The organism is Pseudomonas sp. B16120, assembly GCF_044218845.1.
GTDB lineage: Bacteria > Pseudomonadota > Gammaproteobacteria > Pseudomonadales > Pseudomonadaceae > Aquipseudomonas > Aquipseudomonas paracarnis.
In genome coordinates, this window is sequence record NZ_CP162588.1 from 222,003 (window position 1) to 337,345 (window position 115,343).

80 protein-coding genes, 1 tRNA gene, 3 rRNA genes and 1 pseudogene (2 of these 85 cut by a window edge) are annotated in these 115,343 nt (G+C 59.8%); 67 read left to right on the forward strand and 18 right to left on the reverse strand.

The genetic code is table 11. The annotated features are described in order from the left end of the window. The 4 genes from AB4P90_RS01520 to AB4P90_RS01535 form a co-directional block, all read left to right on the forward strand. Window positions 1-1,226 (forward strand): 23S ribosomal RNA (locus AB4P90_RS01520) (it extends 1,666 nt beyond the left edge of the window). 156 nt (window positions 1,227-1,382) lie between these two features. Next, window positions 1,383-1,498: ribosomal RNA gene (gene rrf, locus AB4P90_RS01525) — 5S ribosomal RNA — on the forward strand. A gap of 109 nt (window positions 1,499-1,607) precedes the next feature. Beyond that, window positions 1,608-1,723: ribosomal RNA gene (gene rrf / locus AB4P90_RS01530) — 5S ribosomal RNA — on the forward strand. A 273-nt stretch (window positions 1,724-1,996) separates the two neighbouring features. Next, window positions 1,997-3,877 (forward strand): methyl-accepting chemotaxis protein, encoded by a 1,881-nt coding sequence (locus tag AB4P90_RS01535; RefSeq protein WP_014716359.1) that lies wholly within the window; start codon window positions 1,997-1,999, stop codon window positions 3,875-3,877. Window positions 3,878-3,940: 63 nt separating this feature from the next. Here the strand turns inward: AB4P90_RS01535 and AB4P90_RS01540 are convergent, their stop codons facing one another. The 4 genes from AB4P90_RS01540 to AB4P90_RS01555 form a co-directional block, all read right to left on the reverse strand. After that, window positions 3,941-7,318 (reverse strand): amino acid adenylation domain-containing protein, encoded by a 3,378-nt coding sequence (locus AB4P90_RS01540; protein WP_395605588.1) that lies wholly within the window; start codon window positions 7,316-7,318, stop codon window positions 3,941-3,943. Further along, complete coding sequence (locus AB4P90_RS01545) at window positions 7,315-8,262, reverse strand: diiron oxygenase (protein WP_395605589.1); 948 nt, start codon at window positions 8,260-8,262, stop codon at window positions 7,315-7,317. The genes AB4P90_RS01540 and AB4P90_RS01545 overlap by 4 nt, the downstream gene beginning before the upstream one ends. Beyond that, the gene (locus AB4P90_RS01550; RefSeq protein WP_060766969.1) at window positions 8,259-9,017 is read right to left on the reverse strand and encodes a DUF3050 domain-containing protein; all 759 of its coding nucleotides are present in this window, start codon (window positions 9,015-9,017) and stop codon (window positions 8,259-8,261) included. The genes AB4P90_RS01545 and AB4P90_RS01550 overlap by 4 nt, the downstream gene beginning before the upstream one ends. A gap of 377 nt (window positions 9,018-9,394) precedes the next feature. Then, entirely contained in the window at window positions 9,395-10,105 is a 711-nt protein-coding gene (locus AB4P90_RS01555) for a GntR family transcriptional regulator (RefSeq protein ID WP_014716363.1), read from the reverse strand. A gap of 319 nt (window positions 10,106-10,424) precedes the next feature. Here AB4P90_RS01555 and lapG point away from each other — a divergent pair, with 319 nt between their 5' ends. Together lapG and lapD are read left to right on the forward strand one after the other, a co-directional pair. Beyond that, on the forward strand, window positions 10,425-11,048 hold the full coding sequence (lapG, locus tag AB4P90_RS01560; RefSeq protein ID WP_019819857.1) for a cysteine protease LapG: 624 nt from the start codon (window positions 10,425-10,427) through the stop codon (window positions 11,046-11,048). Window positions 11,049-11,062: 14 nt separating this feature from the next. Further along, the gene (gene lapD, locus AB4P90_RS01565; RefSeq protein ID WP_395605590.1) at window positions 11,063-13,009 is read left to right on the forward strand and encodes a cyclic di-GMP receptor LapD; all 1,947 of its coding nucleotides are present in this window, start codon (window positions 11,063-11,065) and stop codon (window positions 13,007-13,009) included. Window positions 13,010-13,133: 124 nt separating this feature from the next. On the opposite strand, the gene AB4P90_RS01570 is transcribed toward lapD, so the two are convergent. Both AB4P90_RS01570 and AB4P90_RS01575 read right to left on the reverse strand, forming a co-directional pair. After that, entirely contained in the window at window positions 13,134-13,472 is a 339-nt protein-coding gene (locus AB4P90_RS01570; protein ID WP_014716366.1) for a hypothetical protein, read from the reverse strand. A gap of 150 nt (window positions 13,473-13,622) precedes the next feature. Continuing rightward, window positions 13,623-29,420 (reverse strand): LapA family giant adhesin, encoded by a 15,798-nt coding sequence (locus tag AB4P90_RS01575; protein ID WP_395605591.1) that lies wholly within the window; start codon window positions 29,418-29,420, stop codon window positions 13,623-13,625. A 337-nt stretch (window positions 29,421-29,757) separates the two neighbouring features. Here AB4P90_RS01575 and AB4P90_RS01580 point away from each other — a divergent pair, with 337 nt between their 5' ends. The 11 genes from AB4P90_RS01580 (at window position 29,758) to AB4P90_RS01630 (ending at window position 45,088) form a co-directional block, all read left to right on the forward strand. Next, window positions 29,758-31,113: a TolC family outer membrane protein gene (locus AB4P90_RS01580; RefSeq protein WP_014716368.1), complete on the forward strand. Its 1,356-nt coding sequence runs from the start codon at window positions 29,758-29,760 to the stop codon at window positions 31,111-31,113. A gap of 40 nt (window positions 31,114-31,153) precedes the next feature. Next, the gene (locus tag AB4P90_RS01585; protein ID WP_019819525.1) at window positions 31,154-33,310 is read left to right on the forward strand and encodes a type I secretion system permease/ATPase; all 2,157 of its coding nucleotides are present in this window, start codon (window positions 31,154-31,156) and stop codon (window positions 33,308-33,310) included. Then, window positions 33,300-34,664 (forward strand): HlyD family type I secretion periplasmic adaptor subunit, encoded by a 1,365-nt coding sequence (locus AB4P90_RS01590; protein ID WP_395605592.1) that lies wholly within the window; start codon window positions 33,300-33,302, stop codon window positions 34,662-34,664. The genes AB4P90_RS01585 and AB4P90_RS01590 overlap by 11 nt, the downstream gene beginning before the upstream one ends. A gap of 215 nt (window positions 34,665-34,879) precedes the next feature. Then, complete coding sequence (locus tag AB4P90_RS01595) at window positions 34,880-35,752, forward strand: TauD/TfdA family dioxygenase (protein ID WP_014716370.1); 873 nt, start codon at window positions 34,880-34,882, stop codon at window positions 35,750-35,752. Window positions 35,753-35,812: 60 nt separating this feature from the next. Beyond that, window positions 35,813-36,733, forward strand: coding sequence for a LysR family transcriptional regulator (locus AB4P90_RS01600; RefSeq protein WP_003187445.1), 921 nt, complete (start codon window positions 35,813-35,815; stop codon window positions 36,731-36,733). 226 nt (window positions 36,734-36,959) lie between these two features. After that, a complete protein-coding gene (locus AB4P90_RS01605) occupies window positions 36,960-38,495 on the forward strand; it encodes an MFS transporter (RefSeq protein WP_395605593.1) in 1,536 nt (511 codons plus the stop codon). Between the two features lie 15 nt (window positions 38,496-38,510). Further along, on the forward strand, window positions 38,511-39,569 hold the full coding sequence (locus tag AB4P90_RS01610; protein WP_014716373.1) for an HlyD family secretion protein: 1,059 nt from the start codon (window positions 38,511-38,513) through the stop codon (window positions 39,567-39,569). Further along, window positions 39,566-41,011, forward strand: a complete 1,446-nt coding sequence (locus AB4P90_RS01615; RefSeq protein ID WP_014716374.1) for an efflux transporter outer membrane subunit — start codon at window positions 39,566-39,568, stop codon at window positions 41,009-41,011. Before AB4P90_RS01610 ends, AB4P90_RS01615 begins: the two co-directional genes overlap by 4 nt. Window positions 41,012-41,085: 74 nt before the next feature. Continuing rightward, entirely contained in the window at window positions 41,086-41,595 is a 510-nt protein-coding gene (locus AB4P90_RS01620; protein WP_019819531.1) for a sigma-70 family RNA polymerase sigma factor, read from the forward strand. After that, a complete protein-coding gene (locus tag AB4P90_RS01625) occupies window positions 41,592-42,542 on the forward strand; it encodes a FecR domain-containing protein (RefSeq protein ID WP_395605594.1) in 951 nt (316 codons plus the stop codon). Before AB4P90_RS01620 ends, AB4P90_RS01625 begins: the two co-directional genes overlap by 4 nt. A 92-nt stretch (window positions 42,543-42,634) precedes the next feature. Next, window positions 42,635-45,088, forward strand: a complete 2,454-nt coding sequence (locus AB4P90_RS01630; protein ID WP_038448397.1) for a TonB-dependent siderophore receptor — start codon at window positions 42,635-42,637, stop codon at window positions 45,086-45,088. Window positions 45,089-45,150: 62 nt separating this feature from the next. Here the strand turns inward: AB4P90_RS01630 and AB4P90_RS01635 are convergent, their stop codons facing one another. The 4 genes from AB4P90_RS01635 to AB4P90_RS01650 form a co-directional block, all read right to left on the reverse strand. Continuing rightward, window positions 45,151-46,371 carry a type II toxin-antitoxin system HipA family toxin gene (locus AB4P90_RS01635; protein WP_081339094.1) on the reverse strand — a complete coding sequence of 407 codons (1,221 nt, stop codon included), beginning with the start codon at window positions 46,369-46,371 and terminating at the stop codon, window positions 45,151-45,153. Beyond that, the gene (locus AB4P90_RS01640; RefSeq protein ID WP_014716379.1) at window positions 46,349-46,708 is read right to left on the reverse strand and encodes a helix-turn-helix transcriptional regulator; all 360 of its coding nucleotides are present in this window, start codon (window positions 46,706-46,708) and stop codon (window positions 46,349-46,351) included. The genes AB4P90_RS01635 and AB4P90_RS01640 overlap by 23 nt, the downstream gene beginning before the upstream one ends. A gap of 105 nt (window positions 46,709-46,813) precedes the next feature. After that, the gene (locus tag AB4P90_RS01645) at window positions 46,814-47,518 is read right to left on the reverse strand and encodes a DUF3142 domain-containing protein (protein WP_014716380.1); all 705 of its coding nucleotides are present in this window, start codon (window positions 47,516-47,518) and stop codon (window positions 46,814-46,816) included. Next, window positions 47,515-49,677 carry a hypothetical protein gene (locus AB4P90_RS01650; RefSeq protein ID WP_038448401.1) on the reverse strand — a complete coding sequence of 721 codons (2,163 nt, stop codon included), beginning with the start codon at window positions 49,675-49,677 and terminating at the stop codon, window positions 47,515-47,517. The genes AB4P90_RS01645 and AB4P90_RS01650 overlap by 4 nt, the downstream gene beginning before the upstream one ends. 181 nt (window positions 49,678-49,858) lie before the next feature. Here AB4P90_RS01650 and AB4P90_RS01655 point away from each other — a divergent pair, with 181 nt between their 5' ends. The 22 genes and pseudogenes from AB4P90_RS01655 (at window position 49,859) to AB4P90_RS01760 (ending at window position 82,696) form a co-directional block, all read left to right on the forward strand. After that, complete coding sequence (locus AB4P90_RS01655) at window positions 49,859-51,439, forward strand: glycosyltransferase family 39 protein (RefSeq protein WP_395605595.1); 1,581 nt, start codon at window positions 49,859-49,861, stop codon at window positions 51,437-51,439. 32 nt (window positions 51,440-51,471) lie between these two features. After that, window positions 51,472-51,717, forward strand: a complete 246-nt coding sequence (locus AB4P90_RS01660; RefSeq protein WP_014716383.1) for a DUF2789 domain-containing protein — start codon at window positions 51,472-51,474, stop codon at window positions 51,715-51,717. A gap of 157 nt (window positions 51,718-51,874) precedes the next feature. Next, window positions 51,875-52,810: pseudogene (locus tag AB4P90_RS01665) on the forward strand (Fic family protein); the annotation flags it as partial. Between the two features lie 438 nt (window positions 52,811-53,248). After that, the gene (locus AB4P90_RS01670; RefSeq protein WP_003187465.1) at window positions 53,249-53,668 is read left to right on the forward strand and encodes a MarR family winged helix-turn-helix transcriptional regulator; all 420 of its coding nucleotides are present in this window, start codon (window positions 53,249-53,251) and stop codon (window positions 53,666-53,668) included. Continuing rightward, entirely contained in the window at window positions 53,665-55,743 is a 2,079-nt protein-coding gene (locus AB4P90_RS01675) for an FUSC family protein (RefSeq protein WP_014716385.1), read from the forward strand. Before AB4P90_RS01670 ends, AB4P90_RS01675 begins: the two co-directional genes overlap by 4 nt. Continuing rightward, a complete protein-coding gene (locus tag AB4P90_RS01680; protein WP_003187469.1) occupies window positions 55,740-55,949 on the forward strand; it encodes a DUF1656 domain-containing protein in 210 nt (69 codons plus the stop codon). Before AB4P90_RS01675 ends, AB4P90_RS01680 begins: the two co-directional genes overlap by 4 nt. Then, entirely contained in the window at window positions 55,946-56,836 is an 891-nt protein-coding gene (locus tag AB4P90_RS01685; protein WP_395605596.1) for an efflux RND transporter periplasmic adaptor subunit, read from the forward strand. Before AB4P90_RS01680 ends, AB4P90_RS01685 begins: the two co-directional genes overlap by 4 nt. Continuing rightward, entirely contained in the window at window positions 56,833-58,275 is a 1,443-nt protein-coding gene (locus AB4P90_RS01690) for an efflux transporter outer membrane subunit (RefSeq protein WP_014716387.1), read from the forward strand. The genes AB4P90_RS01685 and AB4P90_RS01690 overlap by 4 nt, the downstream gene beginning before the upstream one ends. A gap of 81 nt (window positions 58,276-58,356) precedes the next feature. Further along, window positions 58,357-58,989, forward strand: coding sequence for a hypothetical protein (locus AB4P90_RS01695; protein ID WP_019819550.1), 633 nt, complete (start codon window positions 58,357-58,359; stop codon window positions 58,987-58,989). A gap of 147 nt (window positions 58,990-59,136) precedes the next feature. Further along, the gene (locus tag AB4P90_RS01700; protein WP_020302878.1) at window positions 59,137-60,633 is read left to right on the forward strand and encodes a YdgA family protein; all 1,497 of its coding nucleotides are present in this window, start codon (window positions 59,137-59,139) and stop codon (window positions 60,631-60,633) included. A 337-nt stretch (window positions 60,634-60,970) separates the two neighbouring features. Continuing rightward, window positions 60,971-63,451: a poly-beta-1,6 N-acetyl-D-glucosamine export porin PgaA gene (gene pgaA / locus AB4P90_RS01705; protein WP_019819552.1), complete on the forward strand. Its 2,481-nt coding sequence runs from the start codon at window positions 60,971-60,973 to the stop codon at window positions 63,449-63,451. Window positions 63,452-63,463: 12 nt separating this feature from the next. Further along, entirely contained in the window at window positions 63,464-65,461 is a 1,998-nt protein-coding gene (pgaB, locus tag AB4P90_RS01710) for a poly-beta-1,6-N-acetyl-D-glucosamine N-deacetylase PgaB (RefSeq protein ID WP_014716390.1), read from the forward strand. A gap of 2 nt (window positions 65,462-65,463) precedes the next feature. Next, entirely contained in the window at window positions 65,464-66,804 is a 1,341-nt protein-coding gene (gene pgaC / locus AB4P90_RS01715; protein WP_020302876.1) for a poly-beta-1,6-N-acetyl-D-glucosamine synthase, read from the forward strand. Between the two features lie 2 nt (window positions 66,805-66,806). After that, a complete protein-coding gene (gene pgaD / locus AB4P90_RS01720; protein ID WP_003187480.1) occupies window positions 66,807-67,283 on the forward strand; it encodes a poly-beta-1,6-N-acetyl-D-glucosamine biosynthesis protein PgaD in 477 nt (158 codons plus the stop codon). A gap of 491 nt (window positions 67,284-67,774) precedes the next feature. Further along, window positions 67,775-69,496, forward strand: coding sequence for a ShlB/FhaC/HecB family hemolysin secretion/activation protein (locus tag AB4P90_RS01725; protein WP_395605597.1), 1,722 nt, complete (start codon window positions 67,775-67,777; stop codon window positions 69,494-69,496). A 30-nt stretch (window positions 69,497-69,526) separates the two neighbouring features. Then, on the forward strand, window positions 69,527-78,568 hold the full coding sequence (locus AB4P90_RS01730; RefSeq protein WP_395605598.1) for a filamentous hemagglutinin N-terminal domain-containing protein: 9,042 nt from the start codon (window positions 69,527-69,529) through the stop codon (window positions 78,566-78,568). After that, complete coding sequence (locus tag AB4P90_RS01735) at window positions 78,568-79,191, forward strand: hypothetical protein (protein WP_014716394.1); 624 nt, start codon at window positions 78,568-78,570, stop codon at window positions 79,189-79,191. The genes AB4P90_RS01730 and AB4P90_RS01735 overlap by 1 nt, the downstream gene beginning before the upstream one ends. Before the next feature lie 97 nt (window positions 79,192-79,288). Continuing rightward, window positions 79,289-79,666 carry a hypothetical protein gene (locus tag AB4P90_RS01740; RefSeq protein ID WP_014716395.1) on the forward strand — a complete coding sequence of 126 codons (378 nt, stop codon included), beginning with the start codon at window positions 79,289-79,291 and terminating at the stop codon, window positions 79,664-79,666. A gap of 221 nt (window positions 79,667-79,887) precedes the next feature. After that, entirely contained in the window at window positions 79,888-80,379 is a 492-nt protein-coding gene (locus AB4P90_RS01745; RefSeq protein WP_019819564.1) for a pentapeptide repeat-containing protein, read from the forward strand. Between the two features lie 297 nt (window positions 80,380-80,676). Beyond that, window positions 80,677-81,273 (forward strand): hypothetical protein, encoded by a 597-nt coding sequence (locus AB4P90_RS01750; protein ID WP_019819566.1) that lies wholly within the window; start codon window positions 80,677-80,679, stop codon window positions 81,271-81,273. Window positions 81,274-81,440: 167 nt separating this feature from the next. Further along, the gene (locus tag AB4P90_RS01755) at window positions 81,441-82,136 is read left to right on the forward strand and encodes a hypothetical protein (protein ID WP_019819568.1); all 696 of its coding nucleotides are present in this window, start codon (window positions 81,441-81,443) and stop codon (window positions 82,134-82,136) included. 116 nt (window positions 82,137-82,252) lie between these two features. Beyond that, a complete protein-coding gene (locus AB4P90_RS01760; protein WP_073845486.1) occupies window positions 82,253-82,696 on the forward strand; it encodes a hypothetical protein in 444 nt (147 codons plus the stop codon). A 78-nt stretch (window positions 82,697-82,774) separates the two neighbouring features. Here AB4P90_RS01760 and AB4P90_RS01765 read toward each other — a convergent pair whose 3' ends face one another. Further along, window positions 82,775-83,032, reverse strand: coding sequence for a hypothetical protein (locus tag AB4P90_RS01765; protein WP_032873797.1), 258 nt, complete (start codon window positions 83,030-83,032; stop codon window positions 82,775-82,777). Window positions 83,033-83,285: 253 nt separating this feature from the next. Here AB4P90_RS01765 and AB4P90_RS01770 point away from each other — a divergent pair, with 253 nt between their 5' ends. From AB4P90_RS01770 to AB4P90_RS01800, 7 genes are all read left to right on the forward strand, one after another. Beyond that, on the forward strand, window positions 83,286-83,978 hold the full coding sequence (locus AB4P90_RS01770) for a hypothetical protein (RefSeq protein WP_019819571.1): 693 nt from the start codon (window positions 83,286-83,288) through the stop codon (window positions 83,976-83,978). 632 nt (window positions 83,979-84,610) lie between these two features. Continuing rightward, complete coding sequence (locus tag AB4P90_RS01775) at window positions 84,611-85,291, forward strand: CsgG/HfaB family protein (RefSeq protein ID WP_005783620.1); 681 nt, start codon at window positions 84,611-84,613, stop codon at window positions 85,289-85,291. A gap of 29 nt (window positions 85,292-85,320) precedes the next feature. After that, window positions 85,321-85,683 (forward strand): DUF4810 domain-containing protein, encoded by a 363-nt coding sequence (locus AB4P90_RS01780; protein ID WP_005783622.1) that lies wholly within the window; start codon window positions 85,321-85,323, stop codon window positions 85,681-85,683. Then, window positions 85,680-86,330 (forward strand): DUF799 domain-containing protein, encoded by a 651-nt coding sequence (locus AB4P90_RS01785; RefSeq protein ID WP_005783625.1) that lies wholly within the window; start codon window positions 85,680-85,682, stop codon window positions 86,328-86,330. Before AB4P90_RS01780 ends, AB4P90_RS01785 begins: the two co-directional genes overlap by 4 nt. A gap of 201 nt (window positions 86,331-86,531) precedes the next feature. Beyond that, window positions 86,532-88,172, forward strand: a complete 1,641-nt coding sequence (locus AB4P90_RS01790) for a VWA domain-containing protein (protein ID WP_289328767.1) — start codon at window positions 86,532-86,534, stop codon at window positions 88,170-88,172. Between the two features lie 147 nt (window positions 88,173-88,319). Beyond that, complete coding sequence (locus AB4P90_RS01795) at window positions 88,320-88,892, forward strand: RNA polymerase sigma factor (protein ID WP_032901739.1); 573 nt, start codon at window positions 88,320-88,322, stop codon at window positions 88,890-88,892. Beyond that, on the forward strand, window positions 88,889-89,476 hold the full coding sequence (locus AB4P90_RS01800; protein ID WP_289328766.1) for a hypothetical protein: 588 nt from the start codon (window positions 88,889-88,891) through the stop codon (window positions 89,474-89,476). The genes AB4P90_RS01795 and AB4P90_RS01800 overlap by 4 nt, the downstream gene beginning before the upstream one ends. Before the next feature lie 48 nt (window positions 89,477-89,524). Here the strand turns inward: AB4P90_RS01800 and AB4P90_RS01805 are convergent, their stop codons facing one another. Further along, entirely contained in the window at window positions 89,525-90,556 is a 1,032-nt protein-coding gene (locus AB4P90_RS01805; protein ID WP_289328765.1) for an SDR family oxidoreductase, read from the reverse strand. 116 nt (window positions 90,557-90,672) lie between these two features. Between AB4P90_RS01805 and AB4P90_RS01810 the strand changes: the two genes are divergently transcribed. Further along, window positions 90,673-91,572, forward strand: a complete 900-nt coding sequence (locus AB4P90_RS01810) for a LysR family transcriptional regulator (protein ID WP_282399208.1) — start codon at window positions 90,673-90,675, stop codon at window positions 91,570-91,572. A 252-nt stretch (window positions 91,573-91,824) separates the two neighbouring features. Here the strand turns inward: AB4P90_RS01810 and AB4P90_RS01815 are convergent, their stop codons facing one another. Together AB4P90_RS01815 and AB4P90_RS01820 are read right to left on the reverse strand one after the other, a co-directional pair. Beyond that, on the reverse strand, window positions 91,825-93,045 hold the full coding sequence (locus AB4P90_RS01815; RefSeq protein WP_137271177.1) for an alginate lyase family protein: 1,221 nt from the start codon (window positions 93,043-93,045) through the stop codon (window positions 91,825-91,827). Window positions 93,046-93,158: 113 nt separating this feature from the next. Continuing rightward, on the reverse strand, window positions 93,159-93,971 hold the full coding sequence (locus AB4P90_RS01820; protein ID WP_106111745.1) for a MipA/OmpV family protein: 813 nt from the start codon (window positions 93,969-93,971) through the stop codon (window positions 93,159-93,161). Window positions 93,972-94,189: 218 nt separating this feature from the next. On the opposite strand from AB4P90_RS01820, the gene AB4P90_RS01825 reads away from it, so the two are divergent. Then, the gene (locus AB4P90_RS01825; RefSeq protein WP_073843992.1) at window positions 94,190-94,879 is read left to right on the forward strand and encodes a response regulator; all 690 of its coding nucleotides are present in this window, start codon (window positions 94,190-94,192) and stop codon (window positions 94,877-94,879) included. A 5-nt stretch (window positions 94,880-94,884) separates the two neighbouring features. Further along, window positions 94,885-96,060 (forward strand): cell wall metabolism sensor histidine kinase WalK, encoded by a 1,176-nt coding sequence (locus AB4P90_RS01830; protein ID WP_073843994.1) that lies wholly within the window; start codon window positions 94,885-94,887, stop codon window positions 96,058-96,060. A gap of 209 nt (window positions 96,061-96,269) precedes the next feature. On the opposite strand, the gene AB4P90_RS01835 is transcribed toward AB4P90_RS01830, so the two are convergent. Further along, window positions 96,270-96,346: transfer RNA gene (locus AB4P90_RS01835), tRNA-Arg, on the reverse strand. A 195-nt stretch (window positions 96,347-96,541) separates the two neighbouring features. Here AB4P90_RS01835 and AB4P90_RS01840 point away from each other — a divergent pair. From AB4P90_RS01840 to AB4P90_RS01890, 11 genes are all read left to right on the forward strand, one after another. Further along, window positions 96,542-97,258 carry a Crp/Fnr family transcriptional regulator gene (locus AB4P90_RS01840; protein ID WP_032901748.1) on the forward strand — a complete coding sequence of 239 codons (717 nt, stop codon included), beginning with the start codon at window positions 96,542-96,544 and terminating at the stop codon, window positions 97,256-97,258. 87 nt (window positions 97,259-97,345) lie between these two features. Beyond that, entirely contained in the window at window positions 97,346-97,888 is a 543-nt protein-coding gene (locus AB4P90_RS01845; protein ID WP_020302203.1) for an RNA polymerase sigma factor, read from the forward strand. Between the two features lie 103 nt (window positions 97,889-97,991). Continuing rightward, window positions 97,992-98,219 (forward strand): RebB family R body protein, encoded by a 228-nt coding sequence (locus AB4P90_RS01850; RefSeq protein WP_003187543.1) that lies wholly within the window; start codon window positions 97,992-97,994, stop codon window positions 98,217-98,219. Between the two features lie 18 nt (window positions 98,220-98,237). Next, entirely contained in the window at window positions 98,238-98,810 is a 573-nt protein-coding gene (locus AB4P90_RS01855; RefSeq protein ID WP_019819925.1) for a hypothetical protein, read from the forward strand. A gap of 82 nt (window positions 98,811-98,892) precedes the next feature. Beyond that, window positions 98,893-99,519: a hypothetical protein gene (locus tag AB4P90_RS01860; RefSeq protein ID WP_014716414.1), complete on the forward strand. Its 627-nt coding sequence runs from the start codon at window positions 98,893-98,895 to the stop codon at window positions 99,517-99,519. Between the two features lie 40 nt (window positions 99,520-99,559). After that, entirely contained in the window at window positions 99,560-99,871 is a 312-nt protein-coding gene (locus AB4P90_RS01865; protein ID WP_014716415.1) for a hypothetical protein, read from the forward strand. Window positions 99,872-99,950: 79 nt separating this feature from the next. Continuing rightward, entirely contained in the window at window positions 99,951-100,265 is a 315-nt protein-coding gene (locus AB4P90_RS01870; RefSeq protein ID WP_003187550.1) for a RebB family R body protein, read from the forward strand. Window positions 100,266-100,315: 50 nt separating this feature from the next. After that, the gene (locus AB4P90_RS01875) at window positions 100,316-100,630 is read left to right on the forward strand and encodes a RebB family R body protein (RefSeq protein ID WP_003187551.1); all 315 of its coding nucleotides are present in this window, start codon (window positions 100,316-100,318) and stop codon (window positions 100,628-100,630) included. Window positions 100,631-100,926: 296 nt separating this feature from the next. Continuing rightward, window positions 100,927-102,369, forward strand: coding sequence for an NADP-dependent succinate-semialdehyde dehydrogenase (gene gabD / locus AB4P90_RS01880; protein WP_003187552.1), 1,443 nt, complete (start codon window positions 100,927-100,929; stop codon window positions 102,367-102,369). A 177-nt stretch (window positions 102,370-102,546) separates the two neighbouring features. Beyond that, window positions 102,547-103,824: a 4-aminobutyrate--2-oxoglutarate transaminase gene (gene gabT / locus AB4P90_RS01885; protein WP_014716416.1), complete on the forward strand. Its 1,278-nt coding sequence runs from the start codon at window positions 102,547-102,549 to the stop codon at window positions 103,822-103,824. Window positions 103,825-103,941: 117 nt separating this feature from the next. Further along, window positions 103,942-105,144, forward strand: coding sequence for an HDOD domain-containing protein (locus AB4P90_RS01890; RefSeq protein WP_395605599.1), 1,203 nt, complete (start codon window positions 103,942-103,944; stop codon window positions 105,142-105,144). A 99-nt stretch (window positions 105,145-105,243) separates the two neighbouring features. Here AB4P90_RS01890 and AB4P90_RS01895 read toward each other — a convergent pair whose 3' ends face one another. Together AB4P90_RS01895 and desA are read right to left on the reverse strand one after the other, a co-directional pair. Continuing rightward, window positions 105,244-106,245 (reverse strand): sensor domain-containing diguanylate cyclase, encoded by a 1,002-nt coding sequence (locus tag AB4P90_RS01895; RefSeq protein WP_032894198.1) that lies wholly within the window; start codon window positions 106,243-106,245, stop codon window positions 105,244-105,246. 187 nt (window positions 106,246-106,432) lie between these two features. Beyond that, window positions 106,433-107,617 carry a delta-9 fatty acid desaturase DesA gene (gene desA, locus AB4P90_RS01900; RefSeq protein ID WP_003187559.1) on the reverse strand — a complete coding sequence of 395 codons (1,185 nt, stop codon included), beginning with the start codon at window positions 107,615-107,617 and terminating at the stop codon, window positions 106,433-106,435. A 166-nt stretch (window positions 107,618-107,783) separates the two neighbouring features. Here desA and dibA point away from each other — a divergent pair, with 166 nt between their 5' ends. The 6 genes from dibA to AB4P90_RS01930 all read left to right on the forward strand — a co-directional run bounded on the left by dibA (window position 107,784) and on the right by AB4P90_RS01930 (window position 114,142). Continuing rightward, the gene (gene dibA, locus AB4P90_RS01905) at window positions 107,784-109,700 is read left to right on the forward strand and encodes a phosphodiesterase DibA (protein WP_395605600.1); all 1,917 of its coding nucleotides are present in this window, start codon (window positions 107,784-107,786) and stop codon (window positions 109,698-109,700) included. 296 nt (window positions 109,701-109,996) lie between these two features. After that, window positions 109,997-110,179 (forward strand): sulfur starvation response protein OscA, encoded by a 183-nt coding sequence (gene oscA / locus AB4P90_RS01910; RefSeq protein ID WP_003170956.1) that lies wholly within the window; start codon window positions 109,997-109,999, stop codon window positions 110,177-110,179. 64 nt (window positions 110,180-110,243) lie between these two features. Then, entirely contained in the window at window positions 110,244-111,254 is a 1,011-nt protein-coding gene (locus AB4P90_RS01915) for a sulfate ABC transporter substrate-binding protein (RefSeq protein WP_014716420.1), read from the forward strand. Window positions 111,255-111,453: 199 nt separating this feature from the next. After that, window positions 111,454-112,272: a sulfate ABC transporter permease subunit CysT gene (gene cysT, locus AB4P90_RS01920; protein ID WP_003187564.1), complete on the forward strand. Its 819-nt coding sequence runs from the start codon at window positions 111,454-111,456 to the stop codon at window positions 112,270-112,272. 13 nt (window positions 112,273-112,285) lie between these two features. Next, a complete protein-coding gene (gene cysW, locus AB4P90_RS01925; protein WP_014716421.1) occupies window positions 112,286-113,158 on the forward strand; it encodes a sulfate ABC transporter permease subunit CysW in 873 nt (290 codons plus the stop codon). A gap of 3 nt (window positions 113,159-113,161) precedes the next feature. After that, a complete protein-coding gene (locus tag AB4P90_RS01930; protein WP_014716422.1) occupies window positions 113,162-114,142 on the forward strand; it encodes a sulfate/molybdate ABC transporter ATP-binding protein in 981 nt (326 codons plus the stop codon). A 127-nt stretch (window positions 114,143-114,269) separates the two neighbouring features. Here AB4P90_RS01930 and AB4P90_RS01935 read toward each other — a convergent pair whose 3' ends face one another. After that, a complete protein-coding gene (locus AB4P90_RS01935) occupies window positions 114,270-114,794 on the reverse strand; it encodes a DUF962 domain-containing protein (protein WP_020302209.1) in 525 nt (174 codons plus the stop codon). 83 nt (window positions 114,795-114,877) lie between these two features. Between AB4P90_RS01935 and AB4P90_RS01940 the strand changes: the two genes are divergently transcribed. Beyond that, a protein-coding gene (locus AB4P90_RS01940) for a Crp/Fnr family transcriptional regulator (RefSeq protein WP_395605601.1) crosses the window boundary here: on the forward strand, window positions 114,878-115,343 show its 5' portion. The gene runs 221 nt beyond the window's last position; the window shows 466 of its 687 coding nt (coding positions 1-466); its start codon is at window positions 114,878-114,880; its stop codon lies off the right edge, out of view.

The window sequence follows — 115,343 nt, forward strand, 5'->3', positions numbered from 1 at the left end:
AAAATGGCACCGTAACTTCGGGAGAAGGTGCGCCGGTGAGGGTGAAGGACTTGCTCCGTAAGCTCATGCCGGTCGAAGATACCAGGCCGCTGCGACTGTTTATTAAAAACACAGCACTCTGCAAACACGAAAGTGGACGTATAGGGTGTGACGCCTGCCCGGTGCCGGAAGGTTAATTGATGGGGTTAGCTAACGCGAAGCTCTTGATCGAAGCCCCGGTAAACGGCGGCCGTAACTATAACGGTCCTAAGGTAGCGAAATTCCTTGTCGGGTAAGTTCCGACCTGCACGAATGGCGTAACGATGGCGGCGCTGTCTCCACCCGAGACTCAGTGAAATTGAAATCGCTGTGAAGATGCAGTGTATCCGCGGCTAGACGGAAAGACCCCGTGAACCTTTACTATAGCTTTGCACTGGACTTTGAATTTGCTTGTGTAGGATAGGTGGGAGGCTTTGAAGCGTGGACGCCAGTCTGCGTGGAGCCATCCTTGAAATACCACCCTGGCAACTTTGAGGTTCTAACTCAGGTCCGTTATCCGGATCGAGGACAGTGTATGGTGGGTAGTTTGACTGGGGCGGTCTCCTCCTAAAGAGTAACGGAGGAGTACGAAGGTGCGCTCAGACCGGTCGGAAATCGGTCGTAGAGTATAAAGGCAAAAGCGCGCTTGACTGCGAGACAGACACGTCGAGCAGGTACGAAAGTAGGTCTTAGTGATCCGGTGGTTCTGTATGGAAGGGCCATCGCTCAACGGATAAAAGGTACTCCGGGGATAACAGGCTGATACCGCCCAAGAGTTCATATCGACGGCGGTGTTTGGCACCTCGATGTCGGCTCATCACATCCTGGGGCTGAAGCCGGTCCCAAGGGTATGGCTGTTCGCCATTTAAAGTGGTACGCGAGCTGGGTTTAGAACGTCGTGAGACAGTTCGGTCCCTATCTGCCGTGGACGTTTGAGATTTGAGAGGGGCTGCTCCTAGTACGAGAGGACCGGAGTGGACGAACCTCTGGTGTTCCGGTTGTCACGCCAGTGGCATTGCCGGGTAGCTATGTTCGGAATAGATAACCGCTGAAAGCATCTAAGCGGGAAACTAGCCTCAAGATGAGATCTCACTGGAACCTTGAGTTCCCTGAAGGGCCGTCGAAGACTACGACGTTGATAGGTTGGGTGTGTAAGCGCTGTGAGGCGTTGAGCTAACCAATACTAATTGCCCGTGAGGCTTGACCATATAACACCCAAGCAATTTGCGAACTCGAGAGAGACCAGATTGCGGTGTGTGAAGACGCAATGAACCGAAAGTTCGACGCTCACAAAACACCGAAAACTATCACATACCCAATTTGCTGAAGCGAGGCCAACTGGCCACGACTCAGTACCCGAATTTCTTGACGACCATAGAGCATTGGAACCACCTGATCCCATCCCGAACTCAGCAGTGAAACGATGCATCGCCGATGGTAGTGTGGGGTTTCCCCATGTGAGAGTAGGTCATCGTCAAGATTAAATTCCGAAACCCCTGTTTGCTAACGCAAACAGGGGTTTTGTTTATGTAGAAGCTCATGAATTTCACCGGCACGTTGCCAACACAACGGTCTGGTACACAGAATTTCTTGACGACCATAGAGCATTGGAACCACCTGATCCCATCCCGAACTCAGCAGTGAAACGATGCATCGCCGATGGTAGTGTGGGGTTTCCCCATGTGAGAGTAGGTCATCGTCAAGATTGAATTCCAAAACCCCTGTCTGCTAACGCAGACAGGGGTTTTGTCGTTTAGGGTAGCCATCACAGCGAATCTGCCTTATCCATACCGCCTGTCGGTTTCCTACGCTAAAAGAAGATGCTTCTCACAAATTTCTAAGATTTGTCGAAGTTTGGCCGAAAGCCTGACGAGCCATGCGTGCACCGAAATAGAGCGACCGCAGAGTCCGCCTATCCCGTTACATGGAATGTTCCACTCGGCACGCTCACCCCCCTTTGGCAAAAGAAGTCGATGAAATGAATCTCAAGTTCAGTCATAAAATTCTGTTGGCCGCGTCAGGCGTCGTGGTTTTAGCCTTCGCGCTATTTACGCTCTACAACGACTACCTGCAGCGCAGTACCATCAGGCAAAACCTGACATCGTCCATCCAGCAATCCGGCGAGCTGACCGCCAGCAGTGTGCAGAACTGGCTCAGTGGTCGCATCCTGGTCCTCGAGAATCTGGCGCAGAACGTTGCCCACCAAGGCAGTGCGGCCGACCTTCCTGGTTTGGTCGATCAGCCAGCATTCACCACCAATTTCCAGTTCACCTATGTAGGTCAAACCAACGGGGTATTCACCCAGCGCCCTGACGCGAAGATGCCTGACGACTATGACCCTCGTCAGCGCCCTTGGTACAAGCAAGCAGTAGTCGCGGACAAAACCATGCTTACTCCGCCTTATATGGCGGCTGTGGGCGGTCAGATCGTGACAATTGCCATGCCGGTGAAAAAGAACGGCGAGTTATTGGGTGTTGTCGGTGGTGACCTGAGCCTGCAGACACTGGTGAAGATCATCAACTCAGTAGACTTCGGTGGTATCGGCCATGCGTTCCTGGTCAGCGGTGATGGCCAGGTCATCGTCAGTCCAGACCAGGACCAGGTGATGAAGAACCTCAAGGACATCTACCCTGGCACCCATGTGCGCATTGAGAAGCTCAATCAGGACGTTGTCCTCAACGGTCAGGATCGCATCCTTTCCTTCACGCCTATCAGCGGCTTGCCTGGCGCTGACTGGTACATCGGCCTTTCGATCGACAAAGAAAAAGCCTATGCCCCGCTGGGCAAGTTCCGTACTTCGGCCTTGATTGCGATGTTGATTGCCGTTGTCGCCATTGCGGTACTCCTGAGCCTGTTGATTCAAGTCCTGTTGCGCCCGCTGACCACCATGGGCGTGGCCATGCAGGACATTGCCCAAGGCGAAGGTGATTTGACCCGACGTCTGGACGTGACCAGCAAAGACGAGTTCGGCGAGGTCGGCAGCGCATTCAATCAGTTCGTCGAGCGAATCCACGCGTCGATTTCCGAAGTGTCTTCGGCAACGCGCCAGGTGCACGATTTGTCCCAGCGTGTGATGGCTTCATCTAATGCGTCGATCATCGGTTCTGACGAACAGAGCGCGCGTACCAACAGCGTGGCCGCAGCCATCAACGAACTAGGGGCTGCCACCCAGGAAATCGCGCGCAACGCCGCGGATGCGTCCCAGCACGCCAGTGGTGCCAGCGAACAAGCTGACGATGGTCGTAAAGTGGTGGAGCAAACCATCCAGGCGATGTCTGAGTTGTCGCAGAAGATCAGCCTGTCCTGCACTCAGATCGAGACCCTTAATGCCAGTACCGACAACATCGGGCACATCCTGGATGTGATCAAAGGTATTTCCCAACAAACCAACTTGCTCGCCCTCAACGCGGCGATCGAAGCGGCCCGTGCTGGTGAAGCCGGGCGTGGTTTTGCCGTGGTGGCGGATGAAGTGCGTAATTTGGCGCACCGTACCCAGGAGTCGGCAGAGGAAATTCACAAGATGATCACTTCGCTGCAAGTGGGCTCGCGTGAAGCTGTGACCACCATGAACGCCAGCCAGGCTTCCAGCGAAGAAAGTGTCGAAGTCGCCAACCAGGCAGGTGAGCGTCTGGTCAGCGTGACGCAACGTATCGTTGAGATCGACGGCATGAACCAATCCGTCGCGGCCGCCACCGAAGAGCAGACCGCAGTGGTTGAAACCCTCAACGTCGATATCAACCAGATCAACTTGCTAAACCAGCAGGGTGTGGCCAACCTCAACGAGACGCTCAAGGACTGCGATGCGCTGTCCCAGCAGGCCAGCCGACTGAAGCAATTGGTCGATAGCTTCAAGATCTGATCCTGACCGCATCGGAGCGAGGCCTCTCGCTCCGATCGCTTGGCCTCACGTCCAGGGTGCTATTCAGAGGAAGTTGATAGCGCTCAGGTAGTCGCAGCCTTTGCGTAACAGCGCCTGGCTCTTGGGTGGATAGCACATCCCCATTTTTTCCAAGCCCCACCGGGCATTGTCGTAACGGATCATCGATGTATCACCGATGTCTTCGCCCAGTCCGTCCAGGTAAAAGCCCAGCACCCCGAACAGTGCGTTATCGCGACTTACGTTGCGCAACGCCCGTTGCCAGTGTTCAACGCTGACTCGGTCAAAAACGTGCCCAGCCTCGCTGAAGGCGTCGAGGTACTGGTCCCAACTCAAGGGCAGCGGGTTGTGCAGGTTGAACACATGTCGCCCAGGGTCAAAGTGAGCGCTGTGGAAGGCGATGAAACGCGCCAGGAAGTCCACCGGCATCAGGTCGAAATTGGCGTCCAGTCGGGGGACCATCCCTAATTGCAGAGACCCCTTGAGCATCAACATCAAGCGGTTTTTCTGTGGCTGGCAAACGCCGTTCTGGCTGTTGAAGCTGATATTTCCCGGCCGATGAATATTGACCCAGGCCCCTTGCTCAACTGCCCGTCCTAATAGCCGCTCGGCTACCCACTTGGAGAGGTTGTAGCCATTTTTCACATAGAGCGGCAGTGCGCGTCGGGCAGGCGCTTCAAGCACGTACCCGTCGACGTCTACGCTGCTGCAGGCTGAGAGCGTCGAGATGAAATTGAGGACCTTCTTGCAATGGGTCTCGCAAAGACGCAGGCATTCCAGCACCGGCTCGACGTTGTCCTTTGCGAGTGAGGCGTAATCCATCACATGATTGACCTGCGCGGCGTTATGCACCAACACGCCGTAATGACGGGCGAGGTGCTCGTACACGTCGTCGGCCAAGCCCAGGCGAGGTTTACGAATATCGGCGGCGTATACCTGTACTCGGCTCAGGTCCAGATGTTCCAAGCGGTATTCACGCAATGCCTGGGCGAACCTTGCCGCTGCCGAATGGCCGGGCGACTCGCGCACCAGGCACGCCACGTCCTGCGCCCCGCCAGCCAGCAGTGCCTGGACGATATGCACCCCGACAAAGCTGTTTGCGCCAGTAACGATGGCTTTGCGCGAATCTCCCGCAAGGGTGTCGGGCAGAACCCCGACCTTCAGTGCGCGCGTCGCATCTTGCTCCATCTGGTTGGACGGTTTATCCGGCAGCGTGCCGCCATCCATGAGTGCGGCCAATGTGCGAATGGTCGGCGTCTCAAAAAAGGGGCTCAGGCAGAAGCTGCGGCCAAACTGCTCGCGCAGGCGTAGCAACAGAGTCGACAACAGGATGGAGTGGCCACCGAGGTTGAAAAAACTCTCATCAATCGAGAGTTCGCCTGCGGGTAATCCCAGCAGCTCACCCCACACGTCAGCCAGTTGTGCCTGCAAAGGGTCTTGTATGCGACAGCGATCCCTCCCGTTGGGTATGGGTATTGGCATGGCCAACAAGGCCTTGCGATCGATCTTGCCGTTATTCGAACGGGGCATGCATGCCAGTTCGCTCCAAGCGCTGGGCTGCATATGCACGGGCAACCACTGCCGAGCATGTTCCTTCAGGCTTGCCAGCGTAGCGCCAGATTCCGGCTGGGCGGCAAAGCCGATGACTCTGTGTGCCGTATCGATCACCACTGCCACTTGGCGAAACAAGCGACTATCGCGCAAGCACTGTTCAATATCCTGAGGCTGAACTCGAAACCCGCGGATCTTGACTTGCTCATCCCTGCGGCCGCCCAGCTCGATGCCCTCTTGCGTCCATTTTGCCAAGTCGCCGCTGCGATAAGCCTGTAGCACTTGGCCATTTGGCAGTGTCAGCGCCACGAACGGATTGTCGGGCCGCGATGGTGTATTTGAATAACCCAGGCTTACTCCGGGACCGACAATGTACAAGTCGCCCATTACCTGTTCATCCACGGGCTGCAGGTTCTCGTCGAGAATCAGCACCTGGCTGTTAGCGATGGGGAGGCCGATATTGCGATGGCTGTCACCTCGTTGGAATACCCGATGGGTCGCCAACACAGTGGCCTCGGTCGGCCCATAGAGGTTATGCAGCTGGCATTGACCGGCCAGTTGTTCGATCACGCAGGGCTCGCAGAAATCACCTCCGGTCAGTAAATGAGTCATGCCCAATGGCTGATCCAGCGGCAGGATGCTGAGCAGTGCCGGTGGCACAAACCCATGAGTGACGCATTGCTTGCGAATCAGCTCTACCAGTTGCTGAGGGTCGTGACGTTGGTCTGGGCTGGGGACAATCAACGCGGCGCCAACGATCAATGCAGGGAAAATATCGATCAGTGAAGAATCGAAGCCCAGTGGCGAAAACTGCAGGACGCGACTGTGTTGATCCAACGCCACGCAACTGACGAGCCAGGCCGTGAAATGCGCCAGGTTGTATTGGCTCAGCAGTACCCCCTTGGGCTGGCCCGTCGTACCCGAGGTGAACAGTGCCACGCACGGCTCGTCGGCACGGGGATGACGGTGCATCAGCGGTTGCGTCATGTCGGCGCTGTGCGCGGCAACCTGGCTCACATCAAGTGAAACGAAACGCTCTCGCAATGGGTGCTGGCCATTCTCCAGCAGCACACAGGCCTTGAGGCTGGTCAGCATGCAGTGCTGGCGTTGCTCCGGGTGGTCAGGCACCAGCGGCAAATACACGGCGCCACAGCCAAGCACCGCGAGAATGCTGGCGTACAACTCGGCGGATTTCTCCAGGCATACGCCGACCACTTGTGGAGCCTCGGCATCCTCCAGCAAGGGAAGCAGGCGTTGTTGAATAGCCATGGCTTGTTGCTGGAGCTGCCGATAAGTCAGCGCATGACCGGCGATGTTCAGCACTGTTCGATGTGCGAAGGTATTGAGGCTGGCCTGCAGCCGTTCGATCATGGGCGTTCGGGCCGCTTGCAACAAGGCAGGGTCCGCCGTGTGGTTGAATCGGTGCATGAAAGCCAAGGCATCCAACTCCTGCAGGCCCTGTTCAGGCCAGGCGTTAGCAGCGGCCGTTGCCGAGAAGTAGGCGGGGTCTCTTGAAAAACCGCAGACCAACAAAGCAGCCCACTCCACCACTGCATTCGTTGCCTGCTGACGCAACCGCTGCCCATTGCCGCTGGGTTCCTGGGCAACGTCGTGCACCGTCAGCAGGCGCCGCTCCCGGTCATAGCAGCGCAACTGCAATGAGGGCAGCCCGTGTTCGCAGAGCGGGCCGATACCCACGCGCAAGCTTAACCATGGCGCACTGGCGGGCGAGGGCGGCAGCGGCTGACTCCCGTCTTCAATAACCAGATCCACAGACCCCGCTCCTGCCACATGCCCATACTGCTCCAGCTCCTGCTTGAGCGCCGCCAGAGCGTTAGTGGTACCACGCCACTCGATCTGCAAGCGCCTCATGCCAACCTCATCGATACGGGCAGATAGTCGCGCAGGGCTCGTGCCACGCTGGGGGTTTGCAGTACGCCGCTGTGGTGCAGAAAGCCCATGATATTGGACACCAGCGGATGTTGGTGGGTGATGGGAAAATCCAGCGCCCGGATTTCGTCGCGCAGTGCCACGCGAGTGTGGGCACTGATCGTCAAGTGTTCGATCAGTTGCAGATCGAAGTCTTTTTGTAGCTCGTTGGTCAGGTAGTGCGTCAGGAATACGGGCAGGGCTTGAGCAATGTGGTCGCGATCTTGCGGGCTTGCCGACTGCCAGTAGAGGCGCACCAACTGTGTCCAGAACCGCGCATGCCGCCCTTCATCAAACAGATGATCGGCCATCAGGCCGCGGACAGAGGATTTGACGCTGGCGTCTTTGGAAAACGCTGCGACGTCATGGGTGACGGTGTTCTCGGCGATGGCGACGCCGATCAGCTCAACGGCATCGTGCAAATATGTCGGTACCTGCGCCTGGGCTGCCGGAAGCGCGCGGCTCAGTTCAATTTGCCCGGGTAGATCGAGCGGTTGAATCCCGGTCATTGCCACGGCTTGCTGAAGGAAATCCAGGGCTACCAGCGCGTGGTAATCCTCGTCGACAACGACCGTCATCGCGTCGTAACGGCAGGCGAGCGGGAAGGGCAGGGAGAAGCGATTTTTAGCAATGCTGCGCGCGGTTTTGTCGACGATCTCGTTTTCGAAAATCACCACGTCATTGATGAATTTGTAGAAGCTTTGCACCAGCACGAAGTCGCGCCATTGCGGGCAGTGCTTGAGAAAGGTTGCACTCAGCACCAGAGGCTGGCGGCACAGGGGGAAGATGAGTTTGTCGTCGTCTTCCAACATCCGCCGGGGGCGTGTGCGGATGGTTGCGCGACGTTCCCAGTCATCGGCAAAGGATTGGTAGCTGACGGCGTTCACGGACGTACCTCTTGCATCGAGGCCAGCACGTCGTCCCAGAGGGTAATACGACTTTCCACGGCGCCCAGGGCGGCGCTATCGGCTTGTTGCTGACGACTGGGGTCGGCGTCGATCAGGTGCGTTAGCAACTGTTGCGCCGCAGGGCCGTGGTCATCGCCGTCCAATTCGATATGGCGGTTGAGGTAGTAACATAACGTAGGGGCCTGCCGACCTATGAAAGCATGGCTATGCAAAAGCCCCTTGAACATTGACGGAATCACACTCTCGCGGCCATGCAGGAACGCCGCCGCCACACAGTGGGTCGGGGCGCTCAAGGCGATTTGTAAGGTGCTGTCGACGAAGCGGGCCACGCCCAGGGGAGCATCGCTCATTTGCAAGGCTGCGCTTACCTCCACTCCCTGGCTTTGCAGGTCGATGAAGCGAGTGATTGCGACGGTGCTGGCGCCCACTTCCGTCATCGCGTCAAGGTACAGCTCGAAGTGGCTGCAATAGCCCCGTGTCGGGTGTTCGTCAGACTCTTCAGCCAGCACGATTTCATTGATCAGGCGGGCAGCGCGGGGGGCAGCGCAGGGGAGCCAGGGTAACTGCGTGCACGTGAGGTCCTGTTGCAGGCGTTTGGTCAGGCTCATGAAGTCCCAGACCGCAAATACATGGTGTTCCATAAAGTGTTGTAACTTTCCCACGGTGGTTATTTCTATAAATAACGGGTGGTCGAACAATTTTTGTTTTTTTTGCTCAAGTAAATAGTGATGCATGGTTGACGCCTATAGTTGTTGCGAGTGCTTTAAAAGCAGTGTTGGACTGTTATAGTTGTGGGTGCAAGAGTAACTTGATCGCGTTCACGCGCACGGCGCTACCATTTAAATAGGCGGCCGCAGCGGTATGGGAAGGCGTGGCTTGCTGAGCGAAGATAATAAGCTGATTGAATGTTTGAACCGGTATGCAAATGTATTAAAGGACTTTGCCGATGTTTATATGTGCGGTAAATTGCCCGGCTATAGGTGAGATTTTTCCGTGCACTAAGTCGGCGTTAATCGTTCTTTAGTTGTTTTTTAAATATTTCTGATGGAGCAACAACCCTGATAGGGAAGCTGCTCCATCACCTGAGGATTAAGGGCAAAAGCAAAAAAACTTACTGCACGGCTTTTTTGTCGGCGCTCTCAAGGCTGCTGAGGTAGGTGGCGATCACCTCCATGCCTCGCATCAAATGGTTACGTAACGTCAGGATGCTCTCCTCGACCTTCTTCTGCGCCACCAGGCTCAGCAGTTCGCGGTGATCTTCCTGGGAGGTCTCGCCCAGCCCCATCGCCTCAAGGTTGAAGCGCAGGAAGCGTTCCTCCTCATTCAACCCGTGCTCGACCAGGGTGAGCAGTCGCTGGTTGGGCGCCTTGCCATATAGCACCATGTGAAACAGGCGATTGAGGCGACCAATCTCGGTGTAGTCTTTTTCGCTTTCCAGCGAATTGATACAAGCCTCGGCTTGAGCAAGGTCCGCGTCGGTGAGCAGCGGAATCGACAGGCGCAAGGCTTCGGACTCCAGCAACATGCGCAAGGCATAGGTCTCTGCCGAATTGTCCTCGATCAAGGGGGCAACGACGGCACCCTTGTGAGTCACCACATGCAGCAAGGATTGCGCCTCCAGCTGGCGCAAAGCTTCACGCACGGGCATGCGGCTGACGCCGAACAGGCTGGCCAGTTCTTGCTGGCGCATGGCGGTGCCACAGGGCAATCGCCCATCGAGGATGGCATTACGCAAGGTTTCTTCAATAACGGAGCGCGCAAGATGGGCGGGAATAGGCCCGCTGATTTTGATGCTGCTTAATGGGTTCGGCTTCTGCGTCACGGTTGCGCTATCCTCCTTTCTTGAATAATAGGTTGGCTAATTGGATCCAAAGAACACTAAAGATGGGCCAGGCGCTTGTCAAACAGCCAGAGTTTCCGTTTGTAAGGGCTTACACAGCATACTTTGTGTCTCTCACAGGAGGCGGTTATAAAATCACCGCCTACTGTGATGATTGCACTGTGCCATTGTTTTTTGTAGGGCCAGGCTTCACCATTCCTTGAAATTCCGTCTCTTTCATGGACTGAACACTTTGGCGGTAAGTTTTATTCCCTATCGACTGCTTTGCTGGCTTTTATCAGCAATTTTACTGGCTGGCCTGATGCTCGGCGGGCTGCGTGCCGATTGGGATTTCTCGCAGATCAGCCGCAAGGCCACCGCCGTCTACGGCCCGTTGGGGCAAGGCCAGCAGCGTATCGACGCCTGGCAGCGGCTATTGGCGAGCGAAAAACAGGTCAGCGAGCAGGACCAGCTCAAGGTCGTCAATTTGTTCTTCAACAAGCAAATGACCTACGTGGAAGACATCGATCTCTGGCACGTTGTCGATTATTGGGAGACACCCGTCGAAGCACTCTGGAAAGGCGCCGGTGACTGCGAAGACTACGCCATCGCAAAGTATTTCAGTTTGCGTCACCTGGGGGTGTCCAGCGACAAATTGCGCATTACCTACGTCAAGGCCTTGCGGCAGAATCGGGCGCACATGGTCCTGACCTATTATTCGACCCCAGACGCTGTCCCACTGGTGCTCGACAGCCTGATGGATGAGATCCTGCCGGCCACCCGTCGCACCGATCTAGTCCCGGTGTACTCATTCAACGCCGAGGGGCTGTACTTGCCCGGTGCCAAGGGCAACAAGAAAGTCGGTGATACCAAACGCTTGTCGCGCTGGCAGGATGTGTTGAGAAAAATGCGTGCGGAAGGCTTCCCAGCCGAGCCTGCCAACTAGGAGTAACTGATCGGATGTCTCTGTTCAAACAGCTATTGATTGCAATCTGTCTGTTCCTGGTGGTCGCCTTCAGCGGCAGCTTCATGGTCAGCCTGGAAAGCTCGCGCACCCAATACGTCAACCAACTGCGCTCCCACGCCCAGGATGCCGCAACGGCGTTGGCGCTGTCGCTGACCCCGAATATCGATGACCCGGCCATGGTGGAGCTGCTGGTCAGCTCGATCTTCGACAGCGGTTACTACGCCAGCATCCGCGTCGTGGACCTGGCCACCGACAAAACCATCGTCGAGCGCAGCGGTATTCCTGACAACAACGGCGTGCCCAACTGGTTCGTCAACCTGATCGGCCTGGAGCCGGCCGGTGGTGATGCGCTGGTCAGCCGTGGCTGGGAACAGGCCGCACGGGTAGAAGTGGTCAGCCATCCGATGTTCGCCCTGGCCAAGCTCTGGCAAAGCGCCCTGGGTAGCCTGGGCTGGTTGCTGCTGTGCGGCGCGGTCAGCGTGGTGCTCGGTGGGCTGTTGCTGCGCCGGCAATTGAAGCCGTTGGACTATATGGTCAAACAGTCCCACGCCATTGCCCGCCGCGAGTTCCTCAGCCTGCCTGACTTGCCCCGCACGCCAGAGCTGCGGCGCGTGGTACAGGCCATGAACCAGATGGTGGAAAAGCTCAAGGCGCTGTTCCAGGAACAGGCCGAGCGTAGCGAAAAACTGCGCACCGAATCCTATCAGGACAACCTCACCGGCCTCGCCAACCGCCGTTATTTCGAGATGCAGCTCAACGCCCGCGTCAGTAACCCGGAAGAGACCAACTCCGGCTACCTGCTGTTGCTGCGGGTCAAGGACCTGGCCGGCCTCAACCAGCGCCTGGGTGGCCAGCGCACCGACCAGTTGCTGCAAGCGGTTGGCGAACAACTGCTGCGCCAGTGCGCGCCGTATCCGGAAACCCATAACCTCGTTACCCGTATCCGCGGTGGCGAGTTCGCGGTGCTGGCGCCGGGGTTGATGCGTGAAGAAGCGGTGCAACTGGCGCAAAACCTGGAAAGCACCTTGCTCAGTCTGCAAGCGACGGGCGCCAGTGACGTTACGCCGGTCGCCTATATCGGCCTGGCGCCGTTCAGCCATGGCGACGCGCCCCAAGCCTTGTTGACCCTGGCCGATCAGGCCCTGGCCCAGGCCCAAGCGCAGGGCGACACCAGCTGGGTGTGCCTGGACCGCAGCGCCGCCGCCAGCGTGGGAGACGATCACCATGCCTGGCACACCTTGTTGGACCAGGCCCTGACCCAGCAGCGCTTCCAGCTGTATTTCCAGCCGGTGGTGGCCAGCCAGGACCCGCAGTTGGTCCTGCATTACAAAGTGCTGTCGCGCTTGCAGGGCGAGGACGGCCACCCCATACCGGCCGGGCGCTTCCTGCCGTGGCTTGAGCGCTTCGGTTGGTCGGCCCGCCTGGACCGCCTGATGCTGGAGCAGGTGCTCAAGCAGATGAGCAGCCACACCGAGAACCTGGCGCTGAACCTCTCGGCCGCGACCCTGCAGGACCCCCAGGCTCTGAACCGCATCTATGACCTGCTACGTCAGCACAGCAACCTGGGCCCGCGCCTTACCCTGGAGATCGGTGAAGAGCAACTGCCTGAGCAGCCCGTGCTGGAACAGATGACCCAGCGCCTGCGCGAGCTGGGTTTCTCCCTCAGCCTGCAACGTTTCGGTGGGCGGTTCAGCATGATCGGCAACCTGGCGCGCCTGGGCCTGGCGTACCTGAAGATCGACGGCAGCTACATTCGCGCCATCGACCAGGAAAGTGACAAGCGCCTGTTTATCGAGGCCATCCAGCGAGCGGCCCATAGCATCGACCTGCCACTGATTGCCGAGCGTGTAGAGACCGAGGGCGAACTGAAGGTGATTCGTGAGATGGGGATTTTCGGAGTGCAGGGCCAACTGTTTGGCGAGCCCGCGCCCTGGAAATAATTTACCTGTAGGAGCGAGCTTGCTCGCGAAGATCGCCAACGATAATGCGCAAAGCCTGACACCCCGTGACGATTTCAGTTTTTTCGCGAGCAAGCTCGCTCCTACAGGGGTAGGAGCGGTTGGATTAAATCAATCCTTTCTCGTCATCATCGATCAACTGGCTCAACCCACCCAACGCTTCCCGCGCCTGGTTACGGTCCATCAACTTGGCCTGGGCTGCCGGCGGCAGGTCGGTCACGCTGATCACCCCTTTGCGGGTCAGCACCTGGATCAAGTCATCCAGCACCCGGATCATCTCCAAGTCGCTCTGCTTGAGCTGGGCCAGGCTGGTTTCCACCACTTCGTTGGCGTACCAGGCCTGGATCTCATGGTGATCGGCCGGCAGGGTTTCAGTGGATTCGGTAAAGGCGATAGCCTCTACGCGAACCAGTGCGCCCTGTGCATCACGTTGCACGTAAAACATAACAACCCCTCGAAAATGCGCCACAGGCGTTCAACAGCATAGGTCAACGCTGCGTGTATGGGCGTGAGTATGCGATGCACCGTCCGCCAGGGCCAGCGACCCGCAGGCCAAAAAAACGGCCGCCTGAAAGGGCGGCCGATTAATCGTGTCTTAAGTGTGGTCGATCTTGATGGTCGGGTCGGCACCACTGATCAGCGAGTTGATGCTGGTGTGGGACCAGTCGTTGCCTTCCAGCTTGATCGTCACATCGGCATTGGCCAGGCCACCGGCGGCGTTGAGCTTGCCTTCACTGCTCACTTGCAGGGTCGACACGCCGTCTACCGTGGTGATCTTGAGGTAGTTGTCGATGGTACTGTCGGTTTCACCTTTCAACAAATCACGCAGATCAATGCGGTCGCCTTCCGAGGCCTTGAAGTCCTTGATCACATCGTTGCCGATGTCGCCAGACTTCCACACAAAGGTGTCGGCACCCGAGCCACCGATCAGGATGTCGTTGCCCTGGCCGCCGATCAGCGTGTCGTTGCCGGTGCCACCCAGCAGGATGTCATTGCCTTTGCCGCCATCGAGTGTGTCGTTGCCGCCTTGGCCGAACAAGATGTCGTCGCCAGCGCCGCCCAACAGCGTGTCGTTGGCATCCTTGGCGCCGGAGACGTCGAAGTCCACATAGTGTTCGGTGACGTACTGGTGAACGTTAGAGGCGGTCACCGCAGAGACAGCCACGCCGGTTTTCTGCGCGACAAAGGCCTGCAGTGCGTTGTAACCCTCGCCATTGATCCCGCTGAAACTCACCAGGTCGCCGAACAGGATGTCGTTGCCGTCGCCACCGCTGACGGTGTCCGCGCCCGGCAACGTCGCCTCGGTGTGGCCGAGGATAGCGTTGGCGAGGTCCTTCGGATCGATGTTGGCCTGTGGCTTGCCATCGCTGTCGTACGGTGCCAGCTGATTCAAGCTGACCCCACTATTGAGGCCGATGGCTTCTACGCCACCTGTGGACAGACCTTTAAGCAGTGCGAACGCGCTGTTGGAGTTGAGGGTGGTGGAGTAGTCGGTATCGTATCCGAGGCCGCCTTGCACCGATATTTCATAGGTGCCATCCCCTTGGGCGTGGATGATTCCCTTGTTGTATCCCCAGCCGTAAGACCAGAGGGTCACCTTGCCGGCAGAGTTGATATCAAGGTAGTTATTCGAATCGATGTTGATCCGGGTGGCGGTACCTATGGTGTAGTTGTTCATGGTGACGACATCATCGAGCCTGACGTTGCCGTACAAGTACGGGTTGGTCTGCTCGGACGCTTGGTAAAACGTCGGCTGACCATCGGTGATGAAGTACGTTGTATTAATAGCGCCAGTGTTGCCAGTCGCCTGGGCACTTTTGAAGAAGTTGGACGCGGCCTTGAACACGTCTTCGTAGTTGGTCCCGCCGGTAGACACCATGGAGTCCAGGACTTTCTGCAGCGAGTCCAATGCACCTGGGTCTTTCAGGTTGACTGTCACCGTGCGATTGACCTGGTCGCTGAAATCCGCCAGGAAGATATTCACAGTGCCGGAGGTGCTGGCGCCGATACTGTTTTTCAGCGAGTTGAACGTGGTAGTCAGCGAGGTTTTTGCCGCTGCTATCGAGCCCGCACCCATACTGCCCGATGTATCGATCATGAACGCGATGTTGTAGTTCTTGCCCTGCACCACGTTCAGGCCGGCGATGTCGGCCACGACGATGTCGTTGCCATCGCTGCCATTGATGGTGTCGCTGCCCGAGGTGCCGGTGACCGAATTGTAGGTCGCCGGATGCACCGTGACTGGCAATTGCGCGGTGGTGGTCGCTGAACCGCCGATGCTCTCGGTGGAAGTCGAGGTGACTGTCAGGTTGAACTGGCCGCTGTAGTAGGTCGGCGGCTTGATGCTCAGCGTGTTCAGGTCCCAGCCTGTGACATTCACTTCGCCCACGGTTTTACCCGCAGTAAAGGTGTGCCCCGACGCGTCAGTGAGCACCGAGCCTGCCGGAATGCCGCTGATCTTCACGCTCAGGGTTTCGGAGCCGTCGGTATCGGTCAGCGCGGTGGTGACCTTGGACAGTTTGACCGTGCCGTTTTCCTGGCCTTCGTTGAGCTTGTAGCCCACGTAGTAGCCGTCACCGTTGCTGCCATGCAGGTCGGATACGGTGACGCCGGCGTTGGTCAGGTCGGTAAGGCCGGTGTACAACGGCACGGTGCTGGTGCTCAGGTTCTGCACCGCCCCGCCGTTGATCGACAGGTTAACGTCGAAGCTGCCTGGGCCCGCCTGGTTGGCCTGGTAGATCTCAAGGCTGTAGTAACCGGTGGTGGTTGGCGTGAACGAGCCGCTGAACTTGCCGCTGTTGGTGCCCCACAAACCGCTGGCAACATCTTTACCGCCAACGTTGACCACCACGCTGTCATCGGCGATACCGCTGAAGGTGTAGCTCTTGCCCGCTTCCATGTAGATCAGGCCGGAGATCTTGGAACCAGAACCGGCGGTGACGTTGTCGACGGACTCGACGTTGGTCACCACGGAGGTGTTGTTGGGGGTGCCCGCGTTGTCGATGGCTTTTTTCAGTACGTCTGGCGCAGCGCCATTGCCGTTGTTTCCAAGGCCGGCGATGTTGTTCCAGCCCTGTTTGACCAGGCCGGTCGAGGCAACGCTGTTGTCGGCCACGCTCAGGGTCGGTGCGTCGGCCACTGGGGTGATATCGACTTTCACCGTAGCGCTGGTGCCCAGGTCCTTGCCATCGGTTGGCTGGAACTTGAACTGCGCGTAATCCGCCTGCTTGTTACCCACGCCAGTGCCGCCGTAACCGTCGGCGCCGGACTCGTTGGCATTCGGCGTAAAGCGCAGTTGGCCGCCATCGATCTGAGCCTTGGTAAAGGTCTGGCCGCTGCTCACGTTGGTCCAGGTGGTGCCGTCCGCCGCCAGGTATTGCAGCTTGCCGGCTACCGGCAGCTCGGTGATTTTCACCCCGAGGCTGGCTTGTGGCGAGTCCACATCGCTCACGCCGAAGTTGGCCCAGGTCAGGGCCAGCGCGGTGTCTTCCGTACCGGTCACGGCACCGCCAGTGGCCACTGGTGCATCGTTGACCGCTACCACGTTGACGGTGGTGGTGGCCACGTTGGAGTAGTTGCCGCCATCGGTCACCGTCACGGTGATGGTGCGGGGCGTGGTGCTCGGGTCGTGGCTGTTGTTGGTGAACGTGATGTTCTGGATACGCTGCATGTAGTCAGCCAGCGTCGCACTGCCGGACAACGTCAGGGTAATAGTGCCCGTCTGGTTGTTGGTGCTGACGCTGATGCCATTCACGCTATTGCCCAGGTTCAGGGCATCACCAGCCTGCGCGTTGGTCAGCGTGACCGTCGCGCCCGTCAGCAGTGTGCTGTCTGGGTCAGTGATCTTGATGTCCGTGTCGGCGATCGACACGCCCGGCCCGGCGGTACCCTCGGTGAATGTCGTCTTGTAATCGGCACCCGTGGCGCCGCTGGAGTTGTTGGCATCCAGGTCGAGCACCGGCGGCGCATCGTTGTCGAGGATATTGGTGGTGACGGTGCCTTTGTCGATCACCAGGTTCTCGAAGTTGCCCCCGGTGACCTTGTCGATGGTGATAACGATCTGTTCCGTAGGCTCGGTGATCTTGTCGTCGAGCGTGCGGATATCAAACGGCACGCTGCTGGAGCCTGCCGGGATCTTCACGGTATACACGCCAGTGAAGTCCGAACCGTCAGTGGCGGTGCCGCTGTATTTGAGCGTTACGGTTACGTCGGTTTGCGGCGGGTTGGTCAAGGTCAGGGTGTAGTGGGCGGTGCCACCTTCAGTGACCGAACCGTCGCCCGTAATGCTGATTTTGGTATCAGTCACTACATCCGTGACCTTGGTGACCGCAGGGCTGCCATCAACAATCAGATGCTCGTACTTGTCGCCACCGCTGACCACGCCGGTGATCTTGGCGCTGACATCATTGGCGCCGACATAGGCATCGTTCGGTGCGGTAGCCGTCGTGAAGCTGGTGGACTTGCCGCTGCCAATGGTGATGGTCGAGCCGTTATCCAGCCTTACCACCAGGTCGGAGCCCACGTTGTTCACGGCCGCGCCGTTTTTGTCGACCAGGGACGCGGTGTAGACGATCTGCCCGCCCTCGCTGACCGAGCCAGTGGCCTTGAGCACCACGGTCACATCATCGATGGTGTCGTTGATGGTGGTGGTGGCGCCCGCAGGTGTGATGGTCACACCCTCGAAATTGCCGCCGGTGGTGCCGGTGATCTTGACGGTCTGGGTGCTCTTGTCGATGAACACGTCATCGGTAGGCGCCGGGACGGTCACCGTGCCCACGGTCTCACCTTGCTTGATGGTGATGCTCGAACCGTTGTCGAGCTGCACCACCATGTCACTGCCGGCCTTGTTGCTCAAGGTGGCGGTGTAGGTGATCTGGCCGCCTTCGTTGACCGCGGTTGGGGCGGTCAGGGTGACGGTGGTCAGGTCGGTGGTGCCCGGTGTGTCGGTGACGGTGGTGTTCACCGCCGTCGTGCCCGGCACCAGGTTCTCGAAGTGCTCGCCGCCAGTCACGCCTTTGATGGCGGTGGTGACGGTTTGGTCGCCTTTGTAGACGTCGTTTGGCGCTACGGTGGTGATGGAACCGCTCGACTGATTCACACCGATGGTGATGGTCTTGCCATTGTCCAAGGTGACGGTCAGCGGATTGGTGATGTTTGTCACCGCTGCGCCGTTTTTATCCACAAGGCTGGCGGTGTAGACGATGTTGCCGCCTTCGCCGACGGTGGTGGTGGCGGTCAGAACCACATCGACTTTGTCGATGGTGTCGTTGATCGTGGTGGTGGCGCCATTGCCTGCAACTTCGAGTTTTTCGAAATTGCCGCCAGTGGTTTCGGTGATCTTGACGGTCTGGGTGCTCTTATCGATAAACACGTCATCGGTAGGTGCCGGCACAGTTACGGTGCCGACGGTTTCGCCGGCTTTGATGGTGATCGACGAGCCGTTATCCAGCTTCAGCGTGACGTCGGTGCCGGCCTTGTTGCTCAAGGTCGCGGTGTAGGTGATCTGGCCACCCTCATTCGCTTCCGTCGGAGCTGTCAGCGTTACGGTAGTGGTGTTATCGGTGCCTGGTGTATCAGTAACGGTGGTGTTCACCGCGGTAGTGCCAGGGACCAGATTCTCGAAATGCTCGCCGCCGGTCACACCCTTGATAGCGGTGGTGACGGTTTGATCGCCTTTATAGACATCATCAGGAGCCAGAACCGAAACGCTACCGCTAGTCTGGTTTACGCCGATGGTGATGGTCTGGCCGTTATCCAGGGTGACGGTCAACGGGTTGGTGATGTTGGTCACCGGCGCACCGTTTTTATCCACAAGGCTGGCGGTGTAGACGATGTTGCCGCCTTCGCCAACGGTGGTAGTGGCGGTCAGGACCACATCGACTTTGTCGATGGTGTCGTTGATCGTGGTCGTTGCGCCATTGCCTGCAACTTCCAGTTTTTCGAAGTTGCCGCCGGAAGCGTCGGTGATCTGGACGGTCTGGGTGCTCTTATCGATGAACACGTCATCGGTAGGTGCCGGCACAGTTACGGTGCCGACGGTTTCGCCGGCTTTGATGGTGATCGACGAGCCGTTATCCAGCTTCAGCGTGACGTCGGTGCCGGCCTTGTTGCTCAAGGTCGCGGTGTAGGTGATCTGGCCACCCTCATTCGCTTCCGTCGGAGCTGTCAGCGTTACGGTAGTGGTGTTATCGGTGCCCGGTGTGTCCGTAACGATGGTGTTCACCGCGGTAGTGCCCGGCACCAGGTTCTCGAAATGCTCGCCGCCGGTTACGCCTTTGATGGCGGTGGTGACAGTTTGGTCGCCTTTGTACACATCGTCTGGCGCGATAGTGGTGATAGAACCACTCGACTGATTCACACCGATGGTGATGGTCTTGCCGTTATCGAGGGTGACGGTCAGCGGATTGGTGATGTTGGTCACCGGTGCGCCGTTCTTATCCACAAGGCTGGCGGTGTAGACGATATTGCCGCCTTCGCCGACGGTGGTAGTGGCGGTCAGGACCACATCGACTTTGTCGATGGTGTCGTTGATCGTGGTGGTGGCGCCGTTGCCTGCAACTTCCAGTTTTTCGAAGTTACCGCCAGTGGTCTCGGTGATCTGAACGGTCTGGCTGCTCTTATCGATAAACACGTCATCGGTCGGGGCGGGCACGGTCACAGTGCCAACAGTGTCGCCAGCCTTGATGGTGATCGAAGAACCGTTGTCGAGTTTCAGCGTTACGTCAGTGCCCGCTTTGTTGGAAAGCGTGGCGGTGTACGTGATCTGCCCACCTTCGTTTGCCTCGGCCGGAGCGGTCAGCGTCACAGTAGTGGTGTTGTCGGTACCCGGTGTGTCCGTAACGATGGTGTTCACCGCGGTAGTGCCCGGCACCAGGTTCTCGAAATGCTCGCCGCCGGTTACGCCTTTGATGGCGGTGGTGACAGTTTGGTCGCCCTTGTACACGTCATCAGGAGCAAGAACCGAAACGCTACCGCTCGACTGATTCACACCAATGGTGATGGTCTCGCCATTGTCCAAGGTTACGGTCAGCGGGTTGGTGATGTTAGTCACCGGTGCGCCGTTTTTATCCACAAGGCTGGCGGTGTAGACGATGTTGCCGCCTTCGCCAACGGTGGTAGTGGCGGTCAGGACCACATCGACTTTGTCGATGGTGTCGTTGATCGTGGTCGTTGCGCCATTGCCTGCAACTTCCAGTTTTTCGAAGTTGCCGCCAGTAGTCTCAGTGATCTTGACGGTCTGGGTGCTCTTGTCGATGAACACGTCATCGGTAGGCGCGGGCACGGTTACGGTGCCAACAGTTTCGCCAGCCTTGATGGTAATCGACGAGCCGTTGTCCAACTTCAGCGTGACGTCAGTGCCAGCTTTGTTGGACAGCGTGGCGGTGTACGTAATCTGCCCACCCTCGTCTGCTTCGGCCGGAGCCGTCAGCGTCACGGTGGTGGTGTTGTCGGTACCAGGGGTATCGGTGACAGTGGTGTTCACTGCCGTAGTGCCAGGCACCAGGTTCTCGAAATGCTCGCCGCCGGTCACGCCTTTGATGGCGGTGGTGACGGTCTGGTCGCCCTTGTACACATCGTCTGGCGCGATGGTGGTGATGGAGCCGCTCGACTGATTCACACCGATGGTGATGGTCTTGCCGTTATCCAAAGTCACGGTCAGCGGGTTGGTGATGTTAGTCACCGGCGCGCCGTTTTTGTCCACAAGGCTGGCGGTGTAGACGATATTGCCGCCTTCGTCGACGGTAGTGGTAGCAGTTAGAACTACATCCACCTTGTCGATGGTGTCGTTGATCGTGGTAGTTGCGCCGCTGCCTGCAACTTCCAGTTTTTCGAAGTTGCCGCCGGAAGCGTCGGTGATCTTGACGGTCTGAGTACTCTTATCGATGAACACGTCATCGGTAGGCGCAGGCACGGTCACAGTGCCAACCGTGTCGCCAGCCTTGATGGTGATCGAAGAGCCGTTATCCAACTTCAGCGTGACGTCAGTACCGGCCTTATTGCTCAAGGTCGCGGTATAGGTGATCTGGCCACCCTCATTCGTTTCGGTCGGAGCTGTCAGCGTTACGGTAGTGGTGTTATCGGTGCCTGGTGTATCAGTAACGGTGGTGTTCACCGCGGTAGTGCCAGGGACCAGATTCTCGAAATGCTCGCCGCCGGTCACACCCTTGATAGCGGTGGTGACGGTTTGATCGCCTTTATAGACATCATCAGGAGCCAGAACCGAAACGCTACCGCTAGTCTGGTTTACGCCGATGGTGATGGTCTGGCCGTTATCCAGGGTGACGGTCAACGGGTTGGTGATGTTGGTCACCGGCGCACCGTTTTTATCCACAAGGCTGGCGGTGTAGACGATGTTGCCGCCTTCGCCAACGGTGGTAGTGGCGGTCAGGACCACATCGACTTTGTCGATGGTGTCGTTGATCGTGGTCGTTGCGCCATTGCCTGCAACTTCCAGTTTTTCGAAGTTGCCGCCAGCGGTTTCGGTGATCTGGACGGTCTGGGTGCTCTTATCGATGAACACGTCATCGGTAGGTGCCGGCACGGTTACGGTGCCAACAGTTTCGCCAGCCTTGATGGTAATCGACGAGCCGTTGTCCAACTTCAGCGTGACGTCAGTGCCAGCTTTGTTGGACAGCGTGGCGGTGTACGTAATCTGCCCACCCTCGTCTGCTTCGGCCGGAGCCGTCAGCGTCACGGTGGTGGTGTTGTCGGTACCGGGGGTATCGGTGACAGTGGTGTTCACTGCCGTAGTGCCAGGCACCAGGTTCTCGAAATGCTCGCCGCCGGTCACACCCTTGATAGCGGTGGTGACGGTTTGATCGCCTTTATAGACATCATCAGGAGCCAGAACCGAAACGCTACCGCTAGTCTGGTTTACGCCGATGGTGATGGTCTGGCCGTTATCCAGGGTGACGGTCAACGGGTTGGTGATGTTGGTCACCGGCGCACCGTTTTTATCCACAAGGCTGGCGGTGTAGACGATGTTGCCGCCTTCGCCAACGGTGGTAGTGGCGGTCAGGACCACATCGACTTTGTCGATGGTGTCGTTGATCGTGGTCGTTGCGCCATTGCCTGCAACTTCCAGTTTTTCGAAGTTGCCGCCAGCGGTTTCGGTGATCTGGACGGTCTGGGTGCTCTTATCGATGAACACGTCATCGGTAGGTGCCGGCACAGTTACGGTGCCGACGGTTTCGCCGGCTTTGATGGTGATCGACGAGCCGTTATCCAGCTTCAGCGTGACGTCGGTGCCGGCCTTGTTGCTCAAGGTCGCGGTGTAGGTGATCTGGCCACCCTCATTCGCTTCCGTCGGAGCTGTCAGCGTTACGGTAGTGGTGTTATCGGTGCCTGGTGTATCAGTAACGGTGGTGTTCACCGCGGTAGTGCCAGGGACCAGATTCTCGAAATGCTCGCCGCCGGTCACACCCTTGATAGCGGTGGTGACGGTTTGATCGCCTTTATAGACATCATCAGGAGCCAGAACCGAAACGCTACCGCTAGTCTGGTTTACGCCGATGGTGATGGTCTGGCCGTTATCCAGGGTGACGGTCAACGGGTTGGTGATGTTGGTCACCGGCGCACCGTTTTTATCCACAAGGCTGGCGGTGTAGACGATGTTGCCGCCTTCGCCAACGGTGGTAGTGGCGGTCAGGACCACATCGACTTTGTCGATGGTGTCGTTGATCGTGGTCGTTGCGCCATTGCCTGCAACTTCCAGTTTTTCGAAGTTGCCGCCGGAAGCGTCGGTGATCTGGACGGTCTGGGTGCTCTTATCGATGAACACGTCATCGGTAGGTGCCGGCACAGTTACGGTGCCGACGGTTTCGCCGGCTTTGATGGTGATCGACGAGCCGTTATCCAGCTTCAGCGTGACGTCGGTGCCGGCCTTGTTGCTCAAGGTCGCGGTGTAGGTGATCTGGCCACCCTCATTCGCTTCCGTCGGAGCTGTCAGCGTTACGGTAGTGGTGTTATCGGTGCCCGGTGTGTCCGTAACGATGGTGTTCACCGCGGTAGTGCCCGGCACCAGGTTCTCGAAATGCTCGCCGCCGGTTACGCCTTTGATGGCGGTGGTGACAGTTTGGTCGCCCTTGTACACGTCATCAGGAGCAAGAACCGAAACGCTACCGCTAGTCTGGTTTACGCCAATGGTGATGGTCTGGCCGTTATCCAAGGTGACGGTCAACGGGTTGGTGATGTTAGTCACCGGCGCACCGTTTTTATCCACAAGGCTAGCGGTGTAGACGATGTTGCCGCCTTCACCAACGGTGGTGGTGGCCGTCAGGACCACATCGACCTTGTCGATGGTGTCGTTGATCGTGGTGGTTGCGCCGTTGCCTGCTACTTCGAGTTTTTCGAAGTTGCCGCCGGAAGCGTCGGTGATCTTGACGGTCTGAGTGCTCTTATCGATGAACACGTCATCGCTAGGAGCGGGCACGGTCACAGTGCCAACCGTGTCGCCAGCCTTGATGGTAATCGACGAGCCGTTGTCCAACTTCAGCGTGACGTCAGTGCCCGCTTTATTGGAAAGCGTGGCGGTGTACGTAATCTGTCCACCCTCATTCGCTTCGGCCGGAGCGGTCAAGGTCACGGTAGTGGTGTTGTCGGTACCGGGTGTATCGGTAACGGTCGTGTTAACCGGGGTAGTACCTGGAACCAGATTTTCAAAATGCTCGCCGCCGGTCACGCCTTTGATGGCGGTAGTGACGGTCTGGTCGCCTTTGTACACATCGTCTGGCGCTACGGTGGTAATGGAACCGCTCGATTGGTTTACGCCGATGGTGATGGTCTTGCCGTTATCGAGGGTGACGGTCAGCGGATTGGTGATGTTAGTCACTGGTACGCCGTTCTTATCCACAAGGCTGGCGGTGTAAACGATATTGCCGCCTTCGCCAACGGTGGTAGTGGCGGTCAGGACCACATCAACTTTGTCGATCGTGTCGTTGATCGTGGTGGTCGCACCGTTGCCCGCAACTTCGAGTTTTTCGAAATTGCCGCCAGTGGTTTCGGTGATCTTGACGGTCTGAGTGCTCTTATCGATAAACACGTCATCGGTAGGGGCAGGCACGGTTACGGTGCCAACAGTGTCGCCAGCCTTGATCGTGATCGACGAGCCGTTATCCAGCTTCAAGGTGACGTCAGTACCGGCCTTGTTGCTCAAGGTCGCGGTGTACGTAATCTGACCACCTTCGCTCGCCTCGGTTGGAGCCGTCAGCGTCACGGTAGTGGTGTTATCGGTACCCGGTGTATCAGTCACAGTTGTGGTGACGTTATCGGTACCTGGGACCAGATTTTCAAAGTGTTCGCCGCCGGTTACGCCTTTGATAGCAGTAGTGACGGTCTGGTCGCCCTTATACACATCATCAGGAGCCAGAACCGAAACGCTACCGCTAGCCTGGTTTACGCCAATGGTGATGGTCTGGCCGTTATCCAAAGTCACGATCAGCGGATTGGTGATGTTAGTCACCGGCGCGCCGTTTTTATCCACAAGGCTGGCGGTGTAGACGATGTTGCCGCCTTCGCCAACGGTGGTGGTCGCGGTCAGGACTACATCGACCTTGTCGATAGTGTCGTTGATCGTGGTGGTTGCGCCATTACCAGCGACTTCCAGTTTTTCGAAGTTGCCACCAGTGGTCTCGGTGATCTGAACGGTCTGCGTGCTCTTGTCGATGAACACGTCATCAGTAGGGGCGGGCACGGTCACAGTACCGACGGTCTCGCCAGCTTTGATAGTGATCGACGAGCCGTTATCCAGCTTCAAGGTGACGTCAGTACCGGCCTTGTTGCTCAAGGTCGCGGTGTAGGTGATCTGGCCACCTTCGTTAACGGCACTTGGCGCTGTCAGCGTAACGGTGGTGGTGTTATCGGTACCCGGTGTGTCCGTAACGGTGGTGTTCACCGCGGTAGTACCAGGCACCAGGTTCTCGAAATGCTCGCCGCCGGTCACTCCTTTGATGGCGGTAGTGACAGTTTGATCGCCCTTGTAAACATCATCCGGCGCGATGGTGGTGATAGAGCCACTCGACTGATTCACACCGATGGTGATGGTCTTGCCGTTGTCCAAAGTCACGGTCAACGGATTGGTGATGTTGGTCACCGGCGCGCCGTTCTTATCCACAAGGCTGGCGGTGTAAACGATGTTGCCGCCTTCGCCAACGGTGTTGGTGGCGGTCAGAACCACATCGACTTTGTCGATGGTGTCGTTGATGGTGGTGGTTGCGCCGCTGCCTGCAACTTCCAGTTTTTCGAAGTTGCCGCCAGCGGTTTCGGTGATCTGGACGGTCTGGGTGCTCTTATCGATGAACACATCATCGGTAGGTGCAGGCACAGTTACGGTGCCGACGGTTTCGCCGGCTTTGATGGTGATCGACGAGCCGTTATCCAGCTTCAGCGTTACATCAGTGCCCGCTTTGTTGGAAAGCGTGGCGGTGTACGTGATCTGCCCACCTTCGTTTGCCTCGGCCGGAGCGGTCAGCGTCACCGTAGTGGTGTTGTCAGTGCCTGGTGTATCCGTAACGGTGGTATTAACCGGGGTAGTACCTGGAACCAGATTTTCAAAGTGCTCGCCGCCGGTCACGCCTTTGATGGCGGTAGTGACGGTCTGGTCGCCTTTGTACACATCATCAGGAGCAAGAACCGAAACGCTACCGCTAGTCTGGTTTACACCGATGGTGATGGTCTGGCCATTATCCAAGGTGACGGTCAACGGATTGGTGATGTTAGTCACCGCTGCGCCGTTCTTATCCACAAGGCTGGCGGTGTAAACGATGTTGCCGCCTTCGCCGACGGTGGTAGTGGCGGTCAGGACCACATCGACCTTGTCGATGGTGTCGTTGATCGTGGTGGTGGCGCCGTTGCCTGCCACTTCCAGTTTTTCGAAGTTACCACCAGTGGTCTCGGTGATCTGAACGGTCTGCGTGCTCTTGTCGATGAACACGTCATCAGTAGGGGCGGGCAGGGTCACAGTACCGACGGTCTCGCCAGCTTTGATGGTGATCGAAGAGCCGTTATCCAGCTTCAAGGTGACGTCAGTACCGGCCTTGTTGCTCAAGGTCGCGGTGTAGGTGATCTGGCCGCCTTCGTTAACGGCACTTGGCGCAGTCAGCGTAACCGTGGTGGTGTTATCGGTGCCTGGGGTATCCGTAACGGTGGTGTTCACCGCCGTAGTACCCGGCACCAGATTTTCAAAGTGCTCGCCGCCGGTCACGCCTTTGATGGCGGTAGTGACGGTCTGGTCGCCTTTGTAGACATCGTCTGGCGCGATGGTGGTGATAGAACCGCTCGACTGGTTTACGCCAATAGTGATGGTCTGGCCGTTATCCAAGGTGACGGTCAACGGGTTGGTGATGTTGGTCACCGGTGCGCCGTTCTTATCCACAAGGCTGGCGGTGTAGACGATGTTGCCGCCTTCGCCAACGGTGGTGGTCGCGGTCAGGACTACATCGACCTTGTCGATGGTGTCGTTGATCGTCGTGGTTGCACCATTACCTGCAACTTCGAGTTTTTCGAAGTTGCCGCCGATGGTTTCGGTGATCTGGACGGTCTGGGTGCTCTTGTCGATGAACACGTCATCGGTAGGCGCAGGCACGGTTACGGTGCCAACAGTTTCTCCAGCCTTGATGGTGATCGAAGAGCCGTTATCCAGCTTCAAGGTGACGTCGGTACCGGCCTTATTGCTCAAGGTCGCGGTGTAGGTGATCTGACCACCTTCGCTCGCTTCGGTCGGAGCGGTCAGTGTCACCGTAGTGGTGTTATCGGTGCCTGGTGTATCCGTAACGGTGGTATTAACCGGGGTAGTACCAGGAACCAAGTTCTCGAAATGCTCGCCGCCGGTCACACCCTTGATAGCAGCAGTGACGGTCTGATCGCCTTTATAAATATCGTCTGGCGCCACGGTAGTAACGGTGCCGCTGGATTGGTTAACACCGATGGTAATGGTCTGACCGTTATCCAAAGTGACGGTCAACGGGTTGGTGATGTTAGTCACCGGCGCGCCGTTCTTATCCACAAGGCTAGCGGTGTAGACGATATTGCCGCCTTCACCAACGGTAGGAGTTGCCGTCAGCACCACATCAACTTTGTCGAGGGTGTCGTTGATCGTGGTGGTTGCGCCATTGCCTGCAACTTCCAATTTCTCGAAGTTGCCGCCAGAGGTCTCAGTGATCTGGACGGTCTGCGTGCTTTTGTCGATGAACACATCATCGCTAGGCGCAGGGACAGTTACGGTGCCAACGGTCTCGCCAGCCTTGATGGTGATCGACGAACCGTTATCCAACTTCAGCGTGACATCTGTGCCAGCTTTGTTGGAAAGCGTGGCGGTATACGTAACCTGCCCACCTTCGTTCGCCTCGGTTGGCGCTGTCAGCGTCACAGTGGTGGTGTCGATCGAATCGGTAATGGTGGTAATCGCTGGCGTGGTGCTCGGCACCAGGCTCTCGAAATTGCCGCCAGTCGTACTCGTAATCGTCGTACTGACGGTGCTGCCGTTGACGTAGACGTCATTAGCCGGCGTATCAACGACAACGCTGCCTGTCGATTCGCCGGCCTTGATGGTGATCACCGAGCCATTGCTCAAAGTGACGTTCACCGGCGTTTGCGCCGGGTTGGTCAGCGTGGCGGTATAGGTGATCTGGCCGCCTTCAGTCACGGTCGAACCTGCGGTCAGGGTGACCGTGGTGGCATCGATCGAATCGGTAATGGTCGTGACCGCAGGCGTGGTATTCGGTACCAGATTCTCGAAGTTACCGCCCGTTGCGCCCGTGATCGTGGTGCTGACGGTCGAGCCATTGTTGTAGACGTCGTTAGCTGGCGTATCAACCACAACGCTACCCGTCGACTCACCAGCCTTGATGGTGATCACCGAGCCATTGCTCAAGGTGACGTTCACCGGGGTCTGCGCCGGGTTGGTCAAGGTGGCGGTGTAGGTGATCTGGCCGCCTTCGGTCACGGTCGAACCTGCGGTCAGAGTGACCGTGGTGGTGTCGATCGAATCGGTAATGGTGGTGACCGCAGGCGTGGTATTCGGTACCAGATTCTCGAAGTTACCGCCCGTTGCGCCCGTGATCGTGGTGCTGATCGTCGAACCGTTGTTGTAGACATCGTTAGCTGGCGTATCAACCACAACGCTACCCGTCGACTCACCAGCCTTGATGGTGATCACCGAGCCATTGCTCAAGGTGACGTTCACCGGGGTCTGCGCCGGGTTGGTCAAGGTGGCGGTGTAGGTGATCTGGCCGCCTTCGGTCACGGTCGAACCTGCGGTCAGAGTGACCGTGGTGGTGTCGATCGAATCGGTAATGGTGGTGACCGCAGGCGTGGTATTCGGTACCAGATTCTCGAAGTTACCGCCCGTTGCGCCCGTGATCGTGGTGCTGATCGTCGAACCGTTGTTGTAGACATCGTTAGCCGGCGTATCAACGACAACAGTGCCTGTCGACTCACCAGCCTTGATGGTGATCACCGAGCCATTGCTCAAGGTGACGTTCACCGGGGTCTGCGCTGGATTGGTCAGGGTGGCGGTGTAGGTGATCTGGCCGCCTTCGGTCACGGTCGAACCAGCGGTCAGGGTGACCGTGGTGGTGTCGATGGTGTCGGTGATCTGCGTCACGGCCGGGTTAGGGTCGATGGTCAATACCAGGTTGCCGCCGCCGGTGGTACCGGTAACGCCGACGCTGATCTGGCCCGGGTCGATGTACGGGCTGTCATTGGGGGCCAAGGGCACATTGACGGTGCCGGTCAACTGGCCCGACGGGATGGTAATCACCGCGCCATTGGTCAAGGTGACGGTCAGGTCACTGGTGGATGGCCGGGTCACGGTAGCGGTGTAGGTCAGCACGCCGCCCGCTTCGGTGATGGTCGGCGTCGCGCTCAGGGTCAGGGTCGAAGGCTGCAGCACTTGGTTACCCGAGTCTGCCGAGCCTGGTGCTCCGCTCAGGGCGTTGAGTGCCGAAGTGCCTTGGCCGATGGGTGCGGTGGGGAAGCCGATGGTCGGGTCTACACGGCCGGCGGTCGCGTCCAGCACCACGAAGCTGTGGCCGCCCCCGGCAGCACCATTACCGGCAGCGTTTGCGCCGGCGGCAGTGGCTTCCAGCTCGGTGGTCGGGTCGGCGCCGGCGGCGATGGCTTGTTGCAGCTCGGCCACCGAGGGCGCGGCTTGCTCGCTGGCCGCTGCCAGGTCGGCGGTGGAGTCCGGCATATCGGCGCTCCACTGGGTGTCCCGGCCCAGGTCCAGGATGCGACCGTCGGCCAGTTCCAGGCTCACGGCGCCCGACAGACCGGTGTCGATCTGGTCGCCGGCAAACAGACGATCACCTTCTACAAGGACGCGACGGGCACCTTCCGGAGAAATTACGAAAACTTGACCAACAATGCTTTTGACGGTGGCAACAACACTGCTCATTAAAAATTTTCTCCGGCGATCCGTTTCGACAAATCCATTTCGCAGCGCGCTATTAGCGCTGCCAATCTGGGGGCGTAGTCTATAAATGCATTGACGTCAAATATTTGGCTGGATTTTTTAGCTATCTAGTTTGTGCCAAACTATTGACCTTATGGTCGCCATCCTAAACAATCGCCCTAGTAATGTCACATTGATATTTATGCGGCGAACCGTCCTACATGTGTGAAGCAGTTCCGCTTTTCGAACTTTCCGACGTACGGTCATTACGGTAGCCATTATCCGACGCAGCGGTGCTAATCGCTGTGATTTAAGACAAGAAGTCTTGGGGAAATTTTAAATGCGTCTGCACCTGTTCAAGGCAATACCGTTCGCTCTCGCCGCCAGTTTCGTACAAGCCCAGACACTGCCCCAAGCCATGCAACAGGCATTGGATGTACACCCGGAAATCCAGGCGGGTGTTAACAGCCGCATCGCCGCCGATTACCAATTGCGCGCCGCACAAGGTGGCTACCTGCCGCGTGTCGATCTGAACGCCGGATACGGCCGCCAAGGAACCGACAACGCCACAACCCGCGCCAACAACCCTGGCGGCAATCACTGGGACACGCTCAATCGCGGCGAATCCAGCCTGCGCCTGCAGCAAATGATTTTTGACGGTTTTGCTACCTCCAGCGAAGTCGGGCGTCAACAAGCCAACGTTAATTCCCGCGCTTACTCCTTGCTGGGGACTTCCGAGCGCACTGCGCTGACCGTTGCCCAGGTTTACCTGGAAGTATTGACCCGCCGTGAGTTCGTACGCCTGGCCGAAGACAACCTGCGCAACCACGAGCGCATCTACGACCAGATCAAGTTGCGCACCGAGCGCGGCGTCGGCAACGGTGCCGACCAGGACCAGGCTGAAGCCCGCCTGGCCCAGGCCCGTAACAACTTGATCACCGAGCAGACCAACCTGGCCGATGCGCAGGTCAACTACCTCAGCGCCGTCGGCCAGATGCCCGACGAACTCGAGCGTCCGGCCCCGTTCATGGCCATGCTGCCGGCAGACCTGAATGAAGCCCGTCGCCAGATGCTCGACAACAGCCCGGTACTGCGTTCGGCCGAGTCGGATATCTCTGCCGCCGAGAAGCAGTACGACGCCGCCAAATCCACCTTCTACCCACGCTTTGACGCTGAGCTGGGCACCAACGCCGACAACAACGTCTCCGGTGACCCCAACCACAGCAATGGCTGGGAAGCCATGGTGCGCATGCGCTTCAACCTGTTCGCCGGTGGCAGCAACAAGGCCGACCTGCAATCGAAGTCCTACCAGGCCAACCAGGCGTTGGACATTCGCAACAACGCCTTGCGCCAACTCAATGAAGAGCTAGGCTTGGCTTGGAACGCCCTGAACAACGCCAACGCGCAATTGCCGGTTGCCCAGCAGTACGTGGATCACAGCACTCGCGTACGTACGTCCTACCAGCAACAGTTCAGCCTTGGTCAACGTACCCTGTTGGATTTGCTCGACAGCGAAAATGAATTGTTCACCGCTTCCCGCCGCCTGGAAGAAATCAAGAACATTCAGTTATTTACTCAGTACCGAATCAAGGCGACCATGGGCGAATTGCTCAAGAGCCAGGGAGTGGTTGCACCAATGGCCTCCGTCGTGCAGAACGACGTGAAACCTAAAGTCCAACTGCCTGGGATGAATTGAGCCACCCCAATAGCCCCATCTGTTAGTCGAGAGTGCCCGCGTGGAACCTGAAGTCAGTCGAGTTCATCTCAGTCATGATCCACGCGCACTGCACGACGACCCGTTACTCGACGGGTTGTTGGCGCTCTGCGCCCTGCATCAAAAACCGGCCAGTGCGGCCATGCTCACCACCGGCCTGCCGCTGCCTTCGCAACGGTTGAGTGCCGAGTTGCTATCGCGTGCCGCTGCGCGGGCCGGGTTGCAAGGCCGGCTGCTGCAACGCAAGCTGGAACAGATCCCGACCATTGCACTGCCGGCGCTGCTGTTGCTCAAGGACGGTCGCAGTACCGTGCTGGTGGGCTGGGAGGGCGAAGATCAAGCGCGGATCCTGCTCAGCGAAAGCGACGGCGGTGAAGTGCTGATCAAGCGCGAAGCACTGGCCGACGACTACATCGGCAAAGTCTTCTTTGCACAGCCGCAGCACAAGTTCGACGTCAACCACGGCAGCCTGATTCCGCGGGCACGCTCGTGGTTCCGTGACACCCTCATGCGTTCACGCTGGCTCTACACCGACGCCATCGCCGCCAGCTTCCTGATCAACATCATCGCCATGGCCGCGCCGCTGTTCGTGATGAACGTGTACGACCGCGTCGTGCCGAACCAGGCCACCGCCACCCTGTGGGTGCTGGCCGTGGGTATCTGTGGTGCCTACCTGTTCGACCTGATCCTCAAGAGCCTGCGCAGCCTGTGCCTGGACCTGGCCGGTAAAAAAACCGACCTGATCATCTCGGCCACGCTGTTCGAGCGCATCGTCGGCATGTCCATGAAATACCGCCCGGCGCGGGTCGGCAGCTTCGCGCAGAACATCCACGAGTTTCAAAGCCTGCGCGACTTCCTCGCGTCGCTGACCCTCACCAGCCTGATCGACCTGCCGTTTACGCTGCTGATCTTCCTGGTCATCGCCATTCTCGGCGGGCACCTGGTGTGGATTCCAGTGTTGGCGTTCCCGCTCGCCCTGGGCATCGGCTACGCCTTGCAGAAGCCCCTGGTCGCGACCATGGAACGCACGATGGCGCTGGCCGCCGAGCGCCAGTCGAGCCTGATCGAAACCCTCGCCGGGCTCGATGCGGTCAAGGTCAACAATGCCGAAAGCGAGCGCCAGTATGGCTGGGAGCAGACCATCGGCACCCTTAGCCGGCTTGAGCTGCGGGTGAAGTTGCTGTCGGGCCTGTCGATGAACATGACCCTGCTGATCCAGCAACTGGCCGGCGTGATCATGATCGTGTTCGGCGTGTACCAGATCATCGACGGCAACCTCAGCATGGGCGGCCTGATTGCCTGCTACATGCTCAGTGGCCGCGCCTTGAGCCCGTTGGCCTCGCTGTCGGGCCTGCTGACGCGCTACCAGCAAGCCAAGGTCACCATGACCTCGGTGGACCAGATGATGGAGCTGCCCCAGGAGCGCAACTTCGAAGAGCGCCCCATGAGCCGTCGCACCCTGCAAGGCGCCATCGAGTGCCGGGGCCTGAACTTCACTTACCCGAACCAGCAGAACCTGGCGCTGAAGAACATCAACCTGGTGATCAAGCCAGGGGAGAAAATCGGCATCATCGGCCGCAGCGGCTCGGGCAAAAGCTCCCTGGCCAAGTTGATCGTCGGCCTTTACCAACCCGACTCCGGCTCCTTGCTGGTGGACGGCGTGGACGTGCGCCAGATCGACGTGAGCGAGCTGCGCCACAACATCGGCTATGTCGCCCAAGATATTCAATTGCTGGCCGGCACCCTGCGCGACAACCTGGTCAGCGGTGCGCGCTACGTCGAGGATGAAATGGTTTTGCAAGCTGCCGAACTGGCCGGCGTGCACGAATTTGCCCGCCTGCATCCCCAAGGCTACGAACTGCAAGTCGGCGAGCGTGGGCAGAACCTGTCCGGCGGCCAGCGCCAGAACGTTGCCCTGGCCCGTGCGCTGCTGCTCAACCCGCCCATGCTGCTACTGGACGAACCCACCAGCGCCATGGACAACACCGGTGAAGAACGCTTGAAGCAACGCCTGCAAGCCGTGGTGCAAAACAAGACCGTGGTGCTGGTTACGCACCGAGCCTCACTGCTCTCTCTGGTCGACCGCCTGCTGGTGGTCGACCGTGGGCAGATTCTCGCGGACGGCCCGAAAGCCGTGGTCATGGAAGCGTTGAAGAAGGGGCAGATCAGTGTTGCTTAACTCCATCAAGAGTGCGGTCGGCCGCTACTTCAAAGGCTCCGATTCGCTGCAGGGCCAGCCGCTGCCCGAGGTCAACAAGGCGCTGATCGAAGATGCGCCACGGGTCATCCGCCTGACCATCTGGGCGATCATCGCGTTCTTTGTATTCCTGGTGGTGTGGGCCGGTTTCTCCCAGATCGACGAAGTGACCCGTGGCGACGGCAAGGCGATTCCGTCGTCCAAGTTGCAGAAAATCCAGAACCTGGAAGGCGGTATCGTCGCCGAGTTGTACGTCAAGGAAGGCCAGATCGTAGAGGCCGGCGCGCCGTTGATTCGTCTCGACGACACGCGGTTTGTCTCCAACGCCGGGGAAACCGAAGCCCTGCGCCTGGCCATGCAACTGCGCGTCGAGCGTTTGAGCGCGCAGGTGGATGACCGTCCGCTGAACATCCCTGACGAGGTGTTAAAGGCCGCGCCGAGCCAGGCCGCCAACGAGCGCTCCTTGTATGAAAGCCGCCGTCAACAGTTGAAGGATGAAGTGGGCGGTTTGCAGGAACAACTGGTACAGCGCCAACAGGAACTGCGCGAGTTCACTTCCAAGCAGGGCCAATACCGCAGCCAGTTGTCCCTGCAACGCCAGGAAATCAACATGTCCGAGCCGCTGGTGGCCCAGGGCGCGGTGTCGCCGGTAGAAGTGCTGCGCCTCAAGCGCGCCGAAATGGAAACCCGCGGACAGTTGGACGCTACCACTCTAGCGATCCCGCGTGCTGAATCGGCGATCAAGGAAGTGCAACGCAAGATCGATGAAACCCGCGGCAAATTCCGCAGCGAAGCCCTGACCCAACTCAACGAAGCCCGTACAGAACTGAACAAGGCCGAGTCCACCGGCCGCGCGCTGGAAGACCGGGTCAGCCGCACCCTGGTCACCTCGCCCGTGCGCGGGATCGTCAAGCAGTTGCTGGTCAACACCGTTGGCGGTGTGATCCAGCCGGGCAGCGACATGGTCGAAATCGTGCCGCTGGACGACACCCTGCTGGTGGAAGCCAAGATCCGCCCGCAAGACATCGCCTTCCTGCACCCAGGGCAGGAAGCGGTGGTCAAGTTCACCGCTTACGACTACACGGTCTACGGTGGCCTGAAGGCCAAGCTCGAACGCATCGGCGCCGACACCATCACTGATGAAGACAAGAAGACCACCTACTACATGATCACTCTGCGCACCGACCGCAGCCACTTGGGCACCGATGAGAAGCCGCTGCTGATCATCCCCGGCATGGTTGCTTCGGTGGATATCATCACCGGCAAGAAAAGCATCCTCAGCTACCTGCTCAAGCCGATCATCAAGGCGCGGGCCGAGGCGTTGCACGAGCTTTGATCTTCAGCGCCTGTACCGACCTCATCGCAGGCAAGCCAGCTCCCACATTTGAATGGGTTCACAAATCAAAATGTGGGAGGGGGCTTGCCCCCGATGAGGCCGTCAGCATCACGCTACAGCTCAAACCAAACGCCATATCCATATGCGCTAACGGTATTTAAGCTTCCATCCTTATGCCTATAAATTCACTCCCCTGTCCGCCGGGAATGAATCAAATGTCTGCCACCACCGCCCTCCAAAGCTTCGACATCCACCCGTTCCCCGGCAGCGTCGGCGCCGAGATCATCGGCCTGGACTTATCCCGTCCAGTCAACGAGCAGGACTTCGCCCGCATCCACCGCGCACACTTGGACCATCACGTCATCGTGTTCCGCGACCAACGCATCACCCCCGAACAACAGATCGCCTTCAGCCGCCGTTTCGGCGTGTTGCAGATCCATGTGCTCAAACAGTTCCTGTTGGCCAACCACCCCGAGATCCTGATCGTCTCCAATATCATTGAGAATGGCCAATCCATCGGCCTGGGGGATGCGGGCAAGTTCTGGCATTCGGACCTGTCATACAAAGAACTGCCCAGCCTGGGTTCGATGCTGCATGCCCAGGAACTGCCATCTGAAGGCGGCGACACCCTGTTCGCCGATATGCACAAAGCCTGGGAGCACTTGCCAGGCCACCTGCGCAACGCCGTCGAAGGCCGCAGCGCCGCGCATTCCTACACGGCGCGCTACAGCGAAACCAAATTCGAAGGCAACTGGCGCCCAACCCTCACCCCGGAACAGCTCGCCCAGGTTGCCGAAGTGGTGCATCCGGTGGTGCGCACCCACCCGGAAAACGGCCGCAAGGCGCTGTTCGTCAGCGAGGGCTTCACCACCCGTATCGTCGGCCTGCCCGATGATGAAAGCCGTGACCTGCTGGCCCAGCTCTACGCCCATAGCGTGCTGCCGGAAAACATCTACCGCCACCAGTGGCAGCCCCACGACCTGGTGTTCTGGGACAACCGCTCGCTGATCCACCTGGCCGCCGGGTGCCCAAGCCACCTGCGGCGCAAATTGTTCCGCACCACCATTCAGGGTGACGCGCCTTTCTAACCCGATAAAGCCTGCTAGGATTGCGCCCAGTTCACTCCCAACGAACCACGAGTGCTTGGCATGCAACTACCGGACATGAACCTGCTGGTCGCCCTCGACGCGTTGCTCGACGAGGGCAGTGTGGTGGGCGCCGCGCGGCGGATGAACCTCAGCCCGGCCGCCATGAGCCGCACCCTCACGCGTATCCGTGAAGCGGTCGGTGACCCGATCCTGGTACGTGCCGGCCGTGGCCTGGTGCCGACGCCCAAGGCGCTTGAGCTGCAAGGCCAGGTGCGCAATGTGGTGGAGCAGGCTGCGTTGTTGTTCCGTTCGGCGGACCAAGTCGATTTGAGCACCTTGCGCCGTCGTTTCAGCGTGCGTGCCAATGACTTTTTCATCGGCGTGTATGGCGGGCGACTGTTCGACACCATGGAGCGTGTGGCGCCGTTGTGTGAGCTGCGCTTTGTGCCCGAAGGCGACACTGACGATGAAGCCCTGCGCGAAGGGCGGTTGGACTTGCGGGTGAGCAACACCATGCCGGCCAGCCCGGAAGTGAAGGTGCAGAACCTGTTCTCCACCACCTTTGTCGGTCTGGCGCGGCAAGACCACCCGTTGTTCGACGAAGAAATCACGGCGGCACGCTTTGCCAGCTACTCCCACATCAGCATCTCCCGGCGCGGCATCGCCCGTGGGCCCATCGATACTGCGTTGAATGCTCAGGGCCTGGAGCGCCGGGTGGCCATGATCGCCCCAGGCTTTCACGGTGCGATGTTCATGCTGCCCGATTCCGACCTGCTGTTGCCGGTACCCAAGGAAGCCCTCCTGAGCGCCAAGCGTCTGAACCTGCCACTGCGCGCATTTGCCTTGCCGATTCCACTGCAAACCCTGGTTCTGGCCCAATCCTGGCACCCACGCTTCGACAAAGACCCGGCCCATAAGTGGCTGCGCGAAACCATGCGCGAGAGCTGTCATGCCACCTGGCTAGAAGCCCAGCCGGTATAAAGCGAACGCAATCAATGTGGGAGCTGGCTTGCCTGCGATAGCGGCGCGTCAGACAACACATTTTCATCTGTCAGGCCGCAATCGCAGGCAAGCCAGCTCCCACAGGGTTCAGTGTTGATGTTCAAAGTTGCGTCTGACGCACTTATAACCTGCTAACAAGTAACTTTTTGTCATGAGAGTGCCTGATTAAACTGCTCGGGTATTTCTTATTCCGAGTTACCTGTTCATGACGTCCCTCGCTGCCCCCGTCCTCCAGGCCGCAGCCAAACCTACGGCTCTGAGCCCACCCGTATTCGGCCCGCGCATCATCATCGGCTTGCTCGGCGTATTGCTGGCGGTACTGGTCTCCGGTCTCAACGAAATGGTCACCAAGGTCGCCCTCGCCGATATCCGTGGTGCGCTATACATCGGCTTTGATGAAGGCACCTGGCTGGTCGCCGCCTACACCGCCACTTCCGTGGCAGCCATGGCGTTTGCGCCGTGGTGTTCGGTGACGTTTTCCCTGCGCCGTTTCACGCTGTGCGCCATCGGCTTGTTCACCGTGCTGGGCATCCTCTGCCCGTTCGCACCCAACTACGAAAGCCTGCTGCTGCTGCGTACCGTGCAAGGTCTGGCCGGTGGCGCGCTGCCGCCGATGCTGATGACCGTGGCACTGCGTTTCCTGCCGGCCAACGTCAAGCTGTATGGCTTGGCCGGTTACGCACTGACCGCCACCTTCGGCCCCAGCCTGGGCACGCCGCTGGCGGCGTTGTGGACCGAATACGTCGGCTGGCAGTGGGCGTTCTGGCAGATCGTCGCGCCGTGCCTGCTGGCCATGGCGGCCGTGGCCTACGGTTTGCCACAAGACCCACTGCGCCTGGAGCGCTTCAAGCAGTTCAACTGGCGTGGTTTGCTGTTGGGCTTCCCGGCGATTTGCATGCTGGTGATCGGCCTGTTGCAAGGCAATCGCCTGGACTGGTTCGAGTCGGGCCTGATTACCTTCCTGCTGTGTGGCGGCACAGTGTTGCTGGCGCTGTTCATGCTCAACGAATGGTCACAGCCACTGCCCTTCTTCAACTTGCAGATGCTCGGCCTGCGCAACCTGGCGTTTGCCTTGATCGTGCTGGCCGGCGTGCTGATGGTGCTGACCTCGGTGATCATCATCCCGTCCAGTTTCCTCGCTCAGGTTCAGGGCTACCGGCCGCTGCAGACCGCACCGGTGATGCTGCTGATGGCGTTGCCGCAGTTGATCGCGCTGCCGCTGGTGGCGGCGCTGTGCAACCTGCGCTGGGTCGATTGCCGCTGGGTGCTGGGCATTGGCCTGAGTATGTTGGTGCTGTGCTGCCTCGGCAGTTCCCACCTGACCTCGGCGTGGATTCGTGACGACTTTTATGGCTGGTACCTGCTGCAGATTTTCGGTCAGCCCATGGCCGTGCTGCCGCTGCTGATGCTGTCCACCGGCAGTATCCAACCCATCGAAGGGCCGTTTGCCTCGGCCTGGTTCAACACCGTCAAGGGCCTGGCCGCTGTGATCGCCACTGCGGTGCTGGATACATTGACCACCCAGCGCGGGCATTTCCATTCAACCATGTTAGTAGACCGCCTGGGCAATTCGCCCCTTGCCGACGCTGACGCGCCGGGCCTCGTCCACCGCTTGCACGAGCAGACCGTGGTGCTGACCTCTTCGGATCTTTACGTCGTCATGGCCGGTGTCGCGGTGGCGTTGATCCTGCTGATTTTCTGGATGCCCACGCGGATCTTTCCGCCTCGCGCTCCGGCCTGACCACAAGGACTTTCCATGAAACGCAAAGATAAAATTGCCGTCTCCGTTATCGCCGTATTTGCCGTCGGTGTGCTGGTTTACCTGGTTGCGCCGGGCGTACTGGGCAGCAAGCACCAGACCACCAACGACGCCTTCGTCGCGGCGGATTTCACCCTGGTCGCTCCCCGCGTTGCCGGCTTCATCAAGGAAGTGCTGGTGGAAGACAACCAGCGCGTCAAAGCCGGGCAACTGCTGGCGTTGATCGACGACCGCGATTTTCGCGCCGCCGCCCAGGCCGCCGATGCCGACACCCTGGTCGCCCAGGCCCAGCTGAAAAACGCCAGCGCGACCCTGGAGCGCCAAAGCTCGGTGATCGCCCAGGCCCAGGCCACCGTGGCAGCAGATCGCGCCGAAGTGGCCTTTGCCGAACACGAACTGAACCGCTACAACCACCTTGCCGGCGTCGGTGCGGGCACCGTGCAGAACGCCCAGCAAGCCAAGACGCGCATCGACCAGGCTACTGCGCGCCTGGCTAAATCCACCGCCGTGCTGGCCGCCGAACGCAAGCAGGTGGAAATCCTCACCGCCCAGCGTGACGCCGCCGAAGGTGGACTCAAACGCGCCCAGGCCGCGCTGGAAATGGCCAGTTATCAGCTGTCTTACACGCGCATTGTCGCACCGGTGGATGGCATGGTCGGTGAGCGTGCGGTGCGGGTCGGCGCCTATGTGACACCGGGCAGCAAGATCCTCGCGGTCGTGCCGCTTTCTGAAGCCTATGTGGTGGCCAATTTCCAGGAGACCCAACTGTCGCATATGCACGCGGGGCAAGCGGTGCAAGTCAGCGTCGACAGCCTTGACGGCGAACTGCTCAAAGGCCATCTGGAAAGCCTTGCGCCAGCCACGGGAGTGACCTTCGCCTCGGTCAAACCCGACAACGCCACCGGCAACTTCACCAAGGTGGTGCAGCGTATTCCAGTGAAGATCGTGCTTGAGCCGAACCAGCCATTGACCGAGCGCCTGCGCGTGGGCATGTCGGTAGAAGCGAGCGTCGATACCCGGCCCGTCGAGCAGCAGCGTGAGGTGGCCCAGCAATGAAACACGTTGCCTGGCTCACCTTGAGCCTGATCACCCTGAGTGCCTGCACGGTCGGTCCCGACTTCCAGCGGCCCGAGAGCCCGCAGATCAATCAATGGAGCGAACCTCAGGGCCGACAAGCTGCCAGCCGTGCCGTCAGCGATCCCTTGCAGGAGCGCTGGTGGGACGTGTTCCACGACGCGCAGCTCTCAGCCCTGACACGCCGCGCCCTCAGCGATAACCTCGACCTGAAGTTGGCCAGCAGCCGCCTGCAACAGAGCCGCGCGGTACGTCAGGTAACCACCGCCGAGCGCTACCCGAATGTCGATGCGGGCGGCGGCTACCAGCGCAAACGTAACAGTGGCAAAGGCTTGAACGACCCCTCCGGCGAGAACGGCCGCGCAGCTTTCAACCAATGGGACATGGGCTTCTCGGCCTCTTGGGAGCTGGATTTCTGGGGCCGGGTCAAGCGTGAAACCGAAGCAGCCGACGCCACGCTGGAAGTTGCCGAAAACGACCGTCGCGCCGTGTTGTTATCGGTGCTGGCCGAGACTGCCCAGGACTATATCCAACTGCGCGGCGTCCAAAACACCCGTGCCGTCACCGAGCAAAACCTTGATGTTGCGCGCCACAGCCTCAAGCTCTCGCAATTGCGGTTGGCCGACGGCGTGGCCACCGACCTGGATGTGGCCGAAGCCGCCGCCCAGGTCGCGGCTATCGAAGCGCGCCTGCCGGATTTACAACAGCGCCAGGACCAATTGATCAACGCCCTTAGCCTGCTGATGGGCGAGCCGCCTCAGGCCTTGCACGCGCAGTTGTCCAAAGACGCTCCCGTGCCGCAAACCCAACGCCAGGTCGCGATCGGCCTGCCATCGGAACTCGCCGAGCGTCGCCCCGACATCCGCCAAGCCGAAGCCCGCCTGCACGCTGCCACTGCCAGCATCGGCGTGGCCAAGGGCGACTTCTACCCGCGCATCACCCTGTCTGGCAGCCTCGGCTCCCAAGCCATGCAGCTCTCGGATTTCGGCTCCTGGGGTTCCCGTGCCTTTGCCTTCGGCCCGCAGTTGAGCCTGCCGCTGTTCAACGGCGGGCGCCTGCAAGGCATGGTGGATTTACGCGAAGCCCAGCAACAGGAAGCGGCCCTGGCCTACCAGCAAACCGTGCTGCGTGCCTGGCATGAAATCGACGACCAACTGACCCGCTACAACGCCAGCCAACTGCGCCGCGACAGCCTCGCGGAAGCCGTGCGCCAGAACCAAATTGCGCTGACCACCGCCCAACACCAGTACGTCGAAGGCGTGGCGGATTTCGTCAACGTACTCACCGTGCAGAGTGCGTTGTTGGCGACTCAGGAACAGTGGGTGGAGAGCTCCACCGGCGTGTCATTGGCCATGGTCGGGCTGTACAAAGCGTTGGGAGGAGGGTGGGAGTCGGTGTATCCGTTGCAGGCCGCTGGGCGCTGAGTGAGAAAGAGTTTTTGTCAGTCGTCAAATAAGATGTAATGATAATTGCTCTCAATAACACTTCTGAGCTTTTCATGGGCATCGCGACTGACGGCCAGCAACAGCTTCACATCCTGTACCGCGACCATCACGGCTGGCTGCAAGGCTGGTTGCGCAAGCGCCTGGGCGACCGTGAGCAGGCCGCCGATGTGGCGCAGGACACCTTCCTGCGCCTGCTGGTGGCCGGGCGTTTCCCGGGTGACAAGGAAAGCCGCAGCTATTTGGCGCAGATCGCCCGTAACCTGGTGATCGACCAATGGCGCCGCCTGCGCATCGAACGTGCGTACCTGGAAAGCATCGCGCACCTGCCCGAGCCCGAGTCGCCTTCCCTGGAAACCCGCGCGCTGATCCTCGAAACCCTGATGCAGATCGACGCCATGCTCGACCGCATGCCCGACAATGTACGCCGTGCGTTTTTACTTTCGCAGTTCGAAGGCTTGAGCTATGCGCAAATCGCCGAACGCCTGGGCGTCACCGTCAGCTCGGTGCAGAAGTACATGACCCGCGCCATCGTCGCCTGCTACCAGGTGGTGTACGAAGAATGAAGCACGACGCGCCCATCGCCCCCGCGATTGTCGAGCAAGCCAGCGAGTGGTTGATGCTGCAATGGGGCGGCGAGCTCAAGGGCGAGCAGCGCCAGGCGTTTGCCCGCTGGCAGGCCGCTGACCCGGAACACCGCCGCGCCTGGCAGCGCTTGCAGCAGCTGCAACACACCCTGGGCGGTGTACCTGCCGACAGCGCTCGCGCGGTATTGCGCGACACCCCGGATACCCAACGTCGGGCCGCGCTCAAACTGCTCGGCCTGCTGTTGGTGGCCGGTGGCAGCGGCTACCTGGTGCAACGCAGCGAACCCTGGCGAGCGGCCTTTGCAGAGCTGCGTACCGCCACGGGCGAAATTCGCCAGATGACCTTGAGCGACGGCACGCAACTGGACCTCAACAGTGACAGCGCCGTAGACCTGCGTTTCAGCGCTACCGAACGACGTATTCGGCTGATCCGAGGCGAGGTCTTGCTGACCAGCGGCCACGATGCCTCGCGCCCGCTGATCGTCGAAACGCCTGCCGGTGATGTACAGGCGTTGGGCACGCGCTTTGCGGTACGTGAATTGCCCGACGGCAGCCGTGTGGATTTGTATGAAGGTTGCCTGCGGGTCACGCCGTTGCAGGGTGCGCCGGTGCATATGCAGGCAGGGGACAGCCTGTGGTTCAACGCGCGTCAAAGCACCGCGTTGCCGGCAGTGAGCGCCAATGCCAGCAGTTGGACCGAGCATCGTCTGGTTGCCGAACGTCAGCCGTTGGGTGAGTTCGTGGCGCAACTGAGTCGCTACCGCCCGGGCCTGTTGCGCTGTGATCAGGCGGTGTCGAACCTGCTGTTGACCGGCGTGTTCCCGCTGAACGACACCGACGCGATCCTGGCCGCCTTGGAGCGTTCGTTGCCCGTGCACGTGCAGGCGGTGACCCGTTATTGGGTAACGATCAAGGCGCGGATCTGAAAATACTTTGTACAGGGCTTGTCGGTTTTTGCGGCCCGTTCGGGATACCTCTTGAAAGCCAATCAAGAAGCGTTCTCACGGGGAGTCCTGCCATGTCGCACCACCCAATCCAACCTTTGGCCCGCGCGCTGCGTCGTGGCCTGTTTGCCGGCCTGCTGGCAACGGCTCCTGTACTGCCGAGCATGGTTCAAGCCGAAGAAAGCACCGAAGCGCTGCGCAGCTATGACATCCCTGCGGGCAGCCTCGACCAGGCGTTGAACCGTTTCGCCAGTGCCTCAGGCATCCTGCTGTCGGTTGACGCTTCGCTCACCGACGGCAAGCGCAGCGCCGGCTTGAAAGGGCGTTATGGCGTAGGGTCGGGGTTGCAGCGCTTGCTGGCGGGCAGCGGTTTGGCGGCTGTGCAGTCCCAGGGCGGTTGGTCGTTGCAGGCCCTTTCCGGCGACGGAGCCTTGCAGTTGGGCGCGACCCAGATCAGCGGCCGGCAGGCGCAGGAAAGCGCCTGGGGTCCCGTGGACGGTATTGTCGCCAAGCGCAGCGCCTCGGGCAGCAAGACTGACTCGGCGCTGGTGGAAATCCCCCAGACCATCAACGTGATCACCGCCGCCGAGATCAAGGCACGTGGTGCCCAGAGTGTCACCCAGGCGTTGCTCTATACCCCCGGTATGAGCGCTGGAGGTTTTGCCGACCGAGTCAAATTGTTCGATGAGCCGACGTCACGCGGCTTCTCGCCCACGCCGCTGTACTTGGACGGCCTGCACCTGCCTTATGGCGGCGGCAGCACAGGTGGCGCGTTGCAGATCGAGCCGTATTCCCTGGAGCGCATCGAGGTGCTCAAGGGCCCGGCGTCCGTGCTTTACGGCCAGAACCAGCCGGGCGGTATCGTCAATATGGTCAGCAAGCGCCCCAGCGAAACGCCGAGACACCAAGTGGTACTGGAAGCCGGCACCTACGAACACAAAAGCGCGGCCATCGACCTGAGCGGCCCGTTGGACGAGGAGGGGCAGTTTCTCTACCGCCTGACCGGCCTGGCGAATGACGCGCAAGACGAAATCAACTACGTCGAAAACAAGCGCCAGTTCATCGCCCCCAGCCTCACCTGGCGCCCCAACGACGATACCAGCCTGACCCTGTTCGCCCAGTACCAGAAAGATAAAGGCGTGCCCGAAGCCCAAGGCCTGCCGGCGTCCGGCACGCTGTGGGACAACCCCAACGGCAAGATCAAGCGCGATGTGTTTATCGGCGAGCCGGGCGTCAACCAGTACAACCGCGAGCAATACGTGCTGGGTTACGAAGTTTCCCATCGCCTCAACGACATCTGGACCCTTAAGCAAAACGCCCGTTACGCCGAGGTCGACGACCGCTACACCGCGCCCTTGCACGGCTACCGTTTCGTCGCCAACCCAAACACCGGCGTGCAAGACCAGCGTTACCTGCAACGCTTCGGCGTGGACTGGTCGCAGACCAACAAAGTGTTCGGCGTGGACAGTATCGCCCAGGCCGAATTTGACACGGGCGCGCTGTCCCACACCTTCATCGTTGGCCTGGACTACTACCATTCCAACTCGCAGTTCCATGGCCTGTACGACCGCAACCCGCCGATCATTGACCTGTTCAAACCGGTGTACGGCCAGCCCTTGAACTTCGGCCAACCGTACCGCTGGGATCGCACCATCACCCAGACCGGCCTGTATCTGCAGGACCAGATCAAATTGGATAAATGGGTACTGGTACTCGGTGGCCGCTATGACTGGGCGAATGTGGTGAACAAGGAGCCGATACAGGACACCCGCTTTGCCAGCAAAGACCAGGCGTTCACCGGCCGTGCGGGCCTGGTGTACCTGTTCGATAACGGCTTGTCGCCCTTCGTCAGCTATTCGGAATCCTTCCTGCCGCTGGCCGGCACTGATGCGAACCGAAAACCCTTCGAACCCTCCACCGGCAAACAGTACGAAGTCGGCGTGAAGTTCCAGCCACCGGGCCAGAAGAGCTTCATCCAGGCTTCTGTGTACCAACTGGACCAGGAAAACGTGCTGACCACCAACCCGGTGGATACCACCTTCAGCACCCAAAGCGGCGCCCTGCGCTCGCGAGGTGTTGAACTGGAAGCCAAGGCCGTCTTGAGCGATGCCTGGGACGTGGTCGCCTCGGCTGCGCGCAATGACGTCAAATACACCAAGGACAACGATGGCCGCCAAGGTCGCCACCCGGCCGGCATCTCCCCACTCACCGCCTCGATGTGGGTCAACTACACCGTGCTCGGCGACACGCCCTTGGCAGGGTTGGGCGCGGGCTTGGGCGTGCGTTATGCCCGTCAAAGCCTGGGCGACGACTACGAAGGCGCTTTTAATGTGCCGTCCTACAGCGTCTACGATGCAAGCCTGAGCTACGACCTGGGCGCCTCGCCGCTCAAGCTCAAGGGCGTGAAACTGGCGATGAACGTGCAGAACCTCAGCAACAAGACCTACGTCTCGCAGTGCACCAGTGATTTGGATTGCTACTACGGGGAAGGACGCACGGTGGTGTCGAGCCTGACGTACGATTGGTAACTTAGCGTTTAGGTGATATTTGCTGCGGCGCGCACCCTTCAAGGGTGCGCTCTGTTGCCGCCCTACACCAGGTCCGCTGCAAATCGTGTACACACATTGGAAAGCATGCGTACCTCGGCACCGCTACAGCCTGCCGCTTCGAAAAAGCCGGAGGCTTCTCGCACGACGGCATACATATCCGTGACGATGGACCTTGCTTCATCCGCCCCCAACCCAAAGCGTTCAGGCGTACTCAGCAAATTACTGACAGACGATACCCGGCCTTCATTGCCGATGATGAGCGCCTGCAAGCCTAGTTGGGTAGGGTGGGGCAACACGTCAAATACTGGCGCAAGGGAATAGCCCGAGGCGCTGGTCAGCAGCAGCCCGGTTTGTTTCAGGTGGTCGTCGCTATTGCCGATGAGCACGTTGAAGGCCATACGCTTGTAAAGCTCGCGCATGTCAAAGGTGGCATCGTCGCAGACCTTCTTCAACACGTCGGCGATCCTGGAATAGGAAACGGCACCGTCAGCTGCATCAACCCGCATTCTTGGCTTCTGCGTGCTTACCAAAGAGTTGCAGCTGACATAGTGCTCGCGACCAGCGCCTTCATGTCGATCAAAACGCTCGACCATCAAGACCGGTTTGCCGGCGACCTCTACCAACTTGTGCCCGGCTGCGGGTAGACCTGCTGCATCCGCCATTTGAAGGCTGGCGAATTCCGCCCGTGGCTGATCGAACACATCGTCGCTACGGCCGAGTTTAGCAATCCATTCCTTACCTTCATGAGTCACGGTGACCTTCGGCCTGGCGCCGCCCATGGAACTCCCAAACTCGAATAACCGTGCGATTTCCACGGGCAGGTCGACGTCACCTTTCTCGACTCGATCAAGGCCCACCATGATTTTCTCAAGGTCTTCGAATTGCGGGGGGTGGTGCAGGGTTGGCAGCTGGCTTCTTGACGCACTGAACAGCAGGCAACCCACTCCTGCTCCCCGCGATGCAAGCAGCCATTCAACTTCGTTTTGTGGATGCTGTTTGTGGGTCGCCAGCAGAACACGCCGGCCCCAATTGTCGGGCGTTGCGTCGTCGAGCACACCAAACATGCGCGTCGAGGAATACTGGTTAGGGGTCAGTGGCAAACTCAGCGGGTCAATCGCAAATGCGTCGGGCCGCGCGAGCCAACTGTTGGCGTAGCGAAAAACGAATCCATTCCCATGCATGGCCACTTCGCCAACAGGGACCGGGTCACCGACTAAGTGAGCTGAAAAAACAAAGGCATTACCAATCGGCTTCCAGGACATCGTGTTCTCCTTCAGTGCGAATGCGCTCAGGCTCACGGGCGAGGCTCATGGTAATCCCAACCTGGTCAAGTTCTGGTGACGCAATGCTCGCCATACCTTCTTCCAAGTCCATCGCGCTAAGCACATTCATCAGCACGCCGAGGGATACGCCGGCCTCGCCCTGCCTCAGCCGCTGATACGTCTGCCGCGTAATGCCCGCGCGGCTGCATATGGTGGAAATTTTCAACCGGCGACGAATGCGGGCTATTTCGATACCGTTCCCGATACCTCTCATCAGCTCAGCGCTTCTCTCAGAGATGTACCCTTTGTGCGGGTAGGGTTTCGCTGTTTCTTGCATGATATATCACCCTTTAAAGCAACAAAGGTAACTTATATCATCCAAGCCTCTAAGGCCACCTGCAAAAAACCGGCTCGAGGCCGGCTTTTTGCAGGGTTGGAAGAATCAAAGGTTTTGCAAAAACACCACATACCCCCGAAACCACTCATCGGCCCCCAGATACCCCGGCTCTTGCCACTCCCCGCCCTGAATCAAGCCAATCTTGAACGGCACGCCCAGCCGATTCATCCGCGGCAAATACGCGGCATAGTCAGGGATGCTGTGACGCCCTTGATACGTCTGCACCACCACTTCATCCACCACGCCCTTGAGTTGGGCGATAGCGGCCGGGTCGGCGTTGCTGCTCCAGTCCATCAGGCCGGTGATGCTCAACCGCAGGTCGGCAGGCAGGCGCTGGCGCAGGTCGCGCAGAAAATCGGCGTATTCGTGCAGATATTGGGTGCGGGCGTCGAAGTCGATCTGGATGCCGATCACCGGGTTGCCGGCGTCACGCCAGCGTTGCACCTGGCCCAGCACCTGGGTGTAGACCCGTTCCGGCCAGCGCAAGGTGTGGGCGCGGTACACCACCCAGACGTGGCCTTGAGTAATACGCGGCACGCTCATGCCCTGGGCGATCAATTGCACGCCGCGCTGGGGCGCGCGACGAGTGGAGTTGATCTGGCCTTGCAGGATGTACAAGGTTTTTGCCTGCTTGATCACCGGCTGAGGCTCGACGCCACTCCACAGCCAGAAGGCGTCATAGGCGCGGGCGTCCACGGCACCAAAAGCCGGGCTTGCCAGCAACAGCAAGCCCAGCCACAGCGGCTTCACCAGTAGTACTGCAGCGATTTGCCCCACTGGGTATCGGCAAAACCGCTCTTGAGTTGGCGGAACCAGGCTTTGCGCACCGCCGGCGCCACGTCTTCGCCGCCGCAGCTGTTGTAGCCGGCCGGCGCGTAGCAGTTGATGGCGCGGAACAGCGCATAAGCCTTGTCGGTTTTCGGCGCCTTGGCGTTGGCGATCACCTGTTTGTAGCCGTCCAGGCGCGAGAAGGTTTCACCCTTGAAGTCCGAGTCGGTACTGCCCAGGCTGCCGGCGGCGCGGGGTTGTTCCAACGGCATGCCGTCCAGGCCGTTGCGCAGGATGAACTCACCGAAGCAGTTCAACGCATGCGGGTTTTTGGCCTCGTTCTGCAAGGTCGCCGCGATTTGCGCGATGCTTGGGCAGGCGTAGCCGGATTCGGCCTTGTCGCCGTTCCATTGGAACAGCTTCAAGGTCTGGCCACTGGTATAGGTGTAGCCCAGGCTGGTGCCGAGTTTGTCGTCAGAGAGCGAGGCCTGCTTGAGGTCATCGGCGAAGGTGGCGTACTGGCCGCGCAGCAGGTCTTTGTAGAGGAGCACGAATTGCGCGCTCTGACGCTCGGTCGGGTCGCTTGCGTTGGCGATCTGCTGGCGCAGCAGGTCGGGGCCTGCGACGTTACGCAGCAGGATGTAGCGCACTTGCTTGGCGCTGATCGGTGAGTCGGCGGCGAACACCTTGGCCAATTGGCCGCTGCGCTCGTAGTTCATGGCCAATGCCAGCTCGAGCTGGTCACGTTGCAGCGGTTGCTTGGCCAGCGGCAGCAGTTGCAGCCACAGGGCTTCGGCGGCCTTCCAGTCCTGCTTGGCTTCCAGAGCCAGGGCGCGCAGGGTCTGTTGGCTGAAGGCGAAGTAATCCAGGCTCGACGGCACATCCGCCGGCAGGTGCTTCAAGGCCGCGTCGGGTTGGTGTTCGACGTACAGGGCATAGCTGGCTTGCAGGAAGTCAAAAAGCGCCGGCTCACTGGCGAAGGTGCTCTTTTGCTTATCCAGGTCTTCACGGCTCAACAGCGGCGGGGTGTGGGCGCGCATCGCCATCAGGTCGCTGACCACTTGCAGCATCGGGCTGTTCGCCGCTTTATTGCCGACCATCAGCAACTTGAGGTCAGCCTCTTCCACCAGTTCGTCCACGCTCACATTGCGCTGGGCCTCAGTGGCCTCGGTGAACTGCCAAGTGAAGTCTTCGGCAAGCCTGGCGTCGTCGTTCGCCAGCCAGTGCACACGGCGCAACAGGCCACGGGCCGACGCAACGTAATCGCCCTGTGGATAATGTTTCAGGTAACTGAGAAAACCTTCTTCGGCATCGCTCAAGGCCGACTTATCCACATGCTCGCGTTGCGGCATGCCGTATTCGTCGAAGGCTTCGGCCTGGGCCTGATTCAGCGACGTACGCGCAGTCATGTACAGCGCCGTTTCCTTCAGCCACGGCACATCGCTGGTGGCGGCGGCGGCGAACCCGCGCTCGGCGTAATCGAAGCGCCCGCTGTAGAAGTCGCCGGCGGCCTGCAAATAGGTGCGAAACAACTGGGCGTTGGCCGAGGGCGTCAACTGCGCGTCCACCACCTGGCGGCTCCAGTCACAGGTGGTCAGCAGCTGCAGGCGTGCTTTTACCAACACATCGCGCTCGGCGGGCGGCATCTGGGCCTTGATCACCTGGCTGATAAACGCCGTGGCGCTGTCATCGTCATTGCTGCGGCAACGGCTGCCTTCGCCATTCAGGAAGGCCTGGCCTGCGGTCTTGTACTCCTCGCGCTTGATGCCCAGGGGCTGGAGCAGCGTGTCGAGTTCGGCTGTGCGTGAATCGTCAGCCTTGTTGTCAGGCTCCTCATTCGTGGCCGGAACCGGCACCAGGCGGTACACCGGAAACGGCACCGGGCCAAAGCCTTGCGCCAAATCGTCTTCGCCCAAGGCATTCGGAGCCAGGGGCGCAGCTTTTTTGTCGGCCAGCAACAGGCGCAGGTTCACCCGGCTGTCGTTGCCAGGGCTGAGAAACGGCTGGTTGCTGCACGGCTCGTAGCTGTCACGCGATACCCGCCAATCGGGGTAACACGAGTCGTCAGAGCTGGCCTGGGCCGGTAGGGAAAAACCGGCCAACAGGGCCAGGGCCAGAGGTGACAGCAAACCGATGCGCATAACGTTTCCTTGATCCTGAGTCCTTGGAGAAGGGGCAATAATAGCCTGATCCGACGAGTGCTTCGGTGAAGGCCTACACAAATTGCTGATTTGTCCGATTCCAGCGGCGAGGCCAGGGCTTTTGGCCTAGAGTGGCGGTGTTTGCGCATAGGCAAGCAGGGTCATGCCGGGAGAATTTGAGGTGCGTCGGTCTGTGGTAGAGCAAAACGAAAAAGTTGAAGCATTGCCGACCTTCCATCGCCTGACCTGGGAAGGTGCCGGCTGGCTCAGCCGTCTGTGGTGGGTGCCGATCCTGGCGCTGGCCATGGCCCTGCGGTTTTACCATCTCACCTCGGCGGCGATCTGGGGCGACGAAGGCTCAAGCCTGTTACTGAGCGAATACGCCCTGGCCGACCTGTGGTTTCACGCGGCCCATGATGTGCACCCGCCGCTGTATTTCTTGCTGCTGCGCGGTTGGATCGAGGTGTTCGGCGATAGCATCGGCTCAATTCGCAGCCTGAGTGCAATCCCCGGCGTGGCCGTCGTGGGCCTGGGCATCTGGCTGACACGGCAACTGTCCACCCGACGCGCAGCCGTGCTGGCGGGGATCCTGTTGGCGCTGCTGCCGACCGCAGTGCGCTACAGCCAGGAAGTGCGCATGTATTCGCTGCTGGGCGTGTGGCTACTGGGCGCCACGCTGGCCCTGGTGTACTGGGTGAAGCAGCCCGAGCGCGTGCGTTATTTGGCTGTGTATGTGCTGTTAATGAGCGCCGGGTTCTATACCCACTACTTCACCGCGCTGTGCGTGCTGGTGCATTGGGCGTACCTGGGGTTGCAGGCGCCAGCTCAACGCCTGATCACGCGACCTGCCTGGTGGGTCGCCAACGTAGCGATAGTGTTGTTGTATCTGCCCTGGCTGCCCAACCTGCTGGATTTGGTGCAGCACGTCGAACAGCTCAAAGTCGGCGGCGACATTGGTTGGGAAGAGCCGGTCAATCTACTGTCGCTGCCGTCGATCATCTGGCAGTTCCTGTTGCAGGATGACGGCCTCGGCCTGTGGCCGCCGCTGTTCTGGCTGTTCCCCCTGCTGCTCGCCGGGGTGGTTGTATCGACGGCCTGGCGCAACCACGCGGCGCGCCTGCCGGCACTGTTTTGCCTGCTGCCGCTGCTGCTGGTCTATGGCGTGTCCTTTATCTCGCCCGTGTTTATCGAGCGCTACCTCACGGTGTATGCGTTAGGCCTGCCGATAGTCCTGGCGCTTGCCATCGACCGTTTGCCGCCCCGTTTGTCCTGGCTGGGCGTGGCGTTGTTCGCACTGTTTGTTGGCTTAGAACTGTTGGGGCTAAAGAACAACTTCGAAGTGGATGAGCACGACCAGTTCAACGTGCCGGTGGAGTTCGTCAATCGCGACTACCAGGAAGGCGACCGCATCGTCCTCAGTGACATGATGTGGTACCTCAGCTACGTGTATTACGACCAGACCGACGCGCAACTGCAGCTCTTCACACCGCCCAAACCCGACGGCACCGCGACGCGCCCGAACGCCTATGGTTTCGGCACACTGGTGGACCAGGACGGTGGCCGCATCTATCTGGACCGCCTCTCAGCACTGCCTGCTCAAACGCGGCGGGTATGGTTGATCAGCAGCAACGAAGCCCCAGATGAATTCGCGCCACTGCCCAACGGCTGGCGCGAACTCAGTCGCCAGGACGGCGGTGGCGCCAGGGCGCGGTTGTTCGTGCTATGCAACGCACCGGCGCCGCAACCTGAAGGCTGCCGCTAGACTCACTTGAACCTACTTATGAGGAGCCTTTCATGGAATCGCCACTGCACAGCTTGCCGGCTTTGTTCAAACAGCTTGGCCTGCCGGACGACCCGGTCAGTATTGAGCAATTTGTCGCCTCTCATTCGCCGCTCAAGCCGGAGTTGAAACTGGCGGATGCGTTTTTTTGGAGCGACGCCCAGAAGACATTTTTGCGTGAAGAGATTCTGGAGGATGCGGATTGGGCGGTGGTGGTGGATGAGTTGAATTTGATGTTGCGGGGTGGGCGAGGGGTGTAAAAAAATATCCCAAGAAATGCGAGTATGTAAAAAAAAATGGTGAGCGGTAAAAAAAACTGGGCTTTAATCGCTTAAGTGAATTTTTTCTGGAAAAGCTCGCCCTGCCAGCAGTCGGATACGCTCATCTGTGTGAGGCGCTCGATCTAAAGGTTATCGCACCCTCCCTCCCGAAATGATGGACCGCGCCATCCAGTGGGCTTACCTGCACGAAACCCGCGATTCATTTGCCATCGAAAAAGAACAACCCAGCGAAGAAAAATCCCGTCGCTTCGTTCAACTCCTGCGCCAGGCCCACGAAGGCCGTTTGCTCACCGAAGACTACTTGGTCGAGCTGCAAAACAGCACAGTCTCCAACCCCTTCGACAAAGCCGTCGCGTTTCGCCACGAACAGAACCATCTGCACAACGGGCTACGTGGCGCAGCCGGTGTCAGCTACGTGCCGCCAGCTCCCGCGCTTTGCCAGGAACTGATGGAAGAGCTTATGGCCTTCGCCAACCAGCCCGTTCGAGACGTCGATCCTTTGGTTGCGGCCGCGGTCACCGCTTTCGGTTTCGTCTTCCTGCACCCGTTCATGGACGGTAATGGGCGCCTGTCTCGCTTCCTGATTCACCAGACGCTTTGCCACTACGGCGCACTGGAAAATGGTTTGCTGCTACCGGTTTCTGTCGCCATGAAGCATGAAGAACAAGCCTACCTGCAAGCGCTGAAAACCTTTTCCCAGCCAACCCGTGAGTTCTGGAACGTCACCTGGCTGGATGCGGACCACATGGCGTTCGACTTCATCGGCCACCCCTCGATCTATCGCTACTGGGATGCGACCCGCTGCGTCGAATTCACCCTGCAAATGGCCCGCCGAGCCCTGGAAGTGGAACTGCGCGAAGAAACCGAATTCCTCGACCGTTATGACCAAGTGATCAAAGCGGTGAACCAACGCTACGACGTGCGCGGCAGCGATCTGTCGAAGCTGGTGATGATGTGCCTAGATAACGGTGGGAAGCTTTCCAAGCATCGGCGTAAGCAGTTTCAATACAGCGTGGCGGATGATGTGTTTGGGTTTATTGAGGAGGAGAGCTTGAGGTTGATGGGCGAGTAAGAGGTGATCCCGACACTTCGTGAAAGATGGGAAATGTCTTATTTCTCTAGGTGAAACGGACTATCAGATGCTGCAGACGTTTTTTCTTATCAAAGGGATATCGCCTATTGATGAGTGGGTGCGACTAATTCCGCGCGGAAGACTACGTCGTCTGGGCGGACAGGCTGAGCAGCAAGCATGAAGCCGACGCTGACCTAATGTGGGAGCGGGCTTGCCCGCGAAGGCGGCGTGTCAGTCACTGAATATTCAACTGAGCCACCGCTTTCGCAGGCAAGCCAGCTCCCACATTTTGTTTGTCGCATGGCGAACGCGCATCCCACCACTCATCTGCGAAATTGTTTCAAAACTTGACGGCAAACCCTTCCTCCACCATATTGATAGTTAGCAAACTAACTGTATGCGAACTATCCAGTGCCTCAATCCCTCGAACAACTCCAGATGAGCCTCAGCAGCAGCATGGTGGTGGGCGCCCGTAATTGGCGCAAAATCTGCCAGACCACGCTGGTGAGCTATGGCATCTCCGAAGCCTGCGCCGTGCCGTTGTTGATGATCGGCCGCTTGGGCGACGGGGTACACCAGGTCAAAGTAGCCCAGGCTTCCGGTATGGAAAGCCCATCACTGGTGCGCCTGCTTGACCGGCTGTGCGGTGACGGTTACGTCTGCCGCACCGAAGACATCCACGACCGTCGCGCCAAGGCCCTGAGCCTTACCGAGCGTGGCCGTGAGTTGGTGCAGGCGGTGGAAGCGCAACTGGTGCGCCTGCGCAAAGACGTGTTGGCAGATATCGCCCCTGACGATCTGCAAGCCGCACTGCGCGTACTGCGCGCCTTCGAAGCGGCTGAGGCTGTGTCGTCTTGAACGGATTTTTTACCGGCTTCCCGCCTGCCCGCGATTGGTTCTACGGGGTGCGTACCTTCGCCGCGTCGATGATCGCGCTGTACATCGCCATGCTCATGCAAATGCCGCGTCCGTACTGGGCGATGGCCACGGTGTATATCGTCTCCAGCCCGTTTGTCGGCCCAACCAGTTCCAAAGCCCTGTACCGCGCCATCGGCACCTTGATGGGCGCGGCGGCGGCGGTGCTGTTTGTGCCGATGTTCGTGCAGTCACCCTACATTCTGGTGGTGGTGATTGCGCTGTGGACGGGCACCTTGCTGTTCTTGTCCATGCACCTGCGCACCGCGAATAACTATGCCCTGATGCTGGCCGGCTACACCTTGCCGCTGATTGCCCTGCCGGTGGTGGATAACCCTTTGGCGGTCTGGGATGTGGCGGAGGCGCGTACCGAAGAAATCTTCCTCGGCATTGCGGTCGCGGCGGTGGTGGGCGCGATGTTCTGGCCCCGGCGCCTGATGCCGGTGTTCGATGGCTCGGTGGCCAAGTGGTTCAGCGACGCCCAGGTCTACAGCCAGCGCTTTCTCAGCCGCAAGGTCGACCCCGAAGAAGTCAGCAACCTGCGCGGCGGCATGGTCGCCACTTTCAATACCCTCGAATTGATGATCGGCCAACTGCCCCACGAAGGCGCGCGCCCGCAGACAGTACGCAACACCAAGGAACTGCGCGGGCGCATGATTCACCTGCTGCCAGTGATCGACGCTCTGGATGATGCGGTGTACGCCATCGAGCACCGTGCGCCGGAGTTTCTCGACCAGCTCACGCCGTTATTGGAAGCGGCCAACGCCTGGCTGCAAAGCACTACCGAACAAGCGCCCCTGGAACGCTGGCGCGTATTGCGTGACAAGATCGACGCCGCCCAACCCCAAGGCGAAGCGTTGGATGACCGTCACACCTTGCTGTTCTCCAACGCCCTGTACCGCCTGGGCGAATGGGTCGATTTGTGGCAAGACTGCCGCAGCCTGCAAGCCGCCATCCAATGTGAAAGTCAGGACACCTGGCGCGCCGTTTACCGGCACTGGCGCCTGGGCCGGCTCACACCGTTCCTCGACCGTGGGCTGATGTTCTACTCGGCGTTTTCCACCGTCACCGCAATCATCGTCGCCTCGGTATTGTGGATTCTGCTGGGCTGGACCGACGGCGGCAGCGCCGTGATCCTTGCCGCTGTGGCGTGCAGCTTTTTCGCCTCGATGGACGACCCTGCACCGCAGATCTATCGGTTCTTTTTCTGGACCGCCATGTCGGTGCTGTTCGCCAGCCTGTATCTGTTTCTGGTGCTGCCCAACCTGCATGATTTCCCCATGCTGGTGCTGGCCTTCGCCGTGCCGTTTATTTGCATCGGTACCCTCACGGTGCAGCCACGGTTTTACCTGGGCATGTTGCTGACGCTGGTGAACACCTCATCGTTCATCAGCATCCAGGGCGCCTATGACGCGGACTTTCTCAACTTCGCCAACGTCAACCTGGCCGGGCCCGTGGGTCTGCTGTTCGCGTTCGTTTGGACCTTGATCGCCCGACCCTTCGGCGCCGAACTGGCGGCCAAGCGCCTCACCCGTTTCAGCTGGCGCGACATCGTCAGCCTCACCGAGCCCGCCACCCTGGCCGAGCACCGGCACATGGCCGTACAAATGCTCGACCGCCTGATGCAACACCTGCCGCGCCTGGCGCTCACCGGCCAGGACACCGGCATCGCCCTGCGCGACTTGCGCGTGGCTTTGAACCTGCTCGATCTGCTGGCCTACTCGCCGCGCATCCTCGGTGTGCCACGGGTGTTGCTCAACCAGGTGGTGGAAGGCGTGGGCGGTTACTTCAAGGCCTGCCTGAAGGCGGGTGAACGCTTGCCCGCGCCCAGCGGTCTGCTGATGACCCTGGACCGCACGCGTCGCGCCCTCAACGGCCAGGGCCTGCAAGACGAAGACGACACCCGCCTGCACCTGCTGCACGCCTTGGCCGGCCTGCGCCTGGCGCTGTTGCCCGGGGTGGAGTTCATTGGCGGTACAGAGATGCAAGCGCCGTTACCTGATGGAGCGCCTTTATGATCGGTGACCTGGATATCAGCGGGGTATTCCTGCCCACGCTGCTGGTGCTGATGGGCATTACTTATGTGTTGTTTCTGGTGGTGCACGGGCTGTTGACGCGCATGCACTTCTATCGCCTGGTCTGGCACCGGGCATTGTTCAATGTGGGGCTCTACGCGCTGTTGCTGGGCGCGGTGGACTCACTCAGTCGATATTTGATGACATGAAAAAACCTTTTTTGACTATCGGCCGTGTCGTCCTGACGTTGTTGATCGTGAGTTTCGCGGTCGTCGTTGTGTGGCGCATGGTCATGTACTACATGTTTGCGCCCTGGACCCGTGACGGCCACATCCGTGCCGACATCGTGCAGATCGCCCCGGACGTGTCCGGGCTGATCCAGCGCGTGGACGTGCGCGACAACCAGTTGGTGACCAAGGGCCAGGTGCTCTTCGCCGTCGACCAGGACCGCTTCAAGCTGGCCCTGCGCCAAGCCCAGGCCGCCGTGGCCGACCGCCAGGAAACCCTGGCCCAGGCCCAGCGCGAGTACAAGCGTAACCGGGGCCTTGGCAACCTGGTGCCCAGCGAGCAACTGGAAGAGAGCCAGTCCCGCGTCGCCCGCGCCCAATCGGCCCTGGCCGAAGCCCAAGTGACAGTCGACTACGCCCAACTCAACCTCGACCGCTCGGTGATTCGCAGCCCCGTGGACGGCTACGTCAACGACCGCGCACCGCGTACCCAGGAGTTCGTCACCGCCGGGCGCCCGGTGCTATCGGTGGTGGACAGCAATTCCTTCCACATCGACGGCTATTTCGAAGAGACCAAGCTCGACGGCATTCACGTAGGCATGGGTGTGGATATCCGTGTGATCGGCGACAACGCGCGCCTGCATGGCCACGTGCAGAGTATCGTCGCCGGTATCGAAGACCGCGACCGCAGCAGCGGCTCCAATCTGTTGCCCAACGTTAACCCGGCGTTCAGTTGGGTGCGCCTGGCCCAGCGGATCCCCGTGCGCATTGCCTTCGATGACGTGCCGGCGGACTTTCGCATGATCGCCGGGCGCACGGCGACGGTGTCGATCATTGACGACAAAGTTAAAGACGGGGGCAAACCATGAAGCGGCTTCTGGCAACCGCTTCCCTGGGGTTGTTGCTGTCGGCCTGCCAAGTAGTAGGCCCGGATTACAAACTGCCGGAGCAGGCTGCGGTCAACCGTGGCGACCTCCAAGGGCCGATCATGGGCGAAGGCAAAAATGTAGTCTCGGCGCCAGTGCCAGCGGATTGGTGGAAGCTGTACAAAGACCCGCGCCTGGACGAACTGGTGCGCCAGGCCATGGCCTCCAACACCGACCTGCGCGTGGCCGCCGCCAATCTGCAGCGCTCGCGTTACCAGGTGCAGCAGGCCGAATCCGCTGGCGGCTGGAGTGCCGGCGTCAAGGCCGAGGCCCAGCGTTTGCAGGAGTCTGGAGAGGCCTTCTTGCTGCCGGACAAAGTCCCGGTGGGCAATATCGGTAGCGTCGGGATTACCACGTCCTATCAATTCGACCTGTTCGGCACCTTGCAGCGTGGCATCGAAAGCGCCCAGGCCAGCGCCGACGCCACCCAGGCTGCGGCGGATATCGCCCGCATCACCCTGGTGGCCGATGTGGTGCGCTCCTATACCCAGGTGTGCGCGGCCAACGAAGAGCTGGCGATTGCCAACGAGTCCCTCGACCTGCAAGCCCAGAGCACCAAACTGACCCAGCGCCTGCGGGATGCCGGGCGAGGCGACGAAACCCAGGTGACTCGCTCGCAAACCCAATACAAATCCCTGCGCGCCGACATACCGCGCTATGAAGCCTCGCGTCAGGCCGCGCTGTTTCGGCTGTCGATGTTGCTGGCCAAACCGGTCGACCAACTGCCAGCCGGCACGGGCACCTGCGCTGAGCTGCCGCATATTGCTCAATTGCTGCCGGTAGGCGATGGCGCCACGCTGCTCAAGCGCCGCCCGGATGTGCGCCAGGCCGAACGCCAGCTGGCCGCCGCCACCGCACGCATCGGTGTGGCGACCGGCGCGTTGTACCCGGATATCAGCATCGGCGCCACGGTCGGCACCGTCGGCTTGCTGGAAAACCTTGGCACGCCTGCCACTAATCGCTGGGGCTTTGGCCCAATGATCAGCTGGACTGTACCGACCAACGGCGCCCGCGCCCGCGTGCATGAAGCCGAAGCCGCGACCCAGGGAGCCCTGGCCCACTTCGACGGCGTGGTGCTCAACGCCATCCGCGAAACCCAGACCGGCCTGGCCCAATACACCGCCGTGTTGCAACGCCGCGACGCCCTGGCCGACGCCGAACAGTCGGCCCGAGAAGCGGCGGGCCAGACCCACCGCTTCTTCCAGGCCGGCCGCGAATCCTTCCTGGCCGACCTGCAAGCCACGCGCACCTACACCGATATGCGTGCGCAATTGGCGGCGGCCAACACCCAGGTTGCCATGAGCCAGATCGACCTGTTCCTGGCCCTGGGCGGCGGTTGGGAAAGCGGACGAACGCAAGGGCAAAAACCCGGCAAACCGTGAGGTGATTGCTATGCTTTCTTGGGTGAGGCCCGCTGGCGCCTCACCCGACAAAGCTCGCGTTTGCTCATGGGGATTCCAAGAATGAAAAACCCTTATGCTCCCGCTTTCTGGTGCGTGCTCTTCGCACTGGTTTTGTTATCGGCCGCGTATTTTTACGGCGTCATGCTCGCCCATCAACTCGACAAGGCGATGGTGTTCCTCGACAGCGCCTGCCTGGTGATCGGCACCTTGTCCATCGGCGTGGTGGCCTGGGCGTCGTATCAAAACCAGCGGGTGAAGAAAAAACTACTCGAGCAGGGCAAGACCCGCGTGGCGATCTGGGACACCAAGGTCGCCCTGCGCCGCGTCGAAACCGTGTTCGACCGCTATTTCTGGGGCAGTTACTGGCAGCCGGGGCGCACGTTCCAGGAAGTCATGGGCGACCTCACCGGCACGCCGCTGGAAAAAAGCCTCGAAGTCCTGAAAAAACAATGCGTGCTGCTGGACCGACAGGTTGCCGACGGTAGGCATTGGCTGGATAACGCGCGGGAATTGTCCGACGTGGCCACGCAAATGGCCCGCGAGCGCTACCAGCTGGATTTTTGCGACCCCAAGGCCGACACCCCCGGCAACGCCGTGATACACCGCGAGTTCGAGGTGTTGGTGTACACCTGGACCGCACGCTTGAAGAGTTTTGATCACCAACTGGATGAAGTCGAACAGGAGTACTCCTGAACTCCTGCTGAACTGATCCCTCTGAAAGGTTGGGCCGTTTACGCCCGCCAGTGCTAATCTTCCCCCGTTTTCGGCGGGCTTGAGCCAATCCCCTCAGGGGTTCAAGGAAGACAGCCCACTTCTCACAGGATTTGATCAGGTCACTTCATGAATAAGCCAGCCGTTGTTTTCTTGGGTTTTGTTGTCGCCGTCGGCGCCGTCAGTGCGGGCGGTGCCTGGTACACCGGTAAACAACTGGAGCCGGTCCTGCAAACCGCTATCCAGAGCGCCAATAAAGAACTGCAGACCTCCATGGCCGGCGTCGATGGTAGCGTGACCCTGGAGCTGGTGTCCCTGGACCGTGGCGTGTTCAGCAGCACCGCGCACTATCGCCTCAAGGGCCAAGGCAGCGTGTTCGGCGAAGACAACCCGAACCCCGAATTGCTGTTCGTCGACCATATCGAACACGGCCCGCTGCCGTTCTCGCGCCTGGTGACCCTCAAGTGGTTGCCGGTCATGGCCACCAGTCACTACGAACTGGAAAAGAACCCCACCACCGAAAAATGGTTCGCCGCCAGCAAAGACGTGTCGCCGCTCAAAGGCGTGGCGAATATCGGCTACAGCCGTTCGGTCAGCGGCAACATCGAATTGCTGCCGCTGGAGTTCAAGGATGACACCTCCTCGGTGAGCTTCTCCGGCGCCAACCTGGAATTCGACAGCAGCGCCGAAGGCCAGAAGGTCAAGGCTGATGGGTTCATGAACAGCCTCAAGGTCGCGGCGATCGATGCCAATGGCGCACCGTTCGAAGCGGAACTGGCTGGCCTGACCGTCGCCAGCAACCTTGAAAAGTCCACCTTTGGCTTCTACACCGGCCAGAACACTGTGGAGCTGACCGACACCAAGGTCACCTTCGGTCCGCAGAAAGCCGTGCTGACCCTCAAGGGCTTCGAGCAGAAAGATTCCACCCAAGCCAAGGACAACAACCTGGCCGGTCGCGTCGACTACAAAATCGACGAGATCGGTTACCAGGGCAAGCCCGTCGGCTCGGCGGCCATGGCTGTGAGCATGAAGAACGTCGACATCCCGGCGATGCTGGTGCTGACCAAGCTCTACCAGGACAAAATGCAACCGGTGCAAGCCGCTGCCGCTGCCGGCCAACCGGTACCGGAACTGCAATTGACCGAAGCCGAGCAGGCCCTGGCCGAAGCCAACGTCAACCAGGTATTGGCTGCCAAGCCGCAACTGGCGGTGGAAAACCTGTCGCTGAAAACCACCCACGGCGAAAGCAAGTTCAACCTGGTGGTCGACCTGGCCAAGCCAACGTCTATGGAGCTGCCGCCGGTTGAGCTGGGCAAGCAGATGATTGCGCTGCTCGATGCCAACCTGACCCTGTCCAAGCCGATGATCAGCGACGTGGCCGCCCTGCAAGCCCAGGTCGGCGGCGTGACTGACCCCAAAGCCATCGAGCAGCAATCGCAGATGGCGGCCGAGATGGTCAGCGGCATGGCCGTCGGCACCCAAATGGCAACCCTGGTGGGCACCGATGTGGTTTCCAAGCTGCACTACGCCAATAACGAAGTGACTTTCAACGGCCAGAAAATGACCGTTGAGCAGTTCCTCAGCTTTGTGATGTCCAAGGCCGGTGCGGTCAGCGGCGCCCAGTAAGCGCTGAAAATGCAGTAAAAAATGTGGGAGCTGGCTTGTGTGGGAGCTGGCTTGCCTGCGATAGCATCGCCCCGGTCTGGCTGAACGACCGCGGTGCCTGCATCGCGGGCAAGCCCGGCTCCCACACAAACCCGGCTCCCACATTCGTTTTGTGTGAGGGCAAAAAATCGCGCTCGCACAATTCTGAACAATTGTTCTGAATTGCACTTCCCCCTACTTCGCTAAGAGATAGTTCCTACAGGAAAGCTAGGTCGGGTCCCGAGACGCCGACACCCTGATGCGTTTTGCTCAGGACCATCTATCGTTAGGGCTTTCCGTGTGTAAGGAAGCTCACGATATGCTGCGAAACCATCCCTACAGTGCCTCAGGCCGGTTGCGTCTGCTTATCGGGGCCGCCCTGTGCAGCCAGTTGCTGGTTCCAGGCCTTGCGTTTGCCGACCCAGCCTACGACGCCCTGATCATCCAGGCCCGCAACGGCCACTTCACGCCGGCGCTGACCCAACTGCGCCAACTCTCCGCCGAACGCCAGACCCCAGGCCAGGTCAGCGACCACCTGGTGATCGCCGGCTGGGCCGGGCAAGACGCAGAAGTGCTCAAGGTGTACGAGGCGCAAGGCAAGCATCGCAACCTCACCACCCAGGCACTCGCCACGGTGGCGCGCACTTATCGCAATCAAAAGCAGTGGGCTCAGGCCGAAGCGGTCTATCGCCAGGCGTTGCTGCGTGAACCCCATAACGTCGACCTGCAACTGGGCCAGGCCCTCACCCAGGCCGATGGCGGCAAAGCCAACGAGGCGGTGCAACGCCTGCGCACGCTGGTGGCGGCCCAACCCAATGACCCCAACCGCCGCATGGCCCTGGGGTATGCGCTGACACGTGCCGGTTTGAACTACGACGCGCTATTCGAATTCGACCAAGCCTTTATCCGCGCCGGTGACAAGCCCGAAGTGGCCCGTGAATACATCGTTGCCCTGCAAAAGGCGCGGCTGCCGGAGCCGGCACTGCGCCTCTCGGCCAAGCGCCCGGGGTTGGTGGACGCCGTCACCCAGCGCCGCCTCGAAGGCGACCTTGCCGCCGAGCGTGTGCGCATGGCCGAGTTCGCCACGCGTACAGAAAAAGAACGCTACGTCATCGCAGACCGTGCCCTGCAGGACTACGACAAACTGATCAGCCGCTGGGCTCCCGACGCCACAGCCAAGGACGATGTCATCCGCTGGCGCATCGACCGCCTGGGTGCGCTCAAGGCGCGAGCGCGGCATGCCGAGGTGATCCGCGATTACCAAACCCTCACCAGCGAAGGCGTGCAACTGCCCACCTACGCCTTGCGTTGGGTCGCCGGCTCTTACCTGGAACAGCGCCAGCCGGAAAAGGCCGAGCCGTTGTACCGCCAGGTACTCACCGCCCCTGACACAGACGCCAGCTATCGGGTCGATGACAGCACGGCGCTGTTCTACGCCTTGTTGGAAAGCGACAAGGTCGAAGAGGCCCGCCAGGTCGCCAACAACCTGGCCAAGGAGCAAAACCCCCGCGTTGAGCTCAAGGGCTTGCCCATTGGCAACCCCAATGACAACTGGATGGACGCCCAACAATTATCCGCCCAGGCCGGTACCTATGGCGGTGACCTGCCTGGCAGCGAGGCCAGCCTGGAAGCCCTGGTGGCCAAGGCACCGGGCAACGTGGGTCTGCGCCTGGCCCAGGCCGACATGTACCGCGCCCGCGACTGGCCGCGCCGCGCCGAAGGCACGCTCAAGGAAACCGAAACCCAGGCCCCCCGCGACATCGGCCTGGAAGTCTCCCAAGCCTATACCGCCATGGACTTGCAAGAATGGCGGCAGATGGACGCGCTCACCGACGACGTGCTCGCCCGCAACCCGGACAACCGTCAGGTGCAGCGCCTGAGCCGCCTGCGCGATGTGCACGACATGGCCGAGCTGCGTGTCGAAGCCTACACCGGCAAAAGCTACGGTGGCGGCAATAACAACGACGCCGGTGCCGTCTCCGGCAGCCGAGACTGGGGCATTGAAAGCGTGATCTACACGCCGCCCATCGACGAAGACTGGCGCCTGTTCGCTGGTGCCGGCTATGCCACCGCCGACTTCCAGGAAGGCACTGGCCAACATCGCTGGCAGCGCGTGGGCGTGGAGCGTCGCACCCGTGACATGACCATCGAAGCCGAAGTGTCCAACCACTCCTATGGCGACGGTTCCAAGCAAGGCGCCAGCGTGTCGATTGCCCGCGACATCAACGACCACTGGCAATACGGCGGCAGCCTTGGCTATTTGCTCAGCACCACACCGTTGCGGGCCCTGAATGACGGCGTCACAGCCAACGGCGGCAGCGGTTTTATCCGCTGGCGCGCCAACGAAAGCCGCGAATGGAAGCTGACCCTCAGCCCGTCCCATTTCAGCGATGGCAACGACCGCTTCGAAGCCTTGCTCACCGGCCGCGAAGGCCTATACAGCTCGCCCCATGTGCAAGTGGACCTGGGCCTGGAAGTGGGCGCCAGCCGCAACAGCAAGGAAGACACCGTGTACTTCAACCCGAAGTCGGACTTCACGGTGTTGCCCATGATCAACGTCAATCACGTGCTCTATCACCGCTACGAAACCCAGTGGAGTCAGCAGTTCCAAATCGGCGCGGGTACCTACAGCCAGCGTGACTACTCCACCGGCGGTATCGGCCTGATTGGCTACGGCCAACGCTATCGCTGGAACGACGTACTGGAAATGGGCGCCAACCTCAGCCTGATCAGCCGACCTTATGACGGTGATCGCGAACGCGATCTGCGCCTGCTCGTCGACCTCACTTACCGTTTCTAAAAGAGCCTGACCATGACCGTCCTCAGCCGTTGCTTGTTGGTCCTGGGTGTAATGCTGGCCGCCGCCTGCGCCCAACAACCCGCGCCCTACACTCCACCCGCCGAACGGCCGATAGCGCCCAACGAAGCGCCGTGGCCGAAGAACCACTTCCTGGGCATTGCCTATCACGACGTAGAGGATCGCGACCCCGATCAAGCCGTGGTGGCGGTGCGCACCGAGCGTTTGATCGAGCAGCTGGCGTGGCTGCGGGAGAATGGCTACCAGGCGGTCAGCGTCGATCAGATCCTGGCGGCCCGGCGCGGCGGCCCGGCATTGCCACCCAAGGCGGTGATGCTCAGCTTCGATGACGGTTATTCCAGCTTCTACACCCGCGTGATGCCGATTCTGCGTGCTTATCACTGGCCGGCTCTGTTGGCCCCGGTGGGCTCCTGGATCGACACGCCGTTGAACCAACCGGTGGATTTTGCCGGTACACCACGGCCACGCGGGGAATTCCTGACGTGGCAGCAGATTCGTGAAGTGTCCCAGTCTGGCCTGGTGGAAATCGCCGCTCACACCGACGCCAATCACAAGGGCATCCTGGCCAATCCCCAGGGCAACCTGGAACCGGCCGCCACCACGCGAAGTTTTGATCCCAAGACCAACGGCTACGAAAGCGAAGCGCAGTTCCAGGCGCGTATGCGGGCTGACGTCGCCGCGATTTCGAACAAAATCCGTACCGTCACCGGCAAGGCGCCGCGTGTGTGGGTGTGGCCGTATGGGGCGGCCGATGGCACCTCGTTGGCGGTAGTCGGCGAGCACGGCTACGAGATGGCGCTGACCCTGGAAGACGGGCTCGACGACCTCGGCAACCTGATGAACAGCCCGCGCTTTCTGGTGGCCTCCGACCCGGACGGTGAACACTTTGCCAACAGCATGGTGGCCGTGCAGACCAAAGCGCCGATGCGCGTGCTGCACGTAGACCTGGACAACGTGTACGACCCCGACCCGGCCCAACAGGCGCGCAACCTCGACGTGCTGGTTCAGCGCGTGGTGGACATGGGCGCCGGCACCGTCTTCCTGCAAGCCTTTGCCGACCCCAAGGGCGACGGCCTGGTGCATTCGCTGTACTTCCCCAACCGCCATCTGCCGATGCGTGCCGACCTGTTCAACCGGGTCGCCTGGCAGTTGCACACCCGCGCCCATGCCAGTGTGTACGCCTGGATGCCGGTGCTGAGTTTTGCCCTCGACCCCAAGCTGCCGCGTGTCACCCGCTGGGACCCGAAAACCGGCCAAGTCGGCCCCGACCCGGATCAATACAAACGCCTGTCGCCATTTGATCCCAAGGTGCGGCAGGTCATCGGTGAGATCTACCAAGACCTGGCGCGTGTAGGGCCGATTGACGGCATCCTCTACCACGATGATGCGGTGTTCAACGACTTCGAAGACGCCAGCCCCGCAGCGCTCAAGGCCTACGCGGCCCAAGGTTTGCCGGACAGCATCGCGGCCCTGCGTGCCGACCCTGCCGTGATGCAGCGCTGGACCCGTTTCAAAAGCCGTTACCTGATCGACTTCACCCATGAGCTCACCGCCAAGGTCCGCGCTATCCGTGGGCCGCAGGTACTCACCGCGCGCAATATCTTCGCCGAGCCGATGCTCAACCCTGGCAGCGAAACCTGGTTCGCGCAGAACCTCGATGATTTCCTCCAGGCCTACGACTGGACCGCGCCGATGGCCATGCCGTTGATGGAAGGCCAGGAAGTGAAAACCTCCAACGCCTGGCTGGAAAAACTCATCGCCACGGTCAAGACGCGCCCCGGCGCGATGCAAAAAACCATCTTCGAATTGCAAGCCAAAGACTGGCGCACCCAAGCCGCACCGGATATCAGCGCTGAGCAATTGGCAGAGTGGATGGGTGTACTCAAACGCCAGGGCGTCACCAGTTTCGGCTACTACCCGGACAACTTCCTGGAAAACTCCCCGGACTTGAAGACCATCCGTCCGGCCCTCTCCAACCAATGGAACCCTTGATCATGGTTGACAGAATCCTGGCTCTATTCGTGTTGGCACTGGTACTGGGCTTGCCCCTGGGCCTGATCTTTCTGGTGACCGGGCAGTTCCTGATGGACTTCGTGTTCTTCTACCCGCTGTTCATGTCGGCGCTGTGGATCGCCGGTGGCCTGTATTTCTGGCTGCACTGGGAACGCCACTGGCCGTGGGAAGAAGACACGCCGGCACCGACCCTGGCCGGCGAGCCGCTGATCTCGATCATCATCCCTTGCTACAACGAGGGCGATAACGTCGCCGACACCATTGATGCGGCCCTCGGCCAGGTGTACCCGAACATCGAAGTGATCGCGGTCAACGATGGCTCCAGCGACAACACCGCCGCAGTACTCGATGCCCTTGCGTTGCAACACCCGCGCCTGCGCGTGCTGCACCTGGCGCAGAACCAGGGCAAAGCCGTGGCCCTGCGCATGGGCGCCGTGGCCGCCCGCAGCGAATACCTGGTGTGCATCGACGGCGATGCCTTGCTCGACAAAAACGCGGCCGCCTACATGGTCGCGCCGATGCTCGACAACCCGCGCCTGGGCGCCGTCACCGGCAACCCGCGCATTCGTACCCGCTCGACCCTGATCGGCCGAGTGCAGGTCGGCGAGTTCTCCTCGATCATCGGTTTGATCAAGCGTACCCAGCGGGTATTCGGCCGGATCTTCACGGTCTCCGGTGTGGTGGTGGCGTTTCGCAAGAAGGCCCTGGACCGCATCGACTACTGGAGCACCGACATGATCACCGAGGACATCGATGTCAGTTGGAAGCTGCAACTCGATCACTGGGCGATCTTCTACGAGCCGCGCGCGCTGTGCTGGATCCTCATGCCCGAAACCGTCGGCGGCCTGTGGAAACAACGCCTGCGCTGGGCCCAGGGCGGCGCCGAAGTGCTGTTCAAGAACATCCGTGGCATCTGGCAATGGCGCCACCGCTACCTGTGGCCGCTGCTGTTCGAGTACTGCCTGTCCACCGGCTGGGCCTTCACCTTCCTGCTGTCGGTGGTCTTCTGGGCCGTGGGTAAATTCGTCACGCTACCGGCGGCGATCACCGTGAGCTCTTTGGTGCCGCCCGCGTTCACCGGGCTGGTGCTGGCGATGGTGTGCCTGCTGCAGTTTGCGGTGAGCATCCTGATCGACCGGCGCTACGAAAAAGACCTGTGGAAAACCCTGTTCTGGACCGTGTGGTACCCGATGGTGTTCTGGCTGGTCAGCCTGCTCACCACGCTGGTCAGCTTTCCCAAGGTGTTGTTCAACCAGCATCAGAAACGCGCACGCTGGGTCAGCCCGGACCGCGGTATCAAACCTGCACAAGAGGAGGCGTGATCATGAAACTGGTCAGAACTCGCCAAAACACACTGATGTGGATCGTCGATGTGCTGCTGACCCTGCTGGCCTGGGGTGGGTTGATCTGGTTGCTGGCGCGAGGCATCAGCGCCATGCTTGAAACCCATGGCGGCCCGCGCATCGAGGCGCCTATCTTTGCTGCGCTCAACACCTTGCAGGTTTACCTGTGGATCGCGCTGTTCAATGCGGTGATCCTGATCAGTTGGGCACGTTATCAGCAGCATCGCGGGCGCAAATTCGCCCAGCGCCGCGCCGAGGCCAATGCGCTGAGCGACCAGCACCTGAGTGAAAGTTTCAACTTGGGCGATGGCGACCTCGAACAACTGCGCCGCCCCGGCGTGCTGGTGATCCACAACGACGAAGAAGGCGGCGTCGAAGAAGTGAAATCCCATGTCTCCCGCGACGTCGAACGCCCCGGCCTGACCCTGGTACCCGACAAAGACAAGGGCATTGGCTAGACCTAAGCGAACGCAATGCCCAAAGCAATGAAGACCCAATGTGGGAGCTGGCTTGCCTGCGAAAGCGATAGTGCAGTAACAGTTGCAGTGACTGACACACCGCCTTCGCGGGCAAGCCCGCTCCCACAGGTAGTATTTCCACCCATGGGTTGCAGTGGTTCACTCCTCTTGTTGGAATTCCGATAAATGGGATCCAATTCACAAAACCCCCGCGAACTTTTCCCCCTTCTCCGGTACTAACCTAACTCGACGAACACCTGATGGCTAAGTAATGGCAGTCAGAAAGTCATTCGTCGAATCGCCATCAAAACAGTTGCCGCTTGTCGGAATAATCACCGCAAGTGCCCGACTTAAACTCTTTTGGTGAAAAATTATTATTAATAATCAACAGGTTAGAAAACTAATCAGTCGAGCGGCCCCACTTCGCCGTTTCTAGGCGAGCTGGAAGTTCGATGTTAGTTTCGCGGCCCTTGATTTTCGATGGATCGAACATGTCTTCGTTATTGCCATGGACCCGGTTATTGCTCTGCACCCTCGTGCTCACCTGCATGGGCCTGAACAGTGCATCCGCCTCCCCCACGCCTGGCGATCAGGACTTGATCCGCGACCGGCAGAACCGCCTGCTCGAAGAGCAGCAGCGGCGCCTCCAGGAGCTTCAGGACCTGCCCGGCAAAGCGGACAAGCCCCAAGCCCCGGCAACCCCGGCCGACACCCGTTGCTTCCCGATCAAAACCATCGAACTCAAAGGCGCCGACAGCCTGCCGGCGCCCGACCGCGAGCGCTTGCTCAAGCCCTACATCGGCCAGTGCCTGGGCGTGTCCCAGCTGAACGACCTGCTCAAAACCATCACCGACTACTACCTCGGCAAAGGCCGCGTCACCAGCCGTGCCTACCTGCCGCAGCAAGACCTCTCCACCGGCCATCTGCAAGTGCTGGTGGTGGAAGGCAAACTCGAAGCGTTGCGCAGCGCCGAAGGCAGCACGGTGACCGACCGCGAACTGGCCATGGCCTTTCCCGGCAAAGTCGGCGAAGCACTTAACCTGCGTGAAATCGAGCAACTGGTGGACCAGCTCAACCGCCTGCCGTCCAAACAGGCGCAGATGGAACTCACCCCCGGCCAGCAAATCGGCGGCAGCGACGTGGTGGTCAAGAACACCGCGCAAAAGCCCTGGCGCGCCAGCCTGTCGCGCAACAACGACGGGCAGAAAAGCACTGGCGAACAGCAATGGGGCGCTGGCCTTGAGTGGGACAGCCCACTCGGCCTGGGTGACCAACTGATGCTGCGCGGCGGCCACGACGCCATCAGCGACCACCAGAAAACCTCGAAAAACACCATGCTCTACTACAACGTGCCCTGGGGCTGGTGGAACTTCAGCTACACCTACAGCGAAAGCGACTACCGCACCTACGGCGTCACCGACGGCTTCAAATACAAGCAGGACGGCGACAACCAGAACCACCAACTGCGCGCCGAGCGGGTGATCCATCGCGACGACGTCAGCAAGACCTCGGTCAACGTCGGCCTGGCGCACCTGCGCACCAACAACTACATCCTCGACGTGCGCACCGCGCCCAGCAGCAACCGCCTCAGCGAACTGCAACTGGGCGTCAACCACGGTCGGCGCATCGGCAGTGCCTTCGTCAACCTGGACCTGGGCATGCAAAGCGGCATCGGCCTGCTCGACGCCCAGGCCCAAGACGAGCGTGACCCAGCAGGCCGTCGCCAGCCGAACGCGCGCTACCGCAAATACACCGCCACCGTCAGCTACCTGCAACCCTTCAGCCTGTGGGGCGAGTCGTTCAGCTTCAGCAGTTTGGCCACCGGCCAACGCAGCGAAGACCCGCTGTTTTCGCCGCAGCGCATGAGCCTTGGCGGCTCGGCCTCGGTGCGCGGTTTCAAGGACCAGTTGCTGACCGGCGACAGCGGCGGCTACTGGCGCAACGAAGTGCGCTGGGCGCGCCCGGTGACCCTCGACTGGATGCGCCCGGCCTTCGCCGAGTACGGCGCCAGTGTCGGCTACGACCAGGGCGTGATCCGCAACGACCGCTACAACGACAACGTTCATGGCCGGGTGTCCAGCAACTCCCTGGAGCTGTTCGCCCGTGGCAAACACGTCAGCACCAGCGTGACCTTTGCCCATTCGTTAGAAAGACCCGGTGTGGTGACCGAGCGCGAAGCGCCGATCTATTTCCGCATGGATTTTTTCCTGTAATTCAACGCCCCGCTGCATGAGAGCCTGACAATGGATGTTCGCCAATTCGCCTTCCTGGCCCGCCAACCTTCTGCCGCCCTGAAGCGCCGGGACGCGTTCTTCGGCCTGCCCAAGCGCGGGCTGGCGTTGATCCTCGCCAACGCATTGTTCTGGCAGCCGCTGCTGGCCCAGGCTGAGGGCATCGTGGTCAGTGCGCCGGGCACCACCGTGGGCGCGGCGGGCAATGGCGTGCCGGTGGTCAACATCGCCACCCCCAATGGCGCGGGCCTGTCCCATAACCAGTTCAAGGACTACAACGTCGGCCCCAACGGCGTGATCCTCAACAACGGCAACAGCGCCATGGTCAACACCCAACTGGGCGGGATCATTGTCGGTAACCCCAATCTCAAGGGCGGCGCGGCGAACGTCATCCTCAACGAAGTCAACGGCGGCAGCCCCAGCCAGTTGCGCGGCTACACCGAAGTGGCGGGGCAGTCGGCCAAGGTCATTGTCGCCAACCCGTACGGAGTGACGTGCAGCGGTTGCGGCTTTATCAACACCCCCAACGTCACCCTCACCACCGGCAAACCGGTGCTCGACGCCAGCGGCCAATTGCAGCGCTATGAAGTGGATGGCGGCGCCGTGACCATCGACGGCCAGGGCTTGAACGCCAGCAATGTCGAACGCTTCGATATCATCACCCGCTCGGCCAAGATCAACGCACAAATCAACGCCCGCGAACTCAACGTGATCGCCGGGCGCAACGACGTCGATGCGCAAAGCCTGAAAACCACCGCCCGCGCCGATGACGGCAGCACCAAGCCCGAGCTGGCAATCGACTCCTCGGCCTTGGGCGGCATGTATGCCGGCGCAATCAAACTGGTGGGCACCGAAGCCGGCGTGGGCGTGAAGCTCGACGGCACCCTGGCGGCCAGTGGTGGCGATATTCAGCTCGACGCCAACGGGCGCCTGAGCATGGCGCAAACGGTGGCCACCGGTAACGTCAAAGTCACCGCGCAAAACGTCGACCTCACCGACAAGGTCTACGCCAACGGCAACGTGCAGGTCACCAGCGCCCAGGCCCTGGTCAACCGCAAGAGCATCGCCGCCGGCCAGCGCATCGAGATCAACGCGGCCAGCGTGAACAACCCCGGCATCATCGAAGCCGGCGTCGCCGCCGATAACAGCCGCAACACCACGGGCGACCTGGTGGTGAACGCGCAGACCGTCACCACCAGCGGCAACCTTTTGGCCAGCCGCGCCCTGGCGATCACCGCCGCACAAGCGCTGACCAACCAGGGCGCGATCATCCAGGCCAAGACCGTCGAGGTCAGCAGCGCCAAACTCACCAACCAGGGCGCCAGCGCTCGCCTGTTTGGCGAGCAGAGCCTGGCGATCAACTCGCCGGCCATCGTCAACCTCGGCGGCCTGATCCGCTTCGGCGAAGGCCAGGCTGCCACGCTCAACAGCGCGTCCCTGGACAACCGTCAGGGCCGTATCGAAATGGCCGGCGGCAGCCTGGTGCTCACCAGTGCCGACCTGAACAACAGCGGCGGGCAAGTCATCGCCAACGACCTGACCGTCAACGCCGGCAACCTGAACAACCAGAACGGCGTACTGGTGGCCAAGACCGCGACCGTCACTGCCAGCGACCTCGACAACAGCCTCAAGGGCCTGATCCAGGCCGACGGTGGCGCGCTCAACCTCGCCGTGTCCAACACCTTCAACAACAATCAGGGTTTCGCCCAGGCCAGCACCGATCTGAACGTCACTGCCGGCACCCTCAGCAGCAACGCAGGCGGCGTACTCAGCGCCGACACCGGCAAGCTCACCCTCACCGCCGCGCAACAGCTCAACAACGCCGAGGGCCGCTTGCAGGCCGGGCAGGGCGATATCGAACTGCACGCCGCCAACCTGGATAACCAGAGCGGCACAATCGTCGGCAAGCAACTGCTGCTCGACGTGGCTGGCGGCGATATCGACAACCGCGCCGGGCGCGTGTTGGGCGACCACCTCGACGTGCGCGCTTCCGGCCTCGACAACCGCAACGCCGGCCTGCTGGCCGGTGGCGCCCAGGGCGTAAGCCTGCTGCTCAAAGGCCCGGGCCAGTTGCTCAACGCCCAGGGCCGCATCCAGAGCGAAGGCCTGCTGCAACTGCAAGGCGAGCGCTTGGACAACAGCGCCGGCATCCTGCTGGGCCAGACCGTCGACGTCACCGCGCAGACCTTCACCAACAGCAACAAAGGCGCGCTGGTCAGCGACGGCGGCGACGTGGTGCTCAAGGTTAGCGACCTGCTCGCCAACGTCGGCGGCCAGATCGACGCGGGCGAGCGCAGCGTGCTGGTCAAGCAACTCACCACCCTCAATAACGACGGCGGCACCCTGCGCGGCAAGCGCCTGGACATCGCCGCGCAGCACCTGAACAACGACAACGGCCAACTGCTGGCCGGCGCCGAAGGCCTGAGCTCCAGCGGCCAGGATGTGAGCAACCGCAAGGGCCTGATTCTCAGCGGCGGCGCCCTCACCGAACTGAACATCACCCGCCTGGATAACCAGGGCGGCACCGTGCAGGGCGACAGCCTGAGCGTCACCGCCAACAGCGTCGACAACGCCAGCGGCGGCCTGATGGCCAGCCTGGTCGGCAACCTGCAACTGACCGTAGAGGCCCTGGCCAACCGTGGCGGCAAGCTGTTCGGCAAAGAACAAGTGACCGTCAGCGGCGCCACCCTCGACAACAGCGCGGGCGGCCAGGTCAGCGGCAATCAGATCAACCTGACCTCACGCAACACGCTCACCAACCAGGGCGGCCTGATCGAAGCCAACCAGGGCCTGGCCCTCACCGGCGGCAACCTGGATAACAGCGTCAGCGGGCAACTGCGTGCATTGGGCGGCGCCAGCAGCAAACTCAACCTCAGCGGCGCGCTGAACAACCAGAACGGCACCCTCGAATTCGGCAGCCAGGCCTTCAGCCTTGACGCCGCCAGCCTCAACAACCAGAACGGCATGTTGCAACACGCCGGCACCGGCCTGTTCCACCTCAACACCGCCAGCCTCGCAGGCAGCCAGGGCAATATCCAGGACATGGGCAGCGCCGACTGGGCATTCGGTAAAGTCGACGGCCTGGGCCGTGTGCAACTCAACGACGTGCTCACCTACAAGAGCGACCAAGGGCTGGCCCTCAAGGCCGGTGACCGCTTGGCCAGCGCCAAGGGCTTGATCCTCAACGTGGCCAGCCTGGATAACGGCGGCGAACTGCTCAGCGACGGCGACATCAGCATCACCACCGGCGATATCACCAACAGCGGCCGCGTCTCGGCCCTGCAAACACTCACCGTCGCCGCCAACAACCTCAGCCAGAACGGCGGCCGCCTGGCGGCCACCAATGCGCGCCTGACCCTGGGCGGCACCCTGGACAACCTCGGTTTCCTCACCGCCCGCCAGCAACTGGACATCGCCGCCGCGCAAATCAACAACCGTGGAACCCTCGGTGCCCAGGGTGCAGTGAACCTCACCGCAGTCAACGGCATCACCAATGCCGCCAACACGCTGCTGTTCAGCGGCGGCGACATGACCTTGCGCAGCAATGGCTTCAGCAACAGCTATGGCGATGTCTACAGCAAAGGCAACCTGAGCTTCGCCGCTCGCGATGGCGGGCGTGCCGTGCTGTTCAGCAACCGCTCCGGTACCGTTGAAAGCGAAGGCTCGATCGGCATCAATGCGGGCTTTATCGAAAACGCCAAAGATGAATTCGAACTCGGGCAAACGCTGACCACCGGCAGTTTGAGTTGGATCTGTGGCCAGCACTGCGGCGAGAGCGACAACTGGGAACGTGGCGAGATCACCATCTACGAGACGTACCTTGAGGCGGCGACCAAGGACTCGGTAGCGGCGCGCCTGGTGGCGGGCAAAAACATGCTGCTGCAAGGCGACACGGTGCAGAACCGCTACAGCCTGATGGCCGCCAATGGCGACCTGAGCATCACCGCCGGTGACCTGCTCAACCAGGGCGCCGCCACGCGCACGGGCCAGCGCAAGCTTGTCATCGGCACGCCAGGTCACGTCTCCGACGATTTGTTTGAACGCATGCAATACGTCGACGTGCCCGCGTTCAATGCGGCCACGGCGGCTGGGAATTTTGATAAGGCGCGCTTCGAAGAACTCAAAAGCCGCTCACCCAATAGCCTGCCGTTCGCCTACGCAAGTGACGTCACCACCTGGACCAACAACAGCGGCCCCGGCTACGACGCCACCCTGCAAGCGGGCGGCACGGTCAACCTCAACGTCGCCCGCACCCTGCAAAACGGTACGCTGCACAACAACACCCTGGCGCAGTTGACCGGCACCCTCGGCGACGACCAGACCGGCATCCCCGTCGGCGGCATCAATATCAACCTGAGCAAACACGTCAACGACCCGAGCGCCCAGGCGCCGGGCAGCGTATTGCCCGTCGTGGGCGTGGCCCCCGGTGGCGGCTTCGTACCGGTGGACTACACCGGCACCGCCTTCGCCCCGGTCGACCCCACCACCTCGCCCACCTTCCAACTGCCCAAGGGCGAGTACGGCCTGTTCGTCAAAAACGCCGACCCTACCAGCCACTACCTGATCGAGACCAACCCCGAGTTCACCTCGGTGTCGGGCTTCTTCAGCTCCGACTACATGCTCGGCAAACTCGGCTTCACCGCCGACAACGCCTGGCGCCGCCTCGGTGACGGCCAGTACGAAACCCGCCTGATCCGCGACGCCGTCCTCGCGCAAACCGGCCAACGCTTCCTCGCCGGCGGCCTGTACAGCGACGCCGACCAGTTCCGCTACCTGATGGACAACGGCCTCGCCAGCAAAGACGCCCTGCGCCTGAGCCTGGGCGTGGCCCTCACCGACCAGCAAGTCGGCGCACTGACCCACGACATCGTGTGGATGGAAAACCGCGTCATCGACGGCCAGACCGTCCTCGTACCGGTGCTGTACCTGGCCCAGGCCGACTCGCGCAACGTGCGCGGCAACAGCCTCATCCAGGGCCGCGACCTCAACCTGGTCACCGGCGGCGACCTGATCAACGTCGGCACCTTGCGCGCCAGCAACAACCTCTCCGCCATCAGCAGCGGCAGCATCTACACCGGCGGCCTGGTCGAAGCCGGCAACAACCTCAACCTGCTCGCCCAGGACAGCATCCGCAACGCCATGGCCGGCGAAATCCGCGGCAAACAAGTCAGCCTCACGGCCCTCAAAGGCGACATCACCAACGAAACCACCGCCATCCAGGTACGTGACGGCGCCGGCATGCGCACCCTCACCGACACCAGCGCCGGCACCATCGTCGCCCGCGAAAACCTCGCCATCGACGCCGGCCGCGACCTCACCAACCGAGGCGCACTGGTAGCGGGCAACGACGCTAACTTAACCGCCGGCCGCGACCTCAACCTCATCGCCGCCAGCGACACCAGCGTCAAACACGAGACCCGCAACGGCGGCGAGAAATCCAGCATCACCACCGACGTCAAAAACCTCGCCGCCAGCGTCACGGCGGGCGGCAACCTCAACATGCAGGCCGGGCAAGACGTCAACATCATCGGCAGCACCGCCACCGCCGGCAAAGACCTCAACATCGCCGCCGGCCGCGACCTCAACGTCGCCTCGGTCAGCGACATGCACAACGTTGAGGGCAAGGAAAAGGACGGCAAAAAACGCATCAAGACCTCGGACGACCAGACCACTCAAGTGGCGAGCGTGCTGACGGCGGGTGGGGATTTTGTCAGCCAGGCGGGGCGTGACACCACGATCGTGGCGAGCAGGATCAGTGCGGGGAATGAGGCTTATCTGTATAGCGGGGATAAGTTGAGTTTGTTGGCTGCGCAGAACAGCACCTACAGCCTTTACGACATGAAGGAGAAGGGGGGCTGGGGCGCGAAGAAGACCAAGCGTGATGAGGTGACCCACGTTACAAATGTGGGGACTGAGATCAAGACTGGTGGTGATCTGTCGCTGGTCAGTGGCGGTGATCAGCTGTATCAGCGGGCCAAGCTTGAGAGCGGTAAGGACCTGGCCATCACCAGTGGCGGCGCGGTGACCTTCGAGGCGGTCAAAGACCTGCACCAGGAGAGCCACGAGAAGAGCAAGAGTGACCTGGCGTGGACCAGCGCGAAGGGCAAGGGGAATACCGACGAGACGTTGCGCCAAAGTGAGTTGAAGGCACAGGGTGAGTTGGCGATCAAGGCGGTTAACGGGCTGAAGATCGACATTAAACAGATTGATCAGAACACGGTTAGCCAGACGATTGATGTGATGGTCAAAGCAGACCCACAGTTGGCTTGGTTGAAAGAAGCCGAGAAGCGTGGGGATGTGGATTGGCGGCATGTGAAGGAGTTGCACGACTCCTTTAAATACAGCCACTCCAGCCTCGGCCAAGGCGCAATGCTGGCAATTATCATCGTTGTCACCGTGTTGACGGCGGGAGCGGCCAGTGCGCTAGCTGCTTCGGCAGGTAGCGCTGTAGGGGCCGGCTCCACTATGGCTGCCGCGACAGCCGCTACCGCTGCGACGTCGACCACCGCAGCAGTCGCAGGAACTGCAGCAGGGTTGGGCAACGTCATCGCGACTGCCTCGTTGACCTCGCTTGCCAGTACCGGCGTCGTCAGCACCATAAACAATAAAGGCAACTTGGGGGCCGCATTCAAGGAAACCTTCAGCAGCGACAGCTTGAAGCAGTCACTGATCGCGGGCGCTTCTGCGGGCTTTGTGAATTACGCCAGTGGCAATTGGTTTGGCGCGCAGAGCGACCCTGTAACTAACAAGGTAAGTGGACCAAGCGTCGTACCCCATTGGAATGACCCCGCAGCGATTGGCCGTTTTGGAACGATCCAATTGGCTGGCGGTGCCGTGCGCGGAACGCTCTCTGAAGCTCTTGGACAAGGCAGCTTCAAGGATGCAATGAAGGGCAGCCTTTTCGATGTAATGCAGGCGACCGCGTTCACCGGCGTTGGTGATTTTGGTAATGCCTTCAAACTTCAAGACAGCGACCTGAGCAAAACTGCACTGCATGCTGTTGTAGGTGGTTTGCTTTCAGAAGCAATGGGCGGCGACTTTAAAACGGGAGCGATGGCTGCGGGTGCTAACGAAGCCCTTATTGTGGCGTTGGATAAGTCGCCTTTGCTCAGTGGCAATGATCCAGCGGAACACGATCGTCTGGTCAATGCGGCTTCGAAACTGGTGGGATTGCTCGCTGCCGCGAGTGTTGATGGCGATGTCGCCATGGGCTCGGAAATCGCTGGGAATGCACAGTCATACAACCGCAAGTTGCACGTTCAAGAAGAGAAACGACTGGCCCAAGAGGCCAAGAGTTTAGATGCCACCAAAGGTCAAAGCCGATCTGGTTTTGAGTGGGATGCGCTCCTAACGTTTGTTGCCGGAGGCGAGGTCGATCAGAAAACCAACAATGAGCTTCAAGGGATTCTGGCCGGTTACGGTCCTTCTAACCCTGAAGGGCAAGCATTAGGTGACGACCTGACTGTTGCGCGGGGAGTTATCACCAAGCTGCAAAACGAGAAAGTCCTGCTGACCTGGGGAGATGGCAGCCCCATTGTTGCCAACGGGGATCAGGTCGTTGCGTTCAAGTCCACAGAAAAGCAGTACAAGGATTCGCTGCTGTTCAATCCTTCAAGTAACACAACCTACAACAACGAACCTGGTGGCATGGGTGTTGTGCCTGATGCGTGGTCCGAGCAATACGGAGAGCGTACGGCTATCACGAAACTCCCTGAGATCGCCGCGCTCAGTTCTGACGCCGCCTCCCAAGCAGAGCAAATAGACCGGCTACGTGTTTTGGCAAGTGGTGGCATTAATTCAGATATTGATCTCAAGCTGCTTGCTGAGCTTATGCCCATAGGTGGAGTAGGCAAGGGAGCATTGTTAAGCGCAATCAAAGAGTTGGCCGCGCGCGACGCATTAGCGGTTAAAGGTACGGAGGCTATCGCTGGCAAGGCTGCAGAAACTGTTGCCGGAAAGGGCATTGAGTCAGCCGCTGGTAAAGGCTTGGATGCGGCGGCGGGTAAGGGGACTGAACAGTTTGCCAACCAAGCACAGGCCAAATTAGCAGGCTATAGCCCATGCTGTTTTGCAGCCGGGACTATGGTCGCCACCCCTGATGGTGAACGAGCCATTGACGCGCTCAGGGTGGGCGACGTCGTCTGGACTAAACCTGAAGAAGGCGGTGAGCCGTTCGCGTCGAAGGTCTCAGCAACCCACATTCGCACGGATCAACCGATCTATCAGCTGACGCTTGTGAAGAACGGCAGTGCCGGTCAAGGTATCACTGAGACTCTGCAAGTGACGCCGGGTCATCCGTTCTACGTGCCTAAGCGCAAAGGCTTTGTGCCACTTATAGAGCTCAAGCCGGGTGATCAACTGCAGTCGTTGGGGGATGGGGCGACTCAAGAGGCTTCGATCTCCGTTGTATCAATAAAGCTGCTGCAGTCGCAGGGTAAAACGTACAACCTGACGGTGGATATTGGACATACGTTCTATGTTGGCAAGCTAAGTACCTGGGTACATAACATTGGGCCTTGTTATACCTGTAATGCGGGAAGCTGTTCGATTCATGAGGTGCCTTCTGCCGGATCGCCTGTAAGCGAAAGCCACACTGACCGGACGTTTCAAGAGCTTGTGCCTGACGGCAAAGTGCCTAGCGTTCGTAACGGCGCTTTCACACGTTGGTTTGACGACCTGTCGCCAGCAGAGCTAGACGTGCTTTGGGAAAACAGGGCTACCCGAGAGGCAATTGAGGCGAGAATTCGTCAGCCAGGAGGTTTGCATGAGTGGTGTATGGTTTGTCGCGCTCCTGAATTCAAACAATGGGGGGTGCCGATGAGTGAAATTCAGCGTTTCAGAACAAAAACATCCGAATTGACATGGGTCAACCCTATTGATGGGGTACCAGGCGGTCACGGTGGGAATGCTTCAGGTGCTTTCCATAATGAGCTAAAAGCTGTTATTGATAACAGTAAGTCCCTAAACGAATTTAATAAGGGCGTAACGGCATTGCGCGATCGATGGAAAATCGATCCTTCTCTTTTGCCGGAGTTACCAAGAGGAAGAAATTAATGCCTACCCTTTTAAATGACTGGTGCGCTTTTTGTGAGGGAAGAACTTATTTTGATAAGTCGCATTTTTTAGCTCTGTTCAAAGTACATTCTTCTCTAACTGAAATTACTGAAGCGTTAAGCTATTTTCCTCAAGCTGACAGTTTGGTATCGCGCGTGAATGAGGTGATCCAAGCTGGTACGCTTGAAGATAAGTTATATCTATGCCCGACGATTGAATCTAGCGACTTTGAATTGATGCAAAAGGCAAAACTCTGGTTGCAAGCTCAGGCAAGTTTCTGTAAGTCTCTTGGAGACGACGAGTTATACGGGATATGCCAACGTGCAAAACTGTTGTATGGAAGTAAAGATCAATTTAACGATTATGATAAATTAGACGTTCCCAGCAACTGGATACTTGAACTGGTGGGGGATCAGGTCAGGGATTGCAGGTTGCTAAAAACAGAGCAAGAGTACGCACTGTTTGAGGCCCTTTACGGAGTTGCCGCTGATTATTATTTGGCTTGGTATATGGGGCAGCCTTTAATAAATCTGGATTTTGACTTTCGTTCATATTTCGAATTTTGGCGCTTAGGCGGTATTGGGTATCTCAGTGAAGATAAGTTCTTTGTTTGTCGAAAATAAAAGAGTGGGGGAAATGTATTTAGATCTGTTATGGCAGTACAAGACCTATTAGATAATATCTATCCCCCCTAAAAAAGGGGAGATTCGAGGGCGGAAAGTGATTACAGAAAGAACTGATCGTTACAGTGATGAACTTTTAGGGTTTGTAATCACCTGTCTGTTCTGCGAGGCTATTGATAGATTGGAGTTACAATCGTGGTGCGCAGGATTTTTAGGGGAGGAGGGAGCTCCAGATTTTTTATATGATTTGATTGAATTTGATGAGCCTATTTTCAAGATCTACAAAGTAATTGGCTATGTTCCAAATTGGAGTCGCTCTAAAAACGAGGAATATGCTTTATATGGAATAGCACTGCTCCGTGGCACGGTACCCTACGATATGCCGCTTTCGGCTACCGAAATGTTGGACGAGCTAGCCCGGTTGCCAGCGATACAGCATATGTTTCGTAAAGTATTTCCAAGTGTTGTATTTTAAAAGGTAGGATAGATTTTTTTGGGGTAGAGATGAGGGTGTGTTAGCAATAATGTGGAAATGAAAAAAGGGGACTAAAAAATGGGACAAATTTATTTAAATTAAAGTTGAAAAGCCTATTAAATAAATCTGTCCCATTTTGTTGGAACATTACCGCCGAATAAAGCTGGCTTAACTAAGCCAATGTCTGAGGTGAAGGTGGATCCGGTGGATTGGGGGGATAAATGATTAATATTAATTTTGAGACGGGCGAGATATTAACTCTACCTTTAAATGGTTTTGTTGGTGCAAGTTTGAAAGGGTTGCAGTTGCATCGCGCTATATTTGATGAGCTTAATATTGGAAGTGCCGACTTTTCTGGTTCGAATCTGAGAAGTGCCTCATTTGTTAACGCGTTTATAGATCGAGCTATATTTGATCGAGCAGCTCTGATGAATTCAAATTTTATGAATTCAGTTATGAGTAATACTTCTTTCGCAGGCGCAATGGCAGCATTTGCTGATTTTGCCGGTGCAAATCTTTCATGTGCAAGTTTTGATGGTGCTGATATTGGTGGTGCTAGCTTTATTAGATCAAATTTATGTGGCGCTGATCTTTGTGCAAATAGAATCGAAGAGGCGTTTTTTTTGGGCGCTACGTATAATGACGCTACTGTCTGGCCAAGTGGGTTTCGACCAGAAAGTTATGGTGCGATTAAAGTGCTTAAACGAGAGTAGAAAAGGGGGGCGTTATTTATGTTAGAGTTGAAAAGCATATTAAATAAATCTGTCCCCTTTTTCTATCGTGGTTGTATTTGATGTCGATGCTAAACTCCATAGTGAAATTATGGCTAACGCAGTTCCTCAACGTCCGATTCCAGGAGTCAACCGAGACCCGTCAGCGCCTAAAATTGTAGATCCGACCAAGCCTGGGACAGCCCTGGAACTTCCTAAGGTGTGGGAATCGTTGCTTGAAAAGCACTCAAGCAACGCCCGCATTTACGCTCATGAAGAATTTTTAAAGGAGTTCGGGAATTGAATTTAAATAAAGAAGTGCTTGATGGTTTATGGTCTGGTGAGAAAAGTATCTGTTTTTTTGTAAGTGGTGCTAAGTGTTATTGGGTTTTGGATTATAAGTATAACTTTTCATTGGATGCGGAAAAAGACTATCGCGCATATTTGGATAAAGGGCATATAACCCAGGCGCAGTATGAAGAAGCGTGTAGGGTGTTCCGTGGTGGAATTTTAAAGCTAACAGCCGATAATTTTTCGCAGTATCTAAATAGTGTTAGTGAAGGTGTGTTGACGGGTGAAGACCTTTCAAAAATTTTTGAGCTGGATGACGACTGTAGTTTACCCCGGTTGTTGAAAGAGGTTGAGGGCTACTTTTTGTCAGGCGCGAGTTTGAGTGCGGATATATTCGGTCTTGTTGGCCGTGTAGCGTCTAGGTTGCCCGTATTCTATATTAATTTTGATAGAAGAATATATATGCATATGGATCAAGACCGATTCCACGAGGAACTCTCATATTCTGATTGGACATCCAAGTGTTCAGATTTTAGTTTTTTAATACCAGATGCTGAGAGATATTGGATGAAGAGCGGTGATCTCTGGAAGTTTCGCTATGTTTAGTCGTGGTGTTGAGGCGATTTATTCGTGAATCTGACACAAAAATGGCCTTTCGTCGTGCTATAACTAAGGTGGGCGTCAAGATTTGATGGGCGAAGTTGCGTTTATTTAGGGGGGTAAGCCTTTTGGGTTTAGTTTTCAAGTTCGCCTAACTTTCAAGAGTGTTATGTATGAAAAAAATTTTCGTAGTTTTTTGCACTTTATTTCTGCTGGTTGGCTGCGTAACACAAGACCTGAGCATTGAAAACCGCCATAAAATCACGACTGTCACTATTTTGCCTGCCTCGTTTTCGGAGCAGCAGTTCAAGTACACCAGCATGGATCAAGCCTGGGGGGCCGGCTTAGGTGCCGGTGCCGGGGTGGCTGTGGGAATGGCATCGGATTCGTCCAAAGTCGCTACCAGTGCTATGGCTGGCGTGGGTGTGGCAGCGGGCGCGAAAGTGGCTGATGGTGGAGCTTCAAGTCCACGGCAGGCAATTTTGTTGAACTTGCAGCGTAACGAAATAGATCCAAGGCAGTTGTTCAAACAACTGTTGGAGGCACGGATCAGTGCTGAGCATTTATTCAAAGTTGAACCGGAGGGCGGCCGGGCCGATGCGCATATAGAATTTGTCGTGTCCGAATGGGGCTTTGCCTTGAAAAACTACAGTGCAGAGCTTTATCCCACAGTGGGCATTGTAGCGACCATGAAGCTCGGCGACGCAGTAGTTTGGAGGAATTTCGAAACTGTAACAGCGTTCAGTGAGGGAAATGTCCAGGCGTATACACCTCAGGAGTACGCAACAAACCCTGAAGCTCTCCGTAGCGCTTTGCAGAATGCTTTCGAGTTAGTGATAGCTAAACTAATGGCTGACTTAAACCAATAGGCGCTATAAGGGATAGAGAGAAAATGGCACAGATTTATTTAAATTTTAGCTGGGAAAGTGTATCAGATAAACCTGTCCTATTTTGTTGTGCTTAATTGCATAGGGTGCGGCGAGTTATGTCGGATAAACAAGTATGTGAGCTGACGATTGATGATCTTGGTAGTTATAGCGTTTGGTTCTTTCCGATGGACGACACCGTGGAGGACGAATTAACTGTGCGCCCCCTCGCCGAACAGGAAACGTGCTCAGACTTTCAGATTATCGTTCGAGCTGATTTTTTTGGTGAAAATGGCTCTGTGTATTGCGGTTATTTGTATTGGGACTCCAATGTTGCAATTGAATACTTGAGGCCTGTTGTATTGTCTGGAACGGGAGAGGCCGTAAGTTTTTGGAGCGGTATAGTCACTCCAACGTGGGAAAGTTCGGAGTTTGCCTGTTCGATTAGATCCGAGCTGCCTATTTCTTATGCCTCAGAATCGGTTTTCGGTCTTCCTTCCATTTGCGGAAAGCTGGAGGGACTTTATTATCTTTCGGATGATCAGGTTTGCTGCGTGAAATGACGAAAAAAAGTGGACCGGTTTATTAAGTTGAATTGCTCACGCATAAAGCGGGCGACACAAAGGCCGCCCGATTTTCACTCAGGACGGATCGGCATTGAGCCTGCGACTGATGACATCCAGCAAATCACACCCATCGCGCAGCGGAATGGCCAGCAAGTGGGCGAAGTCTGAAAGCACGACGGCATCGCTGCTGAGTTGTTCGCGAAAGGCTAGGTTTTCCAGCAGTTGGGTGACGGCCCGAATGCGGTGCATGGCGGCGTCGTGAAGGACGTCGAGAGGTGCCTGGGTGTCGATGATCAGGGCTGGGACGGTGCAGTCGTGGCCGGTTAGGGGAATGTATCGATTCATCATTAAGCTCTCTGGATTATTGAGGGCTCGTTCTTCGGGTCGCCAAACCCGGTCGCTTTTTGAGCGACGGCCGGACTATAAGCCGCACCGCCAAGCCCGCGCAAGGCATCAAAATGCCGCTGCTTCGGAGCGTGCCCGCAGCCGCTAACATCTTGCTATCCATTGCCGACATACTGCCCACGAACAAACGCACTACGCATACGCAAATCCGAAGCCTCACCCCAAACATTAAAGGACCAATGTGAAAAACCTCCTCCTCATTCTCCTCACCACCCTCATCCTCGGCGGCTGCGTCAGCCACCCCCTCACTCCCGAAAACCGCGCGCAGATCAAGACCGTCAAAGTCCTGCCCGTGAAGTGGGAAAAGAACATGGTGTACTTCGGCCGCGAACAGGCCTGGGGCGCGGCCCTGGGTGCCGGGGTTGGCGCCGGTGTTGGCATGGCCAGCGGGGCGTCCAAGCTGGGTACTGCGGCGTTGAGCGGCGCCGGGTTTGCCGGCGGCATGAAGCTTGGGCAGTTGGCCGAGATGCCGACGCCGGTGGCTATTCTGACGGTGATGGAGGCGGAAAAACTCGATGTAGGCGTGTTGCTCAAGCAGGGCTTTATCGATGAGTTGGGTAAGATTTCGACGCTCAAGGTGGTCGGCGATGATGAGCCCGCCGATGCGCAGATTCAACTGACCGTGTCCGAGTGGGGCTTTCGCCTGACCCAGGGTTTCAGCAGTGTGATTTATCCGACCCTTAACGTGTTAGCGCAGATGGATCGCGGCGATGAGATGGTCTGGCGCACCTTTGAAGCGGTCACGCCGTTTAATGGTCAGAACGTTTATGGCTATACACCGTTAACCTACCGCACGGACCCTGAAGCCTTGCGCCGGGCGTTGACCGGGATTACGCAGATTTCTGCGCAGTACCTGGTGAAGGAGCTCAAGTAGGGCTGTGCGAAGGCTGGCGGCTGTTGGTGTGCGGGCTTGGGCTAATGCCAGTCAGGGTTAAGCGCAGTTCCCCTGTGGGAGCGGGCTTGCCCGCGAAGGCGGTGTGTCAGTCGCTGCATCTGTTGCTGCACTACCGCTTTCGCAGGCAAGCCAGCTCCCACATTGGATCTTCGTTGCTTTGGGCATTGCGTTCGTTTAATTGATCGGCATTGGGCTTGCCCGCGAAGGCGGTGTGTCAGTCACCGCAACTACTACTGCACTAACGCTATCGCAGGCAAGCCAGCTCCCACATTGGATCTTCGTTGCTTTGGGCATTGCGTTCGTTTAATTGATCGGCATTGGGCTTGCCCGCGAAGGCGGTGTGTCAGTCGCTGCATCTGTTGCTGCACTATCGCTTTCGCAGGCAAGCCAGCTCCCACATTGGATCTTCGTTGCTTTGAGTATTGCGGTCGGCAGTAGGGTAAGCCCCCCACCTATGGCCGAAACAACTTGAGAACCGCTCTCAACCCCGTAAAATGCCGCAGCCGTTGCATCACCGTCTTTCAGGGAAGAATCCAGGCCAGCGCGTTTTCAGGCTGCCTTTCTCCTTGGAAAACCCAGCAACGCTGATTTCCTCACCCAAGGAGCACCCTGTGAAGACACTGTCCAAAATCCTGCTGTCGGGCCTCACCGCCGCGGCGCTGTTGACCGTGGCCGGTTGCGCCACCGAGAGCAACCGCGCGATGCCGGTGGAGCAAGTCGCCAGCGCCCACGTGGCCTATTCCGGCGTGCGTGTGCCGATTGCCGTGGGCAAGTTCGATAACCGCTCCAGCTACATGCGCGGCATCTTCTCCGATGGCGTTGACCGTCTCGGCGGCCAGGCCAAGACCATCCTCATCACCCACTTGCAGCAGACCAACCGCTTCAGCGTGCTGGACCGCGACAACATGGGCGAAATCTCCCAGGAAGCCAAAATCAAAGGCACCGTGCAGAAGCTCAAGGGCGCTGACTATGTGGTAACTGGCGATGTGACCGAATTCGGCCGCAAAGAAACCGGCGACCGCCAGCTGTTCGGCATCCTCGGCCGTGGCAAGACCCAAGTGGCCTACGCCAAAGTCGCGTTGAATATCGTCAACATCAACACCTCCGAAGTGGTGTATTCCACCCAGGGCGCTGGTGAGTACGCGCTGTCCAACCGTGAAGTGATCGGCTTCGGCGGCACCGCCAGCTATGACTCCACCCTCAATGGCAAGGTGCTGGACCTGGCCATGCGCGAAGCGATCAACCGCCTGGTCGACGGCATCAACGCCGGCGCCTGGAACCCGCGTAACTGATCAGCCACACCACAAGGAGCAGTACACGGATGAGCAAGGCAGTGAAGTTAGCGCTGACGCTGGCAGCAATCGCGACGGTAGCCGGGTGCCAAACGGCGCCCCAGCCCCTGTATCAATGGGAAAGCTACCAGCCGCAGGTTTACGAGTACTTCAAGGGCGAGCCCAAGGAAGCGCAGGTGGAAGCACTGGAGCGCGATCTGCAGAAGATCAACGCCAGTGGCCGCAAGGCACCGCCGGGTTACCACGCGCACCTGGGCATGCTGTACATGAACATGGGCAAGGATGACCAGATGGTGCAGGAGTTTCGCACCGAGAAGGCGTTGTTCCCTGAGTCTGCTGCGTACATGGACTTTCTGTTGAAAAACGCCAAAGCCGGAGTCGCCACCAAATGAGCCTGTTAAAACTCACCGGCGCCTTGCTGGCCCTGGCGTTGCTCGGCGGTTGCGCCGCGCCCAAGACGGTTGATTATTCGGCGTACAAACAGGCGCGGCCCAAGTCGATCCTGGTACTGCCGCCGATCAACGAATCGCCGGAAGTGCAGGCGTCCTACAGCCTGGTGTCGCAAGTCACCTACCCGCTGGCCGAAGCCGGCTACTATGTGTTGCCGATTGCCCTGGTGGACGAAACCTTCCGTCAGAACGGCCTCACCACCGCCAACGATATCCAGGCCGTACAACCGGCCAAGCTGCATGACATCTTTGGTGCGGACGCGGCGCTGTACATCACCATCAGCGAGTACGGCACCCAGTACATGCTGATCTCCAGCGACACCTCGGTGACGGCCTCGGCCAAACTGGTAGACCTGCGCACCGGCACCACCCTGTGGACCGGTTCGGCGCGGGCGTCGAGCGAGGAGGGCAATAACAACGGTGGCGGCCTGGTGGGCATGTTGATCACGGCGGCGGTCAAGCAGGTGATCAACAGCTCTACCGATGCGGCGCACCCGATTGCCGGTATCACCAGCGCGCGGTTGCTGTCGGCAGGGCAACGCACCGGCATCTTGTACGGCCCGCGTAACCCCAAGTACGGCACGGACTAAGAGAACACCGCCATTCAACTGTGGGAGCTGGCTTGCCTGCGATAGCGGTGGGCCAGTGCTGGAAAGGCTGCCTGACACACCGCTATCGCAGGCAAGCCAGCTCCCACATTGATCGGGGTGAATTTCAAGGGTTTAACCCGAACCCAACCTATGTCGCGTCTGACCTTGTGAACGGCTCATTCATTCACGAGGTTCAGCCCCATGTCCCGCCCTCTGCTTTACCTGCGTCCCGCTGCCCAAGGCTTCACCGTCACCCTGCTGGTAGCGCTGGCCGGGTGTGGGCTGTCTTCCTCTCCCGAGGTGGCCAAACCCGCACAACCCGTCGCCGAGCTGTACAGCCCGCCGGTTGAGGGCGCGATGGCCAAACGCATGGCCATGCCGGCACCGATGATGGTGCGTGAAATGGCGATGATGAATGACCGCAGCGAACCCCGCGAGCAATACGCCAACCTGCCTGACAACCCCGTGCACCGCGTCACCGAAACCCCGGTCTCCACCTTCAGTGTGGATGTCGACACGGGCAGCTACGCCAACGTACGGCGCTTCCTCAACCAAGGCCGCCTGCCCCCCGAAGGCGCGGTGCGATTGGAGGAATTGGTCAACTACTTCCCCTATCACTACGCCCTGCCCACCGACGGCTCACCCTTTGGCGTCACCACCGAAGTGGCCGCCACACCGTGGAACCCGCGCACCAAACTGCTGCGCATCGGCATCAAGGCCTCCGATAAACCCGTGGCCGAACTGGCGCCCGCCAACCTGGTGTTCCTGGTGGACGTGTCCGGCTCCATGGACCGTCGCGAAGGCTTGCCGCTGGTCAAAAGCACGCTGAAATTACTGGTGGATCAACTGCGTGATCAGGACCGCGTGTCACTGGTGGTCTACGCCGGTGAATCCCGCGTGGTGCTCAAGCCCACCTCGGGCAGTGAAAAAGCCAAGATCCGCAACGCCATCGACCAACTCACCGCCGGCGGTTCCACGGCGGGCGCGTCCGGCATCGAACTGGCCTACCAGATGGCCCGCGAAGGCTTTATTGCCAACGGCATCAACCGCATCCTGCTGGCTACCGACGGCGACTTCAATGTGGGCATCAGCGATTTCGACAGCCTCAAGCAAATGGCCGTGGCTCAGCGTAAAAGCGGCGTATCCCTGACCACCCTCGGCTTTGGTGTGGATAACTACAACGAACACCTGATGGAACAACTGGCCGACGCGGGCGACGGCAACTACGCCTACATCGACAACCTGCGCGAAGCGCGCAAAGTGCTGGTGGAGCAACTCAGTTCTACCCTGGCCGTGGTGGCGCGGGATGTGAAACTGCAGGTGGAATTCAACCCGGCCCAGGTCAGCGAATACCGCCTGCTGGGTTATGAAAACCGCGCCCTGAAACGTGAGGATTTCAACAACGACAAGGTCGATGCCGGCGAGATTGGCGCAGGGCACACGGTGACCGCGCTGTATGAAATCGTGCCCAAGGGCGAGAAGGGCTGGTTGGAGCCTCTGCGTTACGCCGCGGCGCCTGCGACCGAAGGCAAATCCGATGAGCTGGCGATGCTGCGGGTGCGCTACAAACCAGCTGCGGGCGGTAACAGCCAATTGATCGAACGCCCCATCGCCAACCAAACCACCCTGGCCAGCGATGATCTGCGCTTCGCGTCTGCCGTGGCTGCCTTCGCCCAACAGCTCAAGGGCGATGGCCGCTACACTGGCACCATGAGTTTGCAAGACACCGCGAAATTGGCACGCTCGGCCCGCGGCGATGACCCGTTCGGTCTGCGCAACGAATTCGTGCAACTGGTGGAGTTGGCCCAAAGCCTCAAACCAGAATCCCGAACACAACAATGAACCAATGTGGGAGCTGGCTTGCCTGCGATGCAGACAACTCGTTCACCAGGCACACCGAGTGGATGCCATCGCAGTGTTGCGACGATTCGACAAGCCAGCTCCCACACTAACCCTGCTTCGGCTGACCAAAAGGAGTTCGCCCACTACATGGCCGTTCCAGACGACTCACCCAGCGACGAATCGCTGCTGGCCCGCTACCGAACCGGTGACGCTGCCGCCTTCGAAGCTTTGTACAGCCGCCATCGCCAGGGCCTGTACCGCTTCCTCGTGTCCCTGTGCAACAAAGCCGAACTGGCCGAAGAAATCTACCAGGACACCTGGCTCAGCCTCATCCGCAGCACCACCCAGCCACAAGGCCGGGCGAGTTTTCGTACCTGGTTGTTCCAGATCGCCCGCAACCGCCTGATCGACCATTGGCGCAAGCACGGCATCCACAACCCCCTGCATGACAGCTACGATGAACAGCTGCACGCCCAGGCCGACGACAGCGACGGCCCCGAGCAGCAACTGACCCTCAGCCGCGACCAGGCGCGCCTCGACGCGGCCCTGCAAGCGTTGCCCGAAGACCAGCGCGAAGTGTTTCTGCTGCGCCTGCACGGCGACCTCGAAGTACCGCAAATCGCTACCCTCACCGGCGCCCCGCTGGAAACCGTAAAAAGCCGCCTGCGCTACGCCCTGCAAAAATTGCGGCGCCTGCTGGCCGAGGAGGTACCCGTATGACTGACTCCCGACACACCCCAGACGACGCGCTGCTCCAGCACTACCGTCAACACAGCACGGGCGAACCGCCCGCGTCCCTCGACGCCTTCATCCTCAACGCCGCCCGCCGCGAAGCCCCGCAGCCGCAACCCAGCCTGTGGCAACGCTGGCTACAAGCCTGCCAACGCCCGCGCTGGCAAATGGCATTCGCCACCGTCGCCGGGTTGGCACTGATGATCGGCGTGGTCATGCGCTCCCCGGTGCAGCAACCTGAAATCTCCACCGCGACATTCTCCGCGCCGCGCCACGAAGAAGCGGCTCACCCGGCGCCGCAAGCGTTTTCCGCACCCGCGCCAATGGCCCGCATGGCCGTAGCGCCTAGGGTTGAAAGCGCTCCTGCTCAAGCCGAAAGCGCATTGGCGGATCAGCCAGCGGCAAAACTCAGCAAACGGACACTGCCTACGTTGGAAGAAGGCCTGCAGGAGATTGTGAACCTGCGTCGAGCGGGGGAAACCAAGGCGGCGGACGAGAAACTGCTGGCGCTGTACCAACGCTTCCCGCAGGAGGACTTGCCGGCACGGCTAGAGGCGTTGCAACAGCATTGAACCTGCCGCCACGAACCAGCCCCAGGCCTGTCGGCCTGGGGCTTTTTATTACAATCCGCCGTAGGCCCGGGACCACGCCACCGTGTCCGTGAGGGTCTGCTCCAGCACGCGAAAACTCAGCCCCAGTTCCTCTTCACTTTTGCGGTGGTCAAAGCGGGTACGGTGCTCCTCGCGTATCAACAGCCGCAACGTCGCCATGCTCAGCAAAATGGGCTTTCCGGTCACGTAGGCATAGGCCTCTTGCACCGCTGCCAACAGGTACAGCGCGGGCAGCGGCAGCTGGCGGGAGGGCACCTTGACCTCGGCAATACGCCCCAGCACAGGCATCAGCTGGCGCATGGTCAAGTTGCGACCGGCCGCGAGATAACGCTCGCCCCGTCGCCCGCTTTGGGCGGCAGCAATGTGCGCCCAGGCCACATCGCGGGCATCGACCAGAGAAAAGGTGCCAGGAATCAGCCCCGGCAACTTGCCGTTGATCACGTCCCGGACCAACTGCCCCGAAGACGTCGGCCCACGGTCACCCGGCCCCCACATCCAACCGGGCAAAACCATGCAGGCGTACATCTGCGGATGGCTTTCAAGAAACCTCAACACCTCCCGCTCAGCCAGGATCTTGCTGCGGTAGTAGTCGTCCGCATCGGCTTCGGCCCGCAGGCACGTCTCGTCGATCGGCGTACCGGGGGCACCGTCGAGCACGGCGATCGACGAAGTATGCACAAACCGTCGCACACCGGCGTCATACGCCAGTTGCAGCAGGGCTCGCGTACCGGCGACATTGATCTTTTCCAGTTCCTCCCAATGGCTGCCGCCCTTGTAGTTATCGCGAAAAAACGCCGCGCAGTGAAACACCGTATCGCAGCCTTGCAACGCCGCCGCGAAGGCATCCACATCCGCCATGTCCCCCACCACCTGCTCCACGCCCGGCACATCGCCGAACTGCTGCGCACCCTTGGCCGCCGAGCGCACCAGCGCCTTCACCGCATAACCCCGTGCGACCAGCTCCCGTACCAGGTTGTTGCCCAGCAAGCCGGTGGCACCGGTCACAAAGGTGCTGCGCAAGCGATTGGGGTTCGTGTTCATACAGGCCATTCCATTTGTTGAGAAGGCCAGTAGATATACCCGCGAGCCCGCGCCGTAAAAACAGCGCCTACGGCATAATGGCTTTGCACATCTGCACACCAGGGAAGCGCGGAGATATGGCATTGCAGGCAAATTGGGACGATCTTCGACTGCTGCTGGCAGTCTCACGGCGCGGCAGCTTTTTACAGGCAGGCCAATTACTGGGTATCGCGGCCTCTACCGTCTCCCGCCGCCTCACCCAACTGGAAACCGCCCTGGGCGAACCACTGGTGGAACGCGGCGTGGAAGGCTGCCGGCTCACCTCCCGAGGCCAAGCCCTGGTAGACGTCGCCCTGGCAGCCGAATCCGGCCTGCGACGCCAGGCCGCCTTCGACGGCACGCCAGCAGCCCTCAGCGGCACCGTGCTGGTGAGCGCCGGCGAAGGCTTTTCTGCCAGCGTGCTCGAAGCCGCCAGCCGCTTCACCGCGCAGCACCCAGGCTGCTCCGTAGAGCTGCAGGTCACCACCGACTTCCACAAAATCGTACGAGGCGTAGCTGACATCGCCATACGCACCGCACACCTGGGCGAACCTTCACTGATCTACCGAGGGCTCGGCAAACTCGCCTACGGCGTGTTCGCCACCGCCGAATACCTGCAACGGTTTCCTGCGCTAACACCAGCCACTGCCGCCAGCATCGCCTTGCTGCCACCGCTGGATCTGCTACCGCAAATGCGCGCGGCGAAAGCTGCCGGACTGGACCATGCGCCGATCAGGGTGAGTTCGTTTGCGGTGCAGCTTGAATCGGTGAGGCGCGGGATGGGGGTGGCGGTGTTGCCGCGTATTTTGGCGACGGGGTTGAGTGAGGTTTTTCAGGAGATAGAACTGCCGGGGATGGAGGTTTATTTGGTTACGCGCCCGCAGGCGTTGAAGCAGGGGCATATTCAGGGGTTTTTTGGGGTGTTGGAGGGGGTGTTGTGCGGTGAAATCTCAAGCCTGGATAAGCAGCATTCCGGGAATTCATCAAGGCCTTCGTAATAATCAACCCATCGGGATGTAGGCGCTTAGTCACTCGTAGCAACATCGAATTGCGCGTGCAATTCGCTCATAAAAAAGCCCCAGGTCTTAATACTTGGGGCGTTTCATTCATATCTGGCTCCACACTTCTGCGGCGATGGTGCTGGCGTCCTTTGACATTTCCAACACACCAATGCGTTCTTGCCATTCCTCGAATTTGACAGGTAGAAAGGACGCATTTGTAATGCGCAGCGCAGCTTCGGTGATATACCTCTAAGGCATCAACTGCATCTCCGACAAACCGTATTCCCCCAACGAATACAGCAACGTCCCATACCCCAGTTGGACGTAGCCAACCCTGTCAGCACCATAATCCCCGCCACCACCTTCCACTTGGACGTTATTTGCCATGGCCTGCACATTCGGTGCGCTGAGGCCCTTTCGCACGGCGTAGTGGTTGTAGAGCAGTTCCCATATCGGACGGGTTTCGCCGCGATGATCGGCCGAGATGACGGTCTGTTTGAAGCTGCTGTTGGGGATGGGGGTAAACGGCACCTCCTGGCCAAGGTTGTACTTGGCCACATACTCGGCGCCCTGCAGCACGCGGTTGTTCTGGTAGCCGAACAGGTCGTTGCCCTGGCTCCAGGCCATTTGGCAGAAACTGCCGAGCAGGGCTATGTCGAGCATGGCGTGTGACTGATCACGTCCGCTTTCCTGGACTTGACCAAGGCCATCGCCGTAGAGCTTCCACACCGCGTGGGCGAGGGCGCCGTTACCGGTGCCGTGCTTGAAGTAGTCGACGGCCTCGTTGTAGAGATCGCGGCGGTCGGTCAGTACGCCGATGGCCAGCATCGAGTTCATGTTGGCTAGGTCCCAGTTGGCCCCATGATGATCAGGCCGGGCGCCGTCGTGGTTCACCAGGAAGTCATGATTGATGGGGTAGAACACAGTGAGCATCATGCCTTGAAAACGCTGGAAATCTTCCGCCCGCCACTTTGGGTAGCTGCGCAGCAGTTCGGCCGCGTTGGCCAGTTGGTAGCCGTACAAGCCTGCCACCAAAGCTCTGCCGGGCTTGTCTTTGATCGCGGTGAGGGTCAAGGCCCACTGGTTCAAAATACTCACGGCCTTGTCGGCATACGCCGGGTTGTTGGAGATCTGCCAGCGCAGGGCCAGTGCATACGCGGCGGCTGCGTCGTTGAACAGAACACTGTCGTTATTCGGGCCGCCTGAAGTGGGGTACACCACCGGCATCGGGTTGGGCTGCCAGGCTAATGAGGCATGGGGGTTGGCGATCAGCTTCTGCCAGCCGGCCAGCCACGGCTGGTTATAGTTGGCCAGCTTCTCGCGTATCCGCGTGAAGTCCTCCCGGGTCTGGAGCAGGCCAGGATGCACGAACGCTTCGGTATGCAGGGTGGGGGAGGCTTGACTGCCGATACTCATCAATAGCGCATAGAGCAGCACGGCTCTTTTGGACAGGTACTTCAAACGGATCATCGTGTGTACGCCCTGATGGGGAGAACCTTGCGCGGTCTGAAAAGCCATTCGCACAGGACTGGAATCTGCCCCAGGGATAGTTCAGATGAAGCCTGCATACCCGGGGCTTGTTGTCAGAACGTGTAGTTGATTGCAAACAGGCCCAAGCCTGCGGTTTCGCGCCTTACCAGCGGGCTGTCGCTGGCCTGGTCAGCGTATTGAGTCAGCGTCAGGCTGGCCAGCGTTGACCAGTGCGCGTCGAAGGTGTGCTGCCAGTTCAAGGCAGCGGAGTAGGCATAGATCCCGGCGTCGGCGGTGTACTTGCTGTAGATCGAGCGTTGGCTCTGAGCCTGGGTGACGCCGAAGAACGTCTGGTTGTAGCGGCTATCGCCGGCATGGGCGTCGATGGCCAGGCTCAGGGTGTCGCGGTCTGTGTGCAACAAGATGCCTTCCAGGCCAAAGCGGTAATGGTTGCCTCGGTGCTCGCCGGCCATGCGCAGTTCGGCTTCGCCGTTGACCGACAGCCAGTCAAGCAGTTGTTGGCTGAGGGTAAAGTCGGCGACGGTTGCGCCGTTGATATCGCCCATACCTCTGAGCTCGTCGCCGCCCGGGCTGGTGGTGCTGTCCTTCTCTTTGCGGCCCAGGTCGTAATTGATCGCTGCGCTGGCGCTAAAACCACTGTCGGATTGAAATTGCAGGCCCACGCCGCGAGTGGTGTCGGCGAAAAACGCTCCGTGCTGGATGCTGAGCATCGGCAGTACGAGCGGACGGTAGCGGTCAGCACCCATGTAGCGAGGCGTGACACCCATGCCAAGGCCCAGGGTAACGGTGGTTTCTTCGGCTGTCGGGCTGGCGTCGGTCGCCTGAGCCTGGGGCGCGAGCGCGCAGCACAGCAGCGTGACGGCGCCCAACAGAACGTTGTGGGTAGGGGAGGTGGTGAAGTTCATGGTCAAGCCCTATGTGCAAAAGAAGACAGCAGTGCGCCCGCCGACGCGCGACACAACGCCTCCCTTTGATCGAGCTGTTCAGGCCCGTTGATAGGCTTGGACAGCGATGCAGTGGTCGGCATAGGATCGGCTCGCGAAAGCGGGCGTAGGGCAATACTGGCAGCGCACTTTCAATAAACCGTTCGTAAATTATCAAGGTTTCATCAAGAGGCTTCTTTGTGTCAGGAAAACGTATCCTCATCGTCGAAGACGACGCCGACAGCGCCAACATTCTCGAAGCCTACTTGCTCCGGGATGGCTATGAGGTGGCCCTGGCCGAAGACGGCCAGCGCGGTCTGGACCTGTACAAAAGCTGGCAGCCCGACCTGATCCTGCTCGACGTGATGCTGCCGCGCTTGAGCGGCACCGAAGTGTTATCCGCCGTTCGCCGTAGCAGTGACACGCCGGTCATCATGGTCACGGCCATGGGCGACGAACCGGAAAAGCTCGGTGCCTTGCGTTATGGCGCGGACGACTATGTGGTCAAGCCTTACAGCCCGCGCGAAGTGGTGGCGCGGGTGCACGCGGTGTTGCGGCGCACCACCGGCAACCAACCGGTGGAACACCTGCTGCGCCATGAAAACCTGCGGGTGGATCTTGTTGCGTTTACCGCAGCCATTGAGCAGGGCGAAGCACCACCGCTATGGCTGGACCTGACCCCAACGGAATTCAAGCTGCTGGTGACTTTACTCAAGACGCCGTCCAAGGCCTTCAGTCGTGATGAGTTGCTGGAAATCTGCCTGCCGGAAAGCGAAGCCCTGGCCCGCGTCGTCGACACCCACGTGCACAACCTGCGCCGCAAGCTGGAAAACCACGGCATCACCGGCGTTCTGGTCACGGTGCGCTCCATTGGCTATCGATTCAGGTAACGCACATGCTTGAGCAACCGCGGGTCAACGACAAACCCATGTGGCGCTGGATCGGCCTGCGCATGAGCCTGCTGGCGATCTGCGCGGTGGTGGTGATCTCGGTGTGCATGTGGATCAACGTCACACTGTCGGACTGGTATTTTGTGCAGCATCTGCCGCCGGGGCCGCGTGAGGAGCTGCTGGCGTTGCGCGCCGAGCCAGAGCTCAATGAGGCACGCTTGCGTCAAGTGGTTGCCCAGTACTATCCGCTGGACTATTTCCAGCCGGCTATCGCCAATCGCGACTGGCTGATACTGATCGGCCTGGTGCTGGCCGCGATCCCTATCATCATTGGCTTCGGCCTGTGGTTTTCGCGGCCCTTGTCCAGCCAGTTCTCGGCAATTGCCCAGGGCGCCCGGCGAGTCGCCGGCGGTGATTTCCTGACGCGCCTGCCGGTGCACCGCGACGCGCCCGACGAGCTGCAACGGCTGGTCAGCGACTTCAACAGCATGACCACGCAACTGGAGCGCTATGAGCGCGATGTGCGTGAATCCAGCGCGGTCATTGCCCACGAACTGCGCACACCCTTGAACGCCGCCATGGGGCGCGTGCAGGGTATGCTCGATGAGGTATTCCCCAGCGATGCCATGCAGTTGGGCATGGTCAAGCGTCAGCTCGATCAACTCAGAAAGCTGGTGGATGATTTGCACCTGTTGTCGATGGCTCGTGCTGGCCGGCTGGTGCTGGAGCGCAGCGAGTTTTCTCTGGCAGCTCTGGTGGCGGAGCGGTTGGCGTGGTTCCAGCCGCAGTTGGATGAGGCTTGCGTGCTGACGCAGGTCAGTATTGCTGATGGGCTTCGTATGCATGCCGATCGTGATCGCCTGGGCCAAGTGATCAACATTCTGGTCGATAACTTGCTGCGTTATGCGGCCGGGGGAGGCGAGTTGAATGTAACGGCGCGCCGGGTTCACGGTTCGGTGGTGATTGAAGTCGGTGACCGAGGGCCAGGTATCGAAGCCCAGCATCTGGACAGCGTGTTCGACCGCTTCTGGCGTGCAGAGCGCTCCAGGGCACGTTACTCGGGGGGGAGCGGGCTAGGCTTGTCCATCGCCCGTGCGATCTGCCAGGCCCATGGCGGTACCATTACTGCCCGCAATCTGGTCGAAGGCGGTACGCTGATCAGGGCGGAGGTTCCTGTGTAGGCGTTTCTTCTTTGCTTGAGACCGGCGCTCAAGGCGGTGAAATCGTAATGATCGTAGAGCTGGAAAACTGCTTGGGAAAAAGGGGGGAGAAAAGGGGATTTATTTTCACCTCTACTATCCCGACGCGACTCAACACTCTCTCACCACCCACCAAACCAAAAACAAAAAAGCCCCAGATCTCCCGACCTGAGGCTTTTTCATTTCATATCTGGTGCACCCGGCGGGATTCGAACCCACGACCCCTGCCTTCGGAGGGCAGTACTCTATCCAGCTGAGCTACGGATGCTTGTGCGGGCGACATCATACCCATGTCGACCTGATGCGTCCATTCCAGCGTTTTCCCCACCCCCTGTCGTCCATTTCCGACAAAAAATGGCTAATCGCCACCCTCATTCACAACTCCCCGCGCCGCACGTCCCTTTGTTTGCTTTGCTCTTGTGGCTTTACACCGCTTCCACGCCGCAATTCCTCAGGTGAACGCATGCATTCCAAAGGAACCGTGATGCTCGATCTCCCGCTCAGACAAACCCTGCTGGCTCGCTCCGATTTGTTTCGAGGTATGCCGGAGCATCTCTTGCGCTACGTGGCCACTCATATGGTGGAGCGCACGCTGGATGATCGTGAGCTGTTGTATTTCAAGGATGACACCCTCGAATTCATTGCGTTGGTGGTGGAGGGCCGGATTTATTCGGTGGTGCATGGGCCGGATGGGCGCGAGCAGATTATCGGCAGTACCGGGGCTGGGCAGGTGGTGGGGGAGACGGCGTTGATCAAGGATCATGGGCGCGAGTCTTCTACCTTTGCCAGCGGGCCCACGCGGTTGTTGCAGTTGGGTAGCCGGCATTTTGCTGTGTTGTTTGAGGAACCGGTGTTTCTGCGGCGTTTGTTGATGTTGATGATGCTGCGTTTGCTGCACGCCATCGAGTTGCTGGAGTTGGTGTGCCTGCATCGGCTGGAGTCGCGCTTGGCGCGGTTTTTGTTGGCCAACCTGGGTGAGATCGACCTGGCGTTGGCCTTGCCCAGTGTGTCGTTGCCCGCAAGCCAGGGGGTGTTGGCGTCGATGCTGAATACCAGCCGCCCCAAGTTGAATGTGCAGCTGCAAGTGTGGCGGCGCAGTGGGGTGATCAGCGGCGGTCTGGAGCGCATGGTGATCAATGATGTCGAGCAGTTGCGGCGCAAGGCTTTTGCGCTGAATTAGTTGTGGCGGTGTTCCCCAGGTAACAGCGTACCCCCGTCGAGCCCTCGCAGACTGGCCCTTCATCAAGGATGCACAGGAGTGCTGGCGATGGGGATGACTGTTCAGTTCAAGGATCAATGGGCCGCCGATGACCGTTTGTTCGAAGCGAGTTGGCGCGCTGTGCACGGCGAGCTCAGGCGCCGGGCGTTGCGGCGGGCCAAGGGCAATCTGGATCAGGGCCAGGAGTGGTTGTCGGCCACGGCGATCAAGGCCCTGCTGTTTTTTCGGCGTTCGCCGGAGCGCATTCGCGACCCTCAGGGGTTTCTGTTTCTGGTGCTCGATCATGTGTTTCTCGACAGCGTGCGGCGCAGCAAGCGCGAGGGGCGGTTGTTCGATGATTCGGTGGACCTTGAACACGATCACCTGGCCGCGCTCGCCGCGCCCTGCGCCTCGGTGCTGGAGCGGGTGGAATGCTATGAGCGCCTGGAGCAGATCGAGGCGCACGTCGCACGGTTACCGCTGTTGCAGCAGCGCTTGTTCGAGATGCGTTTTGTCGATGACCTGCCTTACCCGCAAATCGCCGCCGAGTTGCACGTGAAGCTGCCGCTGGTGCGCAAGCGTGTGCAACTGCTGCGCAGTGCCTTGCGCTGAAGGTGATTCACAGACGTTGGCGTGGGGCGTTCTAGTGGTATGAGCGCAGCACGCCGCCGCTATCCACACCCAAACCTGGGTGAATGCCATCAAGGAGAGATGTATGACAGAGGTCAACAGCCAGATCACCGACGCGGTCACTCAAACCAACGTCAAGGTGGTGGCAGAGGCGCCGGCCCAGGCCATCGCGTCGCTGTACCAGGTGGCCAGCAGCGCGGCGGGCCTGTCGTTGCAGAACGCGGTCAACAGCCAGCAGGCGATGAATCAGATTTCCAACGCGGTGATCTCCAAGGCCGTGGCGCTGATCATGCAGATTGGCGAGAAGGGCTGAGCCCTCGGGAGATCGATTATGTCGTGGTTCAGCAGAAAGAAACCCGCCGCCTCCCCAGCAACGCCCGCCGCCGATTCACCTGCGACGGCGCCCGCCGCACCGGCCTCGCGCTCGATCATGGCGCGCATGAACGAGCACTTGCTCAATCAGGTGAGCGCACCGTCATCCGACAGCACGGCGGCGCTCAATAGCCAGATCGTGCAGGCGGTGCAGTTCACCAATTCGCAGAACTTTGCCTATGCGCCGGCGCAGATCGCGGTGCCGGCCGACATGATGATCAGCCAGGCGGCCGGGCTGGTGGCGCAAGCGGCGGCGGGGTACTTCGATGGGGTCAGCAAGATCGCCCTGGCGGCCCAGGCCGTGCTGCTCCAGCAAATGACCGAGAACATCGTCAAGGACAACCTGCCGGCCGCTGCCGAAGATGCCTTGGGCGCCCTGGCCACCGACCTGCTGGTGGGCGCCGCTGCCGCCGTGGCTGCCGCTGCCGGTGCGATGGAAGCCGAAGCCGCCAGCGTGGCCATCGACAAGATCGACCAGAGCATCGCCAAGTACGCCGACACCCTGGCCAACCGGGCCGCGCCAGCGGCCTGAACCGAGCACAGCGCTCCAGCGTTCTGCTGGGGCGGTGCAACAGCAACTTGAAAGCAACTTTTCTTGAGTGAGGAGCGACATCATGCAGCCTGGAGATATTATTTTTTCTGTCAAACAAGATGACGACAGCGCAACGCGGGCGTTTATCAAAGCCGGTCAATTGGTCAAGGCCAAGGTGTTCTCGCAGGACACGACCTACCTGAATGTGGTTCACCCGGCGATTGCGGTGAGCGACACCCTGGTGATCGAAAGTGTCGGCAGTGGCCTGGCCCTGACCGACCTGAGCCTGGAAAAACCGCCACGCTCGGCGATGGTGTTTTCCTGCGTGGATACCGAACTGGGCGAGGCAGCGACGGTGGCTGCCAAGCAGTTCTACTTCGACAAGATCGGCGGTGATATCCGGGGCCGCTACAGCGTGTGGAACGCGATGATTTCAGCCTTTCGGCGCTGGACTTCCGATACCAGCCTGGTGACGCGGATCAACGAGTCCATCGACATCGGCAGCGGGTCCTTTTGTTCGCAGTTCGCGGCCAACTGCTATGAGGTCGGCAACCTCTACAACGAGGCGAATCTGCTGCCGCCTCCGCCGGCCATTTTTCCCAACCAGCCCAGCGCCATAACGCCTGCGGAGTTGGCGACCTTCTGTGATTCGTCGCCGCATTTTTACTTTGCCGGTTTCTGGCAGGACAACGTTGAGGTGCGGCTTTAGCGGGCGTGTCGCCGCCAAGGCAGCCCCTAAGGAGCTCGATATGCAACCCTCGGTCCTGTCCACCGACGACCGCCAGCGGCTCGAAGCGATGCTGCGCAACCCGCAGGTATTCGCCGGCACGCCCCAGGCCATCGTCGACGAAACCCTCAAGCGTGCCACCCAGGTGCTTGAGCAATCGAAGGCCAACGAACAAGCGCTCAAGACGGCTGCCCAGCAGCGTGAAGCGGCGCTACGCCAAATGCTGAACGGCGCGGCCTCGGACCAGGACGCGCAACGCAAGGAAGTGCAGGCACTGATCCAAGGGTTGATCGCCCAGATTGAAGCGGCGCTGGGCCCCGCAGCGAAACCCTAAACCAGGTTTCACAGCGCCTGTTTCGCAACGTTCATTGATGAACACGGAATGCACCGTGTACTAAATAAGGAAATTGATCATGCCATTAGTCAACGAGCAAATTACCGACGCGGTCACCCAGACCAACGTCAAAGTGGTGGCCGAATCGCCTGCGATGGCGATGAGCACTATCTATCAATCCATGGCGCAGGCCACGGCGATTCTGTTCCAGAACGCGGTGTCGGCCCAGCAGCAGCAAAACACCCTGGCCCAGGCGGCCACCAACCAGGGCGTGATGCAGATCTACAGCGTCGATACCACCGCAGGTGCGGCGGCCACCGAGAAAGTCGCCCAGGGCGGCGTGTCGGATAACCTCACCAGCCTGTTGACCGTGCTCAAGTCGTTCCAGCCTTAAGCACTGAGCAATAACGGATGTTGTTCTTTCTCAACCCAGGAGTTTCAACCATGAGTACAGTCAGCCCGCAAATCACCGATGCCGTCACCCAGACCAACGTCAAGGTGGTTGCCGAATCACCCGCGATGGCCATGAGCACCATCTACCAATCCATGGGCCAGGCCACGGCGATCCTGTTCCAGAACTCGGTCTCGGCCCAACAGCAACAAAACACCCTGGCTCAGGCGGCTACCAACCAGGGCGTGATGCAGATCTACAGTGTCGACACCACCGCTGGCGCCGCCGCCACCGAAAAAGTCGCCCAGGGCGGCGTGGCCGACAACTTGACCAGCCTGCTGGCCGTGCTCAAGTCGTTCCAACCTTAAGCTGCAAGGCCCCCAACAGCCCCGGCGCCCACAAGGCTCCGGGGCTGTTGTCGTGTGGGCACTTGATCCGAAAGATGAGCCGGATGCGCCATATTCGTTCTTTTTTTCGAACATCCTATTGCCCTGTACCCCCATTGATCCTAGGATTCGTTTGAGATTTCAAACGCTCTGTCTCCCGTGCGCTCTTTCATTTTTTCTGCGCGCTGGGGCTGATTTCCCTGACGGCAGCCCACAAGGCGCCTTTCAACAACTCTAATTCGCTCCGCGTGCGCGCGGTGCTGTTAAGGAAAGCCGACATGCAGCTCAAAGACACCCAGTTGTTCCGCCAGCAAGCTTTTATCGATGGCGCTTGGGTCGATGCGGACAATGGTCAAACCATCAAGGTCAACAACCCGGCCACGGGCGAGATTCTCGGCACCGTGCCGAAGATGGGCGCCGCGGAAACCCGCCGCGCCATCGAAGCCGCCGACAAGGCCCTGCCAGCCTGGCGTGCACTCACCGCCAAGGAGCGCGCCAACAAGCTGCGCCGCTGGTTCGAACTGCTGATCGAAAACCAGGACGACCTCGGCCGCCTGATGACCCTCGAACAAGGCAAGCCGCTGGCCGAAGCCAAGGGCGAAATCGTCTACGCCGCCTCGTTTATCGAGTGGTTCGCTGAAGAAGCCAAGCGCATCTATGGCGACGTGATCCCCGGCCACCAGCCCGACAAGCGCCTGATCGTGATCAAGCAGCCCATCGGCGTGACCGCAGCCATCACCCCGTGGAACTTCCCTGCGGCGATGATCACCCGCAAAGCCGGCCCGGCCCTGGCCGCCGGTTGCACCATGGTGATCAAGCCGGCCTCGCAAACCCCGTTCTCGGCCCTGGCCCTGGTTGAGCTGGCGCACCGCGCCGGTATCCCCAAAGGCGTGCTCAGTGTGGTCACCGGCAGCGCTGGCGACATCGGCGGCGAGCTGACCAGCAACCCCATCGTGCGTAAATTGTCCTTCACCGGCTCGACCGAAATTGGTCGCCAGCTGATGGCCGAATGCGCCAAGGACATCAAGAAAGTCTCCCTGGAGCTGGGCGGTAACGCACCGTTCATCGTGTTCGACGACGCCGACCTGGATAAGGCCGTCGAAGGCGCGATCATCTCCAAGTACCGCAACAACGGCCAGACCTGCGTTTGCGCCAACCGCCTGTACATCCAGGATTCGGTGTACGACGCCTTCGCTGAAAAGCTCAAGGTGGCGGTGACCAAACTGAAGATCGGTAACGGCCTGGAAGACGGCACCACCACCGGCCCGCTGATCGACGAAAAAGCCGTGGCCAAGGTGCAGGAACATATCGCTGATGCCCTGAGCAAAGGCGCCAAGCTGTTGGCCGGTGGCAAGGTGATGGAAGGCAACTTCTTCGAACCGACCATCCTGGTTGACGTGCCGAAAAACGCCGCCGTGGCCAAGGAAGAAACCTTCGGCCCGCTGGCGCCACTGTTCCGCTTCAAAGACGAAGCCGAAGTGATCGCCATGTCCAACGACACCGAGTTCGGCCTGGCCTCCTACTTCTACGCCCGCGACCTGGGCCGGGTGTTCCGTGTGGCCGAGGCCCTGGAATACGGTATGGTCGGCGTCAACACCGGGTTGATCTCCAACGAAGTGGCGCCGTTCGGCGGCATCAAGGCATCGGGCCTGGGCCGTGAAGGCTCCAAGTACGGGATCGAGGACTACCTGGAAATCAAATACCTCTGCCTGGGCATCTAAGGCACGGGATTGCAGCAAACGCAGAGGGCACGAGAGCGCTGCCCCTTTGCGTGTTTCACATGGTTATTCGCAGTGGCCGGGAAAGCTGTGGCAGTCGATCATCGCATGCTGCCGTAGTTGCCTCCCCGCCACCTATCCTTGAGCCACGCCGCCCGATGAGCGGCGAATGAGGACTTTATGAGCAAGACCAACGCTTCCCTGATGAAACGCCGCGAAGCCGCTGTACCGCGCGGTGTTGGCCAGATTCACCCGATCTTCGCTGACTCCGCGAAGAACGCCACCGTGACCGACGTTGAAGGTCGCGAGTTCATCGACTTCGCCGGCGGTATCGCCGTGCTGAACACCGGCCACGTGCACCCGAAAATCATCGCGGCCGTGACCGAGCAGCTCAACAAGCTGACCCACACCTGCTTCCAGGTATTGGCCTACGAGCCCTACGTAGAAGTGTGCGAAAAAGTCGCCGCCAAGGTGCCAGGTGATTTCGCCAAGAAAACCCTGCTGGTCACCACCGGTTCCGAAGCCGTGGAAAACGCCGTGAAGATCGCCCGCGCCGCCACCGGCCGTGCCGGTGTGATCGCCTTCACCGGTGCTTACCACGGCCGCACCATGATGACCCTGGGCCTCACCGGTAAGGTCGTGCCTTACTCGGCCGGCATGGGCTTGATGCCGGGCGGCGTGTTCCGTGCGCTGTACCCCAACGAACTGCACGGTGTGAGCGTCGACGACTCCATTGCCAGCATCGAGCGCATCTTCAAGAACGATGCCGAGCCGCGTGATATCGCTGCAATCATCATCGAGCCGGTACAGGGCGAAGGCGGTTTCTACGTCGCGCCAAAAGCCTTCATGAAGCGCCTGCGCGAACTGTGCGACAAGCACGGCATCCTGCTGATCGCCGACGAAGTGCAAACCGGTGCCGGGCGTACCGGCACCTTCTTCGCCATGGAACAGATGGGCGTTGCCGCCGACCTGACCACCTTCGCCAAATCCATCGCGGGCGGCTTCCCGCTGGCCGGTGTGTGCGGCAAGGCCGAGTACATGGACGCCATCGCCCCAGGCGGCTTGGGCGGCACCTATGCCGGTAGCCCGATTGCCTGCGCCGCGGCCCTGGCCGTGATGGAAGTGTTCGAAGAAGAGCACCTGCTGGACCGCTGCAAGGCCGTGGGCGAGCGCCTGGTGACTGGCCTCAAGGCCATTCAGGCCAAGTACCCGGTGATCGGCGAAGTGCGTGCCTTGGGCGCGATGATCGCGGTCGAGCTGTTCGAAGACGGCGACACCCACAAGCCAAACGCTGCCGCCGTTGCCTCCGTGGTGGCCAAGGCACGTGACAAGGGCCTGATCCTGCTGTCCTGCGGTACCTACGGCAACGTATTGCGCGTACTGGTGCCCCTGACCTCGCCGGACGAGCAGTTGGACAAGGGCTTGGCGATCATCGAAGAGTGCTTCTCCGAACTCTGACACGCCCGTTCCTACGAAAAACAAAAAAACCGCTTCGGCGGTTTTTTTGTGCCTGCTTCATTGTACGCACGCGCCTGCATTGTCTAAGGTGCAAGCATTGCCGATGGAGCGTGCTGGATGACTGCTGTTGATTTACCCGCTGTACCCCGAGTGTTAATCGCCGAAGCAGACCCTTGGTCGCGGGACCTGCTCAAGCAAGTGCTGTTGAATGTGCGCTGTGACGCACGGCTGGATGTGTGCGCCGATGGGCAACACGCCGCCACGCTGTTGGGCGAAAAAACCTATGACCTGATCTTGGCCGATTGGGAGCTGCCGGGCGTGGATGGCCTGAGCCTGCTGCGCAGCGTGCGCCAGAAACGCCGTTCGCTGCCGTTTATCTTGCTGAGCAGTCGCAACGACAGTGCCAGCGTGCGCGAAGCCTTGCCCTTGGCGCCCACCGCCTACCTGACCCGCCCGCTGAACATGGAAAGCCTGACCCAGCGCCTGCAAGACCTGCTGCTCAACGAAGGCGAAAGCGTGTACTGCGAAATCCCACCGCTGGCGCCGGGCATGACCTTGCCAGCCTTCCTTGAGCGGCGCCGCGAGGTCTGCGATGGCGCGCCGTTGCGCGTGGATGTGAAAGCCGCCGTGCAACACAGCCTCGGCCCCGAAGGCCTGGACCTCAAGCAGTTGGAAGACCAGGTGCACAGCGACCCGCAAATCACCGCCGTACTCATCGCCGCCGCCAACAGCGCCGGCTACCACGGCACGCCGGTGCAGACCCTGTCAGAGGCCCTGCATAAGTTGGTGCCCGGCCAGAGCATGAATCTCATCCTGGGCCTGGCGCTCAAGCACAACGTGGTGTTGGGCGACCCTGGGCTGGTGGCCTACGCCGAGCGGTACTGGCAACTGTCCCAGGGCAGCGCCGACTACGCCCGGCGCCTGGCGCGCATGCTGGAGCTCGATCACGAGCGTTGCTACAGCGCCTGCATCCTGCATCGCTTGGGCGACTTGGCTCTGTTGCGCTGCCTGGAAGACTGGCGCCAGGGCGGCGGTGCCCTGGATGACGAAGCCATAGGCGAATCCCTTGACGCCTTTGGCGCCGCCTACGGTTCGGCGTTGCGCACGCGTTGGCGCTTGCCGCTGGAGTTGCGGCAGTTGATCGCGGGGATCTATTCACTTGAAGGCGGGGTGTATTCGCGCGAAGCCCTGGTGGTGAACCTGGCGGTGCAAATGGCGCGGCTGACCGAGCACGAAGGGCTCGAAGAACTGGCAGGCAGCAAGACCGCGCGGCTGCTCAAGGTAGGCTTGCCAGAACTGTCCCGAGTGCGCAAAACCTGAAACACACACCGACCCACTGTGGGAGCTGGCTTGCCTGCGATAGCGGTGGGTCAGTCAAGACGCCATCGCAGGCAAGCCAGCTCCCACAGTGGGTCGGTGTTAACCGGCGATAACGCGGTTCTTGCCCTGGCGCTTGGCCTCGTACATCGCCGCATCCGCTCGCGCAAACAGGCTGTCGAGGGTGGAGTCATCTTCGCGCAGGCCGGCCAGGCCTTGGCTGACGGTCACATTGAATTCATGCCCTTCGTAGCTGAACACCAATGCCTGGATTTCCTTGCCCAACCGCTCGGCAACCTGCAGGGCCATCTCCGGTGGGCAACCCGGCAGCACAGCAGCAAATTCTTCGCCACCAACGCGCCCGAACAGGTCGCCACGGCGCAATACCCCGCGACCGCTCTCGGCGATGCGCCGCAGCACCTGGTCGCCCTCCAGGTGGCCATAGGTGTCGTTGATGTCTTTGAAATCATCGATGTCCAGCAACAGGAACGCCAGCGGCGTGCCCTGCGCGCAGGCATTGTCGAACGCCTGGTTGGCGAGTTCGAAGAAGTGTCGGCGGTTGCTGCTTTGGGTCAGTACGTCGGTGGTGGCGAGGCGATGCAGTTCCAGCTCAAGTTGCTTCTTTTCGGTGATGTCTTCGGCGATGCCCACCACGATCAGCGCTTCACCGGGCACCACCTGCTGGTTGATGTAGCACTTGTCGCTCAACCAGCGGATCTGCCCGTCAGCGGTGATGATGCGGTACTCGCGGTCCTCCACGGCGCCCTGTTCCAGCACGCGGGCGAGGCTGTGTTCGGCGTAGTCGAGGTCTTCGGGGTGAACGCTGTTGCGCCATTCACGGTGGTCGGCCAGCAGCAGGCCGGCAGAGCGGCCAAACAGGCGCTCGTAGGCCGGGCTCACATACAGCACGCGGCGTGTTTCCCAATCGATGGCCCACAGCACGGCGTTCACGCTGACCAGCAGGGAACTGAGCAGTTGCTCACGCTCACTCAGCCGCTCGACTTCACCTTGAGCATGCATGAGCGCCAACAGGGTCGCCGCCGCGGCCGGGCGCGGCGGCTCTGCGGTGGGCACATCGGGCAGGCTGGGCTTTTCGTGAACCATCGGTACAACTCTCTCTGGGCGCGCCGCAGGTGCAAAAGCGGTCACTACAAGGGGTCACCATGATGGCGAAGTGTTCTTTGAGAGAGGGGAATTGCGGTGAAGTTCCGTGAACGGCGTGGATTGACGGTGCCCGGAAAATGACGCCAAAAAGCCAGTGCGTGGGAGGGCGAACCCTCCCACGGCGCCCTCACGCTGCTGTAGGACGCAACGAGTAAGTCTTCAACTGGTGGGCAAAATCGCGCAGGGATTGGATGCCACTGGCCTCGGCTTCATGCACCCATTCCTTGATCGCCGCCAGCATGTCGTGGCCGTTGGAACTGGTCTTGAGCCAGATCTGCTGCAGCGCCAGGCGCTTTTCGTAGATCACGGTCAGGGCATGGCTGTGTTCCAGCATGCTCTGGATGCGCAGGTGATGGCGGTCTTCCAGCAAGCTGGTTTCCCGCGACAGCAGGCGCTTGGCGCGGTGGAACTGGTGGCGTACCGAATGATCGACCTTCTCCAGCTCCTGCTTGACCAGCGGGCCAATCACCAACTTGCGGTATTGGGCCATGATCTGGAAGCGGTTGTTGAGGATCGCCATGGCGGTGTCCATGTCCAGGCTGCCCTTGCCTTCGACGCGGTGGGCGATGGGCGCTACACGCTGCACCTTGGCCAAGCGCAGGAAGCTGAACACCTTGATCCAGGCCCAGCCCAGGTCGAACTCCCACTTCTTCACCGACAGCTTGGCCGAATTGGGGTAGGTGTGGTGGTTGTTGTGCAGCTCTTCGCCGCCGACGATGATGCCCCACGGCACCAGGTTGGTGGCGGCGTCACGGCATTCGAAGTTGCGATAGCCCACGGCATGCCCCAGGCCATTGATCACGCCGGCGGCCCAGAACGGGATCCACATCATCTGGATCGCCCAGATAGTGATACCGATGGTGCCGAACAGCAGCAGGTCGATCACGCCCATGAGCGCCACGCCCAACAGCGGGTAGCGCGTGTAGAGATTGCGTTCGATCCAGTCGTCCGGGCAGTTCTTGCCGTAGATACGCAGGGTCTCGGGGTTTTCCGCCTCGGCGCGGTACAGCTCGGCACCTTTGCGCAGCACGGTGGACAAGCCCTTGATCACCGGGCTGTGCGGGTCATCGACGGTTTCGCATTTGGCGTGGTGCTTGCGGTGGATGGCGGTCCACTCGCGAGTGTTCTGCGCCGTGGTCAGCCACAGCCAGAAGCGGAAGAAGTGTTTAAGGCCGGCATTGAGCTCGAGCGAGCGATGGGCCGAATAACGGTGCAGATAGACAGTGACCCCAATAATGGTCACGTGGGTCATCAACAGCGTGACTGCCACCAGTTGCCAGGCGGACAGATCAAGAAAACCGTTGTACCACATAGGCTGTATGGCCCTCAGATAAAGAAAAAAACAGCACCCGCATTATCACTTCCTTTGCAGATAAAACCAGTCACCGTTTCAGATAAGACTTACAAAGTGTTTCCTCCTCTATAATCCTGATCCTTTGTAGGGCGATTCTGGTTATTTAGTAAGGATTACTAAGCATATGCTGTTTTCATACCGAGGTGCCCTACGTGCGGGGTTGGTGTACCTGCTGGTTTCCATCCTTTGGCTCCAGCTCAGCCATTACCTATTAATCAACTTTATCGATGAACCCTTGGAGCAGGGACGCTGGCTGCAAGCGCGCGGTTATGTGTGGGTCAGCCTCAGCGCCTTGCTCATTTACTGGATAGGCTGGCGTTTTGCCCGTGCCCATGCGTTGCAACAACCCCTGAAAGAGAACCGCGAGCGCCTGCGTCAGGCCGCTGCGGTGTTCGATTGCACCCGCGAAGGGGTGCTGGTCACCGATACCCAGGGGCTGATCGTGCACGTCAACCGCGCGTTTATGGAGATCACCGGCTACCAGCGCGACGACGTGATGGGCCAACGGCCAAGCCTGTTCAAGTCCGGGCGCCACTCGGCGCATTTCTACCAGCAAATGTTCCATGCCCTGCAAAGCACCGGCGAGTGGAGCGGCGAAATCTGGAATCGACGTAAAAGCGGCGAGGTGTACCCCCAGTGGCAAACCATCCGCGTGATTCACGATGACCAGGGCCAGGTCAGCCACTACGTGGCGGTGTTTTCGGACATCAGCGCCATCAAGGACTCCGAGCACGAATTGGCGCACCTGGCACACCATGACCCGCTCACCGACCTGCCCAATCGCCTGCTGTTCACCGATCGCGCCGAGCAGGCCCTGGCTTCCGCGCAGGTGCACAAGCGAGGCTGCGCTCTGCTGTTGATGGACTTGGATCACTTCAAGATCATCAACGACAGCCTCGGCCATAACGTTGGCGATCAGTTGCTCAAGTTGGTGGCCGAACGCCTCAGCGGCCTGTTTGGGCCGGGGGTTACCCTGGCGCGCCTGGGAGGCGACGAGTTTGCCGTGCTGGCCGAAAGCTGCCCGCAGGTGGTGCAAGCGGCGGCCTTGGCGCAGCGCATGCTCAACGCCATGAAGGATCCGTTCATTTTTGACGGCAACCAGCTGTTTATCAGCGCCAGTATCGGTATCAGCCTGTTCCCCAGTGACGCCCTGAGCGCCGAGCAATTGCTGCGCAACGCCGATTCCGCGTTGTTCAAGGCCAAGAGTGCTGGGCGCGAAGGCTACGCGTTGTATACCGAAGAGCTGACCGCCCACGCCCAACACCGGGTAGAAATCGCCGGCGAGCTGCGTCGCGCCCTCGACCAACATGAGCTGCGCGTGTATTACCAGCCGGTGCACGACCTGCACGACAGCCGTTTGGTCGGCGTTGAAGCACTGGTGCGCTGGCAGCACCCGGAACGCGGCCTGGTACCGCCGGGCGAGTTCATCCCCATCGCCGAGCGCACCGGGTTGATTGCCGACATCGATGCGTGGGTGATGGACCAGGCCTGCCGCCAGATGTGCCAATGGCTGGCCGACGGCGCGCCGCTGAGCTTTATCGCAATCAATGTCTCCAGCCGCCTGTTTGCCCGGCGCGAGCTGTATGAGCAAGTGGCCCAAGTGCTGCACACCACTGGGCTGGACCCGGCCTTCCTGGAGCTGGAAGTCACCGAGAGCGCCGTGATGGACGACCCGGAAGTCGCGTTGGAGCAACTGCACCGCCTGCGCGAACTGGGCCTGCGCCTGGCGATCGACGACTTTGGCACCGGCTATTCCTCGTTGCTGCGCCTCAAGCGTCTGCCGGTGCAGAAGCTCAAGATCGACCAGGGCTTTGTGGCGGGCTTGCCGTGGGACGAAGACGACGCGGCGATTGTGCGCGTGGTGATCGCCCTGGCCAAAAGCATGGGCATGCAGGTGCACGCCGAAGGAATTGAGCAGGTGGAACAGGCGCGGTTCCTACTGGATCAGGAATGCGACATGGGCCAGGGGTACTGGTTTGGACGGCCGATGCCGGCTGATGAAATCGACTGGACCCGAGCACCTCTGATCCGCCAGGACTGACGCGGTCAATGTGGGAGCCGGGCTTGCCCGCGAAGGCGGTGTGTCAGTCGCTGCATGTGTTACTGCACCACCGCTTTCGCAGGCAAGCCAGCTCCCACAGGGTTCTGCGGCGACTGTGCATGAGCGTTTTTTCTGTGGAAACCCTTGCAACCCCATGCCCTATCAGAAAATTCTTTCTGGTTATATAAACATTCTTAAATAGTATTTTTAAGAATATCCGCGCTTATCTACTATCGCCCTCACGCCGCAAGCAGTGCCGCCACTGCCAGGCACTACTCATTTTCAGGAGCGAGACCATGAGCGCATCTCTACGTAGCGTTGACGGCCAGGACGAAGCAGCCATTTTGCGTGAAATCCAGAGCGCCCTGCGCGACCTGCGGTTTGGCGCGGTGGAAATCACCGTACACAACGCCCAAGTGGTACAGATCGAACGCAAGGAAAAATTCCGTCTGCAGAACCCCGGTAACAAACCGAGCTGAGCAAGAACGGCGATAGACCCGCAATTACAAGAAAAGCCAACACTCAAGAATTTCAGGAGCTTCTATGTCGTCGATTCGCCGTTATGCCTTGGCCGCATTGGCCAGTGCCGTGTTTGCCGGTTCCGCCGTTGCCAAGGACTACGAGTTGCTCAACGTCTCGTACGACCCCACCCGTGAGCTGTACCAGGATTACAACGCTGAGTTCACCAGCTTCTGGAAACAGTCCCACCCCGGCGACAACGTCAAGATCCAGCAGTCCCACGGTGGCTCGGGCAAGCAAGCACGCGCAGTGATTGACGGCCTGCGCGCCGACGTAGTGACCCTGGCCCTGGCCGGTGACATTGATGAAGTCGCCAAGCTGGGCAAGACCCTGCCGGAGAACTGGCAGACCCGCCTGCCGGACGCCAGCACCCCATACACCTCCACCATCGTGTTCCTGGTGCGCAAGGGCAACCCCAAAGGCATCAAGGACTGGGGCGACCTGATCAAGAAAGACGTGTCGGTGATCACGCCCAACCCGAAAACCTCCGGCGGTGCACGCTGGAACTTCCTCGCCGCCTGGGCCTACGGCCTCAAGGCTGGCGGCAGCGAAGCCAAGGCCCAGGAATACGTCAAAGAGCTGTTCAAGCACGTGCCGATACTGGACACCGGCGCGCGCGGTTCTACCATTACCTTCGTCAACAACGGCCAGGGTGACGTGCTGCTGGCGTGGGAAAACGAGGCGTTCCTGGCCTTGAAGGAAGACGGCGGCGCCGACAAGTTCGACATCGTCGTGCCTTCCCTGTCGATCCTGGCGGAACCGCCTGTGGCCGTTGTGGACAAGAACGCCGAGAAAAAGGGCAACACCGAGATCGCCACCGCGTACCTCAACCACCTGTACAGCCCGGCGGGCCAGGAGATTGCGGCGAAGAACTTCTACCGTCCACGGGATGAAAAAGTCGCCGCCAAATACGCCCAGCAGTTCCCGAAACTGGACCTGGTGACTATCGACAAAGACTTCGGCGGCTGGAAAACTGCCCAACCGAAATTCTTCAATGACGGTGGCGTGTTCGACCAGATCTACACGGCGCAATAAGCCAAAGTACCTGTAGGGGCCTGACTTTCTGTAGGGACTGGGCTGGTGTGGGAGCTGGCTTGCCTGCGATAGCATCACCATGGTGTGGCTGATACACCGAGGTGCCTGCATCGCGGGCAAGCCCGGCTCCCACAGAAAAGCCAGCTGCCACAGAACGCACGCTCCTACAGTGGTTTCTACCCTTTAACCAAGGACTCTTATGTCGCGTCGTATCTCCCCCGTCATACCCGGCTTCGGGCTGACGCTGGGCTACACCGTGGTGTACCTCAGCCTGATCGTACTCATCCCCCTGGCGGCGATGTTTGTACACGCCGCTCAACTCACCTGGGATCAGTTCTGGAACATCATCTCCGCGCCTCGCGTGCTGGCGGCCTTGAAGCTGAGCTTCAGTACCGCGCTGTACGCCGCACTCATCAACGGTGTGATTGGCACTTTGTTGGCCTGGGTGCTGGTGCGCTACACCTTCCCCGGGCGCAAGGTCATCGACGCGATGATCGACCTGCCGTTCGCCCTGCCCACCGCCGTCGCCGGTATCGCGCTGACGGCGCTGTACGCGCCCAACGGCCTGGTCGGCCAGTTTGCCGCCGACCTGGGTTTCAAGATCGCCTACACCCCCCTGGGTATCACCCTGGCGCTGACCTTCGTCACGTTGCCCTTCGTGGTGCGCACGGTGCAGCCGGTGCTGGCCGATATCCCCCGGGAAATCGAAGAGGCCGCCGCCTGCCTCGGCGCCAAGCCGTTGCAGGTGTTCCGCTACATCCTCGTGCCGGCATTGTTGCCCGCCTGGCTGACCGGCTTCGCCCTGGCGTTTGCCCGAGGCGTGGGTGAGTACGGTTCGGTGATCTTCATTGCCGGCAACATGCCGATGAAAACCGAAATCCTGCCATTGCTGATCATGGTCAAGCTCGACCAATACGACTACCGCGGCGCCACCTCCATTGGTGTGCTGATGCTGGTGGTGTCCTTTGTCTTGCTGCTGCTGATCAACCTGTTGCAGCGGCGCATCGAACGTCCATAAGGAGGCGCGGAACATGTCCCAATCGTCTATTTCCGCCGCGTCCTCGGCCAACGCCGCCCGGCGTGGCAGTGCGACCTCGCGACGTATCCTGATCGGCCTTGGCTGGCTGGTATTCGTCCTGTTTCTGCTGCTGCCATTGCTGGTGGTGGTGTCCCAGGGCTTGAAGAACGGCCTCGGCACGTTCTTCACCGCAATCCTTGAGCCAGACGCGCTGTCGGCGCTGAAACTCACGGTGATCGCCGTGCTGATTTCGGTGCCGCTCAACCTGGTGTTCGGCGTCAGCGCCGCCTGGTGCGTGAGCAAGTACTCGTTCCGTGGCAAGAGCATCCTGGTCACGCTGATCGACCTGCCGTTCTCGGTCTCGCCGGTGATCGCCGGCCTGGTGTACGTGTTGATGTTCGGCGCCCAGGGCTTCTTCGGGCCGTGGCTGCAAGAGCATGACATCCAGATCGTGTTCGCCCTGCCGGGCATCGTGCTGGCGACCATCTTCGTCACCGTGCCGTTCGTGGCCCGTGAGTTGATCCCGCTGATGCAGGAGCAGGGCACCCAGGAAGAAGAAGCCGCGCGCCTGCTGGGCGCCAATGGCTGGCAGATGTTCTGGCATGTCACCGTGCCGAACATCAAGTGGGGCCTGATCTACGGCGTGGTGCTGTGTACGGCGCGGGCCATGGGTGAGTTCGGCGCGGTGTCGGTGGTGTCCGGCCACATTCGCGGCGTCACCAACACCCTGCCGCTGCATGTCGAGATTCTCTACAACGAATACAACCACGTTGCCGCGTTTGCGGTGGCCAGCCTGTTGCTGATCCTGGCGCTCTTCATCCTGCTGCTCAAGCAGTGGAGCGAGAACCGAATCAACCGCCTGCGCAACAGCGCGGGTGAGGAATAAGTCATGTCGATCGAAGTCCGTAATGTCAGCAAGAACTTCAACGCCTTCAAGGCCCTGGACAGCATCAACCTGGATATCCAGAGTGGCGAGCTGGTGGCGTTGCTGGGCCCGTCCGGCTGCGGCAAGACCACGTTGCTGCGCATCATCGCCGGCCTGGAAACCCCGGACGCCGGCAGCATCGTGTTCCATGGTGAAGACGTCTCCGGCCACGATGTGCGTGATCGCAACGTGGGCTTTGTGTTCCAGCACTACGCGCTGTTCCGCCACATGACCGTGTTCGACAACGTCGCTTTCGGCCTGCGCATGAAGCCGAAAAACCAACGCCCCACCGAAAGCCAGATCGCGAGCAAGGTTCACGAGCTGCTGAACATGGTGCAGCTCGATTGGTTGTCCGACCGCTACCCGGAACAACTTTCCGGTGGCCAGCGCCAGCGTATCGCCCTGGCCCGCGCCTTGGCGGTGGAGCCCAAGGTTCTGCTGCTCGACGAGCCGTTCGGCGCCCTTGATGCCAAGGTGCGTAAAGAACTGCGCCGCTGGCTGGCGCGCCTGCACGAGGACATCAACCTGACCTCGGTCTTCGTGACCCACGACCAGGAAGAGGCCATGGAAGTCGCCGACCGTATCGTGGTGATGAACAAGGGCGTGATCGAGCAGATCGGTTCACCGGGCGACGTCTACGAAAACCCGGCCAGCGACTTTGTCTATCACTTCCTGGGGGACTCCAACCGCCTGCATTTGGGCGAAGACAAGCACCTGCTGTTCCGTCCCCACGAAGTGTCGTTGTCACGCCATGAACTGGAAGATCACCATGCGGCGCAAGTGCGGGATATTCGGCCGTTGGGCGCGACTACTCGCGTGACCTTGAAGGTCGAAGGCCAAAGCGAGTTGATCGAGGCCGAAGTGGTGAAAGACCATGACAGCCTCACCGGGTTGGCGCGGGGCGAGACCCTGTTCTTCAAACCCAAGGTCTGGCAAAAAGCCTAATAACACTGCAAAACCCTTGTGGGAGCCGGGCTTGCCCGCGATGGCGGTGTGTCAGTCGACAGTTATGCCAACTGATCCACCGCCATCGCGGGCAAGCCCGGCTCCCACATTGGATGTTCAGTACTTGTTAGACCGTGGCGTTTTTCCCGCGTACTGCCACCGGCCCAGAGCGCTCTTCAATCTGGCGCTTGAGGTCCTGCCGCAACCCCAGCAAAAACGCCAACTCCGCCACCACAAACAACGGCCCCACGATCAGCCCCGACACATCATCCACAAACGCAGGCTTCCTGCCTTCGTAGTAATGCCCGACGAACTGAATCACCCAGCCAACCACAAACATCCCCACGCCGCTGCTCAGCCACACCGCCGTGCTTTGCGCCGCCAGCACATGCCCGGCCCACACCGACAAGCCCATCAGCACCGTCATCAACACGCCCAAGGCCAGTTCCAGGCGCAGATAAAACCACGCCGAAAACAACGCCAGCAGTACCGCAGGTGATAGCCACAGCCCGCCCATCGACCATTCGGGGCGCGACAGCAGCACGGCCACCGCCACCACAATCAACGGAATACCGATGAAGTGGCTGGCGATGTTGCGTGGGTCGCGGTGGTACGCGGCGTATTGACTGAGATGGTCGACGAGGCTTTTCATTGTTGTTCCTCCTGTAGGATGTTTGATCATGCCCTGTCAGTCGGTGCCTAACTGTCAATTGGGCGACAATCTTCGGAGTTCGCATGGACACAGGGACATGGCACGCGCAATTGGCTCGCGGTCATTGGTTCAGCCATTTGCCGCCTGACTTGCAGCGTAGCCTGCTGGGGGCGGCGCGGTTGCGTGTGCTGACGGCGGGGCAGTACCTGTTCAAGCGCGGTGACCCGCCGTGCGGCGTGTATGCGGTGCTGGAAGGCACGGTGCGCATCAGTGCGGTCAGTGCCCAAGGCAAGGAAGCGGTGTTGAGCCTGGTGGAAACGCCCTACTGGTTCGGCGAGATCTGCCTGTTCGACAACCTGCCGCGCACCCACGATGCCTTGGCCACGGGTGCTTGCAGACTGCTGCAGGTGCCGCAGGCGGCGATGCTCGGCATTCTCGAACAGCATCCGCTGTTCTGGCGGGAGATGGCACTGTTGATGAGCCATAAACTGCGGCTGTCGTTGATCAATATCGAACAGATGAGCCTGATGCCCGCTTCAAAGCGCCTGG

Bases quoted from the DNA above. Each gene is read 5' to 3' on its own strand.
- AB4P90_RS01535 (WP_014716359.1), top strand. From the start codon at position 1,997: ATGAATCTCAAGTTCAGTCATAAAATTCTGTTGGCCGCGTCAGGCGTC.
- AB4P90_RS01540 (WP_395605588.1), bottom strand. From the start codon at position 7,318: ATGAGGCGCTTGCAGATCGAGTGGCGTGGTACCACTAACGCTCTGGCG.
- AB4P90_RS01550 (WP_060766969.1), bottom strand. From the start codon at position 9,017: ATGCATCACTATTTACTTGAGCAAAAAAAACAAAAATTGTTCGACCAC.
- lapG (WP_019819857.1), top strand. From the start codon at position 10,425: ATGCTCGGCGGGCTGCGTGCCGATTGGGATTTCTCGCAGATCAGCCGC.
- lapD (WP_395605590.1), top strand. From the start codon at position 11,063: ATGTCTCTGTTCAAACAGCTATTGATTGCAATCTGTCTGTTCCTGGTG.
- AB4P90_RS01570 (WP_014716366.1), bottom strand. From the start codon at position 13,472: ATGTTTTACGTGCAACGTGATGCACAGGGCGCACTGGTTCGCGTAGAG.
- AB4P90_RS01575 (WP_395605591.1), bottom strand. From the start codon at position 29,420: ATGAGCAGTGTTGTTGCCACCGTCAAAAGCATTGTTGGTCAAGTTTTC.
- AB4P90_RS01580 (WP_014716368.1), top strand. From the start codon at position 29,758: ATGCGTCTGCACCTGTTCAAGGCAATACCGTTCGCTCTCGCCGCCAGT.
- AB4P90_RS01595 (WP_014716370.1), top strand. From the start codon at position 34,880: ATGTCTGCCACCACCGCCCTCCAAAGCTTCGACATCCACCCGTTCCCC.
- AB4P90_RS01600 (WP_003187445.1), top strand. From the start codon at position 35,813: ATGCAACTACCGGACATGAACCTGCTGGTCGCCCTCGACGCGTTGCTC.
- AB4P90_RS01605 (WP_395605593.1), top strand. From the start codon at position 36,960: ATGACGTCCCTCGCTGCCCCCGTCCTCCAGGCCGCAGCCAAACCTACG.
- AB4P90_RS01610 (WP_014716373.1), top strand. From the start codon at position 38,511: ATGAAACGCAAAGATAAAATTGCCGTCTCCGTTATCGCCGTATTTGCC.
- AB4P90_RS01615 (WP_014716374.1), top strand. From the start codon at position 39,566: ATGAAACACGTTGCCTGGCTCACCTTGAGCCTGATCACCCTGAGTGCC.
- AB4P90_RS01620 (WP_019819531.1), top strand. From the start codon at position 41,086: ATGGGCATCGCGACTGACGGCCAGCAACAGCTTCACATCCTGTACCGC.
- AB4P90_RS01625 (WP_395605594.1), top strand. From the start codon at position 41,592: ATGAAGCACGACGCGCCCATCGCCCCCGCGATTGTCGAGCAAGCCAGC.
- AB4P90_RS01630 (WP_038448397.1), top strand. From the start codon at position 42,635: ATGTCGCACCACCCAATCCAACCTTTGGCCCGCGCGCTGCGTCGTGGC.
- AB4P90_RS01635 (WP_081339094.1), bottom strand. From the start codon at position 46,371: ATGTCCTGGAAGCCGATTGGTAATGCCTTTGTTTTTTCAGCTCACTTA.
- AB4P90_RS01640 (WP_014716379.1), bottom strand. From the start codon at position 46,708: ATGCAAGAAACAGCGAAACCCTACCCGCACAAAGGGTACATCTCTGAG.
- AB4P90_RS01650 (WP_038448401.1), bottom strand. From the start codon at position 49,677: ATGCGCATCGGTTTGCTGTCACCTCTGGCCCTGGCCCTGTTGGCCGGT.
- AB4P90_RS01660 (WP_014716383.1), top strand. From the start codon at position 51,472: ATGGAATCGCCACTGCACAGCTTGCCGGCTTTGTTCAAACAGCTTGGC.
- AB4P90_RS01670 (WP_003187465.1), top strand. From the start codon at position 53,249: ATGAGCCTCAGCAGCAGCATGGTGGTGGGCGCCCGTAATTGGCGCAAA.
- AB4P90_RS01680 (WP_003187469.1), top strand. From the start codon at position 55,740: ATGATCGGTGACCTGGATATCAGCGGGGTATTCCTGCCCACGCTGCTG.
- AB4P90_RS01685 (WP_395605596.1), top strand. From the start codon at position 55,946: ATGAAAAAACCTTTTTTGACTATCGGCCGTGTCGTCCTGACGTTGTTG.
- AB4P90_RS01690 (WP_014716387.1), top strand. From the start codon at position 56,833: ATGAAGCGGCTTCTGGCAACCGCTTCCCTGGGGTTGTTGCTGTCGGCC.
- AB4P90_RS01695 (WP_019819550.1), top strand. From the start codon at position 58,357: ATGAAAAACCCTTATGCTCCCGCTTTCTGGTGCGTGCTCTTCGCACTG.
- AB4P90_RS01700 (WP_020302878.1), top strand. From the start codon at position 59,137: ATGAATAAGCCAGCCGTTGTTTTCTTGGGTTTTGTTGTCGCCGTCGGC.
- pgaA (WP_019819552.1), top strand. From the start codon at position 60,971: ATGCTGCGAAACCATCCCTACAGTGCCTCAGGCCGGTTGCGTCTGCTT.
- pgaB (WP_014716390.1), top strand. From the start codon at position 63,464: ATGACCGTCCTCAGCCGTTGCTTGTTGGTCCTGGGTGTAATGCTGGCC.
- pgaC (WP_020302876.1), top strand. From the start codon at position 65,464: ATGGTTGACAGAATCCTGGCTCTATTCGTGTTGGCACTGGTACTGGGC.
- pgaD (WP_003187480.1), top strand. From the start codon at position 66,807: ATGAAACTGGTCAGAACTCGCCAAAACACACTGATGTGGATCGTCGAT.
- AB4P90_RS01725 (WP_395605597.1), top strand. From the start codon at position 67,775: ATGTCTTCGTTATTGCCATGGACCCGGTTATTGCTCTGCACCCTCGTG.
- AB4P90_RS01730 (WP_395605598.1), top strand. From the start codon at position 69,527: ATGGATGTTCGCCAATTCGCCTTCCTGGCCCGCCAACCTTCTGCCGCC.
- AB4P90_RS01735 (WP_014716394.1), top strand. From the start codon at position 78,568: ATGCCTACCCTTTTAAATGACTGGTGCGCTTTTTGTGAGGGAAGAACT.
- AB4P90_RS01745 (WP_019819564.1), top strand. From the start codon at position 79,888: ATGATTAATATTAATTTTGAGACGGGCGAGATATTAACTCTACCTTTA.
- AB4P90_RS01755 (WP_019819568.1), top strand. From the start codon at position 81,441: ATGAAAAAAATTTTCGTAGTTTTTTGCACTTTATTTCTGCTGGTTGGC.
- AB4P90_RS01760 (WP_073845486.1), top strand. From the start codon at position 82,253: ATGTCGGATAAACAAGTATGTGAGCTGACGATTGATGATCTTGGTAGT.
- AB4P90_RS01780 (WP_005783622.1), top strand. From the start codon at position 85,321: ATGAGCAAGGCAGTGAAGTTAGCGCTGACGCTGGCAGCAATCGCGACG.
- AB4P90_RS01785 (WP_005783625.1), top strand. From the start codon at position 85,680: ATGAGCCTGTTAAAACTCACCGGCGCCTTGCTGGCCCTGGCGTTGCTC.
- AB4P90_RS01790 (WP_289328767.1), top strand. From the start codon at position 86,532: ATGTCCCGCCCTCTGCTTTACCTGCGTCCCGCTGCCCAAGGCTTCACC.
- AB4P90_RS01795 (WP_032901739.1), top strand. From the start codon at position 88,320: ATGGCCGTTCCAGACGACTCACCCAGCGACGAATCGCTGCTGGCCCGC.
- AB4P90_RS01800 (WP_289328766.1), top strand. From the start codon at position 88,889: ATGACTGACTCCCGACACACCCCAGACGACGCGCTGCTCCAGCACTAC.
- AB4P90_RS01805 (WP_289328765.1), bottom strand. From the start codon at position 90,556: ATGAACACGAACCCCAATCGCTTGCGCAGCACCTTTGTGACCGGTGCC.
- AB4P90_RS01810 (WP_282399208.1), top strand. From the start codon at position 90,673: ATGGCATTGCAGGCAAATTGGGACGATCTTCGACTGCTGCTGGCAGTC.
- AB4P90_RS01815 (WP_137271177.1), bottom strand. From the start codon at position 93,045: ATGATCCGTTTGAAGTACCTGTCCAAAAGAGCCGTGCTGCTCTATGCG.
- AB4P90_RS01820 (WP_106111745.1), bottom strand. From the start codon at position 93,971: ATGAACTTCACCACCTCCCCTACCCACAACGTTCTGTTGGGCGCCGTC.
- AB4P90_RS01830 (WP_073843994.1), top strand. From the start codon at position 94,885: ATGCTTGAGCAACCGCGGGTCAACGACAAACCCATGTGGCGCTGGATC.
- AB4P90_RS01840 (WP_032901748.1), top strand. From the start codon at position 96,542: ATGCATTCCAAAGGAACCGTGATGCTCGATCTCCCGCTCAGACAAACC.
- AB4P90_RS01845 (WP_020302203.1), top strand. From the start codon at position 97,346: ATGGGGATGACTGTTCAGTTCAAGGATCAATGGGCCGCCGATGACCGT.
- AB4P90_RS01850 (WP_003187543.1), top strand. From the start codon at position 97,992: ATGACAGAGGTCAACAGCCAGATCACCGACGCGGTCACTCAAACCAAC.
- AB4P90_RS01855 (WP_019819925.1), top strand. From the start codon at position 98,238: ATGTCGTGGTTCAGCAGAAAGAAACCCGCCGCCTCCCCAGCAACGCCC.
- AB4P90_RS01860 (WP_014716414.1), top strand. From the start codon at position 98,893: ATGCAGCCTGGAGATATTATTTTTTCTGTCAAACAAGATGACGACAGC.
- AB4P90_RS01865 (WP_014716415.1), top strand. From the start codon at position 99,560: ATGCAACCCTCGGTCCTGTCCACCGACGACCGCCAGCGGCTCGAAGCG.
- AB4P90_RS01870 (WP_003187550.1), top strand. From the start codon at position 99,951: ATGCCATTAGTCAACGAGCAAATTACCGACGCGGTCACCCAGACCAAC.
- AB4P90_RS01875 (WP_003187551.1), top strand. From the start codon at position 100,316: ATGAGTACAGTCAGCCCGCAAATCACCGATGCCGTCACCCAGACCAAC.
- gabD (WP_003187552.1), top strand. From the start codon at position 100,927: ATGCAGCTCAAAGACACCCAGTTGTTCCGCCAGCAAGCTTTTATCGAT.
- gabT (WP_014716416.1), top strand. From the start codon at position 102,547: ATGAGCAAGACCAACGCTTCCCTGATGAAACGCCGCGAAGCCGCTGTA.
- AB4P90_RS01890 (WP_395605599.1), top strand. From the start codon at position 103,942: ATGACTGCTGTTGATTTACCCGCTGTACCCCGAGTGTTAATCGCCGAA.
- AB4P90_RS01895 (WP_032894198.1), bottom strand. From the start codon at position 106,245: ATGGTTCACGAAAAGCCCAGCCTGCCCGATGTGCCCACCGCAGAGCCG.
- desA (WP_003187559.1), bottom strand. From the start codon at position 107,617: ATGTGGTACAACGGTTTTCTTGATCTGTCCGCCTGGCAACTGGTGGCA.
- dibA (WP_395605600.1), top strand. From the start codon at position 107,784: ATGCTGTTTTCATACCGAGGTGCCCTACGTGCGGGGTTGGTGTACCTG.
- oscA (WP_003170956.1), top strand. From the start codon at position 109,997: ATGAGCGCATCTCTACGTAGCGTTGACGGCCAGGACGAAGCAGCCATT.
- AB4P90_RS01915 (WP_014716420.1), top strand. From the start codon at position 110,244: ATGTCGTCGATTCGCCGTTATGCCTTGGCCGCATTGGCCAGTGCCGTG.
- cysT (WP_003187564.1), top strand. From the start codon at position 111,454: ATGTCGCGTCGTATCTCCCCCGTCATACCCGGCTTCGGGCTGACGCTG.
- cysW (WP_014716421.1), top strand. From the start codon at position 112,286: ATGTCCCAATCGTCTATTTCCGCCGCGTCCTCGGCCAACGCCGCCCGG.
- AB4P90_RS01930 (WP_014716422.1), top strand. From the start codon at position 113,162: ATGTCGATCGAAGTCCGTAATGTCAGCAAGAACTTCAACGCCTTCAAG.
- AB4P90_RS01935 (WP_020302209.1), bottom strand. From the start codon at position 114,794: ATGAAAAGCCTCGTCGACCATCTCAGTCAATACGCCGCGTACCACCGC.